Source organism: Pseudoxanthomonas sp. 22568 (genome assembly GCF_052044485.1).
Lineage (GTDB): Bacteria > Pseudomonadota > Gammaproteobacteria > Xanthomonadales > Xanthomonadaceae > Pseudoxanthomonas_A > Pseudoxanthomonas_A beigongshangi.
The window spans coordinates 112,174-227,516 of record NZ_JBQENC010000004.1; the positions used below are offsets into that span (position 1 = coordinate 112,174).

Consider the following 115,343-nt stretch of genomic DNA (forward strand, 5'->3'; position numbering starts at 1 on the left):
ATGAAGCGGGTGGTGGAACCCGGCAGTTTCACCGTGTTCGCTGGTGGCAATTCGGTGGATACGCTGGAAGCGAAGTTCGAGGTGACCGCGAAGTGAGCTAAGGCTCGCCGCCATTTCCGCGTTACCAGAGACGCGCGCTGCCCATCGGCTGCGCGCGTTTTTTTATGGCAAGGATGGGCCTTGGCCCGCCCCGTCACGTCGCGCCGTGCCGCCTTTCGGGCAAGGCCTCGGGAGGTTTGCCGTTATTCCGGCGAACACTGGACTCCATCCGGTCCCTGGGGCAGGAAATGGCCGGCCAGCGCGAACAGCGGCAGGGACCACGGCGTTGCCGGGACGATGATGTGCAGGCTGGAAAAGGCATCCCGGCCAATCCAAGTCCCGATTTGTCCAGGCGCTGTCCCGGGATGGTCAGGAAAGCGTCACGTCAGCGCATTTCTATTGCGACGCAGCAAAAAAAGAATGGAAAGAAGCCGTTAAGTAGTTGAAATGACTGCGCTGTCATGAGTATCTAACCTGGGCTTTACATCTCGTTTTGAAAACGTTTACAGTCCACTTCAATTGCAGTCATGACCGCGGAGGGGCGGTGCAATGGCGCGAACGGCCGTCACCATCAAAGATGTGGCACGCGAGGCGAAGGTATCCGTCGCCACGGTGTCGCGCGCGCTGAACGGACACGACAACGTGGCCGAAACGGTGCGTCGCCACGTCGTGGAAACCGCCGACCGCCTGCGCTACCAGCCGCACGCCGCCGCCCGCAGCCTCAGCAGCCGCCGCACCCAGACCATCGGCGTGGTCCTGCCGGACCTGTACGGTGAATTCTTCTCCGAATTGATCCGCGGCATCGACCAGGTCGCCCGCGCACGCCGCCAGCATCTGCTGGTGTCCAGCTACCACGGCCATCCGGAAGAGCAGGGCGAGGCGCTGCGCGCGATGCGTGGCCGCGTCGACGGCCTGCTGGTGCTGTCGCCGTACGCGGATCGACCCGGCTTCCTCACCGACAACCTGCCTTCGGCGCTGCCGGTGGTGCTGATCAACACCCAGCTCGACGGCGCGCCGTATCCGGTGCTGAGTATCGACAACTACGGCGGCGCCCGCGCGATGACCGAGCATCTGTTGCAGGCCGGACATCGCCGCATCGCCTTCATCGGCGGGCCCGACGACAACTTCGACGCGCGCGAACGCCTGCGTGGCTATCGCGATGCGATCGCCGGCAAGGGCGAGGCGTGGGAACTGCCTGGCGACTTCAGCGAAGCGACCGGCTACGAAGCCGGCAAGCAGATCGTTTCTTCGAAACAGCGCCCGGATGCGGTGTTCGCCGCCAACGACATGATGGCGCTGGGATGCCTGTACGCATTGAACGAAGCGGGCGTGAACGTGCCCGATGAAATCGCATTGGCCGGCTTCGACGACATCCCGCTCGCGCGCTTCGTTCACCCGCCCTTGACGACGATGCGGGTCAGCATTGCCGAACTGGGCGGTCACGCGATGACCCGCCTGCTGGATGGCATCGATGCGGAGAACAGCATGTCGAATGAAGCGCAGACCCTGGTGCCGGACCTGATTGTCCGGGAATCGAGTGGAGGACGTACCCGAGACGGGAGGCCACAGGCGCAGCCATAACCCGGTTTTTTTTAAGCCGATTTTGTAATCGATTTCAGAAGCAATCGAGTCAACTGACTGCAAGTCCACTGCCTTGGGAGGGAGAGTCATGAGGCACCCGGAAACTCGCAACCGCCGTTTCGCCCGCAGGATCCTGTCCTGCGCGCTCGCCAGTGGCCTGGCGATGAGTGCGTCGGTGGTGTATGCGCAATCGACCAGCGCCACCTTGCGCGGGTCGGTCCAAGCCGAGTCCACGGTCACTGTGACCAACCTGGGCACCGGCCTTACCCGCTCGGTGAAGGCATCCAACGGCAACTACAACATTGCCGGCCTGCCGCCGGGCAGCTATCGCATCGACGTGGTTTCCGGCGGGCAGAGCACCAGCCGCAATCTGACTCTGGCGGTGGGCCAGACCGCTACCCTCAACCTCGCGACCGCCGCCGCGACCCCGCCGATTGCGGGCGAGGCGACGACGTTGGACACGGTGAGCGTGACCGCGCCGCCGGTGATCGTCGAAACCAAGACCTCGGAAATCGCGACCTACGTGAGCAGCAAGCAGATCGAGGCGCTGCCGCAGAATTCGCGCAACTTCCTCGCCTTCGCCGATACCGTTCCCGGCATGCAGTTCATCAGCAGCCCCAATGGTTCGGAAAGCCAATTGCGCAGTGGTGCGCAGGGCTCGAGCAACATCAACGTCTTCATCGATGGCGTCGGCCAGAAGAACTATGTCACCCCGGGCGGCATCACCAGCCAGGACGACAGCCGCGGCAATCCGTTTCCGCAGTCGGCGATTGGCGAGTACAAGGTCATCACATCCAACTACAAGGCCGAGTACGACCAGATCAGTAGCGCCGCGGTCACTGCAGTCACCAAGTCGGGTACCAACGAGTTCTCCGGGAGCTTCTTCTGGGACCGTACCTCGGACAGCTGGCGCAAGCCAAACGTGGTGGAAGAAAAGCGCGGCTACAAATCGCCGGAGGTCACCGAACAATACGGCGTGACCTTCGGTGGGCCGATCATCAAGGACATGCTGCACTTCTTCCTGTCCTACGAGGCCAAGGAGTTCATCGTCCCGCGCAACGTGACGCCGCCGGCCGTGTTCGATCCCAGCGTGCTGCCTCCGGAGCTTGCCTCGATATACGGCGGATACAGTGTTCCCTTTAACCAGGATCTGTACTTCGGCAAGCTGAGCTTCCAGCCCAGCGATGCGCATCTGTTCGAATTGACCCTGCGCTACCGCAAGGAAGATTCCATCAGCCCGGGCAGCGATATCAGCGCCCCCTCGTTCTCGACCAATTTCGTCAACGACGAGAAGCGTGGCGACCTGCGCTACCAGTTCAGCTCGACCAACTGGCTCAACGACGCCCATATCACCTTCGAGGAAGCCGCGTACAACCCCAGTCCGGTGACCGCCGGGCCGGGCTTCCGCTACACGATCGTGGATCCCAACAATCCGACCGGCAATCCGCGGCTGGGCGTACTCAACCTCGGAGGCGGAGCCACGTTCCAGGACAAGGGCCAGAAGGGCTTCGGATTCCAGGACGATCTGACCTATTTCGGCTTCGAAGGCCACACCCTGAAAATGGGCGTGAAGTACAAGGATGTGAAGCTCAACGCGTTCCAGCAGAACCCGCCCTATCCGCAATACTATTTCGACGTCAACGAAAGCCTGACCCAGCCCTATCGCGTCGAGTTCACCGCGCCGCTGGCCGGTCGCGCACCGTTCGTCGAGTCCAAGAACAAGCAATTTGGCATCTATATTCAGGACGATTGGGAGGTCAACGACAAGCTGACCCTCAACATCGGCCTGCGCTGGGACTACGAAAAAAATCCCAGCTATACCGACTATGCGATCTCCGACGATCTGATCGCAGCGCTGCAGAACTGGGCCAACATCCAGAATACGGATTTCAACGTCAGCGATTTCATTCCCAACGGGAAACGCAAGGATTTCAAGGACGCCTGGCAGCCACGGATCGGTTTTTCCTATGATCTCTTCGGCGATCAGCGGCACGTGATATTCGGTGGTGCCGGACGGGCCTACGATCGAAATCTGTTCGATTTGATGGCGCGTGAATATTACGCGGGCGCCTTCACGTCATACGAGGTCAACTTCCCGACGCCGCTGCACTCCTGCGATCCTTCGGCGACCTGCATTCCTTTCGATCCCGCAATGCTGACGCCAGCTGGAATCGCCGCCTACCTTGCCGCCAATCCGAGGCAGGGAGGAGAGGTCAACCTGCTGAACAATGATCTGAAGACGCCGTACTCGGATCAGTACAGCCTGGGCATGCGCAACCTGTTCCAGTTGTGGGGCCACGAGTGGAATTCCTCGGTGACCCTGTCGCATATCGTCAGCAAGGACGGCATCTATTTCCGGCTGGGCAACCGCTGGGAGGATGGTTCCTTCTTCCGCAATCCTGGCGCGACCTGGGGCGGGCAGCCATGGACGGTCGGAATACCGGGATACGGCTCGCTGATCCTGGGCGACAACGGTATCGAGTACAAACTGAACTCGCTGCTGATATCGCTCGACAAGCCCTATACCGCAGAGTCGGGGTGGGGTTTCAACCTGGCCTATACGTATAGCGACGCCAAGGAAAACCGCACCAATGCCTCGAACGGCGAGACCTTCTATGGTGACGGCCCGCGATTGACCAGCCGTTACTACATGTCCACGGGCGTGCCGAAGCATCGCCTGGTCCTGTCCGGCATCTACGATCTGGGTTGGAACACCATGCTCAGCGGCAAGCTGGTGCTGGCAACGCCGACGCCGCGCGACGCCACCAATTGCAATGACGCGCCTTCTGCCGACTTCTGTTTCTACGATCCGTTCGAGCCGGAAGGGACGATCGGCTACAAGCAGTTCGATATGGCGCTGGAGAAGCGCTGGGACACCGGGACGGATCTGCGCTTCAAGATTCGCGCGGACCTGCTGAATGTCTTCAACTGGCGTAACTGGAACCAGTTCGAAGGCTGGCGCGGTGGCCCGAACGAGGCACGCAACCCGAAGTTCGGAAAACGCAACGGCGACGAGATTCTGTGGCCGACGCGCACGTTCAAGCTTTCGTTCGGACTGGATTGGTAAGGCGAGACCCAGGTGCCGGCATCCAGGGGATGCCGGCGGCCGGCCGAAAAAAAAAATTTGCTCTGACATGTAAACGATTTCAAACGAGGCCCACCCACACGAATGCCCCGCAACCCCGAGATTTTCGAATGACAGCGCTGTCCGTCGCGCCGTGCGCACCACCGCATGGCGACGGAGGCGAACCGCGGTTCCGGCTTCGCGTCCGGGGCAGCGGTTGACGGCTAGACGAGTACGCATACGCAACACCTGACACTGTTCCAAAACAACACGCCGTGAAACACGACCACACATCTGGAAACATGACATGACACATCGCAATCGAAGCGCTTCCCGCCCCAACCGCACGCTGCTGGCGTGTGCGTTGGCGAGCTGCCTGGTGATGAGCACGCCCGTATTCGCCCAGTCGACCGGCGCCACGCTACGCGGCCAGGTGGCCGGTGCGGCGGCGAACACCGAAGTCGTCGCCACCAACGTTGCCACGGGCGCGGTTCGCCGTACCCAGACCACCGCAAGCGGCACCTATACCTTGGTCGGCCTGCCGCCAGGCACCTACACCGTGCAGGCCGGTGGCGCTTCCCAGACCGTGACCCTGGCGGTGGCCGCCAGCTCGACCCTGAACCTGGACTCCGGCGCGCCGGTGGCGGCGCCGTCCGGCGAAGCCACCAACCTGGACACGGTGACGGTGTCGGCACCGCTGCTGCGCGACGTGCGTACCTCTGAAGTCGGCAACACCATTTCCCAACGCCAGATCGAAACGCTGCCGCAGGCGACCCGCAACTTCCTGGAGTTCGCCGACACCATCCCGGGCATGCAGTTCAAGATCAACAATCAGGGTGTGGCCGAACTGCGGAGCGGCGTGACCAACACCAGCTCGACCAACCTGTACATCGACGGCGTCAGCCAGAAGAGCTATGTCGAACGTGGCGGCATCGCGGGTCAGCAGCAGAGCGCGGGCAACCCGTTCCCGCAGCTGGCGATCGGCGAATACAAGGTCATCACCTCCAACTACAAGGCCGAGTACGGCCAGATCAGCGGCGCGGCGATCACCGCGGCGACCCGTTCGGGTACCAACGAGTTCGAAGGCGAGTTGTTCTATCACTACACCGACGAAGGCATGCGCGAGAAGCTGCCCAACGAGTGGAACAAGAAGAAGGGCTCGTCGCAGATCAAGGAATGGGGCCTGGCGGTGGGCGGCCCGATCCTGAAGGACCGGATGCATTTCTTCTTTGCCTACGAGAACAAGGAGAACATCTACGCGCAGACGGTCCAGCCGTCGGCAGAGTCCGGCAATGTCGGCGATCTTCTGCCTGCGGACCTGCGATCCCAATTCGGTGCCGCCTATGTTCCGCTGGACGAGGATCTGTACTTCGCGAAGCTGAGCTGGGATCTCAACGAACGCGACCGCCTGGAACTGAGTGCCCAGTACCGCGACGAAACCCAGGCCGGCAATATCGGTGGCCAGGACACGCCGGAGCACGGCCAGCAACGCATCAACAAGGACGAGCGTTCCAACCTGCGCTGGCAGCACAGCGGTGATCGCTTCTTCAACGAGTTGATCGTCACCACCGAGCGGACCGAGAACAACCCGAATCCGTTCGGCTTCGGCAACGGCCGCAAGATCGCCTGGCTGCAGGATACCGGCCAACCGGAGCCGGCAGAGCGCGCGTTGATAAACCTGGGGCCCGCCGACGGCTTCAGCGTCAAGAGTGCCATCCAGAAGGGCTGGTCGATCCAGGACGACCTGACCTTCAACAGCTTCCAGTGGCATGGTGATCACACCATCAAGATGGGCGTCAGCTTCAAGTCCATCGACCTGACGTCAAGTGATGGCCAGCCGTACAACCCGCAGTTCACCTACGCCTTCGATCCCGTCACCGGCGTGGTGTCGGACATCCCGTACCGGGTGGAATTCCTGGCGCCGTTCGACGAGCCGGGACAGTCGGCGCTGATCAAGACCGATGCCAAGCAGTACGGCTTCTACATCCAGGACGACTGGCAGGTGAATGAGCACCTGATGCTGAACCTGGGTATCCGCTGGGATTACGAGGACGTGCCGGCCTATACCGACCACGTGACTTCGCCGACGTACCTGGCGGCGTTGTACGGCCCCGATCCGGACAACCCTGGGGAGCCGTGGATCAATCGCTGGCTGAAGGGTGGCAAGGACGCGTTGAATCCGGCCGACTACATCAGCAATGGCCACAACCGCAAGGGCTTCAAGGACGCCTGGGCGCCGCGCTTCGGCTTCTCCTATGACATCTTCGGTGACGAGCGCCACGTGATCCACGGCGGCGCGGGACGTTCCTACGACCGCAACCTGTTCAAGGATCTGGCGCTGGAGAAGACCAAGTCGGCGGTGTCGCTGGTGCGCTTCGAGTTCCAGGACCCGCTCACCGGCCAGTGCGTGCGCGAACCCGCCAGTACGGGACGCTGCCTGCCGTGGGATCCCGCTTATCTCGGCGGCATCGACGTGCTCGGCGAGGCCATCGCCGGCCGCGGCGGCGCGGAAGTCTTCATGCTCAACAACAAGCTGAAGACCCCGTACTCCGATCAGTTCAGCCTGGGCATCACCAACCAGATTGGCGAGTGGCTGTCGGACGTGACCATCCAGCGCATCATGTCGCGTGATGCGTTCGGATTCACCCTGGCCAACCGCCATCCGGACGGTTCGTTCTTCAGCAACGGTGGCGCGCCGTGGGGCGGCACCGTGCCGGGCTATGGCGGCACGATCGTCGGCGACAACGGCGTGGAGAGCAACAACACCCAGATCCTGCTGTCGCTGGAGAAGCCGTACACCAAGGCTTCGGGCTGGGGCGTGAACTTCGGCTACACCCATACGCAGGGGCGCCAGAACAGCACCAATGCGGAAGATCCGTTTGCCTATTTCGACAAGTCACGCCTGGGCTACGTGCCGTTCGTGAAGTCGGGCAACGCGCCCAAGCATCGCTTCACCGCGTCCGGTTCAATCGATGGTCCGTGGGGCATCACCTTCGGCGCCAAGATCGTGCTGGAGACGCCGACCCCGCGCAACACCATCGCCTGCTTCGGCTACACGGCATGGGACGGCTCGAATTGCCAACTGGTGGGCTTCACCCCGCCGGCCAACGGCAAGTTCCTGATCGGCGGCAAGATTTTCAGCTACCGCACGGTGGACTTCCAGGCGACCAAGGAGTTCGCGATGCCGGGAGACACCAAGCTGACCATCCGGGCGAATCTGTTGAATGCGTTCAACTTCAAGAACTACATGGATTACTCGTACAACAGCTTCGGCAGTGGCGGAAACTACGATCCTGATATCTCGATCAACACGCGCGGCAACATCTACTACTTCCCGCGTACGGTGAACGTCGAAATCGGATACAAGTTCTGACGGCCGCGCCGCGGCATCCTCTCTCCGGGTGTCGCGGCAACGCCTTGCAATGGTCTTCCCGCGTTGCGCCCGCCGCTCCCGGAAAACGGGAGCGGCGGGACACGCAGGCTCCTCCCGTTTCCACGAACCCGCAACATGAATCCACAGTCCCTGCGCAACATCGTGATTGTCGGCGGCGGTACCGCCGGCTGGATGGCCGCCGCCGCGTTCGGCCGCGTGCTGGGACCGGATTACGCCATCACCCTGGTGGAATCCGAACAGATCGGCATCGTCGGGGTGGGCGAGGCGACCGTCCCGCACATCAAGGCGTTCAACCAGTTGCTGCGTATCGATGAGGCCGACTTCGTCCGCAGTACCCAGGGAACGTTCAAGCTCGGCATCGAGTTCGTCGACTGGTACCGGAACGGCCACACCTATATCCATGGCTTCGGCCAGGAAATCGGCCATCCCTATGGTCTGCTGCCATTCCAGCAGTACTGGTTCAAGGCACACAAGGCCGGCATGGCCCAGTCGCTGGATGCCTATACGCTCAACAGCCTGGCCGCGCGACGTGGCCGGTTCATGACCGGCGCCAGCGACGTACCGGCGGATTCACCGCTGGCCAACATCGCGTACGCCTATCACTTCGACGCCGGTCTCTACGCGAAATACCTGCGCGCATATTCCGAGCGCCTCGGCGTGAAGCGGGTCGAAGGCATTGTCGATCAGGTCATCCTGGATTCCGGGAACGGACACGTCCGTTCGCTGCGCCTGCGTTCGGGCGAGGAAGTGGCCGGCGATCTGTTCATCGACTGCTCCGGTTTCCGTGGCCTGCTGATCGAGGAAGCGCTGCATACCGGCTACATCGATTACACCCATTGGCTGCCCTGCGATCGCGCGCTCGCGGTGCCGTGCGAGAAGGTGGGACCACCGACGCCGTTCACCCGCTCGACCGCGCGCAGCGCCGGCTGGCAATGGCGCATTCCGCTGCAGCATCGCACCGGCAACGGTTACGTCTACTCCAGCGCGCACATCAGTGACGACGAGGCGGCGGCCACGCTGCTGGCCAACCTGGACGGGCGTGCGCTGGCGGACCCGCGCCCGCTGCGTTTCACCACCGGTCGCCGCAGGAAGTGCTGGAACCGCAACGTGGTCGCGCTTGGCCTGGCCAGCGGTTTCATGGAGCCGCTGGAATCCACCAGCATCCACCTGATCCAGTCCGGCATTTCCAAGCTGCTGGAGCTGTTCCCGCGCGAAGGTTTCAACGAGGTGCTGGCGCAACGCTACAACGACCAGCTGGCGTTCGAGTTCGAGCGCATCCGCGATTTCCTGGTGCTGCACTACAACGCCACCGAGCGCGACGATTCACCGTTCTGGCGGCAGTGCCGCGACATGTCGATACCGGACAGCCTGACCGCCAACCTGGATCTGTTCCGCGACAGCGGGCGGTTCTTCCGCAACGCCAGCGAGATGTTCGCCGAGATCAGCTGGGTGCAGGTGATGATCGGACAAGGCATCGAACCGCGCGGATGGCACCCCTTGGTCGACCGCGTCCCGGACGCGGATCTCAAGCGGCTGATGGAAAGCGTGGCCGGCACGATCAGCGCCTGCGTCGACGCCATGCCGGAACACCAGCGGTTCATCGACCGCCATTGCAAAGCCGAACCGGTGTCGTTCTGATGCGCCGGTTTTCCCATTCCCACGACTGAGCCGCGAATGCGGCATCCTGAAGGGCAAGCACCGATTCGAAATGAAAACGTTTACAGGCAAAATGGGCCACACCGGGGCCAGGGAAAACCGGAATGGGACATGGCTGGCGGGCCTGCTGGTGGTCCTGCTGGCGGCCTGCAACCGCGCACCCGCGCCGGCCGAAGCGCCCAAGGCGACGGCCGCGAAACCGGCGCCGGCGGCGGTGAAGAAACCGGAGAAACCGGAGCTGCCGCCGCTGTTCCGCGACATCGAGCGGCGCACGTTCCAGTTCTTCTGGGACACCACCAATGAACTCAACGGGCTGACGCCGGATCGTTTTCCGTCGCGCCCGTTCGCGAGCATCGCCTCGGTCGGCTTCGCCTTGACCGCGTATCCGATCGGCATCGAGAACGGCTGGGTCAGCCGCACCCAGGCGGTGGATCGCACCCTGACCACGCTGAAGTTCTTCCGCGAGCTGCCGCAGGGACCGCAGCCGGAAGGCAAGGGTGGCTACAAGGGCTTCTACTATCACTTCCTGGACATGCAGACCGGCCATCGCTACGCCAGTTGGGTGGAGCTGTCGAGCGTGGACACCACGCTGCTGATGATGGGCGTGCTGTTCGCGCAGTCGTACTACGACCGCGATGATCCGCGCGAGAAGGAAATCCGCGATTTGGCCGACGCGCTGTACAAGCGGGTGGACTGGACCTGGCTGCAGAAGAACAAGCCGCTGGTGTCGATGGGCTGGTTCCCCGAGAGCGGGACGATCCCGCACGACTGGAAGGGCTACAACGAGGCCATGATGCTGTACGTGCTGGCGCTGGGTTCGCCGACCCATCCGGTTGGTCCGGAAGCCTGGGAAGTGTGGACACGTACCTACGGCGAGTCGTGGGGCGTCTACCAGGGACAGGAATACCTGACCTTCGGTCCGCATTTCGGCCACCAATACAGCCACGTCTGGATCGATTTCCGCGGCATCCAGGACGCCTACATGCGCGAGCGCGGCATCGATTATTTCGAGAACAGCCGCCGCGCCACCTACGCCCAGCGCAGCTACGCCATGGAAAACCCGATGAAGTGGCGCGATTACGGCGAGAACGTGTGGGGCCTGACCGCCAGCGATGGTCCGCAGCAGACCCTGCAGGAGTACCGCGGCGAACAGCGACAGTTCCGCCACTACTCCGCGCGCGGCGTAGGCTTCCGCGAGAACTTCGACGACGGCACCATCGCGCCGACCGCGGCGATCGCCTCGCTGCCGTTCGCCCCCGAGATCGTGATCCCGGCGACCGAGCAGATGCACAAGCGCTACGGCGAGCATCTGTATTCCAGCTATGGCTTCCTGGATGCGTTCAATCCCAGCTTCGACTTCGACATCCCGCTGAAGGCCGGGCGCATCGTGCCGGGGCAGGGTTGGGTGGCCAGCGACTACATCGGCATCGACCAGGGACCGATCCTGACCATGATCGCCAACTACCGGAACGGTTTCGTCTGGGAAGTGATGAAGAAGAATCCGTACATCCGCAAGGGACTGGAGCGCGCCGGGTTCGAAGGGGGCTGGATGACGCCCGAGGGCGCGCCCATCCAGGTGCCGGCCAACGCCGACCCCGAGGCCGCCGCCGCGCGTGCCCTGGGTACGGCCGAATCACGCGCGGCGCAGGCCGCCGAGCAGCAATCCGAGGCGCCGGCACGCAACCAGACCCCGCAATAAGTAAGCTGTCCGCATGGCAAGGTTCTCTCCGGCACGCATCAGGCATCCCTCGGGTGGTGGGGGCTGCCTGGTGCGCTGCTGTCTTTTCCTGCTGGCGCTGGCGGGCGTCCTGCTGTCCGCTGGCTGCGCGCGCGAGGACGGCCGCGAGAAAGTGACCTTCTGGGCGATGGGCCGCGAGGCCGAAGTGGTCGCCGAACTGGTCACCGAGTTCGAACGCGAGAACCCCGGCATCGACGTGGAGGTGCAGAACATCCCGTGGACGGCCGCGCATGAAAAATTGCTGACCGCGTTCGCCGCCGACGGCCTGCCGGACCTGTGCCAGCTGGGCAACACCTGGCTGCCGGAATTCGCCGCGCTGGGCACGCTGGAGCCGCTGCAAGCCTACGTCGACGGCTCGAAGGTGGTGGAGCAGGCCGATTACTTTCCCGGCATCTGGGACACCGCCGTGGTGGACCGGCAATTGCTGGGCGTGCCGTGGTACGTGGACACCCGCTTGCTGTACTACCGCAAGGATCTGTTGCGCCAGGCCGGCTTCGACAAGCCGCCGGTCACCTGGGCCGAATGGGAACGGGCGATGGCGGCAATCAAGCGCAACGCCGGCCCGGATCGTTACGCCATCCTGATGCCAGTCAACGAATTCGAGCAGCAGGTTTCGCTGGCCTTGCAGATGCCGGACCCGTTGTTGCGCGATCACGACAACCGCGGCAATTTCCGCAGTCCCGGTTTCCGCCGTGCGCTGGGTTTCTACGCCAACATGTTCGAGCAGGGCTGGGCGCCGAAGATGTCCGAGACCCAGATTTCCAACGTCTGGGACGAATTCTTCAATGGCTTCTATGCCTTCTACCTGTCCGGTCCCTGGAACATCCGCGAATTCAGGAAGCGCCAGCCCGCCCATCTGCGCGATCAGTGGGGCACGATGCCGCTGCCCGGTCCGGACGGCCTTGGCGCGGGCATTGCCGGTGGCACCAGCCTGGTGATCTTCCGCAGTTCCGAGCGCAAGGCGGCGGCGTGGAAACTGATCGAATTCCTGTCGCGGCCGGAGATACAGCAGCGTTTCCACGCGCTGATCGGCGATCTGCCGCCGCGACGCAGCACCTGGGTGCATCCGGCGCTCGCCAATGACGAATACGCGCGCGCGTTCCGGGATCAACTGGAGCGGGTCGAACCCACGCCGAAGGTGCTGGAGTGGGAACGCATCGCCCAGGAAATGCGGGTGGTGACCGAACAGGTGGTGCGCGGCGGGCAGAGCCAGGAGCGGGCGGTGGAGGATCTGGACGCGCGCGTGGATGCCATCCTGGAGAAGCGCCGCTGGATGTACGAGCGCGACCATCCCGCCACGCAAGGGGCACAGCCATGATGCGGCGGACTTCGGTGGCCGGCTGGGTGTTCGCCGGGCCGGCGCTCATCGTGTTGGCGGTGTTCTTCGGCCTGCCGGTGTTCTCGGCGCTGCTGCTGAGCCTGACTGATTTCGATCTGTACGCGCTGGCCGATGCCGACAATCTGCGTTTCGTCGGCCTGGGCAACTACGGGGAACTGCTGCGCTCGCCGATGTTCTGGAAGTCGCTGTGGAACACGACGTACTTCGTGGTTGTCGGCGTGCCGTTGTCGATCGCGGTTTCGCTGGGCGCGGCGATGCTGCTCAACGTGCCGGTCGCGCGGTTCAAGGCGCTGTTCCGCACCGCGCTGTTCGCGCCGGTGGTGACCACGCTGGTGGCGGTCGCGGTGATCTGGCGTTACCTGTTCCACACGAGCTACGGGCTGGTGAACTGGGCGCTTGGCCACTTGGGCATCGCACCGATCGACTGGTTGGGCGATCCGCGCTGGGCGATGCCGACCATCATGCTGTTCGCGGTGTGGAAGAACTTCGGCTACAACATGGTCATCTTCCTGGCCGGCCTGCAGGCGATCCCGCAGGATCTCTACGAGGCCGCGCGCATCGACGGCGCCTCCAAGTGGCGACAGTTCCTGCACATCACCTTGCCGATGCTGGGACCGGTGTTGCTGGTGGTCGGCGTGATCACGGTGTCCGGCTACTTCCAACTGTTCGCCGAACCCTACGTGATGACCCGCGGCGATCCGCTGCAGAGCACGGTGAGCGTCCTGTACTTCATGTTCGAGGAAGGCTTCAAGTGGTGGCGGCTGGGCCGCGCCTCGGCGGTGGCCTTCCTGTTGTTCCTGATCATCCTGGCGGTGACCACCGTGATGCTGCGCCTGGGGCGCAGGAAGGATCTGGTATGAGTCGTCATGCCGTTGCGCGCGAGGTCGGCGCGTCCCGCTGGCAAGGCTGGTTGGTCAACGGCGCGCTGCTGGCGCTGGCGCTGATCAGCCTGGCGCCGCTGCTGTGGATGGTGTCGGTCTCGTTCATGCCGGCCGGCGAAGCCAGCCGGTTCCCGCCGCCGTTGCTGCCCTCGGGGGCGACCCTGGCGAACTACCACGAACTGTTCGCGCGTACCGGCATGGCGCACAACTTCGCCAACAGCCTGCTGGTGTCGGGCGCCATCACGGTGGGCTCGCTGCTGGTCAACACCATGGCCGGCTATGCGTTCGCCAAGCTGCGCTTCACCGGCCGTGACCGGATCTTCCAACTGCTGCTGGCCGCGCTGGTGATTCCGGCGCAGGTGGCGATGCTGCCGCTGTTCCTGCTGATGAAGCAGTTGGGGTTGGTCAACAGTTTCGGTGGCGTGATCGTGCCGGCGCTGGCGACGGTATTTGGCATCTTCCTGGTGCGCCAGTATGCGCGCAGCATCCCCGACGAACTGCTGGAAGCCGCGCGCATCGATGGCGCCAGCGAGTTGCGGATTTTCTTCCAGGTCGTGCTGCCGATGCTCAAGCCGGTGCTGGTGACACTGGCCATCTTCACCTTCATGGCGGCCTGGAACGACTTCATGTGGCCGCTGATCGTGCTGACCGACCAGGCGCATTACACCTTGCCGGTGGCGCTGGCCTCGCTCTCGCGCGAACACATCATGGACGTGGAAATGATGATGGCCGGCGCGGTCATCACCGTGCTGCCGGTGCTGCTGCTGTTCCTGCTGCTGCAGCGCTATTACATCCAGGGCCTGCTGCTGGGCAGCGTGAAGGGCTGACGGATTCATTGCCCGCAATCCGGTGTAGGAGCGACGTCAGTCGCGATTCGGGATGGCTGGCCTGCTGGTTGCGGGCAGGTCCTTAAGGAGGGCGGTCGCGACTGACGTCGCTCCTACAAGGGCAAGCGAGCGACCCTTTCGACTGTGGGAGCGACGTGAGTCGCGATTCGGGATGTCTGGCCTTCTTTCCGGCCTGTCCTTGAGCAAGGCGGTCGCGACTGACGTCGCTCCCAAAAGGCAAGTGGGCGATCGTTTCGACTGTGGGAGCGACGTGAGTCGCGATTCGGGATGTCTGGCCTTCTTTCCGGCCTGCCCTTGAACAAGGCGGTCGCGACTGACGTCGCTCCCACAAAGGCAAGTGAGCGATCGTTTCGACTGTGGGAGCGACGTAAGTCGCGATTCGGGATGTCTGGCCTGCTTCTTTCCGGCCTGAAGCAAGACGGTCGCGACTGACGTCGCTCCTACAAGGGGCCAGGCGGTAGAGTATCGGCATGTCGATGGGCGAACGCGGTTTCATCCCGATCTGGCCGCTGCCGCTGGCAGCGGCGCTGCTCTTGCTGGTGGCCACGCATCTGGCGTTGTGGCTGTCGATCCAGGCCGGACATGTGCCGGCCTGCGTGCCTTACTGGGAGGGATGCACGTCGATCAGCCGGGCGGCGCGGCACGGGCTGGGCAATCATCTGTTCCGGTTGCTGGTGATTCCGTGCGCGGTCCTGCATGGCGCGACCTGGTGGGTGGCCGGACGTTGGTTGCGGGATGATGGAGGCAAGGCAGCCAGGCGGTGGATGCTGGCGCTGGGACTGTTTTCCGCGTCCGCGCTGGCGATCTACGCGACCTTCCTCGGCACCGAAGGCGAGGTCTACGGATTCCTGCGGCGCTACGGCGTGACCGTGTATTTCGGTTTCGGGTTCCTGGCCCAATTGCTGCTGATGCGGCGGGCGAGGGTGCTGCGTCTAATGCCGCCAGCGACGCTGAAGGCGATGGCCGTGCTGTGCATGGCCATGCTCGGTCTGGGCGTGGGCAATGTCGTGGCCGGTGCGCTGGTCGCCGACGATGCATTGCGCGACCGCATCGAGAACGCGCTGGAGTGGCAATTGGGCCTGCTGCTGGTCGGCTGGCACCTGCTGCTCGCGCGCGGCTGGTGGCGCGCGCGATTCGGCCTTCGGCTGTATCGGGGAGAGGAGCCGTTGTAGGAGCGACGTCAGTCGCGACTGTAGACCTGGCGTACCGGGAACCTTACCGCGCCCCCGGGGATGACGGTCGCGACTGACGTCGCTCCTACAACAGCAACAGGGGAAGGGGTCGGGAATCAGCCGCGCACGCGGCGGACGATGGCGGCGGCCTTGGCCGAGCTTTCGCGGACCTTGTCCCATTCGCCGGCTTCCAGCCAGTTCTTGGGCACCATCCAGGAGCCGCCGATGCAGACCACGTTCGGTTGCGACAGGTAGTCGGCGGCGGTGTCCTCGCCGATGCCGCCGGTGGGGCACAGCTTCAGCTCCGACAGCGGGCCGGCCAGGCCCTTGAGCATCGCCAGTCCGCCGACGGCGGAGGCGGGGAACAGCTTGCATACCCGGAAGCCGCGCGCCATTAGCGACAGCAGTTCGGTCGGCGTGGCCGCGCCCGGTACCACCGGGACGTCCGCATCGGCCAGCGCGTCGGCCATCTCGGTCGTGGTGCCCGGCGTGACCAGGAAGTCCGCGCCCGCGTCGATGGAGCGCTGCATCTGTTCGACGGTCAGCACGGTGCCGGCGCCGATCACGATGTCCGGCAGTTCGCGCTTGAGCATCGCCAGCGCTTCCATCGCCACCGGCGTGCGCAGTGTCAGTTCGATGGCCGGCAGACCGCCGGCCAGCAGTGCCTCGGAAACCCGGCGTGCCTCGTCCAGTGTATGCACGGTGACGACCGGCAGGATGCCGGCGGCGCGGAGGAGTTGTTCGGCTTTCTGTTGGCGGGCTTCGATGGTCATGGCGTATTCGGGTGGAGGCGTTGTCGCGGGAGTGCGGAGTGACGCTCAGGCGTCCTTGGCTTCGTGCGGGGCTTGGGCGGCGTGATCGGCATCGCCGAGTTCGTATTCCGAATCGTATTCCCAGGTGCCGTTGTGGTACGGCGGCCCGCAGGAAATCGACAGCGCGCCCTGGTCGGCCGGCGTCACCACGTCGCGGCTGACCGCGAACAGGTTGCGGCCGATGTCCAGCGCGGCGGGCGAGGTGTTCGGCGCCAGTTCGCGCGCGTTCCATTCCTCCGCCGGCACCAGTGCTTCCAGCACGCCGGCTTCGGCGTCGAGGCGGACGAGATCGCCTTCGCGCAGCTTTGCCAACGGGCCGCCGCGGGCGGCTTCCGGGGTCAGGTGGATGGCGGCGGGAATCTTGCCAGAGGCGCCGGACAGGCGGCCGTCGGTGACCAGCGCCACGCGCCGGCCCTGGTTCTGCAGCAGGCCCAGCAGCGGCGCCAGCGAGTGCAGTTCCGGCATGCCGTTGGCGCGCGGTCCCTGGTAGCGCACCACCGCGACGAAGTCGTGCGGCAGCACGCCGGCGGCGTGCAGCTTGTTGAGCGCGCGCGGATCATCGACCACCACCGCCGGCGCTTCGATGAAGCGGTACTCGGGCTTGACCGCCGAGGTCTTGATCAGCGAGCGGCCGAGGTTGCCGCGCAGCAGGCGCAGGCCGCCCTGCGATTCGAAGGCGCTGGCGACCGGGCGCACCACTTCGGGGTCGGCGCTTTCGGCGATGCCGGGCGCGTAGGTGAGCCGGCCGTCCTGCAGGCGCGGTTCCTCGCAGAACGCGCGCATGCCGCCGGGAACGATGGTGGGCAGGTCGTGCATCATTCCGGCGTCGAGCAGTTCGCGGAACACGAACTGGGTGCCGCCGGCGGCGGCGAAGCGGTTCACGTCGGCCTCGCCGTTGGGATACACGCGGGCAAGCAACGGCACGGTGCGCGAGATCAGATCGATGTCATCCCAGGTGAGGACGATGCCGGCCGCGCGCGCCACCGCCACCCAGTGGATGGTGTGGTTGGTGGAGCCGCCGGTGGCCATCAGCGCGGCCATCGCGTTGACGATGGCGCGTTCGTCGATCAGGTGGCCGATGGGCCGATAGTCGTCGCCGAGCGCGGTGATGCGCAGGGCGTGTTCGGCGGCGGCGCGGGTCAGCACATCGCGCAGCGGCTGGTCCGGATTGACGAACGAGGTACCCGGCAGCTGCATGCCCATCGCTTCCAGCAATACCTGGTTGGAATTGGCGGTGCCGTAGAAAGTGCAGGTGCCCGGCGCGTGGTAGCTGGCCGACTCGGCTTCCAGCAGTTCCTCGCGGCTGGCCTCGCCGGCGGCGTAGCGTTCGCGTACCTCGGCTTTCTTCTTGTTGGGAATGCCCGGCGTCATCGGCCCGGCGGGCACGAACACCGCCGGCAGGTGGCCGAACGCGAGCGCGCCGATCAGCAGGCCTGGCACGATCTTGTCGCATACGCCCAGGTACAGCGCGGCGTCGAACATGTCGTGGCTCAGCGATATCGCGGTGGCCTGTGCGATCACGTCGCGCGAGAACAGCGACAGCTCCATGCCGGGACGACCCTGGGTGACGCCGTCGCACATCGCCGGCACGCCGCCGGCGACCTGCGCGGTGGCGCCGAGCGAACGCGCGACGTCGCGGATCAATTCCGGATAGGTCTCGAACGGCTGGTGCGCCGACAGCATGTCGTTGTAGGCGTTGACGATGCCCAGATTCGGGGTGGCGTCGGTGCGCAGGCGATCCTTGTCGGTCGGTCCGCAGGCGGCGAAGGCATGCGCCAGGTTGCCGCAGCTCAGGCGGCTGCGGTGCGGCCCGGCGGCGTTGGCCGCGTCGATGCCGGCCAGGTACGCGCGCCGCAAGGGCAGGCTGCGTTGGCGGATGCGTTCGGTGACTTCTTGGATGCGCGGATGCAGGCTCATTGGCGTCGGCTGGACTGCGAAAGGACGAGTGTGCGCCGCTGGCCGTGGGCAGGGCGTCGTCGGTGTCCACGCAGCGGCGCGTGCCGGACTGCGCCTTGCCGGGGCAGGGCAAGCATGTGTCCGGCCTGCACGCGGGTTCCAGGCCGACGTCGCCGCCGATGCGTGGCGGACAACGGAGAACCCCTCAACTTTCTACCTTTTGCGCCGGCAAAGAAAGTGACCAAAGCCAGACCAGCCCGCCATGCGGGCGGTCGGCGTTATCGGCGCGAGGCGCCGTAGGCTTCCACCGCGATCGCCGCCGCGCCGAGCAGGCCCGGACGCGGATGGACGATGGCCAGGGTCGGCACGCGCGCCATGTTGGCGGAGAAACGTCCCTTGTGCTCGAAGCGCTGGCGGAAACCGGAGTGCTGCAGCGAGGTCAGCAGTTTCGGCACCAGCCCGCCGGTCAGGAACACGCCGTCCCACGCGCCGAGGGTCAGCACCAGATCCCCGGCGACCGCGCCGAATACGGCGCAGAACACGTCGATGGTGTTGTTGCTGCGCGCGTCGCCGGTGGCCGCGCGCGCGGTCACGTCGGCCGGCTGCAGGTTGCCCGGATCCTCGCCTGCGATCTCGCTGAGCGCGCGATGCAGGTTGACCAGGCCGGGGCCGCAGATCAGGCGCTCGATCGAGACGCGGCCGAACTGCGCCGACAGGCGTTGCAGGACTTCGATTTCCTGCGGCGTGCCCGGCGCGAAGCTGACGTGGCCACCTTCGGTTTCGAGCGGGAAATTGCGGCCGTCGCGGATGATCAGGCCGCCCACGCCCAGTCCGGTACCGGGGCCGATCACCGCGTAGTTGCGGTTGACCGGCTGCGGATCCGGCGTCCAGTCGGGAATACCAATCGCGACCACGTCCTGGCTGCCCAGCAGCGGCAGCGCCATCGCCTGGGCGGCGAAATCGTTGACCAGGCGCAGGTCGTCGAAGCCCAGCGCGTCGCGGGTGCGCGACAGCGAAATGACCCACGGATGGTTGGTGATGCGCGCCTCGTCGCCGTCGACGCGGCCGGCCACGGCGAACACGCCGTTGCGGATTTCCAGACCGGACTGTTCGGCGCCGACCTCGTCCAGATAGTGCTGGGCGGCATCGGCCAGCGACGGGAAATCCGCCACCGCGAAGCCGCGCACGCTGTCTTCCAGCAGCGGCGCGGCGGCGCTGGCGTCGGCCAGCGCGAAGCGTGCATTGGTGCCGCCGATGTCGGCGAGCAGGACCCGGTTATCGGTGCTCATGCGGGGTGATTACTCTTGAAGGGGTCGTGGCCGCAAAAAGTAGTCCGCCGCATTCGCCTCAGTCGTCCTCGTTGGTCAGTGCGTCGCCATGGCTGGCCACGACCTTCGCATAATAGCGTGCACTGTCCTTCGGTGTACGGGTCTGGCTGTCGAAGTCCACGTGGATGATGCCGAAGCGCTTGGAGTAGCCCAGCGACCATTCCAGGTTGTCCAGCAGCGACCAGACGTAATAGCCGCCGATGTCGCAGCCGGCCTCGATGGCCGCGTGCACCGCGCGCAGGTGCTGGCGCAGGTAGCTCAGGCGCAGCGGATCGCGCACGCGGCCGCGCTCGGCCTTGGGCGGATCGAAGAAGGCGGCGCCGTTCTCGGTGATGAACACCTTGGGATTCCCGTAGCGGTCCTTGACCCAGGTGAGTGTATCGGTCAGGCCCTGCGGGAAGACCTCCCAGCCGGTCTCCGTATACGTATGCTGCGTCTGCCGGACCGGCGAGACCTTGAGCGGCCAGTTCGACTCGTCGTGGCGGGACACGTTGCGGGTGTAGTAGTTGACGCCGATGAAGTCCAGCGGCTGGCGGATCAGGTCCATGTCCGCCTGCGGCCATTTCGGCCAGGCCTCGCCGAAGATTTCGCGCAGTTCTTCCGGATAGGTGCCGAAGAACACCGGGTCCAGGTACTGGCGGTTCATGTACGCCTCGGCGCGGCGGGTCGCGGCCAGGTCCTCGGGGCTGTCGCTGGCCGGGTACTTGGGCTCGATGTTCACCACCAGGCCGATCTCGTGCTTGCCGATGGCGCGGTAGGCCTGTACCGACTTGCCGTGCGAGCGCAGCAGGTGGTGCGAGGCGATCGGCGCCTCGAAGCGGTTGCGGTGGCCGGGCGCCAGCGCGCCGTGCAGATAGCCGCCGTCGGTGACCACCCAGGGTTCGTTGAGCGTGGCCCAGCGCTTGATGCGGCCGTCCAGGCGCTTGAACATCACTTCGCTGTATTCGGCGAACCAGTCGGCGATATCCGGGTTCAGCCAGCCGCCGCGGTCGTCCAGCGCCGCCGGCAGATCCCAGTGGAACAGCGTCGCGGTGGGCTGGATGCCGTTCTCCAGGAGCGTGTCGACCAGCCGCTCGTAGAAGTCCAGGCCCTTCTGGTTGATGCGGCCGCGGCCCTCGGGCATCACCCGGCTCCAGGACACGCTGAAGCGGTAGGCCTGCATGCCCAGTTCCTTCATCAGGCCGATGTCCTCGCGCCAGCGGTTGTAGTGGTCGCAGGCCACGTCGCCGGTGTCGTTGTTGAGCATGCGGCCCGGGGTGTGGGCGAAGCGCTGCCAGATGCTGGGACCGGCGCCGTCGGCCAACGGGGAACCCTCGATCTGGTAGGCGGCGGTGGCGCTGCCCCAGATGAAGTTCTCGGGGAAACGATAAGACTTCGACATGGCCCCTCCGGCGGTGTCGGCAAATTTGAGAAAAGTGGGGGTGATTGCGTTGTGAAAACGATTACATGGCAGAATAACCCAACTTCCCGGGTTGGGAAATGGGAAGGTGGTCATTGAGTGACGGCGTGCATTCGTATGCAGGCCGCTGCACCGGGAGGGGCCCGGCGGCAGGTCCGACAACACGGTGGCGCAGGCCGCCCGGGAGAGCAGATGGCGAGTGTGCGGCTGGACAATGTCCGCAAGGTCTACGGCAACGGCCAGGTGGCCGTGCACGGGGCGAGTTTCGAGGTCGCCGACGGCGAACTGATGGTGTTGGTCGGCCCGTCCGGCTGCGGCAAGTCGACCCTGCTGCGGATGATCGCCGGGCTGGAGGAAATCTCCGGTGGCACGCTGTCGATCGGTGACCGGGTGGTCAACGAGGTCGCGCCCAAGGATCGCGACATCGCCATGGTGTTCCAGAACTACGCGTTGTATCCGCACATGACGGTGGCCGAGAACCTGGCCTTCGGATTGAAGCTGCGCGGGCATCCGCGCGCGGTGATCGAACAACGGGTCAATGCCGCCGCCGACACGCTGGGCCTGGGCCAGATGCTGGACAAGCTGCCGCGCGAGATGTCCGGCGGCCAGCGCCAGCGGGTCGCGCTGGGACGGGCACTGGTGCGCGAGCCGGCGGTGTTCCTGCTCGACGAACCGCTGTCGAACCTGGACGCCAAGCTGCGCCATTCGATGCGCACCGAAATCGCGCGGCTGCATCGCCAGTTGGGCGCGACCATGATCTACGTGACCCACGATCAGGTCGAGGCGATGACCCTCGGCCAGCGCATCGTGGTGCTCAAGGACGGCCAGATCCAGCAGATCGACACGCCGATGGCGCTGTATGAGCATCCGGCCAACCTGTTCGTCGCCGGCTTTCTCGGCAGCCCGGCGATGAACGTGCTGCACGGACGCCTGGAGCATGCGGGAGGGCTGCGGCTGGTGCTCGACGCGGGCCTGTCGATTCCGCTCGGCGACGCGCGGGTAGGCGAGGACTGGCTGGGCAGGACAGTGGCGATGGGCGTGCGGCCGGAACATCTGCAACCGGTGGCACCGGACGAGGCCGGTTTCGACTCGCTGGTGGAAGTGGTGGAGCCGGTCGGCAGCGAAGTATTCGTGAACATGACCCTCGGTCCCCATGCGCTGGTCTCGCGGTTGCCGCCGCGACAACTCCCGCGCGCGGGTGCCGGCCTGCGCCTGGCGGTGGATCCGGCGCACCTGCATTTCTTCGACCCGGAAAGCGGTCGCCGCCTGCGGTGAACCCGCGAGGCGGGCCCTGGCCCGGCTTCGCCGTCGCTTGCCTGTCCGCCGCAGGCAACAAAATCTAGCCTCAGAACGTAGCGGCAGCGGATTCCATCCGCCTCGTGCCCGTCCTAGCCTCGTGCGCAAGGTTTGCGAATATCCGTCACGGGAGAGGGGCCAGTGCGGAAGAGGGACAGGAGATGGGCGCGTGCGCGATTCCGCGCCGCGCTGCGCGTCGGCCTTGCGCTGCTGGCGTTGCTGGCCGGCGCCTGTGACGGACCGGGCGCGGGCCGCAGGATCGTGCTGATCGGCGGGGTCGGCAGCGAGGGCCCCGGGCGGCATGCCTATGCCGAGGGTGTGCGCCGGCTGGCGGCGATGCTGGGCGAATCGCCGCAGGGGCGTGGCGCCGAGATCGTCGTGTACGAACGGGGCTGGCCGGTGGATCCCGCCGCGTTGCGGGGCGCTTCGACCGTGGTGCTGTATTTCGATGGACTGGACCGGCACCCGCTGCGTGATGCCGCGCATCGCGAACAGTTGCGCGAATTGGTCCGGCAGGGCGTCGGGGTGGTCGCACTGCACCAGGCCTCCACCGTGCCGGCCGACGATGCGTCGCTGGATCTGCGCGCCTGGCTGGGCGCCGAACGCGTGGGCATGTTCGATCGCACCACCGAGACCGCGACGGTGTCGCCCGCCGATGCCGCGCACCCGATCCTCCGTGGGGTGGATGCGTTCACCTACCGCGACGAGTTCTATCCGACCCTGCGCTTTGCCGCGAGCGGCGTGCGGCCGGTGCTGCGCAGCACCCTGCACGCGCAGTACCGCGATGGCGCGGCCATGGTGGAGGACCGCGCCGAAACGGTCACCGTGGGCTGGGCCTACGAACGCCCGGACGGCGGCCGTTCGTTCGGTTACAGCGGCGCGCACTTCCTGGCCGCGCTGGAGCAGCCGATGTTGCGGCGGGTGTTGTTGAACGCGATCCTGTGGACCGCCGGCATCGAGGTTCCCGACGACGGCGCGCAGTCGCCGGCTCCCGCCACGCCGGCGCCGCCTGCGGCCACCGGCACTTCCCGCGCGGTCACCGCGTCGGTGCGTGACGTCACCACGTTCCATGCGGATCGTGGTCGCAGTGGCTGGCATCGCCATGGAACCGCGCCAACGCGGGCCCAACTGGAAGATCCCTCGTTCGGCCTGCTGTGGGAATCGCCGCCGCTGGACGCCTACGAAGGCCAGGCGCCACGCCTGTACGCCTCGCCGTTGTACCTGGAACAGGTCCGCATGAGCGAAGGCCAGCATCGCGGCCAGACCTTCAAGGTCGTGTTCGCCGCCAGCAATCATGGCTACGTGTATGCGATCAACGCCGGCAAGGCCGGCGACGTGGCGCCCGGGCGCATTCTCTGGCGCACGCGGCTGGCGCCACCCTGTCACCTGCAACCCGCGCCGCTGGATGCGGTGCCGACCGGCGTGTTGAGCACGCCGGTGATCGACACGGCACGGGGGCGGATCTATGTCACCAGTTGCGCTCCGAAGGAGCGCTGGCAGGCGTATGCGCTGGACATCGGCAGCGGCAAGGTCATCGAGGGTTGGCCGGTGCGACTGGACGAGGCGCGCTTCAACGCGGTCAACGCCAATGCCGGCCCGTCGCCGGTCCCGCCGAAACGGCGTTTCGATTTCCGCGTGCAGCGTGGCGCGCTCAACCTGAGCCCGGATGGTTCACGGTTGTACGTGACTTTCGGCGAGACCGAAACCGGCTGGCTGGTTGCGGTCGATACGCGGCGTCCACGGGTGGCCAGCGCGTTCGCCTCGGTGGCGATGCCGCATCGCGGCAGCGGCGGCATCTGGGGCGCGGGGGGACCGGCGATCGACGCGACGGGCGACGTGTTCGTGGTCACCGGCAGCGGTTTCGACGGCTATCGCGACCAGCCGCATGACTGGACCCAATCGGTCCTGAAACTGTCCGACTCCGCCGATGCCGGCCTGCGACTGCGGGGCACCTACACGCCGTTCAATCATTGCGGCAGCGCGAAGATGGATATCGATCTGGGATCCGGTGGCGCCAGCCTGCTGGCGGATCTGGAGCCCGCGCAGACCACGACGACGCGCCTGATGGTGGTCGGCGGCAAGCAGGGCAACGCGTACCTGCTGGACCGCGATCATCTGCCCGGAAAACTGGACCAACGCCCGGCCTGCGGCGGAAGCGCGGCCAGCGACGGTTCGTTGCTGCCGCCGCAGCGGCGACCGCAGTTCGCCGGGCGCGGACCGCTGAGCGTGTTTGGTCCGTACTCGGAGCAGGACGCGGCGATGGATCAGGCGCGCGGCCGTTCGGTGCCCGCGTATCACCGGGACGATAGCGGCGCGATCCATGTCTACATGACTGGCAACACCCGGCGTGCCGAAGGTTCGGCGGACGCGGTCCCGCCGTCGCTGGTCAAGCTGCGCGTGGTGACCGCGCCCGGACAGCCCGCGCACCTGGCGATCGCGCGCCGGCAGATGGAACTGGTCTTCATCAATCCCGGGTCGCCGGTGATCAGCAGCGACGGCGCGCGGGATCCGATCGTCTGGGTCCTCGACGAGAACGCCCGCCGCTCCGCGCCGCTGGCCGGCCCCGGCGCGCCCGCACCGGTCCTGTACGCGCTGGAAGGCCACACGCTGGATCTGTTGTGGAAGAGCGCGCCGGGCCAGTTGCACACCTCGGGCAAGTACAACGAACCGGTGTTCGCCCATGGCGCGGTGGTGGTGGGGACGGATCGGATCCAGGCATTCGGTCCCGGCGCGCCCGCACGCGTGCCGCCGAAGGTCGTCGCCGATGCCGCGGGTGTTTCGCAAGCCCCGGCGGCGGCCGACTCGGGACTGGATGGGGAGGCCCTGTTCAAGCAACGCTGCGCGACCTGCCACGATCATCCTCAGGGCAACATCCCCCCACGCACGCTGCTGGAAAGCCGCAGCCGCGCCTACATCGTCGACACACTGACCCACGGCGCGATGCGCGCGCAGGCGGCGGGACTCAGCGCGAACGATATCGATGCGATCGCGGGGTATCTGGGCAAGCGTTGAGGGCTCCGGACAAAGCAAAGGCAAATCCCCCTCGGTCCCCCTTTTGACCAGCCATTCGGCTGTTGGGAAGCGCTGCAAAGGGAGAGGAAAGGCGACGTCGCAGGCGGCGGGCCTCGGTGCGGATGATATGGATGCGCTGGGTGTGGCGGAGCGTGGGATGCCCCCTTTGCAAAGCTTCCCAACAGCCGAATGGCTGATCAAAGGGGGCGGGCACCCGCGTGAGCGGGTGGCGGGGGATTTGCTTTTCGCACGGAGCCCAAAAGAAAACCCCCGGCAATGCCGGGGGTTCCAGGCAGACCGCGGTGGAGCCGGGACTCAGCCGCGGCTCACCGCATAGACCGCTTCGGCCACCTTGTCGATGTTCTGGCTGTTGAGCGCGGCCACGCAGATGCGGCCGGTGCCGATGGCGTAGATCGCGTATTCCTCGCGCAGGCGATCGACCTGGGCCTTGCTCAGGCCGGAGTACGAGAACATGCCCGCCTGCTGCTGGATGAAGCCGAACTCCGGCGCGCCCAGCGCCGCCAGCTTGGACACCAGCCCGGCGCGCAGGGTGTGGATGCGCTCGCGCATGCCGCCCAGTTCCTTCTCCCAGCGCGCGCGCAGTTCGTCGCTGCCGAGCACGCCGGACACCAGCGCGCCGCCGTGTGTGGCCGGACTGGAGTAGTTGGAACGGATGGTGCGCTTGATGTGCGACTGCACGCGCTTGGCCTCGTCGCGGTCGGCCGAGACGATCGACAGCGCACCCACGCGCTCGCCGTACAGCGAAAACGATTTGGAATACGAACTGGCGACCACGAACGCCGGGATGCCGGAATCGGCGAACAGGCGGATCGCGGTGGCGTCGGCGTCGGTGCCCTGGTCGAACCCCTGGTAGGCGATGTCGATGAACGGCAGCAGGCCGCGTTCCTTCACCAGTTCCACCACCTGCGCCCACTGCGCGGCGGTCAGGTCGACGCCGGTCGGGTTGTGGCAGCAAGCGTGCAGCAGGACCACCGTGCCCGGTTCCAGCGCGCCGAGGTCGGCCAGCATGCCGGCGAAATCCAGGCCATGGGTGGCCGGGTCGTAGTAGCGGTAATCGCTGACCTCGAAACCGGCGGTGCCGAACACCACGCGATGGTTTTCCCAACTCGGGTTGCTGATGGCGATCTTCGCCTGCGGCAGCGCGCGCTTCAGGAAGTCGGCACCGATGCGCAGGGCGCCGCTGCCGCCGATGGTCTGCGCGGTAACCACGCGGCCGGCTTCCAGCGCGGTGGAACCGGCGCCGAACAGCAGTTTCTGGGTCGCCAGGTTGTAGCCCGGCAAGCCGTCGATGGGTAGGTAGCCGCGCGGTTTGGCGTCCGCGGCCAGGGTCTGTTCGATCTCGCGGACGGAATCGAGCAGGGGGATGCGGCCCTGTTCGTCGTAGTAGATGCCAACGCCCAGATTGACCTTGCCGGGGCGGGAATCGGCGTTGTAGGCCTCGGTCATGCCCAGGATCGGATCGCCCGGAACCAGTTCGACGGATGCAAAAAGAGACACGGCGGTGTGACCAGTTGATGAGGGAGAAAGGGTGTCGCGAACAAACTCCCCGATCCTAACAGGCCATCGGCGGACGTGCGCCCGCGTGGCGCTGGCGCGCCAGGCGGCGGGCAGGCTAAGGTGATTGTTCCGACCATCGGGCGGTCCTCCGGGCCCCATTCGTTCCGCTCCGACCGGCCAAGGGCCGTGCGGAGGCGGGCGCCTTCCAAGGAGCAGGTCATGCTGGGCTGGATCCGTCGTCGACTGCTTTGGGTCATCGTCCTGCCGTTGCTGGTGGTGGGGCTGTACGCGCTGGCGGGCTTCTGGTGGCTGCCGCGCTTCGCCCGCGCCGAGGCCACCGACTACGTCCGCGAGGAACTGGGCAAGTCGCTGAGCCTGGGCGAACTGCGATTCAACCCCTTCACCTTCCGCGCCGAGGCCACCGCGCTGGCGATACAAGAGCCTGTGGCGACGGCGGGGCAGAAGCCGCTGGTCGCGTTGCGCCGGGCGGTCATCGATTTCCAGGTCTCCTCCCTGTGGAAAGGGGCCTGGACCTTCCGCGAAGTGGCCCTGGACGGGCCCTACGCACAGGCGCTGGTGCGCGCCGATGGTTCGCTCAACCTGGCCGACCTGGTTCCTCCTTCGAAGGACGACGGTCCGCCGCCGGACGTGCTGATCGCGCATCTCGTGGTGGCCGACGGCGCGATCGATTTCGCCGATCACAGCCGGCGCCTGCAGCCCAGCAAGCGGCTGGCGCCGATCCGGTTCGAACTGCGCGATTTCCGCACCGCGCAGGGCAACGGCAAGGGCGGTGGATTCCATCTGGCCGCCACTGGCGATCAGGGCGAACGCTTCGACTGGCGCGGGCAACTCTCGTTGCGGCCGTTCGCCTCCGACGGCGAGCTGGGCGCGGCCAATCTCCAGGTCGACACCGCCTACGCCTTCCTCAGCGAGGCGCTGCCGTTCGAACTGCATGGCGGCCGCTTCGATGTAGCCGGCCGCTACCGCTTCGCCGCCGGCACCTCGGCGGGCACGTTGCTGGAAGCGACGCTGTCCCGCGCGCAGGCCAGCGGAGTGGGCGTGCGCGCGCGCGGCGAAACCGGGAACGCGGCCACCCTGGGCGAGATCGCGCTGGCCGGCGCCCGTTTCTCGCTCGGCAAACGCGAGGTCGCCGCCGATCGCCTGCGGGTGGGCGGCTTGCGGACCGCGCTGACCCGCGAGGCCAACGGCGCGATCAGCCTGATGCGCTTGTTCCCGTCGACGCCGGAAGCCGCTTCCGCGCCCGTCGCCACGACGCCGGGGCCGGCCTGGCGGTTCAGCCTGGGCGAAGTGGCGCTGGAGGACGCCGAGATCGACGTGCAGGACCGCGCCGTCCGGCCGGCCAGCCGCTTCCGCCTGCAGGCGCTGACCGCCAGCACCCGCGGGGTCAGCCTGGATCTGGACAAGCCATTGCCGATAGCGGCGTCGGCCACCATCAACGGCAAGACCCGGCTGGCCGTGCAGGGCGAAGTGGTGCCCGCCACCGTGGCCGGGCGCCTGCAACTGGATCTGACAGGCCTGCCGCTGCGCGACGTGCTGGCCTACCTGCCGGATTTCCCCGCCTTGGAATTGCGCTCGGGCACCCTCGGCGCGAACGGCGAACTGACCTTGCCGGGGGACGGAAAGCGCGGCGCGGCCCTGGCCTTCAATGGCGAAGGCCGCATCGACGGCTTCTCGTTGCTGGAGCGGACAAGCAAGCGGCAGGTGGTGGCCTGGGAGCGGATGGATATCGGCGGCCTGCGCTATGCGCAGGCACCGGATCGCCTGCAGATCGCCCGGGTCGTCATGCGCAAGCCGTTCGCCATCGTGGCGGTGGAGCCGGATCGCACTGTCAACCTCAGCCGGCTGTTCGCCAGCGCGGCGCCGGCCGCCACGTCGGCGCCGGCGTCATCGTCGGGACCGGCGATGACGGTCAAGCTGGACGATCTGCAATTGGAAAACGGCACCATGGCGTTCGCCGATGCCTCCATGGATCCCGGCTTCCGCGCCGACATCGCCGCCCTGCGCGGCCATATCCGCGGGCTGTCCACCGCGCCCTCGACGCAGGCCCGCGTGGATCTGCACGGGCAGGTGGTCAACCGCTACTCGCCGGTGGAGATCTCCGGCACGCTCAATCCGTTCGCCTACGACGAGCGCACCGATCTGAAGATGAGCTTCCGCAACATCGACCTGCCGATCTTCAATCCGTACTCCGGACGCTTCGCCGGCTACGCCATCGCCAAGGGCAAGCTCAGCACCGAACTGCATTACCAGATCGACCATCGCAAATTGCAGGCGGCCCACCATGTCGTGCTGGATCAGCTGGAGTGGGGCGAGGCGACCGACAGCCAGGAAAAGGTCTCGCTGCCCATCCGGTTGGCGACCTCGCTGCTGAAGAACCGCCAGGGCGTGATCGATCTGGATTTGCCGGTGAACGGCTCGCTGGACGATCCCAGTTTCCGGGTGTGGCCGATCGTCTGGCAGATCCTGAAGAACATCCTGGTCAAGGCGGTGACCGCCCCGTTCGATTTCATCGGCTCGCTGTTCAAGGGCGCGGAACAGGCGCGCTACGTCGATTTCGCCGCCGGCTCCAGCGAACTGGGCGAACCCGCGCGCACCAGCCTGGGCGCGTTGGCCAAGGCGCTGGTGGAACGCCCGGCGCTGCGGCTGGACATTCCGGCCGGCACCGCCCTGGAGGGCGAGGCCGAGGCGATTGCCGGGCAGCGGCTGGACGCGGCGATGCTGGGCGGGCGCAAGGGCGAGCCGGTCGCGGTCGCGACGCTGGAGGCTGGAGAGCAGCGGGATCTGCTGGAGGCGCTGTACCGGCAGCAACTGGGACACAAGCCGGACATCCCGGAGGCGGCTGCGGAGGCCGGGCGGGAGGCTGACCAGGAGGAACTGGATCGCAAGGCACGCAAGGCCGCGCGCCAGACGGCCGAGGTGGCCTGGCTGCGCCAGGCGCTGCTGCCCCGGTATCGGCCCGGCGACGACGAACTGGCCGCGCTGGGACGCGCCCGCGCCAACGCCGTCCAGGACGCGTTGCTGGCCGGCGGCGAGGTGGATCCCACCCGGGTGTTCATCGATGGCGCCAAGGGACCGGCGGCGCACGAGGGCGGCGCGCGGCTGGAGCTGGGCCTGGAGTAGCCGGGGGCGGGCGGTCCCGCGCCGGGCCGGCGCCCGTTATACTCATCGGTCAATGCCGTAAGAGCATTATTGGATTGCCATATAAATCAATTATTTGGCGATTCAACCTCATCCAGTCCAACAATTTGGCAGCGCACCGGCCGGCCGGTCGCGATGCCCGGAAAACCATCGCCGCATGCGCCTTTCGACCATCAAGCTGTCCGGTTTCAAGTCCTTCGTCGATCCGACCACGTTGCACCTGCCCACCAACATGACCGGCGTGGTCGGTCCCAACGGTTGCGGCAAATCCAACATCATCGATGCGGTCCGCTGGGTGATGGGCGAGAGTTCCGCCAGCCGCCTGCGCGGCGACTCGCTGACCGACGTGATCTTTTCCGGCAGCTCGGCGCGCAAGCCGGTGTCGCAGGCGACCGTCGAACTGATCTTCGACAACAGCGATCACACTATCGCCGGCGAGTTCGCCGCGTTCAACGAAATCTCGGTCAAGCGCCAGGTCAGCCGCGACGGCCAGAGCAACTACTACCTCAACGGCACCAAGTGCCGCCGCCGCGACATCACCGATCTGTTCCTCGGCACCGGCCTGGGACCGCGCAGCTACTCGATCATCGAGCAGGGCATGATCAGCCAGATCATCGAGGCCCGGCCCGAGGATCTGCGCGTCTACCTGGAGGAAGCCGCCGGCATCTCCAAGTACAAGGAACGCCGCAAGGAAACCGAGACCCGCATCCGCCATACCCGCGAAAACCTGGATCGCCTGAACGATCTGCGCGAGGAAATCGGCAAGCAGCTGGAACACCTCAAGCGCCAGGCCAAGCAGGCCGAGCAGTACCAGGCCCTGCAGGAAGAGCGCCGGGTGAAGGACGCCGAGTGGAAGGCGCTGGAGTTCCGCGGACTCGACGTGCAGTTGCAGGGCCTGCGAGAGAAGCTGTCGCAGGAAGAAACCCGCCTGCAGCAGTTGATCGCCGAGCAGCGCGAGGCCGAGCGCAACATCGAAACCGATCGCCTGCGCCGCGAGGAAGCCGCCGAGGGCCTCAACAAGGCCCAGGGCGAGGTCTACCAGGTCGGCAGCACGCTGGCCCGGCTGGAACAGCAGATGCAGCACCAGCGTGATCTGGCCGAACGCCTGAAGAAGGCGCGCGACGAAGCCCACAACGCGTTGCAGGAACTGGGCCAGCACATCAGCGGTGACGAGACCAAGCTCAACGTCCTGCGCGAGAGCGTGGACGAGGCCGAACCCCGGTTGGCGCAGTTGCAGGAAGAAGACCTGTTCAAGCAGGACGCCCTGCGCGACGCCGAAGCGCGCCTGTCGGACTGGCAGCAGCGCTGGGAAACCCATTCGCGCGAATCGGCCGAGGCCGCGCGCGCCGGCGAGGTCGAGCGCACCCGCGTCGACTATCTGGATCGCCAGGCGCTGGAAACCGAACGCCGCCGCGAGAACCTGGCCGCCGAGCGCGCTGGACTGGATCTGGACGCGCTGGCCGAAGCCTTCGAGCAATTGCAGATCCAGCACGACACCCAGAAGGAATCGCTGGAGTCGCTGAGCGAGCAGGTCGAGTCGCGCAAGCAGTCGGCGGCGGGCGTGCAGGAGCAGCAGCGTGCTTCGCAGACCGAACTGTCGGAAGTGCGCAAGCGCGCGCAGGAAGCCCGTGGCCGGCTGTCCTCGCTGGAGACATTGCAGCATGCCGCGCTGGGCCAGGAGCAGGGCGCGGCGATGAGCTGGCTCAAGGCGCGCGGGCTGGATTCGGCGGCGCGCGTGGGCGAGCGCCTGACCGTCGAGCCGGGCTGGGAAAACGCCGTCGAGGGCGCGCTCGGACAACTCATCGAAGGCGTGCTGGTGGATGCGCCGGAATCGCTGGTGGACGCCCTGGGCGAACTCGGCGAAGGCCGCATCGCGCTGGTGTCCGACGCACAGGCCGACTTCAACGTCGCGCCGACCTCGCTGGCGGCGCGGGTGCAGGGACCGGCGGCGGTGCGTCGTCTACTGGCGCGCCTGCATGTGGCCGAGGATCTGGCCGAAGCGCGCCGCCTGCAGTCGCAACTGGGCGACGGCGATTCGGTGATCACCCGCAGCGGCGAGCGCCTCGGCGCCGGCTGGGTGCGGGTGCTACGTTCCGGCGCGGCCAAGCAGGGTGCATTGCTGCGCGAGCGGGAAATCCAGGGTCTGCGCGCCGAGATCGAAACGCTGCAGACCCGCGAGGCCGAACTCGAAGAACGCCTGGCCAACCTGCGCGACCAGTTGCTGGCCGCCGAGCAGCAGCGCGAGGACGCGCAGCGCGCCCTGTACCTGGCGCATCGTGGCGTGTCCGAACTGGCCGGCCAGTTGCAGAGCCAGCAGGGACGGGTGGAATCCACCCGCCACCGCATCGACAAGATCGACCAGGAAATCGCCCAGTTGGTGGAAACCTTGGACGGCAGCCGCGAGCAGGCCCGCGAGGCGCGCCTGCGGCTGGAGGAAGCGGTCACCGCGATGGGCGATCTGGAATCGGCCCGGCAGGGCCTGGAATCCGAGCGCCGGCAACTGGTCGAAGCGCGCGATCTGGCCCGCGAGGCGGCGCGCGCGTCGCGCGACGCCACCCACGCGCTGGCGCTGACGCTGGAATCGCAGCGCACCCAGATCATCTCCCTGAGCCAGGCGCTGGATCGGATGGGCGGCCAGCGCGGCCAGCTCGATTCGCGGCTGGAGGAACTGACCCTGCAGCTGAGCGAGGGCGACTCGCCGGTGCAGGAACTGGACGCCCAACGCCAGGCGGCGCTGGAAGAACGCGTCAACGCCGATCGCCGGCTGGCCGAGGCGCGCTCGGTGCTGGAAGGCATCGACAACGAACTGCGTCAGTACGAGCAGACCCGCCACCAGCGCGACGAGGCGGCACTGGCCCAGCGCGAACGGATCTCCCAGCGCAAGCTGGACCAGCAGGCGCTGGCGCTGAAGTCCGAGCAGCTGTCGCAGGGGATTGTCAGTGCCGGCTTCGTGGTCGAGGACGTCATCAACACCTTGCCGGAAGTGGCCGACGCGCGCGAATGGGAGCAGGCCGTCACCCAGATCGACTCGCGCATGCGCCGGCTGGAACCGGTCAACCTGGCCGCCATCCACGAGTACGGCGAGGCCTCCCAGCGCGCCGAGTACCTGGAAGCGCAGCATGTCGACCTGACCACCGCGCTGGAAACGCTGGAGGACGCCATCCGCAAGATCGACCGCGAAACCCGCGGCCGCTTCAAGGACACCTTCGACCGGGTCAATGCCGGCGTGCAGGCGCTGTATCCGCGCCTGTTCGGCGGTGGTCACGCCTACCTTGAACTGACCGGCGAGGATCTGCTGGACACCGGCGTGGCGATCATGGCGCGGCCGCCCGGCAAGCGCGTGTCCAACATCTCGCTGCTGTCCGGTGGCGAGAAGGCGATGACCGCGGTGGCGCTGGTGTTCGCGATCTTCCAGCTCAATCCGGCGCCATTCTGCCTGCTGGACGAAGTGGACGCGCCGCTGGACGAGGCCAACGTCGGCCGCTTCACCAACATGGTGAAGGAGATGAGCGAGAAGGTGCAGTTCCTGTTCGTCAGCCACAACAAGGCGACCATGGAAGCCGCGCACCAGCTCAGTGGCGTTACCATGCGCGAGCCCGGTGTGAGCCGACTGGTGTCGGTGGACCTGGAAGAAGCCGCGCGCCTGGCCGGCGCGGCCTGAACCCCTGATCAAACCCTGGCGGAGAATCCGACGTGTCCGACATGGCAATGCTTCGAATCGGCATCCTGATCGCCGGCGCAATCCTGATTGCGGCGATCATCTTCTTCGGCCGCCCCAAGAAGCCCAGCCAGGGCCGGCGGCTGGAACCGACGGAACGCGACAACGCCCGCGTCGAGCCCAGCCTGGCCACCGACGACGCGGCCTACGAGACCGATCGCGATTACTCCGGCGACGAGGTCAGCCAGCCCGAACTCGGCCTGGCCGGCGGCACCCCGACCGCCGCCGACAGCCACCTGGGCAAACGCGCCAACCAGGACTTCGACAAGATCGTCTCGCTGTACGTGGCGGCCCGCGCCGGGCAGGTGCTGCGCGGCGAGGACATCGTGGTGGCGGCGGAAAAGACCGGCCTGATCTTCGGCCACATGAACGTGTTCCACCGCCTGATCGAAGGCCATCCCGAACGCGGTCCGATCTTCAGCATGGCCAACATCATGCAGCCGGGCAGTTTCGACATGGCCAACATCCGCGAGATGGAAACCCCGGCCATCGCCTTCTTCCTGACCCTGCCGGCGCCGGTGAGCGCGCTGGAAGCCTGGGAGAAGCTGCTGCCCAACGTCGAGCGCATGGCCGAACTGCTCAACGGCGTGGTCCTGGACGACAGCCGCAACACCCTGGGCCGCCAGCGCATCCAGCACATCCGCGAAGAGCTGCGCGCCTACGACCGCCAGCACGAAGCGCCGCCGCTGACCAAGCCGCCGCGCTGGTAAGCCGGGCCGCGCGGGACCTGTAACGGGGCCGCCCTGGCGGGGTCCTGCATCCGCCCGCCAGGCTGCTTCCGCCGCGCCGCCCCAACGCGGCGGTCATATCCCCCGAATCGCCCGGATCAGAGCACATCGGGTCAGAGCACGCCCGATAAGAACACGCCGGATAAGAACACGCCGGCTTTGCGGCCCTCCGTCTTAGAATCCCGCCATGACCGCACCCACACCCGCCGACCGTGCCATCGAGCTGCGTCGCCTGCTCGACGATGCCAACTACCGCTACCACGTCCTCGACGAACCCAATATCCCGGACGCCGAGTACGACCGGCTGCTGCGCGAACTGGACGAACTGGAAGCGGCGAACCCGGATCTGATTACCCCGGACTCGCCCACCCAGCGGGTCGGCAACGCGCCCTCGGCCCGGTTCGCCGAAGTCCGCCACGCGATTCCGATGCTGTCGCTGGGCAATGCCTTCAGCGACGAGGAAGTACAGGACTTCGTCCGCCGCATCGCCGAAAAGCTGAAGCGGCCGCACCTGTTGTTCTCGGTCGAGCCCAAGCTCGATGGCCTGGCGATCAGCCTGCGCTACGAGGACGGCGCGTTCGTGCAGGGCGCCACGCGTGGCGACGGCGCCACCGGCGAGGACGTCACCGCCAACCTGCGCACCATCAAGGCCATTCCGATGCGCCTGCGCGGCAAGGGCTGGCCGCGGGTGCTGGAAGTGCGTGGCGAGGTGTACATGCCGCTGGCCGCGTTCCGCGCCTACAACGAGCGCGCGCTGAAGGAGGGCGGCAAGGTGCTGGCCAATCCGCGCAACGGCGCGGCCGGCTCGCTGCGGCAGCTGGATCCGCGCATGACCGCGCAGCGTCCGCTGGCGTTCTACGCCTATGCGGTCGGGCTGGTTGAGGGCGGCGACTTGTCGACGAGCCATTCGCAGACCCTGGCGCGCCTGCGCGAATGGGGTTTCCCGGTCAGCGCGGAGAACCGCGTGGTCGACGGCGTGGATGGCCTGCTCGATTACTACCGGAGCGTCGGCGACAAGCGCGACGCGCTGCCGTTCGACATCGATGGCGTGGTCTACAAGCTCGACGACTACGAAGGCCAGCGCGAGATGGGTTTCGTCTCGCGCGCGCCGCGCTGGGCGATCGCGCACAAGTTCCCGGCGCAGGAACAGATGACCGTGCTGGAATCGATCGAGGTCAACGTCGGCCGCACCGGTGCTGTCACGCCGTGGGCGCTGATGCAGCCGGTGCAGGTCGGCGGCGTCACCGTCACCCGCGCCACCCTGCACAACGCCGATCAGATCGCCCGCCTGGACGTGCGCAACGGCGACACCGTGATCATCCGCCGCGCCGGCGACGTGATTCCGGAGGTGGTGAGGGTGGTGCTGGAGCGCCGCCCACCCGGTACCCAGCCATGGTCCATGCCCACGCGGTGCCCGGTATGCGGTTCGGAAGTGGTGCGCGAGGAAGGCGAGGCGGTCTGGCGCTGTTCCGGCGAACTGACCTGCGCCGCGCAGCGCAAGGAGGCCATCGGCCACTTTGCCTCGCGCCGCGCGATGGACATCGAGGGCCTGGGCGAACGTTACGTCGAGGTGTTGAGCGATCTGGGCTACGTCACCTCAGTGGCCGACCTGTACCGGCTGACGGTGGATGACCTGCTGGAGATGAAGCGCCGCGCCGACGAGCGCGACGGCACCACGCCGGAAACGGTGAAGGCGGGCAAGGTCGCCACCAAGTGGGCGGACAACCTGATCGAGGCGATTGACCACAGCCGCACGACCACGCTGGAGCGCTTCCTGTTCGCGCTGGGCATCCAGCATGTCGGCGAGAGCACCGCCAAGGCGCTGGCACTGTGGTTCGGCGATCTGGAACTGATCCGGCGCATGCCGTGGCCGCTGTTCAAGCGCGTGCCCGACATCGGCGGCGAAGTCGCGCGCTCGCTGGGTCATTTCTTCGATCAGCCCGGCAACCAGCAGGTCATCGACGATCTGCTGTCGCGCGGCGTCACCCTCACCGACGCGCACCCGCCGCACCCGAAACTGCGCGACGACCTCGGCTTGGCCGCGCTGCTGGTGGATCTGGAAATCCCCAAGGTCACCCGCGTGCGCGCCGAGCAACTGGCCGCCGCGTTCCCGCGCGTGGAGGCGCTGGTGGACGCGCCGGCGCACCAGTTCGTCAGCGCCGGCCTGCCGTCCGAATCGGCCAACGCGCTGGCGGCCTGGCTGGAAGCGCCCGAACACGCCAAGTTGCTGGCGCACGCGGGCCAGGTGGTGGAACACCTGCTGTCGATCACGCCCGAAGGCGACACCGGTCCGGCCGGTCCGCTGGAAGGCAAGACCGTCGTGCTGACCGGCGGACTGGCGGCGATGAGCCGCGACGAGGCCGGCGCGAAACTCGAGGCGCTGGGCGCGAAGGTCGCCGGCAGCGTGTCGAAGAAAACCAGCCTGGTGGTGGCCGGCGAGGCTGCCGGTTCCAAGCTGGCGAAAGCGCAGGAGCTGGGCATCGAAATCTGGGACGAGGCGCAACTGCTGGCTTTCCTGGCGAAGCACGCATGAGCTGGCAGCCCTCGGCGAGGTTCGAGACCATCCGCCTGCGCGCCCGCTTGAACGCCACCCTGCGCGCGTTCTTCGCCGCGCGCGACGTGATGGAAGTGGAGACGCCGGTGATGTCGCAGGCCGGCAACACCGATCCCAACATCGCTTCGTTCTCGCTGGAATTCGGCGGGCATGTCGATGCCGGCCCGCGCCGGCGCTGGCTGCGCACCTCGCCCGAATTTCCGCTCAAGCGACTGCTGGCGGCGGGGTTGGGCGATTGCTACGAACTGGGACGCGTGTTCCGCGACGGTGAAGCCGGCGGCCGCCACAACCCCGAGTTCACCATGCTGGAGTGGTACCGGGTCGGCTGGGATCACCAGCAACTGATCGACGAGTGCGCCGGATTGCTGCGTGAATGCCTGGCGCTCGTGGGCCGCGACCTGCGCCTGCGCCGGGTCGCCTACCGGGACCTCTATCGCGAGTCGCTCGGCATCGACCCGATGCTCGACGACATCGATGTCCTGCGCAATGCGCTGGCGGACGTGCGCATCGACCCCGAAGGGCTGGACCGCGACGACTGGCTGGATCTGCTGATGACCCATCGCCTGCAGCCGGCGTTTCCTACAGATCAACTGTTGGCGCTGTACGACTATCCGGCCTCGCAATGCGCGCTGGCGCGCGTGCGCGCTGACGAGGTGCCGGTGGCCGAGCGCTTCGAGATCTACCTCGGACCGCTGGAAGTGGCCAATGGCTATCACGAACTGGCCGACGGCACCGAACAATCAAGGCGCTTCCTTCGCGACGTCGCCGTGCGCCAAGCCCGTGGGCAGGATGCGCCGGCCATCGATGCGCGCCTGCTGGCGGCGCTTGATGCCGGCTTTCCGGACTGCGCGGGCGTGGCCCTGGGGGTGGACCGCCTGCTGATGGCGATGCTGGATACGCCGCGCATCGCCGACGTGCTCTGCTTCGATTTCGCGCGAGCCTGAGTGGCGGCCAAACGTCTTCGGGCAGCGTCAAAAACGGAAACGGTTTCTTGGGTTCACATTCATGATGGTCCGGTAGATTCTCCACCAACACCACCCACGGAAGATCGCGCCATGAAGCACGCCACGATCCGCGTCATGCATCGGATGTTGCCGCTGTTGTCCCTGCTGTCCCTGGGCTCCGTGGCCGCGACGGCGGCGGCCCAGGATCGCGGCTATGGCTACCCGGGGGATGGCTATGGGCAGGTCGTCCGCTGCGAGTCCCAGGACGCCAAGTACCGCCATTGCCAGGCCGATACCCGCGGCGGCGTCGAACTGATTCGCGGGCTGTCCAAGACCTACTGCACCGAGGGCCGCAACTGGGGCTGGGATCGCACCGGCATCTGGGTCACCGGCGGCTGCCGCGCCGAATTCCGCACGCGCGGTGGTGGCGGTTGGGGCGGTGGTGGCTGGAATGGCGGCGGCTGGAACGGAAACGGCGGCGACCAGATCGTCCGCTGCGATTCCAACGACGATCGCCACCGCACCTGCGCGATTCCGCGCGGCGGTTACGTGCGCCTGCATCGGCAGATCTCCAAGACCCGTTGCGTCGAGGGCTACAACTGGGGCCGTGAGCGCGATCAGATCTGGGTCTCGCGCGGCTGCCGCGCCGAGTTCGCGGTCGGCGGTCGCGGCGGCGGTGGCTGGAACGGCGGAAACGGTGGTAATTCGGGCGGCAACTGGGGCGGCAACAACCAGATCGTGCGCTGCGATTCCAACGACAACCGCACTCGCCATTGCGACGCCCATGTCCGGCGCGGCGCCCGGGTGGAGCGGCAAATCTCCAAATCCCCGTGCATCGAAGGACGCAGCTGGGGCTGGGATCGCGGCGGCATCTGGGTCAGCGGCGGCTGCCGCGCCGAGTTCCGGGTCTGGTGACGGTGGGCCTTCGCGGGAACATCTCCGCTGGAACATCCCCATGGAAAAGGCCCCGCCATGCGCGGGGCTTTTTTCTGGCCGCTACAATGGCGCGATGAACGACGCCTTCGACTACGCCCGCTACGACCGCATCCGTCCGATCCGCTGGACCGGCGACGCCCTGGAATTGCTGGACCAGCGCAAGCTGCCGTTCGTGGTCGAATACCTGACCTGCGCGACCAGCGACGAGGTCGCCGCGGCCATCCACGCGCTGGCCGTGCGCGGCGCGCCGGCGATCGGCATTTCCGCCGCCTGGGGCGTGGTGCTGGCCGCGCGCGCGGTCGAGGCCGCCGATGGCGCGCAGGCTGCCTCCATGCTGGAACCGGCGCTGCAACGCCTCAACGCGGCGCGCCCGACCGCGGTCAACCTGGCCTGGGCGCTGGCGCGCATGCGCGCGGCGCTGCATGGAACGGGCGCGGACTGGCGCGCGGTGCTGGAACGCGAAGCACAGGCCATCGCCGACGAGGATCTGGCCGCCAACCGCCACATGGGTGAACTCGGCGCGGCCCTGATTCCGGCGGGCAGCGGCGTGCTGACCCACTGCAATACCGGTTCGCTGGCCACCGCCGGGTACGGCACCGCGCTTGGCGTGATCCGCGCGGGCGTGGCACAGGGCCGGATTGGCCGCGTGTTCGCCGGCGAGACCCGGCCCTGGCAGCAGGGCGCCCGGCTGACCGCGTGGGAACTGCAGCAGGACGGCATTCCGGCCACCCTCATCGCCGACTCGGCCGCCTCGCACCTGCTGAAGACCGGCGCGGTGCATTGGGTCGTGGTGGGCGCGGATCGGATCTGCGCCAACGGCGACACCGCCAACAAGATCGGTACCTACCAGCTCGCCATCGCCGCCCGTCACCACGGCGCGCGCTTCATGGTGGTGGCGCCGTCGTCCACGGTCGACATGGCCACGCCGGACGGCGACGCCATCGAAATCGAGGAACGCGATCCCGGCGAATTGCTGGGCATTGGCGGCGTCCGCACGGTGGCCGAGGGCATCGCCGCCTGGAACCCGGTGTTCGACGTGACCCCCGCCAGCCTGATCGACGCCATCGTGACCGAGAAGGGCGTGGTGGAGCAGCCGACACTGGCGAAGATGCGGGCCGCTTTCGGCTGAACCGCCGGCCCGGCGGTATTTGCAGGCGTCCGGAGAGGGGGATCCCCGGGCATGGACTGGGGCGCTCTGGCGGCCTCGGGCGCGATGCCCTCCGCGAGCCATCGGATGACCGGCTAACTGCTTGTTTCGGGGCTGAAAAACGGGCGGAAAAGTCCCGCCTGTGATACACTCCGCAGGTTGTAAAAACCTGCCTGAAACCCCGCCCGCGCTAGCGTTGCCGGCTCCGTCCCGGCAGGCCGGTTTCGGCTCGAAAAACCTGAGACTACGGAACCCGAATGGCTGATCTCGCCAAGGAAATCATCCCCGTCAACCTCGAAGACGAGATGCGCAAGAGCTACCTCGATTACGCCATGAGCGTGATCGTGGGGCGCGCCCTCCCGGACGTCCGGGACGGCCTGAAGCCGGTGCATCGACGTGTGTTGTACGCGATGAACGAACTGGGCGCGCACAGCAACAAGCCGTACTACAAGTCGGCGCGTATCGTCGGTGACGTGATCGGTAAGTACCATCCGCACGGCGACCAGTCGGTCTACGACACGCTGGTGCGCATGGCCCAGCCGTTCTCGCTGCGTTACCTGCTGGTGGACGGGCAGGGCAACTTCGGCTCGGTCGACGGCGACAGCGCCGCGGCGATGCGTTACACCGAAGCGCGCATGTCGCGCCTGACCCACGAACTGATGGCGGACATCGACAAGGAAACCGTCGATTTTCAGCCCAACTACGACGAGAAGGAACTGGAGCCGACGGTCATGCCGACCCGGTTCCCGAACCTGCTGGTCAACGGCTCGGCCGGCATCGCGGTCGGCATGGCCACCAACATCCCGCCGCACAACCTGTCGGAAGTGATCGACGGCCTGATCGCGCTGATCAACGATCCCGAGATCGACGTCGACGGGCTGATGCAGTACATCCCCGGTCCGGATTTCCCGACCGCGGGCCTGATCAACGGCACCGCCGGCATCATCGCCGGCTACCGCACCGGCCGCGGCCGCGTGCGCATGCGCGCCAAGGCCGACATCGAGGTCGATGACCGCACCGGCCGCGAAGCCATCATCGTCACCGAGATTCCCTACCAGGTGAACAAGGCGCGGCTGATCGAGAAGATCGCCGAGCTGGTCAAGGAAAAGCGGCTGGAGGGCATCAGCGAGCTGCGCGACGAGTCCGACAAGGACGGCATGCGCATCTACATCGAGGTCAAGCGCGGCGAATCGGCCGAGGTCGTGCTGAACAACCTGTATTCGCAGACCCCGATGGAATCGGTGTTCGGCATCAACATGGTGGCGCTGGTGGACGGCCGTCCGCAGCTGCTCAACCTGAAGCAAATGCTGGAAGCGTTCGTGCGCCACCGCCGCGAGGTGGTCACCCGCCGGACCATCTTCGAACTGCGCAAGGCCCGTGCCCGCGCCCACATCCTGGAAGGCCTGACGGTCGCGCTCGCCAACATCGACGAGATGATCGAGCTGATCAAGACCTCGGCCAACCCGCAGGAAGCCAAGGAGCGGATGCTGGCCAAGACCTGGACGCCGGGCCTAGTCGGCGCGCTGCTGTCGGCGGCCGGCGCCGAATCCTCGCGCCCGGAAGATCTGCCCAGGGGCGTGGGCCTGGTCGATGGCGCCTACCAGCTCACCGACGTGCAGGCCACCCAGATCCTGGAGATGCGCCTGCATCGCCTGACCGGCCTGGAACAGGAAAAGCTGACCGAGGAATACAAGGAACTGCTGGAGGTCATCGCCGGCCTGATCCGCATCCTGGAAAACCCCGACGTGCTGCTGCAGGTCATCCGCGACGAGCTGCTGAACGTCAAGGCCGAGTTCGGCGACGCGCGCCGCAGTGAAATCCGCCACAGCGAAGAGGATCTGGACATCCTCGACCTGATCGCCCCGGAAGACGTGGTGGTCACCCTGTCGCATGCCGGCTACGCCAAGCGCCAACCGGTCAGCGCCTACCGCGCCCAGCGCCGCGGCGGCCGTGGCCGCAGCGCGGCGGCGACCAAGGAAGAGGATTTCATCGACCAGCTGTGGCTGGTCAACACCCATGACACGCTGCTGACCTTCACCAGCAGCGGCAAGGTGTTCTGGCTGCCGGTGCACCAGCTGCCGGAAGCCGGCTCCAATGCCCGCGGCCGCCCGATCATCAACTGGATTCCGCTGGAGGAAGGCGAGAAGGTCCAGGCGGTGTTGCCGGTGCGCGCCTACGAGGAAGGCCGTTACGTGTTCTTCGCCACCCGCAGCGGCACGGTCAAGAAGACCCCGCTGACCGAGTTCGCGTTCCGCCTGGCCCGCGGCAAGATCGCCATCAGCCTGGACGAGGGCGACGCGCTGATCGGCGTGGCGCTCACCGATGGCGGCAACGACGTGCTGCTGTTCGCCTCCAACGGCAAGACCGTCCGCTTCGCCGAGGACAAGGTGCGCTCGATGGGCCGCACCGCCGCCGGCGTGCGCGGCATCCGCCTGGCCGAGGGCGAGGAAGTGGTCAGCCTGATCGTCTCCGAGTCCGCCGGTGGCGTGGACGAGGGCGAGGAAGAGGGCGCCGAGGACGTGGTCGAAACCGGCGAGGAGGCGGTGCTGGAAACCGGCGCCGACGACGCCGACGTGGCCTACATCCTGACCGCGACCGAGAACGGCTATGGCAAGCGCACCCCGCTGGCCGAATACCCGCGCAAGGGCCGCGGCACCCAGGGCGTGATCGGCATCCAGACCAGCGAGCGCAATGGCAAGTTGATCGGCGCGGTGCTGCTGCGTGCCGGCGACGAGGTGCTGCTGATCTCCGATGGCGGCACCCTGGTGCGCACCCGCGCTTCGGAAATCTCCCGCGTCGGCCGCAACACCCAGGGCGTGACCCTGATGCGGCTGTCCGAGGGCGAGGTGCTGCAGGCGGTTGAGCGCCTGGACGCGTCGCTGGACGAGGACGAGGAAGGCGAAATCGATACCGCCGAAGCCGGCGATGTCGCCGCCGCGCCGCCGCAGGCCTGAGGCCCGTCGGCAACGCGATGAGAAACCCCGGCTTGCCGGGGTTTTTCTTTTCCGGTTCCTGGCTTCGCTGACCCCAAAGCATCGTGTTCCGCGTTCTATACTGCCGCCAAGACCGGATCAGGGACATGCACATGGAATCGTTGGCTCCTTCCTTCCGCAGCGCGCGTGCCTTCGGCCTGCGCGCACTCTTCGTCGGCCTGTTGGCGCTAGGCGCGCTGGCCGGATGCAAGCGCAATGACACCGGGCAACTGCCCGAGGCCAGCGGCGAGGCGGTGCAGGCGCAGCGGCAGGAGGTGGTCGGCTTCGGGCTGGCCAGCGCCTATCCGGATCAGCACGACGGCAGCCTGGCGATCGCGTTGGAGTTCAGCCGACCGCTGGTGAGCTCGCAGGACTTCGACCAGTTGCTGGCGGTGGCCGGCGCCAACGGCGAAACCGTCAAGGGCAGCTGGGTGCTGGACGACAAGGGCAGGATCCTGCGCTTCCCGTCGGTGGAGGCGGCCAAGGACTACGACGTGATCGTGCGCGCGGACCTGCTGGCCGCCGATGGCAGCCGCCTGGGCAAGGAACTCAAGCAGCGCGTGCACACCGGCGAACTGGATCCGGCGGTGGGCTTCGCCTCGCAGGGCAGCGTGCTGCCGGCGCGCGAGAGCCGTGGCCTGCCGGTGGTCTCGATCAACGTCAAGGAAGTCGATGTCGAGTTCCTGCGGGTCAACGAGAAATCGTTGCCGAAGTTCTTCTCCGAATACCAGCGCGGCGGCCGTCGCGGCAGCTGGGATCTGGACAGCGATTACGGCGACAGCACGCCGATCGCGCAGCTGGCCGAGCCGGTCTACGTCAATCGCTTCCTGCTCGGTGGCAAGCCGAACGAGCGCCTGCTGACCTACCTGCCGATCCAGGACATCAAGGAACTGCAGGAGCCGGGCCTGTATTTCGCGGTGATGAAGCGCACCGGCAAGTTCGCCGGCGATTTCGAGACCGCGTTCTTCACCGTCAGCGACCTGGGCCTGCATACGCGTGCCTACAAGGATAAATTGTTCGTCCACACCGCATCGCTGCGCGATGGCGCCGCCGTGGGCGGGGTCGAACTGCGGGTGCTGGACGCCAAGGGCGAGACCTTCCTGACCGGCAAGACCGACAGCAATGGCAATGCCCTGCTGAAGTACACGCTGGATGCGGGCCACGTGCTGATCGCCCGGCGCGGCCAGGACGTATCGATGCTGCCGTTCAACCAGCCGGCGCTGGACCTGTCCGAATTCGCGGTGGCCGGCCGGGAGCAGGCCTGGTTCGACGTGTTCGCCTGGTCCGGCCGCGACCTGTATCGTCCCGGCGAAACCGTGCGCCTTTCGGCCCTGTTGCGCGACTTCGACGGCCGTCCGGTCAAGGCCCAGCCAATCTTCCTGCGGCTGAAACAACCCGACGGCAAGACCTTCCGCGAGACCCGCCTGCAACCGGGCGAGCAAGGCTACTTCAACTTCGAGCAGGTCATCCCGCAGGAAGCGCCGACCGGTCGCTGGCAGGTGGAGTTCCGTACCGATCCGGCCAGCAAGGAAGCGGTGCAGGGCATGACCCTCCGCATCGAGGAATTCCTGCCCGAGCGGATGAAACTGGATCTGGACAGCACCGGGCAGGCCACGCTAAAGCCTGGACAACCACTGCAACTGCAGGCCACGGCGGCATACCTGTATGGCGCGCCGGCGGCGGGCAACCGCTTCACCGCGCGGCTGGCGGTGGCGGTGGAACAGCATCCGGTGGAAGCGCTGCCGGGCTACTTCTTCGGCGACCCCACCGTGGAGTTGCCGAAGGAAGCCAAGGACGTAGTCGATGCCAAGTTTGATGACAAGGGCGTCTATCGCGAGGCGATCGCGCTGCCGGCCGAGGTCAAGCCGGTGACGCCGGTCGCGGCGGTGGTTTCGGGCAGTGTCTACGAGACCGGTGGCCGCACGGTGACGCGCACCCTGAAGCGCATCATGTGGCCGGCCAACACGCTGGTCGGCGTGCGTCCGCTGTTCGACGACAAGGACGGCGCCGATGCCAACAGCAACGCCGGCTTCGAGATCATGCGGGTGGATGCCGCCGGCAAGCCGCAGCCCGGCAAGGGCCTGAAGGCGACGCTGGTGCGCGAGCACCGCGACTATCACTGGAACTACGACGAGGACGGCGGCTGGGACTACGATTTCACCCGCCGCTTCGAGAACCTGGAAACCAAGGTGATCGATGCCGGCGCCACCGCCGCGCGCATCGACTATCCGGTGGAGTGGGGCGAGTACCGGCTGGACGTGTTCGATCCGGCGTCCGGCCTGACCACCCGCTATCCGTTCCGCGCCGGCTGGAGCTGGGACGATCAGAACCGCGGGCTGGATGCGAGACCGGACAAGGTCAAGCTGGCGCTGGACAAGACCGGCTACAAGGCCGGTGACACCTTGCAGGTGACGCTGACGCCACCGCACCCCGGCAAGGGCCTGCTGATGGTCGAGGCCGATCGCATGCTGTACGTGCAGGAGATCGATGCCAAGCCCGGCAGCCGCTTCTCCATTCCGGTCACCCAGGACTGGGAGCGGCACGACGTCTACATCACCGCGCTGGTGTTCCGCGGCGGATCCGCACCGAGCAAGATCACCCCGGCGCGCGCGGTCGGCGTGGCCCACGTGCCGATGGATCGCAAGGCGCGCCGCGTCGCCGTCGGCCTGGCCGTGCCCAAGCAGATGCGCCCGGAGCAGGAGCTGCCAGTGACGGTCAGCGTGCCCGAACTGGCCGGCAAGGCCGCGCACGTCACCGTCTCGGCGGTGGACGTGGGCATCCTCAACATCACCCGCTTCCCGGTGCCGGACGCGAATGCGCAGTTCTTCGCCCAGCGCCGTCTCGGCGTGGACGCGTACGACATCTACGGGCGCGTGATCGAGAGTTTCGAAGGCGGCAGCGCCAAGATCCGCTTCGGCGGCGACATGGCGCTGACCGCGCTGCCGCAGGCCAAGCGGCCGACCTCGCGGGTGCAGACCGTGGACCTGTTCGCCGGTCCGGTGAAGCTGGACGCCAAGGGCAACGCGCGCATCCGCCTGAAGGTGCCCGACTTCAACGGTACCCTGCGGGTGTCGGCGCTGGTGTATTCGGACGAGCGCTACGGCAACCGCGATCGCGAGACGCTGGTGCGCGCGCCGATCGTGGCCGAAGCCAGCCTGCCGCGCGTGCTGGCGCCGGGCGATCGCAGCATGGTGACCCTGGACGTGCAGAACTTCACCGGCAAGCCGGGTGAATTCAGCGTGCGGGTGGACGGCGAGGGCCCGCTGTCGATCGGCGAATCCGCGCGCAGCGCGAAACTGGCGACCGACGCCAAGACCACCCTGAGCTTCCCGATCACCGCGGGCGAGGGCTACACCACCGCCAAGGTGCGCGTGCGGGTGGACGGCAACGGCTTCAAGGTCGATCGCCGCTACGACCTGCCGGTGCGCGCCGGCTGGCCGGCGGTGCTGCGCTCGCGCACGCTGGTGCTGGACAGCATGGCGCCGGTGGAAATGGGGGCCGGACTGGCCGACGGGTTGATGGCCGGCTCGGTCAATGCGCGGATGCTGGTCAGCGCGCTGCCGCCGATTCCCTTCGCCAGCGCCCTGCAGGGCGCGCTCGAGTATCCCTACGGCTGCGCCGAGCAGACCACCAGCAAGGGCTATGCGGCACTGGAGCTGGATGATGCCACCGCCAAGTCTCTGGGCGTCGGCGGGCTGGATGCGAAGAAGCGGCGCGAACGCATGGAAGGCGCGTTCGGCCGGCTGGCCTCGATGCAGGTCGCCAACGGCCATTTCTCGATGTGGGGCGACGACGGCTACGTCAATCCGGGCCTGACCCCGTACGTGGTCGAGTTCCTGCTGGATGCGCGCGAAGGCGGCTTCGCCGTGCCGGACAACGTCCTGCAGAAGGCGCTCAACCGCCTCAACGAGGATCTGCTGGCCGGCGGCGCGCAGTTCTACGGCTACTCGCAGCGCGATCACCTCAAGTTCGCCAACCAGGCCTATGCCGGCTACGCGCTGGCGCGGGTCAATCGCGCGCCGCTGGGCACGCTGCGCGCGCTGTACGACAATGAGCGCAACAAGAGCCTGACCGGCCTGCCGCTGGTGCACCTGGGCCTGGCGCTGTCGCTGCAGGGCGACAAGGCGCGTGGCGCGAAGGCGATTGCCGAGGGTTTCGCCAAGAACGGTGATCGCCCCGACTACCTGGGCGACTACGGCACCCGCCTGCGCGATGACGCGTTGATGATCGCGCTGGTCCACGAGCGCAAGCTGTCCAAGCCGGAGTACGACCGCCGCGCGGTGTCGCTGGGCCGCGAACTGGATGCCCGCCGCAACAGCGGCTGGCTGTGGCTGAGCACGCAGGAGCAGGTCGCGCTGGCGCGCCTGGGCAAGGCATTGATGGTGGATCAGAAGAAGCTGGTGTCCGGTACCTGGACCCTGGGTAGCGAAAGCGAAACCGTCGCGCCGGGCAAGGTGTTCGGCCGCAGCCTGGATCACGCGGCGCTGGCGCGCGGCGCGCGTTTCGTGCCGGAAGGCCAGCCGCCGCTGTACGCCAGCCTGGATGTCAGCGGCATCCCGCGCACGCCGCCGGCCGCCGACGAACGCCAGATCGGCATCGAACGGCGCTACTACACCACCGACGGCAAGGAGTGGAACGGCGGCACGCTGAAGGAGGGCGAGGCGCTGATCGTCCGGGTCAGCATCACCCCGCATGCGAGCATGCCGGATGCGCTGTTCACCGATCTGCTGCCCGCCGGCCTGGAGATTGAGAACTTCAACCTGGGTGACGCCAAGCAATGGGCCGACGTGGTGGTCGACGGCATCAGCGTCAGCGATCGCGGCAGCGCGGCGGACGTGAAGCACGAGGAGTTTCGCGATGATCGCTACGTGGCCGCGCTGAAGCTGGACAGCGGCGACACCGCCAAGGTGTTCTACCTGGTGCGCGCGGTCACGCCCGGTACCTACACCGTGCCTCCGCCGCTGGTCGAGGACATGTACCGGCCGGATATCCGTGGCGTGGGTCGCTCGAAGGTGGGAACAATCACCGTCGTGCAGCCGTAGGGCGGGAGTCGGGAATGGGGAGTCGGGACCGGGGCGTCGGAAATCGAGCGACGCCGGTTCCCTGCTTCCCGGGACGGGAGGGCCGAGACCGCGGATGCGGTGGCAGCCCGCCCATGTGCGGTGCGGATGTGGCCACTGACGTGATACGTGACTGATGGTTGGTTCGAGGATGTCCCGCTGGCAACGCGCATGGCGGCGCTTGCGCGCGCTGCGCTGGCCGGCCGTGCTGCGCTGGGGCGCGGTGGGCGTGCTGTCGTCATTGCTGTTGCTGGACCTGCTGTTTCCGCCGCCACTGCCGAAGGCGCGCGACACCAGCACCCTGGTGGTCGCGCGCGACGGCACGCCGCTGCGCGCGTTCGCCGATCGTGACGGTGTCTGGCGCTATCCGGCCACGCCGGATAGCGTGTCGCCGCTGTACCTGGACGCGCTGCTGAACTACGAGGACCGCTGGTTCTGGAAGCATCCCGGCGTCAATCCCTGGGCGATGCTGCGGGCGGGCGGGCAATGGTTGCGGCGTGGACGGATCGTGTCCGGCGGCTCGACCCTGACCATGCAGGTGGCGCGGATCCTGGATCCGCATTCGCGCACGCCCTGGGGCAAGCTCAAGCAGTTGCTGCGCGCGCTGCAACTGGAAGCGCACCTGTCCAAGCGCGAGATCCTGTCGCTGTACCTGGAGCGTGCGCCGTTCGGCGGCACCATCGAAGGCGTGGAGGCGGCCAGCTGGGCCTACCTCGGCAAGCCGGCCACCCGCCTGTCACAGGCCGAGGCCGCACTGCTGGCGGTGTTGCCGCAATCGCCCAGCCGCCTGCGTCCGGATCGCCACCCCGATGCCGCGCGCGCGGCGCGCGACAAGGTGCTCGCGCGGATGGTGGCGCTGGGCGTGTGGACACCGGCGCAGGTGGAGGAAGCGCGGATCGAACCGGTGGTGGCGCGTTCCCTGCAGCCACCGCTGTCGGCGGCGTTGCTCGCCGAGCGCCTGCGCCAGCGGCAACCGCGCGCGGCGCGCATCGAATCGACCGTGGACGCCGACCTGCAACGCACCCTGGAGGAGCGGGTGGCGGCCTACTTCTCGCAACTGCCGGCACGTACCTCGGCGGCGCTGCTGGTGATCGACAACGCCAGCATGGAAGCGCGCGCCTACGTCGGTTCGGTGACGTTCGGCGACAAGGAACGCCTGGGCCACGTCGACATGGTGCAGGCGTGGCGTTCGCCGGGATCGACCCTCAAGCCGTTCCTGTACGGACTGGCGCTGGATGACGGCCTGATCCATTCCGAAAGCCTGCTGGTCGATGCGCCGCAGTCGTTCGGCGGTTATCGGCCCGGCAATTTCGACGCCGCCTTCAACGGTCCGATCGGCGCGGCGGAAGCCCTGCGGCTGTCGCTCAACGTGCCGGCGGTGGATCTGCTGGACCGGGTCGGGCCGGCGCGGCTTTCCGCGCGCCTGGCCAATGCCGGCATCGCCTTGAAGTATCCGCGCGGCGCATCACCGAACCTCGCGCTGATTCTTGGCGGTACCGGTGCGCGCCTGGAAGATCTGGTCGGTGCGTTCGCGGCATTCAACCGCGGCGGCCTGGCGGGGCGGGTGCGCTACACGCCGCTGGATGTGCGCGAGGACCGCCGGCTGGCGTCGCCCGGCGCGGCATGGATCATCCGCGAGATCCTGGAATCGCACCCGCGGCCCGGCTACGGGCAGGGCGCGTTCGACACCGCGATGCGTCCGCGGGTGGCGTGGAAGACCGGCACCAGCTACGGCTTCCGCGATGCGTGGGCGCTGGGCAGCACGCGCCGCCATACCGTCGGCGTGTGGGTCGGCAGGCCGGACGGGACGCCGTTGCCGGGACAATACGGCGCGGTCACCGCGTTGCCGCTGATGTTCGAGATCATCGACAGCCTGCCGCGCGCGCGCGGTGACGCCGCCGCCTCGCCGCCACCGGCGAACGTCGCCGAAACCGAGATCTGCTGGCCGCTGGGCCTGCCGCCGGAAGCCGACGCGCCGGAATTGTGCCAGCGACGGATGAAGGCATGGACGCTCGATGGCGCGACGCCGCCCACCCTGGCCGAGCGCGACGCGCGCCGCTGGAGCGCGGGTACCGAAGTGTTCGAGGTGGACGCGACAACCGGCCTGCGCCTGTCCGCCGAATGCGCGCGCCCGCATGCATCGCAGACCCGACGCATCGCCCGCTGGCCGGCGCTGGCCTCGCCGTGGCTGGGCGCGCAGACCCGCGCGCAATCGCGCCTGCCGGCACTGTCGCCGGATTGCGTGGACGATGGCCGCGAAGCAGCGGAAGAACTGCGCATCGATGGCATCAACGACCGCGCCACCCTGGCGCGCGCGCCGGGCAGCGAACACGGCGTGCGCCTGCAGTTGCGCGCGCTCGGCACCGAAGCCCGCGTGCAATGGCTGCTGGACGGAAAGTGGATCGCCGAGACCCAGGGCGCACGCCCGTTCGTGCGCGACTTCGAGCAACCGGGCCAGCACACGCTGACGGCGCTGGCCGACAGCGGCGCATGGACGCGGGTGGATTTCAATATCTTGAACTAGCGTCGTCTGATACAACTTCACCTTTGCTTGATGGCGAATACTTCGCCCAGTGTCGTCGAACCGGGGGCGATGGCATGCAAGGCCACGCCCAAGACAAAGGAACACAACAACGCGGCCACAAAAGGCCAACCGGTGTGGCGCAGCGTCGTGTAAAGCCAATCTTCGGCCGGGGTTCGTCTCAGCTTGCGGTACAGCCCAGTGGAGAGAACCGCGTCGAGAGCAAGTTCCGACAGCAGCATGGGAGAGCTCCAGACCACCCAGACGAGCGCAATCAGCACCCCGGCCAGGATGCCGAGCAGGGGCAATATCCAGACATGTTCAACATCGAGGCTCGCATCGGGAATGGCCATGTCCACCGCCTCCGCGTCCATGCCGCCTGCGCCCGTCGTCGAGGGAGCCTCGAACCGTGCGCTGGCCCCGGCGCCACCGGAGCTGCCACCGGAACCGGACCAATCCGGAGCGCCATGGCTTTCCCCGTGGGATGAGCCGCTCGGACCCTCGATCCCCGGTACGTCTGCTTCACGCCATCGACGCCAGAGCCGGATTTGCGTCAGGAACACCAGATAGGCGATGCCGACGCAGACGGGATAGCGCAACCACATGGAATCCATGCCGGCTGCGGCAAGGAGCACCGAGGCCAGGAAGCCGGAGAGCGCGGTGATGGCGACCATGACCGCCATCTGCAGGCGTGGCGCGGAAACACGCGCCGCCAACCGCGCGTGCAGCGCCAGCTCCCGCGGACGCATGGAGCCGCTCAGCCGATGTTCGCCAGCACGTGTTCGGCCGAGGACACCTTGTATTCGCCGGGTGCCTCGATGAAGAGGTTGCGGACCACGCCGTCTTCCGCATACAGCGCGAAGCGGCGCGCGCGGATGCCCATGCCGTAGCTGCTGGCGTCCATCTGCAGGCCGAGCGCCTTGACCAGGTCGGCGTTGCCGTCGGCGAGCATCTGCAGGCCGTCGGGCACGTGCTGGGTCTTGCCCCATGCCTGCATGACGAACGGGTCGTTGACCGACACGCAGAACACTTCGATGCCGCGCTTGCGGAAATCCTCGAAGTGCTGGACGAAGCTGGGCAGGTGCTTTTCCGAACAGGTCGGGGTGAATGCGCCGGGCACCGCGAACAGCACGGCCTTGCGGCCCTCGAACAGCGCGCGGGTGTCGATGGTCTCGACGCCCTCGCGGATGCGCTTGAGGATGACTTCGGGAATTTGTTCGCCAATCTGGATGGTCATGGTCGGGTCCTGGTGAGGAAGGCTGAATGGAGTTTAGCCCGCCCGGTCGATGGGGACGTTACGTGCCTGAAAAGAGTGTGATGGCCCATGGCGGCCATAGGCAGGCATTCGTGTCCGGAGCCGAAGGCCGCCGGGCCCGGCAAGTGGCGCGCCAGCCGCTAGAATTGACGCGTGGCGCCCGCTTCGCGGGCCTCCGTGTCCAGCCGGTGGCCGGCCGGCGCGGTTTTCCAATGGAGACCTGATGCAATTCAAGGATTACTACGCGGTACTGGGCGTTGAACCGACCGCCGGCGACGCCGAGATCAAGACGGCGTACCGGCGGCTGGCGCGCAAGTACCATCCCGACGTCAGCAAGGAAGCCGGCGCGGAAGATCAGTTCAAGGCGGTCAACGAGGCCTACGAGGCGCTGCGGGATCCGCAGAAGCGCGCGGCCTATGACCAGTTGCGCGCGCGCGGCTACCGCCCGGGCGAAGAGTTCCGGCCGCCGCCGGATTTCGGCCAGGGCGGTTATGGCGGGCAGAATTTCGACTTCGACGAGGTTTTCGGCAGCACAGGCGGTGGCGGTGGCTTCAGCGACTTCTTCGAGGGCCTGTTCGGACGGCGTGGACGTGCTGACGGCCCGCAGGCACGGGGACCGCACGCGCCGCGCGACTCGCGCGCCAAGCTGGCGGTGCCGTTGCAGGCGGTCCACGACGGCGGCAGCGTGCGGGTGAACGTCAATGGCCGTCAGCTCGAGGTCAGGGTGCCCAAGGGCATCAAGCCGGGCCAGGCTATCCGGCTGGCCGGGCAGGGCGGCAGCGGCGGCAATCTGCTGCTGGAAATCGAGTACGCCGCGCACCCGCAATTCGAGGTCGATGGCCGCAACATCATCTATGTGCTGCCGGTGGCGCCCTGGCAGGCGGCGCTGGGCGCCTCGATGACCGTGCCGACCTTGGGCGGCGAGGTCGAGGTGAAGATTCCGCCGGACTCGGAAGCCGGGCGCAAGCTGCGCCTGCGCGGCCGTGGGCTGCCGGGCAATCCGGCGGGCGATCAGATCGTCGAACTGGAAATCACCGCGCCGCGCGCCACCAGCGAGGAGCAGCAGGAAGCCTATCGCGATCTGGCCCGGGCTTTCGGCGAGAAGCCGTAAGCAACCTCTTGTGGGAGCGACGTCAGTCGCGATTCGCGGNTTGCCAGTCGTTCGGGTATCGCGACTGACGTCGCTCCCACAGGGAGAGAGCGTGAGCGTCGCTCAAAAAGAAAAGCAGGCCATGGCCTGCTTTTCTTCATCACGTTTGAGCGCCGGGCGGATCAGGCCGCGGGCGGTTCCGGCAGTTCGCGCGCGTTGAACACGCGTTCGATGACCTCGGCCAGTTCGTCCTCGGAGAACGGCTTGGTCAGGTAGGCCTTGGCGCCCTGGCGCAGGCCCCACATGCGGTCGGTGTCCTGGTCCTTGGTGGTCACCAGGATCACCGGGATGTGCTTGGTGCTGGCCTCGCGGCTCAGCGTGCGGGTGGCCTGGAACCCGTTGAGGTTCGGCATCACCACGTCCATCAGCACCATGTCCGGCAGCTCGCGCTTGGCCACTTCCACGCCCGCGGCGCCGTCCTCGGCGGTGAGGGACTCGTGCCCCAGTTTTTCGACGATGCGCTGGATGCCCAGCAACTGAGAAGGTGAATCGTCGACGATCAGAATGCGTGCCATGGAGTTCCCCGAGTGTCCCCAAATTGTCCCCGCACCGATTGTAGGAGCGGGCCCGGGAGAAAGAAACGGGGGCGTTCCCGGACACGCCGTCGGGCTGCCCCCGACGACCTCAGAAAGTGACCAGGGTACGGCCGAACGAACCCCCGGAAAGCATGTTCCTGAATACATCCGGCAGCCCTTCCAGCGTGGTTTCGCGGGTGCAGATGGCCTCCAGGCGGGCCGGTTTCCAGTCGTCGGCCAAAAGCTGCCAGATGTCGTCCCGGATGGCGCGCGCGGTGCCGGCCGAAGCCACGCCGACGAGCGATACGCCCCGGATGATGAACGGCATGACCGTGATGTCCAGTTCGGCGGTCGCGGCCAGGCCCGCGCTGGCGACATTGCCGTAGGGCGCGGTCTGCGCCAGCAGGCTGGCCAGCATCGCTCCGCCCACGTTGTCCAGTCCTCCACCGAAACGCGCCGATTCCATCGGCCGCCGGGTGGCCAGCGCATCGCGTCCCAGCACTTCGGTGGCGCCGAGCGATTTCAGGAAGTCCGCGTGTTCTGGCTTGCCGCTGATGGCGTGCACCTCGTAGCCGGCGCGGCTGAAGATGTTCACCGCGAGCGTGCCCACGCCGCCGGTCGCGCCGGTGACTGCCAGCGGTCCCAGATCCGGCGTCTGCCGGTTGTCCCGCATCCGGTACAGGGCCAGCGCGGCGGTGAAGCCGGCGGTGCCCAGGATCATGCTTTCGCGCAGGCTCAACCCCTTGGGCAAGGGAATCACCCACTTTGCTTCCAGCCGGGCGTATTCACCGTAGCCACCGTCGCGGGTTTCGCTGAGGCCGCAGCCGGTCACAAGCACCTCGTCGCCCTCATGGAACGCCGGATCGGTGGAAGCCACCACGTGCCCGGCCACGTCGATGCCGCCGACCAGCGGGAACCGCCGCAGGATCTTGCCTTCGCCGGTGCCGGCCAGCGCATCCTTGAAGTTCACCGAGGAGTACGCGGTCTTGATCACCACCTCGCCGGGATTCAGATCGTCCAGCGAAATCGATTCGATGCCGCTGCGGTAGCCGCGATCGTCGTTGTGGATGCGGAAGGCGTTGAACGAGGTGGGCAGAGTCATGTGGGGACGCTCCGGTTCCGGAAATTTGGACGGGGGATGGGAGGATGTCCGGATACAAATCCCGCCACCCGGCGTTGGCATCCTCGACGAACTGGATCTTCCAGATCCGCTTCCAGGCCTTCAATGCCTTCTCGCGCAGGATGGCAGATTCCATCGTGCCGTGGACTTCGCACCAGACCAAAGTATGGACCCGGTAGCGGCGGGTGAAGCCGTCAACCTGAGCGTGTTTGTGCTGCCAGATGCGTCCGGGCAGGTGGGATGTCACGCCGATGTGGAGCGTTCCACGCGGCCCGCTGGCCAGGAGGTAGACGCAGGGAATCCGTTCCCGGGGGGCGCCTCAGCGCAGCGACTTGCGCCGCTTCTCGTCCATCCATTTCGACGCCTGGGCCGGCTGGTAGGCCTTCATCCAGTCGAACATCGCGCCGAGGTCCTCGCCGTGCCACAGGTCCTCGCGCTGATCCGGGTGCAGGAAGCGCTCTTCGACCATGCGGTCGATCATGCCCATCAGCGGCGCATAGAAGCCATCGACGTCCAGGAAGGCGCAGGGCTTGTCGCCGATGCCGAGCTGGCGCCAGGTCAGCATTTCGAACATCTCGTCCAAGGTGCCGAAGCCGCCGGGCAGGGCGACGAAGGCGTCGGACAGGTCGAACATGCGCTTCTTGCGCTCGTGCATGTTGGCGACCACTTCCAGCCGGGTCACGCCCTTGTGCGCGACTTCCCAGTTGACCAGTTGCTCCGGAATCACGCCAACCACTTCGCCACCACCTGCCAGCACCGCGTCGGCGACGATGCCCATCAGGCCGACGTTGCCGCCGCCATAGACCAGTTGCAATCCCTCGCGGGCGATGCGATCACCCAGCGCGACCGCGCGTTCGGCGTAGAGGGGCTTGCTGCCGGCGTTGGAGCCGCAATAGACACAGATACTTTTCATGGACGGGAATGGGGAATCGGGAATGGAGAATCGTGGAAAGCCGAAACGCACGACGCCGGGCTTGCCCGGCGTCGTATGAAACGGGGAGCGGGGATGGAAAGGAGCATCCTTCGATTCTCCATTCCCGATTCCCCATTCCCGGCTGTCAATTGGCCTTGTGGATCGAGCGCTTGTCCACCGCCATGGCGGCGTCGTGGATGGCCTCGGACAGGGTCGGATGGGCGTGGCAGATGCGGGCCAGGTCGTCGGCCGAGCCGTTGAACTCCATGGTCAGCACGCCTTCGTGCACCAGTTCCGACACGCCGACGCCGACCAGGTGCAGGCCCAGCACGCGATCGGTTTCCGCGTGGGCGATGACCTTGACGAAGCCGGCTGGCTCGCCCATCGCGACGGCACGGGCAATCGCGGCGAACGGGAAGCTGCCGGTCTTGTACGGAGTGCCTTCAGCCTTGAGCTGCTGCTCGGTCTTGCCGACCCAGGCGATTTCCGGTTCGGTATAGATGACCCACGGCACGGTGTCGAAGTTGACGTGGCCGGGCAGGCCGGCGATCAGTTCGGCCACCGCGATGCCTTCCTCGAAGCCCTTGTGCGCCAGCATCGGGCCGCGCACGCAGTCGCCTACCGCCCAGACGCCGTCGACGCCGGTGTGGCAATGCTCGTCGACCTCGATCTGGCCGCGCTCGTTGAGCTTCACGCCGGTACCGTCGGCCAGCACGCCCTTGGTGGCGGCGCGGCGGCCCACGGCCACCAGCAGCTTGTCCACGGTCAGGGTCTTCTCGCCTTCGGCATCGGTGTAGGTGACCACGACTTCCTTGGTCTTGCCCTTGCCGGTGATTTCGGTCTTGCTGACCTTGGCGCCGAGGCGGATATCCAGGCCCTGCTTCTTGAATTCGCGCGCCGCGGTCTTGGCTACTTCGGCATCGGCGACGGCGAGGAAATCGGGGAGGGCTTCCAGGATGGTGACTTCGGCGCCGAGGCGCTTCCACACGCTGCCCAGTTCCAGGCCGATCACGCCGGCGCCGATCACGGCCAGGCGCTTGGGCACGGCGGTGAAGTCGAGCGCGCCGACGTTGTCGACGATGTATTCGTTGTCGAACTTGGCGAACGGCAGTTCGATGGAATCCGAACCGGCCGCCAGGATCACGTTGGTGCCCTTGAGCTCGACTTCGCTGCCGTCATGCTGCTTGACCTTGACCACGTTGCCTGGCTGCAGCTGGCCGAAGCCGTAGAACGGGGTGATCTTGTTGGCCTTGAACAGCATCGCGATGCCGCCGGTGAACTGCTTAACGATCTTGTCCTTGCGGCCCACCATCGTGGCGACGTCGATCTTGGCGTCCTTGGTGCTGATGCCGTGCTCGCCGAACAGGTGCTGCAGGTTGTAGAACTGGCGCGAGCTGTCCAGCAGCGCTTTGGAGGGCACGCAGCCCACGCGCAGGCATGTGCCGCCCAGGGCCGGCTTGCCGTCCTTGCCCAGCGCGGCATCGATGCAGGCGACCTTCATGCCCAGCTGCGCGGCGCGGATGGCGGCGTGATAGCCGGCGGGACCGGCACCGATGACGACGACGTCGAATTGTTGTTGTTCGCTCATGCTTCGCTCACACGGGAATGGTGAATTGGGAATGGGGAATCGCAAAAGCGGGATGGAGCGGGCTTTGACGATTCCCGATTCTCCATTCCCGATTCCCGGCGCTTACATGCCAAGCAGCATGCGGTGCGGATTTTCCAGCTGGTTCTTGATGTCGACCAGGAACAGCACCGCGTCCTTGCCGTCGATGATGCGGTGATCGTAGGACAGCGCGATGTACATCATCGGCGCGGCCACGACCTGGCCGTTCTCGACGATGGCGCGTTCCTTGATCGCGTGCATGCCGAGGATGGCGCTCTGCGGCGGGTTGACGATCGGGGTGGACATCAGCGAACCGAAGGTGCCGCCGTTGGTGATGGTGAAGGTGCCGCCCTGCAGATCCTCCAGGCCCAGCTTGCCGTCACGCGCCTTCTTGGCGTAGTCGGCGATGCCCTTTTCGATGTCGGCGAAGCTCTGGCGCTCGACGTTGCGCAGCACCGGCGTGACCAGGCCCTTGTCGGTGGACACGGCGATCGAGATGTCGGCGTAGCCGTGGTAGATGATGTCGTTGCCGTCGACCGAGGCGTTGACCACCGGATGGCGCTGCAGCGCGTTGGCGGCGGCCTTGGCGAAGAAGCTCATGAAGCCCAGCTTGATGCCGTTGGCCTTCTCGAACGATTCGCCCAGTTCCTTGCGCATCGCCATGACCTTGCCCAGGTTGACCTCGTTGAACGAGGTCAGCATGGCGATGGAGTTCTTGGACTGCATCAGGCGCTCGGCGATGCGGGCGCGGATGCGGGTCATCGGCACGCGCTCTTCCGGACGTGCGCCGCCGGACACGCCGGCGGTCTTGCCGCTGGCGTAGTTGACCAGGTCTTCCTTGGTCACCGCGCCGCGGCGGCCGGTGCCTTCCACCTGCGCCGGATCGATGCCCTGGGTGACGGCGGTGAAGCGGGCGCCGGGCGGCAGGCTTTCGACGCCGGCGGCGGCCGGGGCCGGAGTGGACTTGGCGGCCGGCGCCGGTGCGGCAGTGGCGGCGGGAGCCTCGGCCTTCGGTGCTTCAGCCTTGGGGGCCTCGGCGGCCGGAGCCGGCGCGGCGGCGACCGCGCCTTCCTCGATGATCGCCAGCAACTGCTGGCTGGTCACGGTGTCGCCTTCCTTGAACTTGATTTCCTTGATCACGCCGTCGACCGGGGACGGCACTTCCAGCACGACCTTGTCGGTTTCCAGATCCAGGAGGTTCTCATCGCGCTTGACCGCGTCACCAACCTTCTTGTGCCAGGTGGCGATGGTGGCGTCGGAGACGGATTCGGGGAGAACCGGAACTTTGACTTCAGTGGCCATGGATGGAGGCGTCCTGTTTTTTTTGGTGGCGTGCTTTGAAGGATGGAATGCGGGCGCCGCTTACTCGGCGACCACGTCGTTTTCGAACTTGTTGACCAGCGCGTCGGCGACCAGCTTCAGCTGTTCCTCGACGTGCTCGGCGAAATGACCGGCGGCGGGCGAGGGCGAGCGCGGGCGGCCGGCGTAGTGCAGGCTCTGCTTCTCGCCCAGGCAGGCGTTGAGATGGTGGCGGATCTGGTACCACGCGCCCTGGTTCTGCGGCTCTTCCTGGCACCAGACCACGTCGGTGGCCTTGCCGAAGCGCTTGAGCTCGGCGGCCAGCTGCGGACGCGGGAACGGATACAGCTGTTCGATGCGGACCAGCGCGACGTCGTCCTGGCCACGCTTCTGCTGGTCTTCCAGCAGGTCGTAGTAGACCTTGCCCGAGCACAGCACGACGCGCTTGACCTTCTTCGGGTCGGCGGCCTTGTCCGGGATCAGGTGCTGGAACTCGCCGTTGGCCAGCTCGTCCAGGGTGGACACGGCAAGCTTGTGGCGCAGCAGCGACTTGGGCGTCATCACCACCAGCGGCTTGCGGGTGGTCATGCGCATCTGCCGGCGCAGCATGTGGTAGGCCTGTGCGGGCGTGGTCGGCACGCAGACCAGCATGTTCTCCAGCGCGCACAACTGCAGGAAGCGCTCCAGGCGAGCCGAGCTGTGCTCGGGACCCTGGCCTTCGTAGCCGTGCGGAAGCAGCAGGGTCAGACCGCTGACGCGTCCCCACTTGGCCTCGCCGGCGGCGATGAACTGGTCGATCACCACCTGCGCGCCGTTGGCGAAGTCGCCGAACTGCGCTTCCCAGATGCACAGGGTGTTGGGATCGGTGGTGGAGAAGCCGTATTCGAACGCCATCACCGCTTCTTCGCTGAGCAGCGAATCGATGATCGTGGCCTGCTCCGGCGATTCCACCAGCTGCCGCAGCGGCAGGAAATAGCTGTCGGTCTTCTGGTCGTGCAGGATCGCGTGGCGATGGAAGAAGGTGCCGCGGCCCGCATCCTGGCCGACCAGGCGCAGGCCGTTGCCTTCCGCCAGCAGGGTGGCGTACGCCAGGTTTTCGGCGAAGCCCCAGTCGCCCGGCAGATCGCCGGCGGCCATCTTGGCGCGGTCTTCATAGATCTTGGCCACGCGCGGGTGCAGCGACACGCCCGAGGGAATGGTGTTGATGATCTTGGCCAGCGAATCCAGCGCCTTGCGCTTGACCTTGGTGTCGACCGGATCGCTGAGCTTGCCGGACACGTACTTCGACCAGTCGATCGCCAGTTCGTCGCCCTTCTGCTTGGCCAGCTCGGTGGTGTATTCGCCCGAATCCAGCTTGTTGCGATACTGATCGACCAGCACCTTGCCGCCTTCGGCGGGGAGCACGCCGGCGCCTTCCAGCTTGGCCGCGTACAGCTCGCGGGTGGTCGGGTGCTTGCGGATGGTCTGGTACATCAGCGGCTGGGTGGCCGCCGGCTCGTCGGCCTCGTTGTGGCCATGGCGGCGATAGCAGACCAGGTCGATGACCACGTCCTTCTTGAACTGCTGGCGGAACTCGTAGGCCAGGTTGGCGCAGAACACCACCGCTTCCGGGTCGTCGCCGTTCACGTGCAGCACCGGTGCGCCGATCATCTTGGCCACGTCGGTGCAGTACAGGGTGGAGCGGGCGTCGTCGCGGGCGCTGGTGGTGAAGCCGATCTGGTTGTTGATCACGACATGCAGGGTGCCGCCGACCGCGAAACCGCGCGCCTGCGACATCTGGAACAGTTCCATCACCACGCCCTGGCCGGCGAACGCCGCGTCGCCGTGCATGATGATCGGCAGCACCGCCTGGCGGGAGGTGTCGTTGCGGCGCTCCTGGCGCGAACGCACGCTGCCGGCCACGACCGGATCGACGATTTCCAGGTGCGAGGGGTTGAAGGCCAGCGCCAGGTGGACCGGACCGCCCGGGGTGGCGATGTCGGCCGAGAAGCCCATGTGGTACTTCACGTCGCCGGCATGGGCCAGGCTGTTGTCGTGCTCGAACTTGCCCTCGAACTCGTCGAACAGCTTGCGCGGGCTCTTGCCCAGGGTGTTGACCAGCACGTTGAGGCGGCCGCGGTGGGCCATGCCGACCACGATGTCCTTGACCGCGCCGGCACCGGCGCGGTGGATGAGCGTATCCAGCAGCGGGATCAGCGAATCGCCGCCTTCCAGCGAGAAGCGCTTCTGGCCGACGTACTTGGTGTGCAGGTAGCGCTCCAGACCCTCGGCGGCGGTCAGCCGCTCCAGGGTGCGCTGCTTGGCCGCCGCATCCAGGCCATAGTTGCCGGCGGCCGCTTCCAGCCGCTGGTACAGCCACTGGCGCTGCTCGACCTCGGAGATATGCATGAATTCGGCGCCGATCGAGCCGGTGTAGGCGGCCTTCAGGCGGGTCAGCAGGTCGCGCAGTTTCATGCGCGGCTGGCCGGCCACGTTGCCGGTGCTGAATTCGCTGTCCAAATCCTTGTCGGACAGGTCATGGAAGGCCAGGCCGAGATCCGGCGGATTCATCGGCGGGCTCAGGCCCAGCGGATCCAGGTTGGCGCCCAGGTGGCCGCGCGAACGGTAGGCGGTGATCAGGCGGCCGACATTGCGCTCGCGCTCGTCGCCGCCGGCCGGGGCCGCCACATGGCCATTGTTCGCCGCCTGGCGCGAGGCCGCGGCAATCTGCTCGATGACCACCGAGTGGGGCACGTCACCGGCCTCGCGGCCCTTGAAACCGTCGAAGTAGGCCTTCCATTTGGGACCCACACTGTCCGGGTCAACCAGGTATTGCTCGTACAGGTCTTCGACGTAGGAGGCATTGCCTCCGTTGAGTTGCGAGGATTGCGCAAACTGCTTCAGGAGATTGTCCACGATGGCGATGAGGTGCTTGCTGTCGGAATGGTCTTGGAGGGACGGGGTCGGCGGATTCGATGTGGGCCCGCGCGGGCGGAAGACAACCCCAAAATTATACCCGCAAGGCGGGAACGGGGCATAAAGGTATTGGACTAAAGGCGCAGTCTGGGCCACGCGGATGACAAACCGGACACAATCGACGCGATTCCCGCGGATTTCCGCAACCTCGCGAGGAGAAGGCTACAGTCCCAGCGCGCGATACTCGGTGCAGGGGCGTGAGCGTTCCCACACGTGGGCGAATTCCTCGCGCAGCTGGCGCGCGCGGCCGGCCGCGTCCGGGTCCGCTTCGCCGTCGAAACGGTGCCCCAGCGGGCGGAAGTAGTAGCCATCGGCGTCGCTGACGACATAGGCCGAGGGATAGTTGCGGTCCACCGGATCGTGCACTTCGCGGAACAGGAACACGCTGGGCAGGCGCTGGGCCAGAGGCAGCAGCGGTGCCTGCCGGCGCTGGGGAGTGCCGGCGTCCTGCAGCAGGATCTGGACTTCCACCGCGCCGGGGCGGGTGGCCAGCCGGCGCAGGGCGTCCAGCACCTCCGGGGCGTCGAACAGGCCCGGCTCCAGGTCCCGGCTGTAGATCCGCAGCTGGCGACGGCTGCCGCTGGACAGGGCCAGCAGGGTGGCCCTGGCCCCGGCCAGATCCTCGATGGCGGTGGCGCCGTCCAGGCGCCGGCGCATGGCCTGGTGCTCGATTCCGGCCTCGTGGAACCGTGGACCGTAGGGTACGAAGCCGTGCCGGGCATAGAAGGCTTCGGCACTGACCTGGGCGTTGAGGGTCAGCTCCGGCAGGCGGCGCTTGCGGGCCTCGGCCAGCAGTGCGGCTAGCAGGGCGTCGCCGACGCCGCGCCCGCGCCATTCCCGCAGGACCGCCATCCGGCCGATCCGGTGTTCCGGGGTCAGCCGCCCGGTGCCGATGGGCCGGCCGGCGTCATCGCGCGCCAGTACGTGCCGGCAGAGCGGATCCATGGCGTCGCGTTCCTCTTCCAGCGGCACCCGTTGTTCCTGTACGAACACGATCTCGCGCACCCGCAGCAGGTCGTCCCGCTGCAGGGCGTACTCGACCGGCTCGACCCGGAAGCCGGCGGTGTTCAATCCTCTTCCCCTGCCAGCACCAGCTGGTAGTGACCCTGGGCGAGCAGCGCCATCACCGCGTCGCGACCGGTGGCCGACAGGCCGGCGTAGCCGTGGCCGTCAAGCGTCTCCGCCGCGGCCAGGGTGCGCGCGTCCGCCACCGGCATCGGGTAGTCGTGGCCCGAACAGAACAGGGTCGCGCCCTTGCGCGCGCGCCGCCAGGCCAGCCGCGAGAACGGATGGCGGTACAGCCGTGCGCCGTGTTCGAGATCCCATTCGATTTCGATCCGCGAGCGCTGTTCCGGCGCGGGCGCGACATCGCCGGCGGCACGGTAGGTGGTGATGAAACGGCCGAACCAGTCGCCCAGGCGATCCGGATCGTTCATCCGCAGCGCGTTCAGCGCTTCGACCACGCGGGCCATCGCCGCGGCGTCGATTTCGTTGGGATCGCGCGGCGGCGCCAGATCCTCATCGTGGTAGCGCATGCGGTCGTCGGCATCGGCGACCAGGGTGTCGAGGTAGTCGCTGATCAGTTCGGCCGAGGAGGGCGCGCGCATGCCCACGGAGATGGTCAGGCACGGATTCACCGCCACGCCGTGGTGGGGCACGGCCGGCGGCAGGTAGAGCATGTCGCCCGGATCCAGCACCCAGTCGTGGGTGGGCGTGAACTCGCGCAGCAGCTTGAGCTCGACGTCGTCGCGGAAGCCGAGCGGCGGATTCTCGCCGGCGTCGATCTGCCAGCGGCGCTGGCCCTGCGCCTGCAGCAGGAACACGTCGTACTGATCCACGTGCGCGCCGACCGAGCCGCCGGTGGCGGCGAAGCTGATCATGATGTCGTCCAGCCGCCAACGCGGCAGGAAATCGAAATGCGCCAGCAACGCGCGCACGTCCGGATCCCACTTGTCCACGTCCTGCACCAGCAGGGTCCAGTCGTGGTGCGGCATGCCGGGGAATTCCTCTTCCTGGAACGGGCCGGTGCGCAGGGTCCAGGCGTCGCGTTCGCGATCGTGCATGACGATGCGCGAGAGCGCGCCTTCCTCGCAGGCCAGTCCGGCCAGGTCGTCCGGCTGGATGGGCGACTGGAAATGCGGGAACGCGTTACGGATCAGCAGCGGCTTCTTCTGCCAGTACTCGCTGAGGAAACGCGCGGCGGGCATGCCGAGGAAATGCTTGGCGGTGGCGTGGACTTCGATCATGGGCGTGGGGAGTTTGCGGGAGCGGGGGCGGCTTCTTCGGCCAGGCGCTTGTCCAGGCGTTCGCGCGCGGACTGCGCGTAGGCGCGGCAGGCGTTGGTGTTCGCGAGCGGTTCGTTGGCGCCGGGGCCGACGCGGGACCACAGACGGCTGGCGGACGGATGCGGCGTCACCAGGATGTCGCAATCCAGCGCGGCGACCCGATCCAGGGCCTGCCGGAAGGCGGCGACGTAACCGGGATGGGCTTGCTCGTCGCCGAAGCGGTACTGATCGCTGGAGAACGCGGAGAGACTGTCGGCATAGACGAACTGGCGGCATTCGCTGCCGTCGCAGGAGCGCCAGGTCCAGGACGCCGCACCCGGGGTATGGCCCGGCGTGGGAATGGATTTCAGCGACAGCGGGCCGACGGTGACGGTTTCCCCGTCGCCGATGGTGCGTACGTCGGCGACGGGAGTGAAGGATTCGAGTTGCCCGAACTGGGGATCGCTGCGGTCATTGGCGCCGCGTCGCAGCGTGGCGGCGGCCGGTTCGCGCGCCAGTACCGGCGCGCCGGTGGCGCGCTGCAGATCGGCCAGGCCGCCGACATGATCGAAATGCTCGTGCGAGATCACGATGGCGCGCACGTCTTCCGGGCGGAATCCGAGCGTGCGGATGTTGGCCAGCACCTGGCGCCCGCCCGCGGCGGTGCCACTGTCGATGAGGACATGCCCCTGCGGCGAGGTGATCAGCAACGCGCTGATGCCGCAGGTGCCCACGAACCAGGTATTGCCATGCAGGCGCAGCGGCTTGGCCGGGTCGTCCCAGCGCGGCTCGGCCGGGCAGGCGGGGGCATCGTCCGCCCAGGCCCGGCCGGCGGGCAGGGCGGCCAGCACCAGGAACGCGGCGGCCGGGATGGACATCCTCGGCGGAAATGGCTTCATGTGGCGATCTCGTCGTAACCGCGGCCAACGAACTGCAACAGGCACCAGCCGTGGCCGAACGGATCGGCCAGGCGCACGATGCGGCCCCAGCGGGCTTCGCGGATGGAGGTTTCGGGTTGGAGGCCGGCCTGGACGGCGGTGGCCAGCGCGGTATCCAGATCCTCGACCACCACGTCCAGGTGCACCGGCGTCCAATGGCGGCCGTAGTGGCGGCGCGAGCCGGGAGCACCCTCGGTATCGGCGGCGGCGCGGATCAGGTAGATGGGCGCCTGCGCGCCTAAAAGTTCCACCACGTCGTCGCCGAAGCGGCGTCCGGTGGTCAGGCCGAACGCACGCCGGTATAGCGCTTCGGCGGCTTCCAGATCCGGCACGTCGAGATTGATCAGCAGTTGCATGGGAGCGGTCCTGCGGAGTCGGCGTGCGGGATCCGGGCGGCCTCAGATCTTCCGGGCCAGCGTTTCGGCCAGTCCGGTGTAGCTGCCCGGCGTCATCTCGCGCAGGCGCTGCTTGGCGTCGGCGGGCAGTTCCAGCGATTCGATGAAGGCGCGCATCGAGTCGGCGGTGATGCCCTGGCCGCGGGTCAGCGCCTTGAGCTGTTCGTACGGATTGGGCAGGCCGTGGCGGCGCATCACCGTCTGCACGGCTTCGGCCAGCACTTCCCAGGCCGCGTCGAGGTCGGCGTCCAAGCGCTGCGGGTTCACTTCCAGCTTGCCCAGGCCCTTGGCCAGCGAGTCCAGCGCCACCTGGCTGTGGCCGAAGGCGGTGCCGAGCGCGCGCAGCACGGTCGAATCGGTGAGGTCGCGCTGCCAGCGGCTGATCGGCAGCTTGGCGCTGAAATGCTCGAACAGCGCGTTGGCCAGCCCGAAGTTGCCTTCGGCATTTTCGAAGTCGATTGGATTGACCTTGTGCGGCATGGTCGAGGAGCCGACTTCGCCTTCCTTGAGCTTCTGCTTGAAGTAGCCCAGCGAAATGTAGCCCCAGATGTCGCGGGCCAGGTCGATCAGGATGATGTTGGCGCGGCGCGCGGCGTCGCCGATTTCGGCCACGTTGTCGTGCGGCTCGATCTGGGTGGTGTAGGGATTGAAGACCAGGCCCAGGCTCTCGACGAAACGCTGCGCGAACGCCGGCCAGTCCACGTCCGGATAGCTGGCGACGTGGGCGTTGTAGTTGCCGACCGCGCCGTTGATCTTGCCGGTCAGTTCGACCGCCGCGATCTGCCGGCGCTGGCGTTCCAGGCGTGCGACCACGTTGGCGATTTCCTTGCCCAGGGTGGTCGGCGAGGCGGTCTGGCCGTGGGTGCGCGAGAGCATCGGCTGGCCGGCCTGGGCGTGGGCCAGCGCGCGCAGCGAGGCGGCGACGGCGTCCAGCGACGGCAGCAGCACCTCGCGGCGGGCCTGTTCCAGCATCAGGCCGTAGCTGAGGTTGTTGATGTCCTCGCTGGTGCAGGCGAAATGGACGAACTCCAGCGCCGGGGCGAGTTCGGCGTCGTCCTTCAGGCGCTCCTTGATGAAGTACTCCACCGCCTTGACGTCATGGTTGGTGGTGCGCTCGATCTCCTTGACCCGGGCGGCGTCGGCGACCGAGAAACCGTCGGCCAGTGCGCGCAGGCGGGTGGCCGCCGCGTCGGAGAAGGCCGGCAGTTCGACGATGCCGGGCTCGGCGGCCAGCGCCAGCAGCCATTCGACCTCCACCTTGATTCGCGCCCGGATCAGCCCGTACTCGGAAAAGATGGGACGCAGGGCGTCGACCTTGCCGGCGTAGCGGCCATCGAGCGGGGACAGGGCGAGCAGGGCGGATTCCGACATGGGGGGCGTGGGGCTGAAAAGGAGCGTTCTAGTTTACCGCGAGACGGCCTCCGGCCGGCCTGGCGTATGCTGGCGGCCCTCGCAAGCAGCCGGTTCCACCACCCGGCGCCAGCCGTAGACCATCCCCACAGGAGGCGCTGATGAGCAGGAAAACCAAGGCGGGTGCGGCCCGCGACGAACGGAACCGGGTGGAACGGGACAGCATGGGCGAGCTGCGGGTGCCCGCCGACGCCCTCTGGGGCGCGCAGACCCAGCGCGCGGTGCAGAACTTCCCGATTTCAGGCCGGCCGATGCCGCGCGGCTTCATCCGCGCGCTGGGGCTGATCAAGGCCGCCGCCGCCGAGGTCAACGCCGGCCTGGACCTGTTGCCGCAGGTCACCGCGCGGGCCATCCGTGCCGCCGCGCTGGAAGTGGCCGCCGGCGAACACGACGCGCACTTCCCGATCGACATCTACCAGACCGGTTCGGGCACCTCGTCGAACATGAATGCCAACGAGGTCATTGCCGCGCTCGCCAACCGTTCCGGCAAGGCCGGGCGCAAGGGTGTACATCCGAATGATCACGTCAACCTGGGCCAGAGTTCCAACGACGTCATTCCCACCGCCATCCGCGTCTCCGCGCAGCTGGCCGTGCTGGAAGACCTGCTGCCGGCGGTGAAACACCTGTGCCGGACCATCGATCGACGTGGCAAGGCGCTCGGCAGGATCGTCAAGACCGGCCGAACCCATCTGATGGACGCGATGCCGCTGACCTTCGCCCAGGAGTTCTCGGCTTGGTCGGCGCAATTGGCCTCGGCCGAGGAGCGCATCGCCGACAGCCTCAAGCGGCTGCGCCGGTTGCCGCTGGGCGGCACCGCGATCGGCACCGGCATCAACGCCGATCCGCGTTTCGGCGCGCGGGTCGCGAAGGCGCTGTCGAAGCAGACCGGCGCGCGGTTCGAGAGCGCCGGCAACAAGTTCGAAGGGCTGGCGGCGCAGGACGACGCGGTCGAACTGTCCGGCCAACTCAGCGCACTGGCCGTGGCGCTGACCAAGATCGCCAACGATCTGCGCTGGATGAACGCCGGGCCGCTGGCCGGCCTGGGCGAGATCGAACTGCCGGCCCTGCAGCCGGGCAGCTCGATCATGCCGGGCAAGGTCAATCCGGTGATTCCGGAAGCGACCGTGATGGTGTGCGCGCAGGTGATGGGCCACCACACCGCGATCACGGTGGCCGGGCAGACCGGCAACTTCCAGCTCAACGTGACCCTGCCATTGATCGCGGCCAATCTGCTGGATTCGATCCAACTGCTGGCGAATGTGTCGCGCCTGCTCGCCGACACCGCCATCGACGGACTCAAGGTGCGTGAGGACAACATCAGGCGAGCACTGGATCGCAATCCGATCCTGGTGACCGCGCTGAACCCGGTGATCGGCTACGAGAAGGGCGCGGCCATCGCCAAGCAGGCCTACAAGGAGAATCGCGCGGTGCTCGACGTGGCGCGCGAGGTCACCGGCCTGCCGGAGAAAGTGCTGAAGCCGTTGCTGGATCCGGCCGTGCTCGCCAAGGGCGGCATCCACGGCAAGCCGGGCGGCGGNCCTCCACCGCGGTGGCGTCATATGGCCGGATCTTCAGACCGGATCATTCCGCCGCGGGAATGAACTCGGCGGCCTTCATCGCGGTGATGGCCGCCCAGTCGTGTGGCTTGCCGTCCAGGCGCGCGGCGACCAGGCGGTAACCCACCGAGTAGCCCGCCCACATCGGGATACCGGCCTGCGGATTGCCGAACATCGAGCCCATCAATACCTGTGGAGAGGTCTCGCCCAGGTTGGGACGGAACGCGGCCAGGGTCGCGGTGTACTGGGCGTCGTCCAGGGCGTGGATCCACGGGGCCGGGTGCGCGCCGAACACCTGGTTGGCGTAGTAATCGGCGCGGCCTTCGAACACCAGATAGTCGGCGAGGGTGAACGCGGCATCCGGATGGAACTGCTCCTGCGCCAGTAGCTGTGATGGAGCTCGTGCGCAAGCACGTACGGCAGCAGCTTCGCCCAGTCAGCCTGTGGATGCAGCTTGACGACGACTTTGCCGCTGCCGGCGGTCAGCGCGATCACGCCCTGCATGCGATCACGCGTGAACGCGTCGTCCGGAGTGGTGAAATCCACGCACAGCGTCAGCCGGCCCTGCGGCAGATCGGCGACCACGCGGTCATAGGTGGATTGGGCGATTTTTTCGAAATGGGCCCGATCGAAGCCGTTCTCGGCCGATTCGCGCTGTTCGCGGGTCAGGCGCGGATCCGGCGCGTAGCCGCGCGCCAGGTCCGCGAACTGGCCGCCTGACGCGCAGCGGGCGAACCAGGCGTCGCCGACGGCCTTGGCATCGGTGGCCGCCAGCACCTGCGGGTTGGTGTAGTGGAAATCGATGGGCTCGCCGGCGATCGCCAAACCGGGCACGAGCAGGAACAGCAGCAGCGGAAGTCGGCGTTTCATGGGAAGTCCTGGAAGAGCGGCGCGGGATGCGTCCGGAGATCAGGACGCGCGGGGCTCGCGGGTGTGACCCGGCGTGGGCGAATGGTCATCGGGAGGCAACCTTGGCGGGCAGCGGCCAACCGGTGCAGGGGGGATGCGGTTGCGCATTGGCATCCGGCGCGCGCAATTCAGGATGGTCGTAGGGCAGGTAGCTTTGCCAGTACCAGGGAAAGCAGACCGGTCCCAGCTTGTACTCGATGAGATAGGGGAAAATGCTGTCGGCATTGGAGCTGTTGCTCATCAGCAGCAGGCAGTCACGCCCGTCGCGCACGCACACCGCGATGTTGCGGGTGCCGTCGTCGTGCCCGCCCTTGAAGAACGCCCGGCCTTCCTGTGTCCGGTACACACTCCAGCCGAGCCCGTAGGCCAGTTCGATCGCCGCGTTGTCGGTGGTGGTCTCGGTGGACAGGGTGGGGAACTGCTGGACCGAATCGATGCGCACCTGCGTGCCGAACAATTCGTCGCGTGTCCCGGCGTCCAGCCCCTCGTTGCGCGACAGGCCGGCCAGGAACGCCGCGAAATCGCGCAGGGTGGTATCCATCGAACCGGCGGCCCGCACCGCGCCGCGCTGCTTGTGGCCGAGGGATTCCCCGTCCTCGTCGTAGCCCTGCGCCAGGTTGGCGGCGAACGCGTCGCGCCAGGTCATGCCGCTTCCGCGCATGCCGAAGCGATCGAACACCCGTTCCTGCATCAGCGTGCCGACATCGACGCCCAGGCCATGCTCGATCACGAACTGCAGCAGGTTGATGCCCTCGCCGGAGTAGGCGAAACGGCCGCCGGGGTCGAACGCGAAGGCCAGCTTCGCGTGTTCGTCGTAGCCTTGCGGAGTGAAGAACCGGAAATTCGGGAAGCCGGCGGTATGCGCCAGCAGCATGCGCGGGGTCAGTCGCCGCCAGCGTTCGTCGCCGGCCAGATCGGCGTACTTCTCGTACTCCGGCAGCGGGCGGGGCAGGTAGTCGGCGATGGAGCGATCCAGATCCAGCCGCCCGTCCCGCACCAGCCCCATCACCGCGTACGCGAAGGCGCCCTTGGTGAGCGAAGCGGCGTACATCGTGGTATCGGGCGTCAGCGGCAGGTTCCGTTCGACGTCGCGCAGGCCGTAGGTCTTCAACTCGGCCACCTTGCCGTCATGAATGACGGCCAGTGCGAGGCCAGTCACGCGGGCCTCCCGCATCAGCGTTTCGACCGGGTCGGGGACGCTTTCCGCGGCCATGCCCGCAACGGGGACGGCGACGGTGCACAGGCACAACAACAGCGACCACATCCCTTTCATGGTTCGGCCTCGCGTCTTGTCGTGGAACCGCCGCGGCAAACCCCTTGCCGCGGCGGGAAAATGACCGGTCCTGCGGAAGGATCAGTCCTTGCCGCAGTCGTCGATGTCTTGCTGATCCAGGTTGGCGTAGGGACGGAATGCCGGCACCTGCGCCGCCAGCGCGTCCTGGGCGGTGCGCAGTCCGGTCAGGCGGGTGCAGATCTTGTTCGCCTCGGCCTCGATCTTCTTGGCCTCGGCGTCCATCCGCGCGTCGATGTCGTCGGTGTTGCCGCTGATCACGCCGCTGATCGCCGCCCCGACCGCCTTGCCGGCCATCTTGGCGCCCTGCTTGCCGACCGCGATGCCGGCCTGGGTGATGCCTTCCAGTTCGCCGTAGTAGGCCGAGACCAGCTTGCGCTGATCCGGCGTCAGCGCCACCGCCTTGCCGTCGATGACCAGGTCGCCGTTGGCGCCGATTTTGGCCTTGGGATAACCATCGGCGTTGATGGTGAGTTCGCCGTCGCCGAAGCGGGCGATCTTGCCGTTGCCATTGTCGATGCTGGCCTGCGGCTTGCAGGCGGCCAGCGAGAGGGCCAGGACCAGGCCGACGCCCAGGCTGGCGGAAAGGGACGGAGTGCGCATGGCGGAATTCCTCAATGGCGACGGGGAAGGGAAACGGTGCCGGCGACACCGGAATGATCGATCGAGCCGCTGCCGACGGAACGCACGCTCAGGCCGCCGCGGACTTCGCGCGCGCCGACATTGCCGGAACCGACGCTACCGATGACAACGTCGCCGCCGATGCGGGACAGCTCGGCATCGCCGGAGCCGATGGATTCGATCTCGACCCGGCCCTGACCATCCTCGAGGTCGAAATCGCCCGAACCGATGGTGCCGATGCTGACCGGCCCGCGGACGTGGCGCGCCTGCGCGTCGCCGGAGCCGATGCTGATGCCTTTCAGCGAGCCGGCGCCATCGACTTCGACATCGCCGGACCCGACATCGAAGGCGACCAGCCCGCGGGTTTCGCGGATCACCGCGTCGCCGGAGCCGACGTCGGCGCTGACGATGGCGGCACCGCGTACCTCCGCGTCCCCCGACCCGACCTTGAGCTGGACCGGCATGTTATCGGGCACGCTGCCGTCGAGTTCCAGGTAGGCGTAGTTCTTGCTGAAGAAGATGCTCTGGCTCCGGCCTTCGCGTCGCAGGAGCACCACCAGCTTGTCGCCCTCGCGGCGCTGGGTGACGGACAACTGCGGCAGCAGCTTGGCGTCGGAGGCGCAGGCCCGGCCCCGCAGCCCGTGGTGGTTGCCGGAGCGGGCCACCAGTTTCAGGTCATGCGAGGCCACGTCGAACACCACGGCCTTGGCATCGCCGATGTCCAGGTCCAGTTGGCGGGGCTCGGTGTGCTTGCAATTGTCTTCGGCGGCGATTGCCGGGGCCGCGATGGCGATGGCAAGGGCCAGGACGGGCAGCGACAGGAAAACACGGTGCATGGGAATCCTCCGTACGGAACGCGGGTGGTTGACCGGGGGGGCGGCGGNCCCGGGCCGGATCACTCGCTGTCGCGCCAGCGGCGCAGGTAGATGGCGGCGGCGATCAGGCCGGCGCCGATGACCGCGCCGATCCACAGGTCGGCAGTGCCGAAGACCTGCCAGTTGTTGCCCAGGTTCATCATCCGCACCAGGTCGTCGGGGGTGTTGACGTTCTGGCCGGCCAGCTGGTCGTTGCTCAGGTTCAGCGGTGACCAGGTTCCTGGCACCACACTCAGCAGGCCGCGATAGACCACGGTGTACCAGAGCGGGCCATACGGGATGTCGATGCCCAGGATGCCCAGCATGCTGATGATCACGCAGGCCAGCACCGGAATCAGCACCGCCCACAGGAACGGCTTGCTGCGCGCCCAGGCCGAGCAGAACATCAGCCAGCCCACCGCGGGCAGCGCCCAGAACAGGTAGATCGGCAGGGTCGACAGCACGTTGGCGATGATGCTCAGCGGATGCGAATGGGTGAACATCGCCCAGCCACCCGGTACGCCCATGATGCCCATCGCGCTGGCGGCGATGATCCACAGCGCCACGCCGACCAGTACGCCGATGCCGATGGCCAGCAGCGGTCCCAGGAACAGGGCCCAGGTCGCCTTCGACAGCACCATCTGGGTATCGGTGACGGGCAGCGACTTCCAGAACAGGATGCTGCGATCACGGCGATCGTCGTGCAGGGTGCCCAGGGCGTAGAAGAACACCACGAACGCCAGCACGATCTGGGTCAGGCCCATGCCGCCCATCAGGATGCCGTCGCCGACCTGGCCGATCTGGCGGACGTGATCCAGCATGTCACCGTCCACGTTCATGTTGAAGTCCATGTCGTTCTTCACCTGGAAGAACTTGATGACCCCGATCATGGCGGCGATGAAGGACAGCACGGTGATGATGGCGCCGGTGATCACCGGCGCCCACAGGAAGCCGCCGCGGTTTTCCCAGAACTCCCGTTTCAACAGCCACTTGAAGGCGGAGCCCTTGGTGGCATGCACAGTGGTGGCGGTGTTCATGCGTAGGTTCCTTTCATGATGGCGACGAACAGATCGGCCAGGCCGGGATTGCGCGTCTCGCCCAGTTCGGCGAGCCGGCCGCGGTCGATGCCGTCATACAGGAAAACGCTCTTGCCGAATGGCAGGCCGCGTTCGTCGATGGGGTTCAGGGCGCGCGCCTGTTCGACCTTGTCGGAAGAGACCAGCAACTCCGTGTAGCGCTCGGCCACCTCGTCCATCTGCGCGGTCAGCACGATCCGGCCGTCGCGGATGAACATCACGTCGGTGAGGATGTGTTCGATCTCCTCGACCTGGTGGGTGGTGACGATGATGGTCTTCTGCTCGTCGAAGTAGTCCTCCAGCAGGCGCTGGTAGAACTGCTTGCGATAGAGGATGTCCAGGCCGAGGGTCGGCTCGTCCAGCACCAGCAGGCGGGCGTCGATCGCCATCACCAGGGCCAGGTGCAACTGCACGATCATGCCCTTGGACATCTCGCGGACCCGCAGGTCCGGGCGCAACTGGGTGTTGGCCAGGAAACGCTCGCATTTTGCGCGGTCGAAGCGGGGATGCACGCCGGCCACGAAATCGATGGCCTCGCGAACCCGCATCCAGCGCGGCAGCACCGCCACGTCGGCGATGAAGCACACGTCGTTCATCAACTGGCCACGCTGCTTGCGCGGATCCAGGCCCAGCACCTTCAGGTCGCCCTCGAACGGGGTCAGGCCGAGGATGGCCTTCAGCGCGGTGGTCTTGCCGGCGCCGTTGGGGCCAATCAGGCCGATGATCTTGCCGGCCTCGATCTGGAAGCTGGTGTTGTCCAGCGCCAGCTTGCTCCGGTAGGCCTTGCGCAGGCCCTGGGCGGTCACCACGGGATTGGAAATCACGGCGCTCATCACTTGTTCCCCTTGACTTGCAGCAGTTCCTCGATCGACAGCCCCAGGCGTTCGATGCGCTGGGCCACGGCCGGCCATTCATCGTGCAGGAAGCGCTCGCGTTCGCTCTTGAGCAACTTCTTGGAAGCCTCGTCGGTGACGAACATGCCCAGCCCGCGGCGCTTCTCCACCAGCGCCTCGTCGGCCAGTTCCTGGTAGGCGCGCGAGACGGTGATCGGATTGAGCTGGTACTCGGCCGCCACCTGGCGGACGGAGGGGAGGGCGTCGCCCGGTTTCAGAACTCCGTCTAGCATCATGGCGATCACCCGATCCTTCAGTTGGCGGTAGATGGGAGCACCGTCGCTCCACTGGATGTTGACCATGGCTCAACCCCGTGGGCGCAGCGACTGCGCGAATGAGAAATAGGGCATCGACAGCGTGGCGCGGGCGCGGCGGCGCGGGTGGACCTGCGCATCCTCGGCGGCGGCCGCGGCTTCGATGGTGGAATCGACGCCGGCCAAAGGACTGCCTTCCATGGCATTCCGCTGGCGGGTCCCGGTGGTGCCCATCAGCAGACCCAGGGTCAGGAGGGCGCCACTGGCCGCCAGGCCGGACAGCGTATTGAGCAGTTTCGGTTTCATTGCGTCTCCCCCTTCATTGGGTGAGTGGTGTTGTATGTAACTATAACACCAGAACACAGGCCGTCAACTACCCGGGCGCCGTTTCGTAACCCAACTGAAGGCATACTTGTCGCCCCCGACCGGCAGGAACTCCAGATGAAGCGCAAGTGGCTGAAAAACATGACTTTAATCGTCGCTTTGGTGGCGGCGGGAAGCGTCTGGGCCGCCGGGCTGCTGGACGTCAGCTATCGGCCGCTGGCCGGCAAGACCACGGTCCGGCTGAACGAGAAGTACGCCGGGCAGGTCCTGCTGATCGTCAACACCGCCAGCAAATGCGGCTTCACGCCGCAGTACGAGGGCCTGGAAGCGCTGCACCGGAAGTACGCCGGGCGCGGATTCGCGGTGCTTGGCTTTCCGTCCAATGATTTCAAGGGCCAGGAACCCGGCAACGAGCAGCAGATCCAGGAGTTCTGCACGCTGACCTACGGGGTCAAGTTCCCGATGTTCGAGAAGGTGCATGTGATCGGCCCGGAAACCACGCCGTTGTATCGCTCGCTCAGCCAGGCCACCGGTGTCGCGCCAGGCTGGAATTTCCACAAGTACCTGGTCGCGCGCGATGGCCGGGTGGTGGCGAATTTCCCCAGCAAGATCAAGCCAGATGACCCCGCGCTGGTGGCCGCCATCGAGCGCGAACTGAAGGCGGCGCGGCGTTGAACCCTGCACGCGGCCGTAGCTTGCGTGCGACAATACGGGATTGGTGCCGCCATCGCGGCAAGTTGCGAGGAGTCGAGGGATGAAGCGGTCGGTGCGCGGTTTCGCCGCGGTTGTGGCAATCACTTTTTCGATGCTGGGAGGCAGCGTGTCTGCACAGGAAAAAACCGCGCTGACGAATGAGCGCGAAAAGGTCAGCTACTCGGTCGGCCTGGATCTGGGCCAATCGTTCGAACCGATTGCGAAGTTCATTGACCTGGCCGCGTTCGAGCGCGCCATGAAGAACGCGATGGACGGTGGCAAGCCGCTGATCAGCCAGGAAGAGGCGCAGGCCACCGACCAGGCGCTGCGCATCAACCTGGCCGCCAGCCAGGGCCAGCAGATCCCGGGCATGCCGCCGGGCAGCCCGCCGCCGGCCGTGGCCAAGGACAAGGTCGGCCTGATGCTGGGCAGCTACATGGTGGGACCGTCGCTGGCCCCGCTGAAGCAGGATCTGGACATGGCGGTGGTGATGCAGGGCATGCGCACCGCGCTGGACAAGAGCGCCAAGCCGCTGCTGACCGCCGAAGACGCGAAGGCGACGATGGAAGCCTTCATGATCCGCCGGCAGAGCGAGAGCGCGCAGCGCAACCGCAACGAAGGCAGCAAGTTCCTGGCCGAGAACAAGGCCAAGAAGGGCGTGATCACCACGCCGTCGGGCCTGCAGTACATGGTGCTGCGCGAAGGCAACGGCGCGCGTCCGACCCCGAGCAGCCGAGTGCGCGTGAACTATGTCGGCGCGTTGCTGGACGGCACCGTATTCGACAGTTCCTACGATCGTGGCCAGCCGGCTGAGTTTGGCCTGAACCAGGTGATCCCCGGCTGGACCGAGGGCGTTTCGCTAATGCCCGTCGGCGCCAAGTACCGTTTCTGGATTCCCGGCGACCTCGCCTACGGCAAGGAAGGCGCGCCCGGCGGCAAGATCGGGCCGGACGCCACGCTTACTTTTGACGTTGAGTTGATGGGCATCCTGCAATAAAGCCCGTTCCCCCCAATAACGGAATTCCAGCATGCGAGTAGCGATCTTCGGCACCGGTTATGTCGGCCTGGTGACGGGTACCTGTCTGGCCGAGGTCGGCCACGACATCATCTGCGTCGATATCGATGCCGCCAAGGTCGAAGGCCTGAACAACGGTGTCATCCCGATCTACGAGCCCGGGCTGGAACCGATGGTCAAGGCCAACCATGCCGCCGGCCGCCTGCGTTTCACCACCGACGCGGCAGAAGCGATCGCGCACGGCGAGGTGATCTTCATCGCCGTGGGCACGCCGCCGGACGAGGATGGCAGCGCGGATCTGCAATACGTGCTGGCGGTGGCCCGCACCATCGGCCAGCACATCCAGCGGCCGACCGTGGTGGTCGACAAGTCGACGGTGCCGGTCGGCACCGCCGATCGCGTGGGTGACGCGATCCAGGCGGAGCTGCAAAAGCGCGGCATTGAAGTCCCGTTCGATGTGGTCTCCAACCCGGAATTCCTGAAGGAAGGCGACGCGGTCAAGGACTGCATGCGCCCGGACCGCATCGTCATCGGCGCCAACAATCCGGCCGCGGTCGAGAAGCTCAAGCGCCTGTACGCGCCATTCAACCGCAACCACGAGCGCATCGTGGTGATGGACGTGCGTTCGGCGGAACTGACCAAGTACGCGGCCAACGCGATGCTGGCGACCAAGATCAGTTTCATGAACGAGATCGCCAACATCGCCGAGCGTGTCGGCGCCGACGTCGAGCATGTCCGCCAGGGCATCGGCTCGGATCCGCGCATCGGCTGGTATTTCATCTATCCGGGCGCCGGTTATGGCGGTTCCTGCTTCCCCAAGGACGTGCAGGCGCTGGCCCGCACCGCCCAGCAGCATGGCTACACGCCGCGCCTGCTCGATGCCGTGGAAGAGGTCAACGACGCCCAGAAGGGACACCTGTACGAACTGATCCAGCGCCACTACGACCGTGGCGAGGACGAGGGCGTGCGCGGTCGCACCTTCGCGGTGTGGGGACTGGCATTCAAGCCCAACACCGACGACATGCGCGAAGCTTCCAGCCGTCGCCTGCTGGCGCAGTTGTGGGAGGGCGGCGCCAAGGTCCGCGCCTACGATCCGGAAGCCAGCCATGAAGCGCGCCGCATCTTCGGCGAGCGCGATGATCTGGTGCTGTGCGACTCCGCCGCGTCCGCGCTGGACGGTGCCGATGCGCTGGTGGTGGTGACCGAATGGAAGCAGTTCCGCAGCCCGGATTTCTCCCGGCTCAAGAGCCTGCTCAAGGACGCGGTCATTTTCGACGGCCGCAATCTCTACGAGCCGGCCGAAGTCGAACAGGCCGGCCTCGCGTACTACGGCATCGGCCGCGGACGTTCCATCCATGCCGAGTGACCTGTTCGCGCAGGACCGGCTGGAACAGCGCCTGGTCGAACTGGAGACACGCCTGACCTTCCAGGAGCAGGCCATGGCCGAGCTGAGCGAGGCCCTGGCCGACGCCCGCGCCGAGAGCGGGCGCAATACCGAGCTGCTGATGAACCTGTTGTCGGACCTGCGCAAGCTGCGGGGCGAGCTGTACGCCGATCCCGCCGACGAGCCGCCGCCGCCGCATTATTGATACGCTTGGCACCGCGCCCGCCACGGGCGCGCTGTGTTCACCGCCGAATTACCCGCAATGAGCGATTCCCTCCGCGATCAACTCCTCGGCCTGGGCTTCAAGCCCGCACCGAAACCCGAGCGCAAGCCGCAGGCCGACCAGCATCCCAACAAGCCCCAGGGCAGGCATCCCGGCAAGCCGGGACAGGCCAACAAGGGGAAGCCGGGCGGCAGGCGCGGCAAGCCGCATCCGCCGGCAGGCCAGGGCAAGGGCGGCAAGCGCGAGGGCGACATCGATCTCGCCAAGGCCTACGCGATCCGCGCGCAGAAGGAAAAGGACGAGCGTATCGAGACCGAACGCCAGAAGCAGGAAGAGGCGCGCCTGCGCCGCGAGGCCAAGGCGCGACTGGAAACCCTGCTGAAGGATCAGGCGCTGAATGATCCCGCGGCGGAAATCGCGCGGCATTTTCCGTATGGCGGCAAGATCAAGCGCATCTATGTCAACGAAGCCCAGCTCAAGGCGCTCAATGCGGGCGAACTGGGCGTGGTCCAGTTGAATGGCCGCTACCTGCTGGTGAGCGCGGATGTGCTGGCGCAGGCCGAGGCCACGTTCGCGCCTGCGGTCGCGTTGAAGGTCGATCCCGATGCACCGGCCGAAGCCGATCCCTACGCGGATCCCAAATTCCAGGTACCCGACGATCTGGTCTGGTAAGCCGTCCGGTGAACACGCGGGCGCCGACGCTGTGCCTGCTGCCCGGCCTGGATGGCACCGGGCGCCTTTACCGGAATCTGGCCCGACGCCTGGACGCGGATTTCGAGGTCCGCACGCTGGCCTATGACAGCCGCCGGTTCGACGGCTATTCGCCGTTGGCCGACGCGCTCGCACCGCAGTTGCCCCGGGACCGCGACTTCGTCCTGATCGCCGAATCCTTCGCGGGACCGCTGGCGGCCGAGCTCGCGGGCCGATTCCCGCAGGGACTGCGCGCGCTGGTGCTGGCCGCGAGCTTCGTGTCCTCGCCGTTGCCGGCCAGTCGCCTGTTGGCTGGTGTGCTGGAACATCTGCCGGCGACGCTGCCGCCCGGCCTGTTGCTGGAACGGATGCTTGCCGGTCGCGGCGCGGGTGGCGAACTGAGGGCGGAATTGCAGGCGGTACTGCGGACCATCCCGACGGAAGTGCTGCGCCGCCGCGCGCTGGCGGCACTGCGCAGCGACGCGGGGAAGGCGCTGGCGAGCCTGCAAGTGCCGGTGCTGTATCTGCAAGGGACGCGGGATCGCCTCATCGGCCGGTGGGCCGGGAACCAGGTGCTTCAACTGGCGCGGGATGCCGAGTTGCGCCGGATCGACGCGCCGCATTTCCTGTTCCAGGTCGCCACCGACGCCGCCGTCGCGGCGATTACCGGATTCCTCGAACGGCGAGGGCTTGCCTAGCCCACCGCAGGATGGGCGGTGGGGCGTGGGGACACCAGCCAGCGCCAGGCGATGAGCGCGGCGAGCAGGGCGAAGCCACCCGCGGCCGCGAACGCCACGGAGCCGCTGAAGCGCCACAACTGACCGGCGATCAGGGCGCCGGCCACGCCGCCAATGCCGGAGGAGAGGCCATAGAACACGCCCTGGCCATGGCCATTGAGCCGACCGGGGAAGAACCGGGCGAGCAGTTGCATCGCGGCGGCGAAGAACCCGCCGAAGTTGAGCGCATGGGTGATTTGCGCCAGTCCCAGCAGCCAGGCGTTGTCCGGCCAGAGCGCGGTCGCCCACCAGCGCAGAGCGGCGCTGAGCATCGCCACCGCCATCACCTTGCCCGCGTCCCAACGCCGGAAAATCCGCGCCGACAGGAAGAACACCCCGATCTCGGCGAGTACGCCGACCGTCCAGAACAGGCCCAGGCGGGAGGCGGAGTAGCCGTGCTCGCTCAAATAGATGGCGAAGAAGGTGTAGTAGGGGCCGAACGAGATCTGGATGAGGAAGGCGGCGACGAAGAACGCGCGCACCGCAGGTTGCTTCAGGCGTGCCCGGAAACCGGCCTGGTCCGGGGAATCCGCTTCCCGCGGCGGATGCTCGTAATGGTTGGCGTAGGCCGAGGCCAGCAGCGCGGCCAGCAGCGGCAGCATCAGCCAGGGCAGGCTGCCGGCACCGAAACGGTCGAGCAGTGGCCCGTACGAGGACACCACCATGATGAAGCCGATCGAACCCCAGACCCGCACCTGGCCGTAGCGATGCGGCTGCGCGGCGAGATGGCCCAGGGTGATCGATTCGAATTGCGGCATCACCGCGTTGTAGGCGAAGCAGAACGCGCACATCACCACGAACAGGCCGGTGAATCCCAGCGGCAGCAGGAAGAGCGCGAACGCCAGCAGGGTCAGCCAGCATCCCAGGTGCAGCCAGCGGATGGGGCGCGGCGAACGTGCCGCCAGCGTGGTCCAGGTGCTGGGCGCGAGTATGCGGGTGGCATACCACAGGCTCATCAGTACGCTGATTGCGCCGACCTGCATGCCACGCGATTGCAGGAACAGGCTCCAGTAGGGCGAGAACGCACCCAGTGCGGCGTAGTACGCGAGATAGAAGCTGGACAGCCGCGCCATCGGAACGGCGGCGGACGGTGTCACAGCAGATCCTGCACGGGGGCAGCCAGCAGTTCGCGGGTGCCGTGCGCCAGCCGGCGCAGGCGCGAGATGCCCAGATCCCGGATCAGCGAATGGCTCTGGTGCGGCAGCGGCGAATCGTAGAGGTCGTGCGGGGCCACGTTCTTGCCCGGCACGCCGGGAACGAATTCCAGTCCGGCGGCGGCATAGCAGTGCTGGACCAGCGCCGAACAGTACAGCGCGCCTTCCTTGGCCAGCAGATTGTCGCGTTGGCGCAGGCGCGTACTGTGCAGGGCGAACAGCGTGCCGACCAGTTCGCCCAGCGAATAGCTGGACAAGCCGGCCAGCAGTTCCAGCCCGGCGACCTGCACCTGCCGGATCTGGGTCTCGTCCAGTCCGAAGTCCAGCACGGCGAGGTTGGGGAACGTCTCCTCGTCGAAATAGCGGGCCAGCCGGTTTTCCTGCACGCCGAGGCGAATCTGGCGGTAGCGCAGATCCAGATCCGACTCCAGCACCCACCAGTGCCCGTCCACGCGCTGTTCCATGAAGATGAATGCGTGCGACCACAAGCTGCGATGGCCATCGCCCGTCAACGGCCCCTGCGCCTTGCGGATCAGCTTGTTGATCCAGTCACGCCCGCCGGAGAGGCCGATGCGCCCGGGCGCGGCATGCTTGAGCAGGAAGGCGGCGTTGGTGCTCTGGGCAGCGTCCATGCGGAGGCGATGCGGTAGGGAACGCGGATCCTAAACGATGCGCGCTGGACGAGCTTGCCGCGGCATGATGCGGCGTGCTTTCCAACCCTGTTGTTCCACAAGGCGCAGGTAGCCCCCTTGACCAGCCATTCGGCTGTTGAAAGCGAAAAAGGGGGCGGGCACCTGCGGAGCAGGTGACGAGGGATTGGCTCTTTGCGCGAAAAGCAAATCCCCCTCAATCCCCCTTTTGCAAAGGGGGAGGCAAAAGCCGAGCCTTTCCCGATTCCCGATTCCCGATTCCCGATTCCCGATTCCCGATTCCCGATTCCCGATTCCCGATTCCCGATTCCCGATTCCCGATTCCCGAATCCCGGCTTTCAACGGCCGCATGGCCGGTCATCCCGAATCCCGGCCCTATTCCGGGTCGTAATCCAGATTCGATGCCAACCAGCGCTCGGCCTGGACCAGGTCCACGCCCTTGCGGCGCGCATAGTCGGCAACCTGCTCCTTGGACAGCCGGCCGACCACGAAGTACTGGCTCTGCGGATGGCTGAAGTAGTACCCCGATACCGCCGCGGTCGGCAGCATGGCGAAGCTTTCGGTCAGGGTCATGCCGGCATTCGAACCGGCATCGAGCAGCCGGAACAGCGTGGCCTTCTCGCTGTGCTCCGGGCAGGCCGGATACCCGGGCGCGGGACGGATGCCGCGGTAGCCCTCGGCGATCAGCGCGTCGTTGTCCAGTGATTCGTCGGCGGCAAAGCCCCAGAACTCGGTGCGCACGCGCTGGTGCAGGCGCTCGGCGAAGGCTTCGGCCAGGCGGTCGGCCAGCGCCTTGAGCAGGATCGCGTTGTAGTCGTCGTGATCGGCCTCGAAGCGCGCCACGTGCTCGTCGATGCCGATACCGGCGGTGACCGCGAACATGCCGATCCAGTCGGCCTTGCCCGATGCCTGCGGCGCGATGAAATCGGCCAGGCAGAAGTCAGGGCGTTCGACCGGCTTGTCGACCTGCTGGCGCAGGAAATGCAGGGTCTGCGGACCCCCTTCGGTCTGGATGACGACGTCGTCGCCGGTCGACTGCGCCGGCCACAGGCCGAACACGCCGCGCGCGGTCAGCCAGCGCTCGCGGATGATCCGGTCCAGCATCGCGCGCGCATCGCGGTACAACTCGCTGGCCTGCGGGCCAACGACCTCGTCGGTCAGGATGGCCGGATACTTGCCGGCCAGTTCCCACGCCTGGAAGAACGGCGTCCAGTCGATGTATTCGACCAGTTCGGCCAGCGGATAGTCGTCCAGCGCGGTGATGCCGGGCTGGCGTGGCGCGGGCGGGTCGTAAGTGTCCCAGCCGCCGTCGAACTTCTGCCCGCGCGCCTTCTCCAGCGAAACCAGCCGCTTGGCGTCGCCACGGTTGCGGTGGCGCTGCCGGATCTCGGCATAGTCGGCGTCGTTGGCGGCGACGAAGGCCGCGCGCATGTCGCGCGAAATCAGCGATTGCGCCACGCCGACCGCGCGCGAGGCGTCCTTCACCCAGACGGTCGGTGCGTCGTAGTGCGGATCGATCTTCAGCGCGGTATGCGCGCGCGACGTGGTCGCGCCGCCGATCAGCAGCGGCATGGAAAAACCCTGGCGCTGCATCTCGCGGGCGACATGGGTCATTTCCTCCAGCGAAGGCGTGATCAGGCCGGACAGGCCGATGATGTCGGCGTTCTCGGCACGGGCGGTGTCGAGGATCTTCTGCGCCGGCACCATCACGCCCAGGTCGACCACCTCGAAGTTGTTGCAGGCCAGGACCACACCGACGATGTTCTTGCCGATGTCGTGGACGTCGCCCTTGACCGTGGCCATCACGATCTTGCCGTTGGACTTGCCGGCGTCGCCGGTCTTCAGTTTTTCCGCCTCGATGAACGGCAGCAGGTAGGCCACGGCCTTCTTCATGACCCGCGCCGACTTCACCACCTGCGGCAGGAACATCTTGCCGGCGCCGAACAGATCGCCGACCACGTTCATGCCGTCCATCAGCGGACCTTCGATCACGTCCAGCGGCCGTGTCGCCTGCTGCCGCGCTTCCTCGGTGTCTTCCTCGACGAACGCATCGATGCCGTGCACCAGCGCGTGCGCCAGGCGCTCGCGCACCGGCTTGCCGCGCCAGGCCAGATCCTCGGTCTTGCTTTCGCCCTTCTTGCCCTTGTAGCGGTCGGCGATTTCCAGCAACCGCTCGGTCGCGTCGCTGCGGCGGTTGAGGATGACGTCTTCCACCCGCTCGCGCAGTTCCGGGTCCAGGTCGTCATAGATCGGCATCGCGCCGGCGTTGACGATGCCCATGTCCATGCCCGCCTGGATGGCGTGGTACAGGAACACCGAGTGGATGGCCTGGCGCACGGTCTCGTTGCCGCGGAAGGAGAACGAGACGTTGGAGACGCCGCCGGACACATGGCAGTGCGGCAGCGTGCGCTTGATGATGCGGGTGGCCTCGATGAAGTCCACCGCGTAGTTGTCGTGTTCCTCGATGCCGGTCGCGACCGCGAAGATGTTGGGATCGAAGATGATGTCTTCCGGCGGGAAGCCGACCTGCTCGGTCAGGATCCGGTAGGCGCGCGTGCAGATCTCCACCTTGCGCTCGCAGGTATCGGCCTGGCCGGTTTCGTCGAACGCCATGACCACGGCGGCCGCGCCATAGCGCAGTACCTTGCGGGCGTGCTCGATGAAGGCTTCCTCGCCTTCCTTCAGCGAGATGGAGTTGACCACGCCCTTGCCCTGCAGGCATTTCAGGCCGGCCTCGATGACGGTCCACTTGGAGGAGTCGACCATCACCGGGATGCGGGCGATGTCCGGCTCGGAGGCGATCAGGTTGAGGAAGCGGCTCATCGCCTTCTCGGAATCGATCAGGCCCTCGTCCATGTTGACGTCGAGGATCTGCGCGCCGCTGGCGACCTGCTGGCGTGCGACCTCGACCGCCTCCTCGTAGCGCTCTTCCTTGACCAGCTTGCGGAACTGCGCGCTGCCGGTGACGTTGGTGCGTTCGCCGACGTTGACGAACAGCAGGTCCGGGGTGATGACCAGCGGTTCGAGCCCGGAGAGGCGGGTATAGCGGGGCGGGGATGTGTTGTTGTCCATTACCAGACCTTGTAGACCTGTCCTGTCTGCACGCCTTCGATGCTGCGCTGGAAGGCCAGCGCGGCGCGGGCGGCGGAAACCGGCTCGAAGCCGGGGAAGAAATCGGCGTAGGCGTCCCAGGCTTCGCTGAGCACAGTGGGGCTGACGGCGTTGATGCGCAGTCCGCGCGGCAGTTCGCAGGCGGCGGCGCGGACGAAGCCCTCGACCGCGGCATTGACCGCGGTGGCGTTGGCGCCCTGGCGGATCGGCTGCTCGGCGAGGATGCCGGTGGTCAGCGTGATCGAGCCGCCATCCCGCAGATGATGCTGGCCGATGAGCGCCAGCCGCACCTGGCCGAGCAGCTTGTCCTGCAGGCCGGTGTCGAACTGGGCGGCGGTCATCCCGTCCAGCGGACCGAAATGCACGCTGCCGGCGGCGCTGACGATGGCGTCGAGCTGTCCGGTCGCGGCGAACAGGGCGCCCACGCTGGCGTCATCGCGCAGATCGACGCGATGCTCGCCGCTGTTGCGGCCCGCGGTGATCACCTGGTGACGCTCGCCCAGATGCCGAGCCACCGCGCGTCCCAGGGCGCCGCTGGCCCCCACCACGAGAATCTTCATGCGCGCGCTCAGGCCGCCCGGGCCAGCGGCTGCCTCAGGCGCCGCGGTGGAATTCCCGCCACCGCCTGGGCGATGGCCTGGATGTGCGCGGGCGAGGTGCCGCAGCAGCCGCCCACCAGGTTCAGCAGGCCGGACTGGGCGAATTCCTTCAACGTGGCCGCCATTTCCTCCGGCGTCTCGTCGTATTCGCCGAAGGCGTTGGGCAGGCCGGCGTTGGGGTGGGCACTGACGTAGCCGTCGGCCACGTTGGCCAGGGTTTCCACGTGCTCGCGCAGATCGCGCGCGCCCAACGCGCAGTTCAGGCCGATGGACAGCGGGCGGCTGTGTGCCATGGAGGTGTAGAACGCTTCCGCGGTCTGCCCGGACAGAGTGCGTCCGGACGCGTCTGTGATGGTGCCGGAGATCATGATCGGCAGGCGCGCGCCACGGGCGTCGAAGGCTTCCTCGATGGCGAACAGCGCGGCCTTGGCGTTGAGGGTGTCGAAGATGGTTTCCACCATCAGGCAATCCGCGCCACCGTCGATCAGGCCGTCGATGGCCTCGCGGTAGGTGGCGCGCAGTTCGTCGAAGCTGGTGTTGCGGAAACCCGGATCATTGACGTCGGGGCTGATCGAGGCGGTGCGGCTGGTCGGGCCGAGCACGCCGATGACGAAACGCGGCTTGTCCGGCGTCTTCGCTTCGACCTCATCGCAACACGCGCGCGCGACCTGTGCGCCGGCCTTGTTCAATTCGTAGACCAGGTGTTCCAGGTGGTAGTCGGCCTGGCTGACCGCGGTCGCGTTGAAGGTATTGGTCTCGACCAGATCCGCGCCGGCTTCAAGGTACGCGGTATGCACACCGGCGATGACCTCGGGTTTGGTCAGCAGCAGCAGGTCGTTGTTGCCCTTCAGATCATGGCCGCAACCGGGGCCGTGTCCATTTTCCGGCTGCCGGCTGTCGAAGCCGTCCACGAACCGCTCGCCGCGATAATCGGCTTCCTGCAGGCCGTGGCGCTGGATCATGGTGCCCATCGCGCCGTCGATGATCAGGATGCGTTGCTCGAGGGCGTCGAGCAGCAACCGCACGCGCTGCGGGTGCAGCCAGGGAAGGGTGTTCATGGTTTGACTCCCAGCAGGGAAATGACTTCGAAATGCGGCGGACGGCGTTCGCGGGTGACGGTCTCGGCGCTCACGATCTGCAGCCCGGCCTTTTCGGCGAACTTGCGCAGTTCCTTCTCGGTGAAGCCGAGATTGACGTGGCCGTAGGATTCGACCACGGCGCGATGCTCGTGCTTGCCCAGGCTGCTCAACAGCAGGCGCCCGCCCTTGCGCAGCACGCGCGCGGCTTCGGCGACCGCCTGGGCCGGCTTGCTGGCATAGGTCAGTGCATGCATCAGCACCACCAGATCGAAACTGCCGTCCTTGAAGGGCAGGGCGTGCATGTCGCCCTCGCGGACTTCCACATTGGGAAAGCGGCGCAACCGCTCGCCGGCGGCGGCGACCACGCGGGCGCTGGTATCGATGCAGACATAGCGGTGCGAATGCGGCGACAGCAGTTCCGCCAGCACGCCATCGCCGGAGGCGATGTCGAGCACGTCGCCGGTTTCCAGCAGGGGCAGGGCGGTTCGCGCCAGTGCCTCCCAGGTGCGGCCGGGGGAATAATGGCGTTCCATGTCGCCGGCCACCGAGTCGGCCCAGTTCTGGTCGGCGGCGCGGCTGGCCAGCACCGCCGGCAGGCGCTCGGCGTCCTGGCGCAGCAGGGGATCGTCGCTGCCTTCTTTCAGGGCCCGCCACAAGTCCCGCTGGGCCGGGTCCAGTTTGTCCTCGTCGAAGCGATAATAGGCGGACACGCCGGCGCGCCGGTCGCGCACCAGGCCGGCTTCCTTGAGTTTGGCCAGGTGGGTGGACACGCGGGGCTGGGCGAGCTGGGTGATGGCGGAGAGCTCGGCCACGGTCAGTTCCTCGCCGGCCAGCAGGGCCAGCAGGCGCACGCGGGTCGCATCGGCGAAGACCTTGAGTCGGCTCGACCAGGCTTCCAGATCCATAAATATCTTCCTATCGCGATATAGAGATATTTTCCGCCTGACGCCGGGTCCGGTCAAGCGGCACATACGCCAGCGCATGGTGTGGGGTCGCCGGGTTACAATTGGTATTCAAAATATTTTGGAGTGAGGGGTTTTAGCCGTGGATTTCGCATTCACCGAAGAGCAGTTGATGATCCAGGACGTGGCGCGCCGGATTGCCCAGGAAAAGATCGCCCCCAGTGCGGAGCACCACGACAAGACCGGCGAATTCCCGCTGGAGAACATCCGCCTGCTCGGTGAGAACGGCCTGATGGGCATCGAAGTGCCGACCGAGTACGGCGGCGCCGGCATGGACCCGATTGCCTACGTGCTGGCGATGGTCGAGATCGCCGCCGGTGACGCGGCCCACTCGACCATCATGTCGGTGAACAACTCGCTGTTCTGCAACGGCATCCTCAAGTTCGGCACCGAAGCGCAGAAGCAGAAGTACGTGCGCGCGATTGCCGAAGGCAAGGAAATCGGCGCCTTCGCGCTGACCGAGCCGCAGTCCGGTTCCGACGCCACCGCCATGCGCTGCCGCGCGGTCAAGCAGGCCGACGGCAGCTACGTGATCAACGGCAAGAAAAGCTGGATCACCTCCGGGCCGGTCGCCAAGTACATCGTGCTGTTCGCGATGAGCGAGCCGGACAAGGGCGCGCGCGGCATCACCGCGTTCCTGATCGATACCGACAAGGCGGGCTTCCATCGCGGCAAGACCGAACCCAAGCTGGGCATCCGTGCCTCGGCCACCTGTGAAATCGAGTTCACCGACTACGTGGCGCCCGCCGAGGATGTATTGGGTGCCGAGGGCGAGGGCTTCAAGATCGCGATGGGCGTGCTGGATGCCGGTCGCATCGGCATCGCTTCACAGGCCATTGGCGTGGCCCGTGCCGCCTATGAGGCGACGATCGCCTATGTGAAGGAGCGCAAGGCCTTCGGTGCGCCGATTGGCACCTTCCAGATGACCCAGGCCAAGATCGCCGACATGAAGTGCAAGCTGGACGCGGCGCTGCTGTTGACCCTGCGCGCGGCCTGGGTGAAGGGCCAGGACCAGCGTTTCAGCAACGAGGCGGCGATTGCCAAGCTGACCGCCTCCGAGGCGGCGATGTGGATCACCCACCAGGCCGTGCAGATCCACGGCGGCATGGGCTACTCCAAGGAAATGCCGCTGGAGCGCTATTTCCGCGACGCCAAGATCACCGAGATCTACGAAGGCACCAGCGAAATCCAGCGCCTGGTCATCGCCCGCAACGAGACCGGCCTGCGCTGAGCCGGCCGCGCCTTTCCGCTCCCAAGGGACGGAAGGACCCGGATGAGAAACCCCGGTTTGCCGGGGTTTTTTCATGGCCCGGTGCTGCCGAACCGCGCCGGCAAACCGTCCGGTCGGTGCCGGAAAGCCGGAATCAATCGGAATCGACAACGAACCGGAATGGATCGGGCGGATCGACGAAGCGAACTGTGCGGAGGCGTCCGGTCTCCACGAAGCGTTCCCCGTCGATGCGATGGTCGATCAGGCGGGCGCCGATAGGCTGCCCGTTTTCATCGCGGACACGGTGGACGGCGGGGAACGAGAGTTGTCCATCCGGTGTGGCGGTCACGGCCGCGCAGGAGGTAAACAGCCCAGGCAGGCGATACAGTCGGGCCCCCGCAGACAATGGGTCGACGAGCAGGAAGAGCGGAATCTCGGAGACACCGGCATCCTCGTCGCCGGGATGGCTTTCGATGCAGAACAGGGCCGGGCGATCACCGTGGCGCGATGCCACGTGCAGGTCGACGTACATCGGGTGATGCGTTGCGGACGTCTCTTCGCCGAATGTCCGCGCGTCGTCGAAACGAAAGCTGCGTTCACCCACCGTGACGCCATCGTACGCAAGCCACACGTCGACGTCCTGGCCATCGATGTACGGCTGGAAGCGCGCACGCGGATCCTCGATTTTCTCCCGGCCGTACACTTCCCTGCTGACGTAGATATTGCGGACCGAATGCCCCCGTTCCGAGTACGCCGGCGCGGTGAACACGCGGCCGGGCTGCCCGGCGAACAACTCCGCGTAGCCATGGCCGGTGGCGCTTCCGTAAATCGTCCGCGCAATTGCCGTTCCGGGGATGAGCACCGGCAGCATCATGGCCAGCAGCAGAAGCACCTGGCCGGAGACCGACCGGCGGCGCCGGGATTCGTGGGACATGGTGTCGCGTGGAAGCAGGGAAAGGAGATACCAGCCTGTGCCGGTGCGCCGGCCGACACCATCGGAGGATTCCCAAACCGCCTCGCGACCCAGCGGGAACACAAATGAAAAAGCCCCGGCATGGCCGGGGCTTTTCCTTGCAATCACGACGGATTCGTCGTCTTTCAGTGCCCGGGCGCGGGTTCGCTGGGCAGGGCCGGCGGAGCGGTCTCTCCCGCATGCGCGCGTTCACGGGAATGATCGCGGGCCAGGTACAGGTAGAACGCCGGCAGCACGAACAGGGTGAACATGGTGCCGATGGTCATGCCCGAGGCGATCACCACGCCCATCGAGAACCGCGACGCGGCGCCCGGGCCGGTGGCGATCAGCAACGGGATCATCGCGAACACCAGCGCGGCGGTGGTCATCAGCACCGGGCGCAGGCGGATGGCGGCCGCTTCCTCGATGGCTTCGCGCTTGGACAGACCACGTTCGAGTTGCAGCTTGTTGGCGAACTCCACGATCAGGATGCCGTGCTTGGAGATCACGCCCACCAGCGTCACCAGGCCCACCTGGGTGTAGATGTTGATGCTCATCCCGGGGAAGGCTTCGATACCCATCATCTGCAGGATCTGCGCGGCCAGCGCCAGCACGTTGAGGGTCAGCAATGCGCCGCAGATCGCCATCGGCACGGTCAGCAGCATGATCAATGCGTCGCGGAAGCTCTCGAACTGCGCCGACAGCACCAGGAAGATCACGATCAGGGCCAGCACCAGGGTCATCAGCATCGCCGAACCCTCCTGCTTGAACTGACGCGATTCGCCGGCGTAGTCGACCGAGTAGCCCTGCGGCAGCACTTCCTTGGCGGCCTGGTCCAGGATGGCCAGGGCTTCGCCCTTGCTGACGCCGGGACGCGGCGCGAACGTGATCGACACCGCATTGAGCTGCTGGAAGCGCTTGAGCGACTGCGGCTGCGCGCTTTCCTTCAGGGTCACGATGGTCGACAGCGGTACCAGTTCGCCGTCGCGGGTACGGGTGTAGTAGTTCTCGAGATCGCTGGCGTTGAGGCGGTCATTGCGCTGCACCTGCGGAATCACCAGGTACGAGCGGTTCTGCATGGCGAAGCGGTTGGTATAGCCGCCCGACAGCATGGCCGACATGTCGGCTGCCAGCGTCCGCATGTCGATGCCCAGGCTGGCCGCCTTGTCGCGGTTGATCTCCACCTCGATGCGCGGCTTGTCGATCTTCAGGTCCTTGTCCAGGAAGATGAAGCGCTTGCTGGCCATGGCCTTCTGCAGGATGGTGTCGGCCAGCTCGTTGAGCTGGCTCAGCTCGCCCACGCCGCCGATGATGAACTCGCCACCGCCGTCGCCGCCCGCGCTGGGCAGGGACGGGGGCACCAGCGCGAACACGTTCAGGCCGCTGACGCCGCTCATCTTCGGCTGCAGTTCCTGCTCCAGCACCGCCTTGGTCGAACGCTCGCGCTGGCTCCAGGGCTTGAGCACGAAGCCGGCCATGGCGCTGGGACTGGCGCCGCCACCGCTGCCGCCGAAACCGCCGTTGAACAGGAAGTAGTCCTGGATCTCGGGCACGCCCTTGGCAATCGTGGTGACTTCCTCGGTATAGCGCTCCACGTAGTCCAGCGTGGAGTAGGGATCGGCGCTGGCGATGGAGAAGATGAAGCCTTCGTCTTCCAGCGGCGCCGGTTCCTGCGGCGCGGAGGTGTACAGGAAGGCGCACGAGGCGAGCACCAGCAGGCCGAAGATGCCGATCACCGCCTTGGTTTCCAGGGTGCCGTGCAGGCGACGCTGGTAGCTGCGGTGCAGGGTCTCGAAGCGGGCGTCCAGCCACTTCTCCAGCTTGCCCTTGCCGCCGGCGCTGTGCGGCTTGAGGATCTTGGCGCACATCATCGGGCTGAGGGTCAGGGCGATCACGCCCGACAGCAGCACCGATCCGGCCAGGGTGAAGGCGAACTCGGTGAACAGCACGCCGGTCAGGCCGCCCTGGAAACCGATCGGCAGGTAGACCGCGACCAGGGTGGTGGTCATCGCCACCACCGGCCAGGCCAGTTCGCGCGCGCCCTTGATCGAGGCGTCGTAGGGCGACATGCCTTCCTCGATGTGGCGATGGATGTTCTCCAGCACGATGATAGCGTCGTCCACCACGATGCCGATCGCCAGCACCATCGCCAGCAGGGTCAGCAGGTTGATGGTGAAGCCCATCAGCAGCATCAGGAACAGCGCGCCGACCAGCGACAGCGGCACGGTCACCGCCGGAATCAGCACGCTGCGCAGCGAGCCCAGGAACAGGAAGATCACCACGATCACGATGATCACCGCTTCGACGATCGTGCTGACCACCTCGTCGATGGCATCCTGGATGGACTCGGTGCTGTCGTAGGGGATCGTCGCCTTGATGCCTTCCGGCAGCTGCGGCACGATTTCACCGTCCCACAGCTTGCGCACTTCCTTGATCACGTCCAGCGAGTTGGCGTCCGGGGCGACGAAGATGCCCATGAAGGTGGCCGCTTCGCCGTTGATGCGCACCGAGGTGCCGTAATTCTCCGAGCCCAGGACCACGTCCGCGACGTCGCCCAGGCGGACGATCGCGCCGTTCTCCTCGCGCACGATCAGGCGGCGGAACTCGTCCGCGTTGCGCAGATCGGTGCGTGCGGTCATGTCGATCGCGACCATCTCGCCCTTGGTCGAACCCACCGCCGACAGCACGTTGTTGTTCTGCAGGGCGCTGGCGACATCGCTGGCGGTGACCCGCAGCGCGGTCATCCGGTCGGGCTTCAGCCAGACGCGCATGGCGAAGGTGCCGGCGCCGAGGATGTCGGCACGCTGCACGCCGGACACGGTCACCAGCTTGGGCTGGACGACGCGGGTCAGGTAGTCGGTGATCTGGTTGTTGTCCAGGGTCTCGGAAGCGAACGACACGTACATCGCCGCGATCTGCTGGCCCTGCTGCAAGTCGATCACCGGGTCCTCGGACTCCGGCGGCAGCTGGCCACGCATCTTGTTGACCTTGGCGGCGATCTGGGTCAGCGCTTCGTTCGGATCCTGATCCAGGCGGATGTAAGCCTGGATCAGGCTGACGCCGGCCGAACTGGTCGAGCTGAGGTACTCGATGCCCTCGGCGCTGGCGACCTCGCGTTCGAGCGGGGTGGTGATGAAGCCCTGGATCAGGTCGGCATCGGCACCGTAGTAGGTGGTGCTGATGTTGACCACCGCGTTGCGCAGTTCCGGATACTGGCGCACGTTCAACTCGGTGAACGAGCGCAGCCCGAACAGCAGGATGAACAGGCTGACGACGACCGCCAGCACCGGTTTGTTGATGAAGATGTCGGTGAATTTCATCGCCGGGTCTCCGTCAACGGTTTTCCGGAACCGGCGCGGCGTTGGCGCTCGGCTGGACCTTGTTGTTGACCACCACCTCGGCGTCGTTGCGCAGCTTCAGCAGGCCCGTGGTCGCGACCCGTTCGCCGGCCTTGAGGCCCTCGGTGATCGCGATCAGGTCACCACGGGTGGCGCCGGTCTTGACGAAGCGCTGCTTGACGATCAGCTTCTTGCCGGTCAACGGCTTGCCCTGCATGTCGGTCTCGCCCTTGGCGCGGGCGATTTCCTGGATCACGTAGACCGCGTTGCCGTAGGGATTGAAGCTGACCGCGGTCTGCGGCACCACCACCACGTCCTGCGCACTGCCGGTATCGAAGCCGACATGGGCGAAGGTGCCCGGACGCAATGCGCCGTCGGGATTGACCAGGGTCGCCTGGACCTTGAAGTTGCGGGTGGCCACATCGACCAGCGGTTCCACCGCGGTGACCTCGCCCTCGAACACCTGGCCGGGGAGCGCATCGACCGTGGCACGGATCCGGCTGCCGCGGGTCACCTGTCCGACGCGTTGCTCGGGCAGGGTGAAGTCGAGGTAGATCGGATCCAGCGTCTGCAGGGTGACGATCGCGTCGCCCGGACTCAGGTACTGGCCCAGGCTGACCTTGCGGATGCCGAGCACGCCGCTGAACGGCGCGGTGATGGTCTTCTGCGCGATCAGGGCGCGCTGCGCCTCGACCTGGGCCTGCGCGGTCGCGGCCTGGGTGCTGCGCTCCTCGGCGTCGGCCTGCGAGACCAGCTTGTCGCGGGCCAGCGCCTGCCAGCGATCGCGTTGGACGGCGGCCAGCTTGGCGGAAGCTTCCAGCGAACGCAGCACCGCCAGTTCATTGGCCGTATTCAACCGCGCCAGCACCGCGCCCGCCTTGACCGGCTGGCCGACGTTGATCGAAAGCTCGCGCACCACGCCACCGGCCTCGGTGGTCACGTCGGTGCCCTGGATGGCGACGAACGTGCCTACCGCCTGCTGGGCATCGACCCAGCGTTCCCGCTTGGCGGTCCAGTCGGTCACGGTGGAGGCCGGCTGGGGCATGTTGTCGAAGAACTGGTTCATGCCCTGGTTCATGAACGCCTTGATGGCGAACACGCCACCGAAGATCAGGACCACGCCCAGCAGCATCAGGACCATGCGGCGGGTGGTGGAAGGAGGTTTCCGTGCAGTGGCGTTCCGTGTCATGGCGGGCATCGATGGTGGGGGATTCAGGAAGACGACGAACGGGCGGGGCCCGGATCGACATCTTGGATCGCGCGATTATCACGGGATGAGACGGGACGCCGGAAGGGAAGGAAGTCACCTCCCGCGCGTTAAATAATGGCCATTACAAAAATGGCGACTGCACCGCGCATGCCTTGAATCGCATCCGCCAGAAACGGAAAACCCCGGCCAGGCCGGGGTTTCCGTGTGCGTTGGCACGCCTTGGCGGCGTCAGCGCGAGGTGGGCACGTCGTGCGCCTCCAGGTACTCGCGGGACGGCTCGTCCATCTTGTCGCCGAGCACGCGCCGCACCGCGACGAAGAACACCGGGATCAGCAGCAGGCCCAGGAACGTCGCCGCCAGCATGCCGCCGATCACGCCGGTACCGATGGCGTGGCGGGCATTGGCGCCGGCGCCGGACGAGATCGCCATCGGCAGCACGCCCATGATGAACGCGAACGAGGTCATCAGGATCGGGCGGAAACGCAGGTGGGCGGCGGTGATCACCGCATCCCGCAGGGTCTTGCCCATCTTGCGCTCCATGACCGCGAACTCGACGATCAGGATGGCGTTCTTGGCGGCCAGGCCGATGATGGTGATCAGGCCGATCTTGAAGAAGATGTCGTTCGACAGGCCGCGCATCATGGTGAAGGCCAGCGCGCCCAGGGCGCCCAGCGGCACCACCAGCAGCACCGCCACCGGAATCGACCAGCTCTCGTACAGGGCGGCCAGGCACAGGAACACCACCACGATCGACAGCACCATCAGCAGCGTGGCGCTGTTGCCGGCCAGGATTTCCTGGTACGACATGCCGCTCCAGTCATAGCCGAAGCCCTGCGGCAGATCGTTGGTCACGATGTTCTCCATCGTGGTCATCGCCTGGCCGGAGGAACTGCCCGGAGCGGCCGCGCCGTTGATGTTGACGGCGGCATAGCCGTTGTAGCGCGACAGCGACGGCGGCACCGAACCCATCTCCGAATGGACCACGGTGGACAGCGGGATCATCGCGCGTCCGCCGCTGGCGTCGGTCTGCAGGCTGCTGGGCGTGTAGATGCGGCCCAGTGACTCGGCGCCCGTGCGGTATGGAGCATCGGCGCGCATGTTCACGCGCTTGATACGGCCCTGGTAGAAGAAGTCGTTGACGTACACCGGGGCCAGCATCAGCTGGATCGAGGTGTAGATGTCGCCGACCGACAGTCCCATCGCCTGGGCCTGCACGCGGTCCACGCTGAGCTGCAGCTGCGGAGCGTTTTCCAGGGTGTTCGGGCGCACGCCGACCAGGGTCTTGTCCTGTGCCGCCTTGCCGAGCAGGGTGTTGCGGGCGGCCAGCAGTGCGGCCTCGCCGGCGCCGCTGCGATCCTGCAGCCACATGTCGAAGCCGCCGAACTGGCCCAGGCCCTGCACGGTGGGCAGGTTGACCACGAAGATCTGCGCGCCCTTGATGCCATACAGCGCGCCATTGGCCTGCTGGATGAAGTCGGTGACCACGACCTCGCGCTCGTCCCACGGCTTGAGCTTGATGAACGCCATGCCGACGTTCTCGCCCTGGCCCAGGAAGCTGAAGCCGGACACCTGCATCATCCCCTCGAAGCCCTCCATCTGGCTGAGGGTGCCGCGGATCTGGGTGAACACCTCGTTGGTCTTGCTCATTGTGTTGCCCGGCGGCAACTGCACGATCGCCAGCGCGTAGCCCTGGTCTTCCTCGGGCAGGAAGCTGCTCGGGATGCGGGTGAACAGGAAGCCGCACAGCACGGTCAGCAGCGCGAACACCACCATCCAGCGCGGGGTATGCCGGATTGCCGCGCCGATGTGTCCGACGTAGGTCTTCTCGACCTTGGCGTAGTACTTCTCGAACAGGCGGAAGACGATGTTCTTCTTCTCGTGGCTGTCATGCTCGTGCTGCTTGAGGAAGCTGGCGCACAGCGCCGGAGTGAAGCCCAGCGCGAGGAACGCCGAGAACGCCATCGAGATGGCGATGGTCAGCGCGAACTGCTTGTAGATCTCGCCCGAGGCGCCGCCCTGCAGCGCGGACGGGATGAATACCGCCGCCAGCACCACGGTGATCGCGATGACCGCGCCGGTGATCTGGTCCATCGCCTTGATGGTGGCCTCGCGCGGCGGCAGCTTCTCTTCCGCCATGATGCGCTCGACGTTCTCGATCACCACGATCGCATCGTCCACCACGATGCCGATCGCCAGCACCAGCGCGAACATGGTCAGCTGGTTGATGGTGAAGCCGATGACGCTCAGGCCCCAGAACGTGCCCAGCAGGGCGACCGGGATGACCAGGGTGGGGATGATGGTGGCGCGGAAGTTCTGCAGGAAGATCAGCATCACCAGGAACACCAGCAGGATCGCCTCGAACAGGGTCTTGACGACTTCCTCGATCGAGATGGTCACGAAGGTGGTGGTGTCATACGGCGAGAACCAGGACACGCCCTGCGGGAAGCTGGGCTGCAGCTCGTCCATCTTGGTGCGCACGGCCTCGGCCACGTTCAGCGCGTTGGCGCCCGGCAGCAGCTGGATGGCGAAGGCGCCGACCGGCTTGCCGTTGTACTGGGTGTCGAAGCCGTAGTTCTGGGCGCCGAACTCGACCCGCGCCACGTCCTTCAGGCGCACGGTGGAACCGTCGCTGTTGGCGCGCAGGATGATGTTCTCGAACTGCTCGGGCGAGGTGAACCGGCCCTCGGCCGACACGGTCGCGGTGAACGCCTGGCCCTCCGGCGCCGGATCGGAACCGACCGAACCGGCGGCGAACTGCACGTTCTGGCCCTTGACCGCCGCCAGCACTTCGCTGGAGGACAGGTTGTAGCCCTGCAGCTTGCCCGGATCCAGCCAAAGGTTCATGGCGTACTCGGAACCGAAGTGCTGGGTGCTGCCGACGCCGGGGATGCGCGAGACCTGGTCAAGCACGCGCGAGGCCAGGATGTCGTTGAGGTGGTTGCGATCCACCGCCGGATTGTCCGACTGAAGGCCCACCACCATCAGGAAGCCGGCGTTGGCCTTGGCCACCACCACGCCCTGCGCGGTCACCTCGGACGGCAGGCGCGGGGTCGCCAGCGCGACCTTGTTCTGCACCTGGACCTGGGCGATGTCGGCGTCGGTGCCGGTCTGGAAGGTCAGGGTGACCGTGGCGCGACCGGAAGAGCTCGACGTGGAACTGAAATACAGCAGGTTGTCGATACCGGTGAGCTGTTGCTCGATGACCTGGGTCACCGAGCGCTCGGTGGTCTCGGCGCTGGCGCCGGGATAGCTCGCGCTGACCGTCACCTGCGGCGGGGCGATGGAGGGATAGGACTCCACGCCCAGGTTGAGGATCGAGATCACGCCCGCGAGCGAGATCAGGATCGACACGACCCAGGCGAAGACCGGATGGTTGATGAAAAACTTGGGCATGGGGGCGGATCCTTATTCGGCCTTGCCTTCCGGCTTCGCGCCTTCGGCGGCCGCGGGCTTCTGGCCCGCCGCGGCCCCCGGCTGGGCCGGCTTGGCGCCGGCGGTCACGGGCTTGGCGGGAGCGCCTTCGCGAACCTTCTGCAGTCCGTCCACGACGACCTGGTCACCGGCGGCCAGGCCGCTGGTGATCAGCCAGTTGGCGCCGACGGCCTGCTTGGCATCCACCGGCTTGCGCACGACCTTGCCGTCCTGGCCGACGACCATCGCATAGGCGCCCTGGGTGTCGCGCTGGATCGCGCCCTGCGGGATCAGGAAGGCATTGTTCTGCTGGCCCAGGGTGGCGCGCAGGGTGACGAACGCGCCGGGCAGCAGCTTGCGATCCGGGTTGGGCAGGGTAGCGCGCAGCGAGACGCTGCCGGTGGCGGGATCCACCACCACGCCGGAGAAATCCAGGGTGCCCGGCTGGTCGTAGATCGTACCGTCGGCGAGCTTGACCTGGACCTGGGCGGTGCCGGTGTCGGACAACTGCACGTTGCCTCCGCTCTGGGCACTGCGCAGCGCCTCCAGTTCGGCCGCGCTGATCGAGAAGTTGACGTACAGCGGATCGAGCTGATCGACGGTGGTCAGCAGGGTGGCTTCACCCTGGCCGACCAGCGCGCCCTCGGTCACCTGCTGCTTGCCCGCACGGCCGGAAATCGGCGCGGTGACGCTGGCGTAGCCCAGGTTGATGCGTGCGGTCTCGACGTTGGCGCGGGCCTGCTGGACCGCGGCGGCGGCACTGCGTTCGGCGGCCTCGGCGTTGTCCAGGTCGGACTTGGACACGAACTTCTGCGGCGCCAGCTGGCGGGCGCGATCGGCGGAGACCTTGGCGTTGGCGTAGGTCGCCTGCGCCGAGGCCAGGTTGGCCTGCGCCGCGCTAAGCGAAGCGCGCAGCGGCGCCGGATCGATCTGGAACAGCACCTGGCCTTCCTTCACGTCGGTGCCTTCCTGGTACACGCGCTTGACCAGCACGCCGGAGACGCGGGCGCGCACGTCGGAACTGCGGACCGGGGACAACCGGCCGACCAGATCACGCTCCAGCGGCACGGTCTGCGGATTGGCCTTGACCACACCGACTTCGGGTGGCGGCATCTGCGGCTGTTCCTGGTTCTTGCTGCAGGCAGCCAGTGCCAGTGCGAGGGCACAGCAAAGGGCGACGGAACGGACGGGGGCGGTCATCGGTGGAGCTCCGTGTCAGATTTGGAATTCTTGGGGGGGTATAGAGGGGGCGTCCGCCGCCGCCGCCCTGCCGATGGCGGGCGGGAAGGCGCGGAGGAACCCGTCGACGGCGAACTCGGCCCAGCGGCGGCGGGCCGCGAGGCTGCGTCGATGCGGTACGGCGAAGCGCTGCCGTTCGAAATCAAGGCCGGTAATCATGCTCAACAGCAACTCGGCCGCCAGGTGCGGATCGTCCTGCTTCAGCAGGCCGCGTTCCATGGCCGAGGCGAGCCAGCGGGCAAGCCGTTCCGTCAGCCGCTCGCAACCGTCCCGGTACAGCGCTTTCGCCTCTTCGGGAAACTGGTGGGCCTCCGCGGTGAGCAACTGGCTGGTTGCGACCACCGAAGGATCGCACAGGTGGGCCAGATGCTCCATCGCGAAGGCGAGCAGGGTCCCGCGGACATCGTTGCCGGTACCGGGACCGTCCTCCAGGCGAACGGTGGTCAGGTCCAGGTGCTCGTCGATCATGCTGCGCAGGAGCGCCTGCTTGCTGCCGAACTGGGCATACAGGGTCTGCTTGGAGCAGCCGGCCCGGGCGGCCACCGCGTCCATGCTGATCCGGAATCCCTGTTCGGCCAGCAACTCGCGGACGGCCGCGTGCACGCGTTGCCGTCGCTGGATCGCGGCGAAGGAGGGGAGGACGGACGACATAAGGCGTTGGACTATACCGTCCAGTTTAGAATTTGAACAGGCTTGAAAGGCGGCTTGGCGTGTGTGCAAAGGGCGCCATTCATGCTGGAGGCGCCAGAGGTTCCCCGATGGGGATTCCATCGGCATGCGCATGGCTCCGTCATCGCACCGGGAATCACCGATGAGGCAAATCGCCTAGTCCTTCGTCTAGTGCTTTGCAACCCCTTCTTATGACGCCGCGCAACAAGTTTTGTCATGGCGACGGGGGATACAATGACCATTCGACTACCAATCGTAGAGTCTCCATCTGCATGAACGCTGTGCGCAGCTCCAAGAAAGCCCCGAAGAAACAGAAGCCCAAACCGGCCGCGGCCAAGTCCGCCAAGGCGGTGACGCCGAAGAAGACCCCGACCAAGAAGGTGGCTGCCCGACCGGAGACCGGCGCGGCCAAGGCCGCGGGGGCAGCGGGCAAGGCCGCGGCCAGCAAGACCAGCAAGGCGGTCAAGACCATCCCGGCGGGCAGCGCGGGCAAGGGGCCGGCGGTGTTCTCGCTGGAGCCGATTTACGCGGCCATCCGCAAGCGCGTGCCGGCGGCGCGCCAGGCCGAGGCGCTGGCCTTCACCGAAGCGTTCTACAAGCGGATGGCGGATGACGAGTATCCGCACCACGCACCGGAAATCTGGGCGGCCATCGCCGCCGACATGCTTGAATTCGCGCGGGCGCGCAAGCCCGGCACCGCCAACGTGCGCGTGTTCAACGCCACGGCCCAGGCCAATGGCTGGGAAGCGCCGCACACCGTGCTGCAGATCATCAACGACGACATGCCGTTCCTGGTCGACTCGGTCAGCATGGCGCTGGCGGAGATGGGCGTGGGCGTGCACGTACTGGGCCACCCGCTGGTGCGTTTCACCCGCGACAAGGCCGGCAAGGCGACCGCGGTGGGCGAGGGCAAGCCGGAATCGCTGATGGTGCTGGAGATCGATCGCCAGCAGGCCGGCGACATGCCGCGCATCGAACAGCGCATCCGCCAGGTGCTGGGAGAAGTGCGCGCGATCGTCCGCGACTGGAGCGTGATGCGCGAGAAGATGCTCACGCTGGCCGACGACCTGGCCACCCGCCGCCTGCCGATCAGCGACGCCGGCCGCCATGAGGCGCAGGAATTCCTGCGCTGGGCCGCCAATGACCACTTCACCTTCTTCGGCTACCGCGAGTACCGCGTGGAGAAGGGCAATGGCGACGGCATCCTGCGTGCGGTGGAAGACAGTGGCCTGGGCCTGCTGCGGGGCGACGACGCCTCGACGCCGCGCAGCGTCAAGACCCTGGCCGCGCACTACATGCCGCAATCCGGTTCGGTCGATGCATTGATCCTGACCAAGACCAACCGCCGCTCGAACGTGCATCGCCCGGGCAACATGGACTACATCGGCGTGCTGGAATTCGACGCCAAGGGCACCCCGATCGCCGAGCAGCGCTTCATCGGCCTGTACACCTCCAGCGCCTACAACCGCCGCCCGTGGGAAATCCCGCTGGTGCGCGAGCGCCATGAATTCGTGATGCGCAATTCCGGCCTGTCGCCGAGCAGCCACAGCGGCAAGGCGTTGCGCCACATCCTGGAAACCCTGCCGCGCGAGGAACTGTTCCAGTCCAGCGAGGAAGAACTCAACCGCACCGCGATGGGCATCCTCGGCCTGCAGGAGCGGGTGCGCAGCAAGCTGTTCCTGCGCCGTGATCGCTATGGCCGCTTCTTCTCGGCACTGGTGTACATCCCGCGCGATCGCTTCAACACCGACGTGCGCCTGCGCATCGAGGCGCTGTTGAAGCAGGCCCTGCATGGCGAGTACGTCGATACCAACGTGCAACTGGGCGAGTCGCCGCTGGCGCAGCTGCACCTCACCATCCGCCCGAAGGCCGGCGAGCAGATCGACGTCGACACCGCCGCGCTGGAAGCCGACATCGCCCACCTGCTGCGCAACTGGCAGGACGATCTGCGCGAGACGCTGATCGCGCGCCACGGCGAAGGCGAGGGCCTGAAGCTGATGAGCCGTTTCGGCCGCGCGCTGCCGGCCGGCTACATCGAAACGGTGTCGCCGGAATTCGCCGCCAACGACGTGGAGAACCTGGCCGCGCTCGACGGTCCGGACGCGCTGCGCCTGAGCCTGCACCGCTCGCGCCGCGCGCGCGCCGGCGAGGGCCGGTTGCGGCTCAACCTGTATCGCCAGCAGGCCGATATTCCGCTGTCGGACGCGCTGCCGCTGATGGAGAACATGGGCCTGCGGGTCATCTCCGAACACCCGTTCCGGCTGGAGGCCGCCGAGCCGGTCTACATCCAGGAGTTCGAGGTGGAAGCGGTGGGCGGCGCGATCGATACCGATCGCCTGCACGCGCAGTTCGAGGAGGCCTTTGCCCGGATCTGGCACGGCGACGCCGAGAACGACGGCTTCAACCGGCTGGTGCTCGGCGCGAGCCTGGCCTGGCGCCAGATCGCGATGCTGCGTGGTTACTGCAAGTACCTGCTGCAGACCGGCGTGCCGTTCTCGCAGAGCTACGTCGAGGAGACGCTGAACCGTTATCCGCTGCTCGCTCGCCTGCTGGTCGAACTGTTCGAGGCGCGTTTCGATCCGGCGGTCGGCCATGAGAGCAAGGCCGAAATCAAGGCCGGCCAGGAGCGTTTCGCCGCCCAGTTGCGCGCGTTGGCGCAGGGCGACGAAGCCACGCTGACGGCGTTGCAACCGGTGCTGGACGCCCGTGGCGGCAAGCGCGAGGAACAGGTCGAGGCGACCCACAAGGCGCTGCTCAAGCTGATGGATCGCGTGTCCAGCCTGGATGAGGACCGCATCCTGCGCGGTTTCATCGGCGCCATCGAGGCGACCCTGCGCACCAGCTACTACCAGATTGGCGTGGATGGCCAGCCGGCCCACACGATCGCTTTCAAGTTCGATTCGGCCAAGGTGCCGGATCTGCCCAAGCCGCGCCCGTACCGCGAGATCTTCGTGTACGGCCCGCGCGTGGAAGGCGTGCACCTGCGGTTCGGCCCGGTCGCCCGCGGCGGCCTGCGCTGGTCGGATCGCCGCGAGGATTTCCGCACCGAGGTGCTGGGCCTGGTCAAGGCGCAGATGGTGAAGAACACCGTGATCGTGCCGGTCGGCGCGAAGGGCGGTTTCTTCGTCAAGCGTCCGCCGGTGGGGGGAGATCGCGACGCGGTGCTGGCCGAGGGCATCGCCTGCTACAAGATGTTCATCCAGGGCCTGCTGGACATCACCGACAACATCGTCGGCGGCAAGATCGTTCCGCCGCTGAACGTGGTCCGCCACGATCAGGACGACCCGTACCTGGTGGTCGCCGCCGACAAGGGCACGGCGACGTTCTCCGACATCGCCAATGGCCTGGCCATCGCCCACAACTTCTGGCTGGGTGATGCGTTCGCCTCCGGCGGTTCGGTCGGCTATGACCACAAGGGCATGGGCATCACCGCGCGCGGTGCCTGGGAATCGGTCAAGCGCCATTTCCGCGCGTTGGGCCGCGATTCGCAGACCCAGGACTTCACCTGCGTGGGCATCGGCGACATGTCCGGCGACGTGTTCGGCAACGGCATGCTGCTGTCGCCGCATATCCGCCTGGTGGCCGCGTTCGATCATCGCCACATCTTCCTGGACCCGTCGCCGGAAGCGGCGCGCAGCTTCCAGGAGCGCCAGCGCCTGTTCAAGCTGCCGCGTTCCAGCTGGGCCGATTACGACACCAAGCTGATCTCCAAGGGCGGCGGCATCCATCCGCGTACCGCCAAGTCGATCGAGATCACTCCGCAGGTGCGCGAGGTGCTGGGCCTGGCCGACGGCGTGAAGTCGCTGTCGCCCAACGAGCTGATGAGCGCGATCCTGAAGTCGCCAGTCGACCTGCTGTGGAATGGCGGCATCGGTACCTACGTCAAGGCCAGCAGCGAGACCAACGCCGATGTCGGCGACCGCGCCAACAATGGCCTGCGCGTGGACGGGCGCGACCTGCGCTGCAAGGTGGTCGGCGAGGGCGGCAACCTGGGCCTGACCCAGTTGGGCCGCATCGAGGCCGCCCAGCATGGCGTGCTGCTCAACACCGACTTCATCGACAACTCCGCCGGCGTGGACACCTCGGATCACGAGGTGAACATCAAGATCCTGCTCAACGGCGTGGTGCAGGAGAAGAAGCTGCGCATGGATGCCCGCAACAAGCTGCTGGCGGACATGACCGACGAGGTCGCCCAGTTGGTGCTGTGGGACAACTACCGCCAGAACCAGGCGCTCAGCCTGATGGAGCGGATGAGCGCGGCGCGCCTGGGTTCCAAGCAGCACTTCATCCAGACCCTGGAATCCCAGGGCCTGCTGGATCGCCAGATCGAGTACCTGCCCTCGGATGCGGAATTGGCCGAGCGCAAGGCGCGCGGGCAGGGCATGACCCGGCCGGAACTGGCGGTGCTGCTGTCGTACTCCAAGCTGGTGGCGTTCCAGCAATTGCTGGATTCGGACATCCCGGAAGATCCGTACCTGTCCAAGGAACTGCAGCGCTACTTCCCCAAGCCGCTGCAGAAGAAGTACGCCGCGGACATGGAGAAGCACCGCCTGAAGCGCGAAATCATCGCCACCGCGGTGACCAACACCACCATCAACCGGATGGGCGCGACTTTCCTGCTGCGCATGCAGGAGGACACCGGCCGCAGCCCGGCGGAGGTCGCCAAGGCCTTCACCATCACCCGCGAGACGCTGGACGCGCGTGAGCTGTGGGTGCAGATCGACGCTCTCGACGGCAAGGTGCCGGAGTCGGTGCAGATCGACGCGTTGCAGGTGATCTGGTCGGTGCAGCGTACCTTCACCCGCTGGTTGCTGACCCGCCAGGGTCCAATCCCGGCGATCGCCACCGCGGTGGAGCGCTACTACGACGGCTTCAACGAAATCCGGGCCGCCGACGGCGTGCTGCCGGACTCGCTGCGTCCGGCGTACAACGCCAGCCTGCAGACCTGGAAGGACAAGGGCCTGCCGGCCGGCCTCGCGGGCCAGTTGGCGGCGCTGCCGTACCTGGAGCCATCCTGCGACATCATCGAACTGGCGCGTGCCCGCAAGCTCAAGCCGGTCGAGGTGTCGAAGGTCCACTACCGCCTGGGCGAAGCCCTGCACCTGCCGTGGCTGGTGGATCAGGTCGACGCGCTGAAGGTCGACGGGCGCTGGCATGCGGTGGCCCGTGGCGTGCTGCGCGACGAGCTGACCAACCACCAGCGCACGCTGACCTCGCAGGTGCTGTCGATGCCCGGCAACACCGCCGACGCCAAGGTCCAGGCCTGGCTGCAGCGCGGTGACGCCGGCCTGCGCTTCACCCTGGCCATGCTCAACGAGCTGGCCGCGCAGAAGACGCTGGACTATCCGACCGCTTCGGTGGCGGTGCAGCGGCTGGGCCAGTTGGCCGCGCAGGGCTGATCGCGGCGCTCGTGATGGCGAAAACAGGCCGGGGCAACCCGGCCTGTTTTTTTGCGCGGCCCGGAACGGATGGCATCGCGGTCATCCAATCCCGGGCTTCTGCCGTTATCCTCTCCGGCAAGCCACCAGGAACCCGGGATGAGCCAGACGCCCCGCATCGCCTTTCTCGCCAGTCCGGCCGCCGAAGCGCAGCACGCGCTGGCCGAACTGACCGCCCTGCACGGCAGCCAGGATCCGCAGGAAGCCGACGTGCTGTGCGCGCTCGGCGGCGACGGTTTCATGCTGCAGACCCTGCATCGGCACGGCAGCCTGGGCAAACCGGTGTTCGGCATGAAGCTGGGAACGGTCGGGTTCCTGATGAACCAGTACCGCAGCGAGGATCTGCTGGACCGGATCGCCCAGGCCGAGCCGGCCAAGCTGCGGCCGCTGGAGATGCTGGCGCTGACCGAATCCGGCGCCAGTACCGGCTCGCTGGCCTACAACGAGGTCTCGCTGCTGCGCCAGACCCGCCAGGCCGCGCACATCCGCATCGATCTGAACGGACAGACCCGGCTGGACGAACTGATCTGCGACGGCGTGCTGACCGCCACGCCGGCCGGCAGCACCGCCTACAACTTCTCCGCGCATGGGCCGATCCTGCCGCTGGGTTCAAGCACGATCGCGCTGACCCCGATCGCGCCTTTCCGCCCGCGCCGCTGGCGCGGCGCGATCCTGCGCGCGAACACCGAGGTGCGGTTCCGGGTGCTGGACCCGTACAAGCGGCCGGTCAGCGCCACCGCCGACTCGCACGAAGTCCGCGACGTGGTGGAGGTGACGATCCGCGAATCGCAGGACCGAACCGTGACCCTGTTGTTTGACCCGGAGCACAATCTGGAGGAACGTATCCTCAGCGAACAGTTCGTGGTGTAACGGGCGGTGCGGGGAAGCGGCGTGGGGACGCCGCCATGCAGCAAGCAACGTCAGGGCCGTCCGGCACCGGGAGGAGTGCGGACGGGGTAGTCCGATGCCGAACAGGAGTCAGGGGATGAAACACTGGTGGTTGTGGGGGCTTTGCGCGCTGTTGCCCGCGCAGGGCGTGCAGGCGTGCGGACTGAACACGCACATGGCGCCTTTCGAACTGCAGGCCGGGGCCACGCCCACGGACGCGCCGGAAGACACGCTGCGCGCGCCTGAACTGAAGGTCACCGAGATTACCCGCGGGCTGGGCGGCATGGCCGGCACCTGCGACGGTTCGGGTCTGCTCGGGGTGCGCCTGGACTGGCCGCGCGGCGATTACGGACTGGAAGACATCGGTTTCGAGTTCCGGGTGGTTTCGGCGGACACCAGCTATGCGGTGTTTCCGGCCGAACCGGTACGGGTGATCAGCAACAGCCGCCGCGCCGAACTGCTGTTCCTGTGGCCGGATGACGCGCCCGCGCAGCAGAAGCCGCTGCGCATGGAGGTCGAGGTGCGCGCGGTGACCCGCGATTACCGGCGTGGTCCGCCGGCGCGCTTCATGGTGGATTCGACCGAGGATTGAGCGGCGGCGGGCGGGGCCGGCTCGCGGGGAAGCCCCGCGATGGCGGATACTGTGCGCATGGCCGACAACACCCCCCGCCTGTTGACCGTCGCGGTGACATCGCGCGCCCTGTTCGATCTGGAGGACAGCCACGCGCTGTTCGAACGCCAGGGCGTGGATGCCTACAGCGACCACCAGCGCAAGCACGAGGACGACGTGCTCGCGCCGGGCGTCGCGTTCCCGGTGGTGCGCAAGCTGCTGGCGCTGAATGCCGGCGCGCCCGACGACACGCCGCGGGTGGAGGTCATCCTGCTGTCGCGCAATTCCGCCGACACCGGCCTGCGCATCTTCAATTCCATCCAGCACCACGGCCTGGGCATCGTGCGCGCGGTGTTCACCTCCGGCGAGCCGACCTGGCCTTACATCCGGCCGTTCGGGGCGGACCTGTTCCTGTCCGCCAACCCGGATTCGGTGCGGCGTTCGCTGGAGCATGGCATCGCCGCGGCCACCATCCTGCCGGCGCAGGCGCACCGGCAGCGCCACGAGGACCAGTTGCGGATCGCCTTCGATGGCGACGCGGTGATCTTCGGCGACGAGAGCGAGCGGATTTCGCGCGAGCAGGGCGTGGAAGCGTTCGGCCGGCACGAACGCGAGAATGCGCGCGCGCCGCTGTCGGGCGGACCGTTCAAGGGCTTCCTGTCGGCACTGCACCAGTTGCAGGAAATGTTCCCGGCCGGCGAACACTCGCCGATTCGCACCGCGCTGGTTACCGCCCGTTCGGCGCCGGCGCACGAACGGGTCATCCGCACGCTGCGCGAATGGGGCGTGCGCCTGGACGAAGCGCTGTTCCTGGGCGGACGTCACAAGGGGCCATTCCTGGACGCCTTCGGCGCCGACATCTTCTTCGACGATTCCCAGCACAACATCGACAGCGCACGCCCGCACGTGGCCGCCGGCCACGTCCCGCACGGCGTGGCCAACGATCCGGCGCCGTGAACGAAGGCGCCCCCCGGGTCCATCGCGGCTGGTGGTACACCACGCTGCAATTCAATCGCGACGTGACCCAGAGCCGCATGCTGACCTGGTGGCCTGACGTGCTCCAGGTCGGCTACACCCGCACCATGCTGGCCGCGCTGCTGCTGCGCCCGCGGCCGCCACGGATCGGAATCATCGGACTGGGCGGCGGATCCCAGGCCAAGTTCTGCCATCGGCACCTGCCGGAGGCTTCCATCGAGGCGTTCGAAAGCGATGTCCGCGTGCTGGCGTTGCGCGATGCCTTCCGCGTTCCCGCCAACAGCGGGCGCTTCCAGGCCCGGCTGGGAGACGGCGCGGCGATGCTGCGCCAGCGTCGTGGCGCCTATGATCTGCTGCTGGTGGATGCCTACGAGGCGGAAGGCATCTCGCCCTCGGTCTCGACCCAGGCGTTCTACGACGACTGCCGGGATGCGCTGGCCGAAGGCGGGGCGATGGCGGTCAATCTCTACGCCACCGACGCGCGCCGGCATCTGGTGCGGATGCGGCGCAGCTTTGGCGGACGCGTGCTGGCGCTGGAGGAACCCCGCATGAGCAACCGGATCGCGTTCGCCTGGCAGCCGGGCGGTGTCGTTGCCGATCCCCGCGAGGAGCTGGCGCGCCTGCCGCGCGCGGCGCGTTGGCAACTGGCCGCACGGTTCCTGCGCCTGGCGCGCGCACGCCGGGATTGGCAGCCGCGCGATCGCTGACCCTTGGAGCCGGGCTTGCTTGGCTGGTGGGGCGTTCGGGCACGTTGGACATACGAGGAAGCGGAGCAAGCTCCGCTCTACGCCGGTGTGTAGAGCCGAGCTTGCTCGGCTGGGGATGTCTGGGCGTTCGGATATATTGGGCGGCCAGGAAAGCGGAGCAAGCTCCGCTCTACGCCGGGTTGTAGAGCCGAGCTTGCTCGGCTGGGGATGCCTGGGCGTTCGGATGTGCTGGACAGCCGGGAAAGCGGAGCAAGCTCCGCTCTACGCCGGGTTGTGGAGCCGAGCTTGCTCGGCTGGGGGGCCTGGCGTTCGGACGTGTTGGACGGCCGGGAAAGCGGAGCAAGCTCCGCTCTATGGGCCGTCCAGGGGCAGGCGGATGTCGGTGAGCCGCCAGCGCAGGCCCTGGCGGGTGAACACGCAGACGACCGGGCGGCCGTCCTCGTCGTGGATGGTCGCGGTGAAGCGCGAGAGGGATTCGAAGCGGTGCTTGGCGTCCTTCAACGGATCCGCGGGTACCGGGGGCGCATGGGTATCGCCGCCGACGGTGTCGCCGACCGCCTTCTTCCACATCGAACGGCCCTGCAGGATGGCGCCGATGCCCAGCGGCGTGACCATCGTGTCGACGCCGCTGCCGATGACGTTGTTCGCCACCGACAGCGCGAACGCGCCGAGCAGGCTGGACTGGAACCCGGGGCCGGCGCGGCGGGCCAGTTGGTCTTCCACCTGCGCGCGCAGGTTGACCCGCAGGGCGGGGAAGTCCACGTGGCGTTCCAGCTTGGCGGTGTCCTGTTCGGCCAGCGCCTGGCGGATGCCGTGGATCGCGAGGTAGGGGCCCGCGGCGAGGTAGCCGAGCAAACCGGCGATCAGCAGGACGGCCAGGGCGATCCACTTCTTCATGGCTAGAACTCCAGGTCCAGGGCCGCGCACAGGTAGTCGACGAACGGCGCCAGCGCGGCCAGGTCGGCGCCCAGCACCTGGCGCAGTTTCGGTCCGGTCATCACGCTGTCGTCCAGCGAACGCCAGAACACGAAGTTCTTGTGCTTGAGATCGTCGATGAATTCGAACTCGGCCGGAAACCCGCGCGGCGGCCGGGTCAACATCTCGCTTTCCTCGAAGTCGAAGCGCCGGCGGAACTTCGGCGCGTGCGCGGCGGCTTTCCAACTGCCGGGATTGTCGAAGATGAACTGGCGCACTCGGCGCTGGGTATCCGGTTCCGGATGCCACAACCCGGCGCCGACGAAGCATTCGCCCGGCTGCAGGTGGATGTAGAACGACGGCGCCGGCACCTGCTTGCGGCGTTCGTGGTACAGGCGTGCGCCCTGCCAGGGTTTGTAGGGCGACTTGTCGGTGGAGAAGCGGGCGTCGCGGTAGATCCGGAACAGCGAGCCGCCGACCGTCTTCGGATCGGAACGGAAATGTTCGCTGACCTGCGCCAGATCCGGTTGCAGGTCGGTCAGCAGGCGCAGGAACGGTTCCTTGACGTGCTCCTCGTACTGCGTCTTGTGCGCGGCGAACCAGGTCTTGTCGTTGTGCCGCGCCAGGCCGCGCAGGAACTTGAAACTGGCGTCGGAAAAATAACTGCTCACAGGCTCTGCTCCAGATCCTGGCCCCAGGCCTGCAACTGGTCGAGCAGGGCCTGCTTCGGGCCGTCGGTGGTGGGGGCCGCGCGCAGCGCGGCGATTTCAGCGTGGAAACTTTCGAAACCGTATTCGGAAAGCCCACTGTCGCCGATCAGGCGCCGGCGACGGTAATCGTCCCAGCGCAGGCGTTCGTCGGCGGTCAAGGTACCCGGCCAGTTGCGCGCACGGTAGCGGAACAGCAGTTCCGGCAGGCGCGGGTCGCGGAAACCGAAGTCGCGCTGGCCCAGCAGTTCCGGCGGGGTGGCGCGCAGATCGGGAAACCGGCGGCGGTCGGCGTCGCCAAGGAAACCGCCATACAGCGAGGCATCGACATCGGGCACGGCGAACTCGCGTTCGCCGGCGAACACGCGGCGCACCTTCTCGGCCAGCGCCGGTCCGGCCGCGCGCAGGCGGATGGCATTGGCCTCGGTGATCAGCAGGTCGATGCGCAGGCGTTCGAAGTCGGCGTCGCGCAGGTGTGCCAGGGCGACCAGCACCGGTGCCTTGTTCAGGTGGATTTCCTTCAGCGGAATGCGCGATTCACCCGGCGGCAGATCCGCCGCGGGCGTGTACAGGCGATCGGCGATGGCTTCCGGTGCCAGGTGCAGCAGCGGATCCGGGTCGGCATCCAGGTCGTACACGATGATGCGGTTGTCGTATTGCGGATGGCGCGCCAGCGGCAGCACCAGCGCCGCGCACATGCGGCTGGCCGGATAGCGCTGGGAGATATGCAGGACCGGGGTCATCGCCACCGTGTCCAGCAGGCTGGCGGCGAAGCGCTTGTCGCGCAGTTTCAGCGCGTATTCCCACAGGCGGGGTTGCGCCTGGCGCATCCGCCGGGCCATGCCGATGGTCGCGCGCACGTCGGACAGCGCCTCGTGCGCATCGCCCTGGCGGACATCGTTGGCCAGCGCGAGGTGTTCCAGCCGGAACGAGGTGACGCCATCCTCGCGCTGCGGCCAGACGATGCCGTCCGGGCGCAGTGCGTGGGTCAGCCGCATCACGTCCAGCAGATCCCAGCGCGAATTGCCGCCGCGCCATTCGCGCTCGTAGGGGTCGAAGAAGTTGCGGAACAGGCCGTGGCGGACGAACTCGTCATCGAAGCGCAGCGAGTTGTAGCCCAGCGTGCAGGTATCCGGCCGCGACATCTCGTCGGCGATGCGGGCGAACGCCGACGCCTCCTTGACGCCCTGGCGCGCGGCCTGCTGCGGGGTGATGCCGGTGATCAGGGTGGCGGTGGGCGAGGGCAGCAGATCGTCGGCGGGCTGGACGAAGAAATCGATCGGATCCTCGATCGGATTCAGCTCCGCATCGGTGCGCTGGGCGGCGAACTGGGCGATGCGGGTACGGCGCGGATCCGCGCCGAACGTCTCCAGATCGTAGAACAGGAAGCTGGCGCTCACCGCGCTTCCGCCTCCAGCGGTTGCAGGCGACGGATCACTTCGGCGTCCACCCGCGCCCAGTCCACCTGATCCAGACGTTCCAGTCCCTGAGTGGCGGCGACCAGTAGATCGCGCTGGACGATGCTGCGCTCCAGCGCGACCCGATAGGGAATGCGCAGGAAGGTGACCATGGTGTAGTGCGGTACAAAGCGGCCCGGATGGCGCTCCTGCAGGGTCCGTTCCAGCTCGCGCTGGAGCAGGAACGCCGCGTCGTCCACCTTGTCGCGCATTTCCACGTAGTTCTCCAGCGCCATTTCCTGGATAGCGCGCGCATTGGGCTGGCGCTCGCGCTGGAACGCGTCGAACGCCTCGGCGCGTTCCCCGTGGCGCTCCAGTTGCTCGGCCAGCGCCACGCAGTCCTCGAAGGCGCAGTTCATGCCCTGGCCGTGGAACGGCACCATCGCATGGGCGGCGTCACCGAGCAGAACCGCGCGGTCGTCGATGTACCAGCGGTCCAGGTACAGGGTGGCCAGCAGGCCGACCGGGTTGCGGTGCCAGTCCTCTTCCAGGTGCGGGATCAGCGGCACCGCATCGGGGAAGTCGCGTTCGAACAGCGCGCGCGCCTGCGCCGGCGTGTGCACGGTGTCGAAACCGGGGTCGCCGTGGTTGGGCAGGAACAGGGTGACGGTGAAGGTCTTTTCGTCGTTGGGCAGGGCGATGCACATGTAGTGGCCGCGCGGCCAGATGTGCAGGGCGTTGGGTTCGATCTGGAAGCCGCCGTCGGCCGCCGGCGGGATTTCCAGTTCCTTGTAGGAGTGGTCGAGGAAATCGGTGCGCTCGCCGAGATCGGTGCGCAGCCGCATCGCCGCGCGCAGCGACGAACCGGCGCCGTCGGCGCCGACCAGCGAACGGAAGTCGATGGGATGGCGGCTGCCGTCGCGATCGTCGATGAAGGTGGCCACCCGGTCCTGGAAATCCACCGTGTCCAGCTGGCGGTGGAAATGCAGCGAAGCACCGGCTTGTTCGGCCAGGTCGAGCAGAGTGATGTTGAGATCGCCGCGATGCACCGACCAGATCACTTCCGAATCGTCGCGACCGTAGCGCTGCAGCTGCGGCTGGCCGTCGCGCGGGTGGACCATGCGCCCGCGCATCATCACCGCCTGCTTCATCACCGCCTCGTCGGCGTCGGCCTGGCGCAGCGCGTGGCGGCCGCGCTCGGCCAGGGCCAGGTTGATCGATCGGCCGCCGCCATAGCCTTTGACGCGCGGGTCGCCGCGTTTTTCGTACACGTCCACCCGCCAGCCCTTGCGGGCCAGCAGGGTCGCCAGCAGCGCGCCGGCCAGGCCGGCGCCGATGATGGTGAGGGAACGGTCGTTGGATGCGTTCAAGGGGTTGCTCCGGTCAGACGCCGCGCCAGGTCTCCACTTCCTCGACGAAGCGGTAGACGTCCATGAAACGGTTGTACAGCGGGGTCGGCGAGATCCGGATCACGTCCGGTTCGCGCCAGTCGCCAATCGTGCCGACCGACGCCAGGTATTCGAACAGGTCGCGCCCGCGCTCGCGGCCGCCCACCACCCGCAGCGACAACTGCGCGCCGCGCTGGGCCGGATCGGCAGGCGTGACGATCTGCAGCGCGTCGCCGACGCGGGCGCGGATGAGCGCCTCCAGGAAGCCGGTCAGTTTTTCCGACTTGGCGCGCAGCGCGGACATGCCGCCGGCCTGCGCGATCAGTTCCAGCGAGGCGCGCAACGGGGCCAGGCCCAGGATCGGCGGATTGCTGAGCTGCCAGCCGTCGGCGCCGGGCGTGGGCACGAACTCGGGTGCCATCCTGAACCGGCTTTCCTTCTGGTGGCCCCACCAGCCGGCGAAGCGAGGGCGGTCCGTGTGTGCGTGCCGCTCATGCACGAAACAGCCGGCGACCGCGCCCGGCCCGGCGTTCATGTACTTGTAGTGGCACCACACCGCGAAGTCGGCGCCACTGGCGTGCAGCTGCACCGGCAGGTTGCCGGCCGCGTGGGCCAGGTCGAACCCGACCAACGCGCCCTGCGCGTGGCCGAGGCGGGTGATTTCCGCTAGGTCGAACGCCTGTCCGGTTCGATACTGGATGCCCGGCCACAGCACCAGGGCCAGGCGATGGCCATGCTCGCCGATGGCGCGCTCGATGGCCTGCATCGACAGCGTGCCGTCGGGTTGATCCGGTTCCAGCTCGATCAGATCGCGCGCCGGGTCGAAGCCATGGAAACGCACCTGCGATTCCAGCGCGTGGCGGTCGGACGGGAACGCGCCGGCTTCCATCAGGATGGCCGGACGCTCGGCGGTGGGCCGGTAGAAGCTGACCATCATCAGGTGCAGATTGGCGGTCAGCGAGTTCATCGCCACGACCTCGGTCGGCTGCGCGCCGACCACTTTCGCCAGCCCGTCGCGGACCAGCTCGTGGTAGGTCATCCACTGCGCCGGCTCGGTGAAGTGACCCTCCACCGCCTGCTCGGCCCACTTGTCCAGCACCTCCTGCACGTACTTGCGCGCGCCGCGCGGTTGCAGGCCCAGCGAGTTGCCGCAGAAATAGAGCTGCTCGTTGTGCTTGTGCTTCGGAATCAGGAACTCGTTGCGCAGGGCGCGCAGCGGGTCGGCGGCATCGAGGGCGATGGCATGGGTACGGGACAGCGCGTCGGTCATGAAGAGGCCGGTGAAGAGATGGGAGGAACGGTGGTCTTGCGGTAGCTGGCCGGAAGTTCGCCGACTTCCGCGCAGATCTGCAGGGCGTGCGGCCCCGCCGGAAGGTGCGTGCGCAGCGCGTGCAGCAGCGCCTCGGACAACTGCACGCGCACGGCCTCGTCACGGCCGGGAAGGATGCGCAGGCGTGCATGGACGAACGCGCGCGCGGCATGGGCGTCGGTGCCGACCAGAAAGTCGGACAGCGCGACGGCGCGGCTCTTGATCGCTTCCTCGTTGAAATGCCCGCTGTCGAGCAGGACCTGGTTGAGCCGCGACAACAGCGCGCGCGCGTCCAGGACGAGGTTGTCGGTGTATTGCAGGGTCAGGTGCGGCATGGGTCAGTCGAACCGTTGCCGGGACAGGCCCAGCCATTCCAGCGCGGTGCCGTGGTAGAGGCGGGCCTGTTCGGCTTCGCCCAGGGCCAGCGCGGCGATGCCGGCGCCGGGCTCCTGCTCGCCCAGCGGAAATGGATAGTCGGTGCCCAGCATCACCCGGTCGATGCCGACGGTGTCCAGCAGGTAGCGCAGCGCGCGCGGATCGGCCACCCATGAATCGAAGTAGACCCGATCCAGGTACTCGCGCGGGTTGCGGTGGTTGTCGGTGGCGACCAGGTCCGGACGCATGTTGAAGCCGTGTTCGATGCGGCCGATGGTGTAGGGGAAGCTGCCGCCGCCGTGGGCGAAGCAGACCTTGAGGCCGGGCAGGCGTTCCAGCACGCCGCCGAAGATCAGGCAGCAGGCCGCGCGCGACTGCTCGGCCGGCATGCCGACCAGCCAGGGCAGCCAGTACTTGGGCATGGAGGCCGCGCCCATCATGTCCCAGGGATGCACCAGGATGGCCGCGCCCAGTTCGCTGGCGGCCTGGAAGAACTCGAACAGTTCCGGCGCGTCGAGGTTCCAGTCGTTGACGTGGCTGCCGATCTGCACGCCCTGCAGGCCGAGCTGATCCATGCAGCGTTCCAGTTCCTGCACCGCCAGCCGTGGTGACTGCAGCGGCACGGTGCCGATACCGGCGTAGTGGCGCGGGTAGTCGCGGCAGGCCGCGGCGGTGTGATCATTGAGCGCCTGGTGCAATTCCAGCGCCTGGTGCGGCTTGGCCCAGTAGCTGAACATCACCGGCACCGTGCTGATCACCTGCACCTGCACGCCGAACTTGGCGTAGTCGGCGATGCGCTCCACCGGATCCCAGGTCTTGGGCCAGATCTCGCGGAAAAAACGCCCGTCCTTGTAGATGCGATGGCGGCCGTCGTCGCCGTGGTGAATGACCGGGAAGCGGTTGTCGCCGTACTTGCCGGCCAGATCGGGCCAGTCGCGCGGCAGGAAGTGGGCGTGGGTGTCGATCTTCAGCATGGAGCGCTCAGGTATCCGCCATCACGTACTTGCCGGGTGCCGGGTTCAGGTGCCCGCACTGCGTGCAGGTCCGGTGCGCTTGCGAGGAATAGAAGCGGTCGAACACCGGTGGGAAATCCGTCTCGATGTTCTTCAGGATGAAGTACTCCTCGTACAGCTTGTGATTGCAGCGCTCGCAGTACCACAGCAGCCCATCTTGTTCGTGCGGCAGCCGCCGGCGTTCGATCACCAGGCCGACCGAGTCGGGCATCCGCTGCGGGGAATGCGGCACGCGCGGCGGCAGCAGGAAGATCTCGCCGGCGCGGATCGGGATATCGCGCACTGCGCCGTCTTCCTGGATCTTCAGCACCATCTCGCCTTCGAGCTGGTAGAACCATTCCGGTCCTTCGTCGTAGTGGAAGTCGGTACGCTGGTTGGGGCCGCCGACCACCATGACGATGAAATCGCCCGCGTAGATCACCTTGTTGCCGACCGGCGGCTTGAGCAGGTGGCGGTGTTCCTCGATCCAGGCCAGCAGGTTGATCGGTCCGGGCAGCATGTCAGCGTTCCTCGGGCAAGGCGGCGACGCACTTGAGTTCGATGGCGATGGGCGTGGGCAGGGCGGTGATGCCCAGGGTGGTGCGGCAGGGCGCACGCGCCGCGTCCGGGAAATAGTCGGCCCAGACCTGGTTGTAGGCCTTGAAGTCGCGGGCCATGTCGGTGAGGTAGACGGTCACGTCGACCAGATCCTCCCAGCGCGCGCCGCTGGCTTCCAGCACCGCGCGCACGTTGGCGAACACCGCGCGCGCCTGCGCCTGGATGTCGTAGCTGCGCACGCGGCCGTCGGTGAAGTAATCGTTGCCGGGAATCGTGTCGGTGGCCGGATCGCGCGGGCCGATGCCGGACAGGAACAGCAACGGGCCGACCCGGCGCGCGTGCGGATACGCGCCGACCGGCACCGGTGCCGTCGTGGTCCGGATGCCTTCACCCATCGCGACGGTCCCCG

The 115,343-nt window shown here is 67.0% G+C and carries 85 protein-coding genes and 1 pseudogene (2 of these 86 only partly in view); 37 read left to right on the top strand and 49 right to left on the bottom strand.

Annotated elements, in window-relative coordinates; genetic code table 11:
• The 10 genes from ACTJI2_RS06465 to ACTJI2_RS06510 form a co-directional block, all read left to right on the top strand.
• Positions 1-96, top strand: partial view of a glycoside hydrolase family 3 N-terminal domain-containing protein gene (locus ACTJI2_RS06465; RefSeq protein ID WP_318288923.1) — the end only. 2,190 nt of this gene lie to the left of the window's left edge; only the last 96 of its 2,286 coding nucleotides appear in the window; the start codon falls outside the window, past its left edge; its stop codon occupies positions 94-96.
• A 492-nt stretch (positions 97-588) separates the two neighbouring features.
• A complete protein-coding gene (locus tag ACTJI2_RS06470; RefSeq protein WP_318288924.1) occupies positions 589-1,620 on the top strand; it encodes a LacI family DNA-binding transcriptional regulator in 1,032 nt (343 codons plus the stop codon).
• An 88-nt stretch (positions 1,621-1,708) separates the two neighbouring features.
• Positions 1,709-4,687 (top strand): TonB-dependent receptor, encoded by a 2,979-nt coding sequence (locus ACTJI2_RS06475; RefSeq protein ID WP_318288925.1) that lies wholly within the window; start codon positions 1,709-1,711, stop codon positions 4,685-4,687.
• 304 nt (positions 4,688-4,991) lie between these two features.
• The gene (locus tag ACTJI2_RS06480; protein ID WP_203321817.1) at positions 4,992-8,057 is read left to right on the top strand and encodes a TonB-dependent receptor domain-containing protein; all 3,066 of its coding nucleotides are present in this window, start codon (positions 4,992-4,994) and stop codon (positions 8,055-8,057) included.
• A gap of 135 nt (positions 8,058-8,192) precedes the next feature.
• Positions 8,193-9,716 (top strand): tryptophan halogenase family protein, encoded by a 1,524-nt coding sequence (locus ACTJI2_RS06485; RefSeq protein ID WP_318288926.1) that lies wholly within the window; start codon positions 8,193-8,195, stop codon positions 9,714-9,716.
• A gap of 91 nt (positions 9,717-9,807) precedes the next feature.
• Positions 9,808-11,433 carry a glucoamylase family protein gene (locus ACTJI2_RS06490; RefSeq protein WP_318288927.1) on the top strand — a complete coding sequence of 542 codons (1,626 nt, stop codon included), beginning with the start codon at positions 9,808-9,810 and terminating at the stop codon, positions 11,431-11,433.
• Positions 11,434-11,446: 13 nt separating this feature from the next.
• Positions 11,447-12,790: a sugar ABC transporter substrate-binding protein gene (locus tag ACTJI2_RS06495; RefSeq protein WP_440841491.1), complete on the top strand. Its 1,344-nt coding sequence runs from the start codon at positions 11,447-11,449 to the stop codon at positions 12,788-12,790.
• Entirely contained in the window at positions 12,787-13,671 is an 885-nt protein-coding gene (locus ACTJI2_RS06500) for a carbohydrate ABC transporter permease (protein ID WP_318288929.1), read from the top strand. Before ACTJI2_RS06495 ends, ACTJI2_RS06500 begins: the two co-directional genes overlap by 4 nt.
• Positions 13,668-14,519, top strand: coding sequence for a carbohydrate ABC transporter permease (locus tag ACTJI2_RS06505; protein WP_183641890.1), 852 nt, complete (start codon positions 13,668-13,670; stop codon positions 14,517-14,519). The genes ACTJI2_RS06500 and ACTJI2_RS06505 overlap by 4 nt, the downstream gene beginning before the upstream one ends.
• Positions 14,520-15,010: 491 nt before the next feature.
• Positions 15,011-15,712 (top strand): hypothetical protein, encoded by a 702-nt coding sequence (locus ACTJI2_RS06510; protein ID WP_440841493.1) that lies wholly within the window; start codon positions 15,011-15,013, stop codon positions 15,710-15,712.
• Between the two features lie 116 nt (positions 15,713-15,828).
• On the opposite strand, the gene ACTJI2_RS06515 is transcribed toward ACTJI2_RS06510, so the two are convergent.
• The 4 genes from ACTJI2_RS06515 to ACTJI2_RS06530 all read right to left on the bottom strand — a co-directional run bounded on the left by ACTJI2_RS06515 (position 15,829) and on the right by ACTJI2_RS06530 (position 21,129).
• Positions 15,829-16,485, bottom strand: coding sequence for a bifunctional 4-hydroxy-2-oxoglutarate aldolase/2-dehydro-3-deoxy-phosphogluconate aldolase (locus ACTJI2_RS06515; RefSeq protein ID WP_192197705.1), 657 nt, complete (start codon positions 16,483-16,485; stop codon positions 15,829-15,831).
• Between the two features lie 45 nt (positions 16,486-16,530).
• Positions 16,531-18,441 (bottom strand): phosphogluconate dehydratase, encoded by a 1,911-nt coding sequence (gene edd, locus ACTJI2_RS06520; protein WP_318288931.1) that lies wholly within the window; start codon positions 18,439-18,441, stop codon positions 16,531-16,533.
• 257 nt (positions 18,442-18,698) lie between these two features.
• Positions 18,699-19,709, bottom strand: a complete 1,011-nt coding sequence (gene glk / locus ACTJI2_RS06525; RefSeq protein WP_183641878.1) for a glucokinase — start codon at positions 19,707-19,709, stop codon at positions 18,699-18,701.
• Between the two features lie 58 nt (positions 19,710-19,767).
• The gene (locus ACTJI2_RS06530) at positions 19,768-21,129 is read right to left on the bottom strand and encodes a GH1 family beta-glucosidase (protein WP_318288932.1); all 1,362 of its coding nucleotides are present in this window, start codon (positions 21,127-21,129) and stop codon (positions 19,768-19,770) included.
• A gap of 210 nt (positions 21,130-21,339) precedes the next feature.
• Between ACTJI2_RS06530 and ACTJI2_RS06535 the strand changes: the two genes are divergently transcribed.
• Both ACTJI2_RS06535 and ACTJI2_RS06540 read left to right on the top strand, forming a co-directional pair.
• Entirely contained in the window at positions 21,340-22,422 is a 1,083-nt protein-coding gene (locus ACTJI2_RS06535) for an ABC transporter ATP-binding protein (RefSeq protein ID WP_318288933.1), read from the top strand.
• Positions 22,423-22,584: 162 nt separating this feature from the next.
• Positions 22,585-25,455 carry a ThuA domain-containing protein gene (locus ACTJI2_RS06540; RefSeq protein WP_440841495.1) on the top strand — a complete coding sequence of 957 codons (2,871 nt, stop codon included), beginning with the start codon at positions 22,585-22,587 and terminating at the stop codon, positions 25,453-25,455.
• Positions 25,456-25,770: 315 nt separating this feature from the next.
• Here ACTJI2_RS06540 and ACTJI2_RS06545 read toward each other — a convergent pair whose 3' ends face one another.
• A complete protein-coding gene (locus ACTJI2_RS06545; RefSeq protein WP_440841496.1) occupies positions 25,771-26,973 on the bottom strand; it encodes an amino acid aminotransferase in 1,203 nt (400 codons plus the stop codon).
• A 219-nt stretch (positions 26,974-27,192) separates the two neighbouring features.
• Here ACTJI2_RS06545 and ACTJI2_RS06550 point away from each other — a divergent pair, with 219 nt between their 5' ends.
• From ACTJI2_RS06550 to pbpC, 10 genes are all read left to right on the top strand, one after another.
• Positions 27,193-30,114, top strand: a complete 2,922-nt coding sequence (locus tag ACTJI2_RS06550) for a DUF748 domain-containing protein (protein ID WP_440841498.1) — start codon at positions 27,193-27,195, stop codon at positions 30,112-30,114.
• A gap of 175 nt (positions 30,115-30,289) precedes the next feature.
• Positions 30,290-33,793, top strand: a complete 3,504-nt coding sequence (smc, locus tag ACTJI2_RS06555; RefSeq protein WP_440841499.1) for a chromosome segregation protein SMC — start codon at positions 30,290-30,292, stop codon at positions 33,791-33,793.
• 32 nt (positions 33,794-33,825) lie between these two features.
• Positions 33,826-34,560, top strand: a complete 735-nt coding sequence (gene zipA / locus ACTJI2_RS06560; RefSeq protein ID WP_440841500.1) for a cell division protein ZipA — start codon at positions 33,826-33,828, stop codon at positions 34,558-34,560.
• Between the two features lie 205 nt (positions 34,561-34,765).
• Positions 34,766-37,111 carry an NAD-dependent DNA ligase LigA gene (ligA, locus tag ACTJI2_RS06565; protein WP_440841501.1) on the top strand — a complete coding sequence of 782 codons (2,346 nt, stop codon included), beginning with the start codon at positions 34,766-34,768 and terminating at the stop codon, positions 37,109-37,111.
• Entirely contained in the window at positions 37,108-38,076 is a 969-nt protein-coding gene (gene epmA / locus ACTJI2_RS06570; RefSeq protein WP_440841502.1) for an EF-P lysine aminoacylase EpmA, read from the top strand. The genes ligA and epmA overlap by 4 nt, the downstream gene beginning before the upstream one ends.
• A gap of 111 nt (positions 38,077-38,187) precedes the next feature.
• Positions 38,188-38,991 (top strand): DUF3011 domain-containing protein, encoded by an 804-nt coding sequence (locus ACTJI2_RS06575; RefSeq protein WP_440841503.1) that lies wholly within the window; start codon positions 38,188-38,190, stop codon positions 38,989-38,991.
• A gap of 94 nt (positions 38,992-39,085) precedes the next feature.
• Complete coding sequence (gene mtnA, locus ACTJI2_RS06580; protein ID WP_440841504.1) at positions 39,086-40,141, top strand: S-methyl-5-thioribose-1-phosphate isomerase; 1,056 nt, start codon at positions 39,086-39,088, stop codon at positions 40,139-40,141.
• Between the two features lie 275 nt (positions 40,142-40,416).
• On the top strand, positions 40,417-43,113 hold the full coding sequence (gene gyrA, locus ACTJI2_RS06585) for a DNA gyrase subunit A (protein ID WP_440841505.1): 2,697 nt from the start codon (positions 40,417-40,419) through the stop codon (positions 43,111-43,113).
• 125 nt (positions 43,114-43,238) lie between these two features.
• Positions 43,239-48,173, top strand: a complete 4,935-nt coding sequence (locus tag ACTJI2_RS06590; RefSeq protein ID WP_440841507.1) for an alpha-2-macroglobulin family protein — start codon at positions 43,239-43,241, stop codon at positions 48,171-48,173.
• A 169-nt stretch (positions 48,174-48,342) separates the two neighbouring features.
• A complete protein-coding gene (pbpC, locus tag ACTJI2_RS06595) occupies positions 48,343-50,715 on the top strand; it encodes a penicillin-binding protein 1C (protein WP_440841509.1) in 2,373 nt (790 codons plus the stop codon).
• Between the two features lie 17 nt (positions 50,716-50,732).
• Here pbpC and ACTJI2_RS06600 read toward each other — a convergent pair whose 3' ends face one another.
• The gene (locus ACTJI2_RS06600) at positions 50,733-51,461 is read right to left on the bottom strand and encodes a hypothetical protein (protein ID WP_440841511.1); all 729 of its coding nucleotides are present in this window, start codon (positions 51,459-51,461) and stop codon (positions 50,733-50,735) included.
• An 8-nt stretch (positions 51,462-51,469) separates the two neighbouring features.
• Positions 51,470-51,949, bottom strand: a complete 480-nt coding sequence (locus ACTJI2_RS06605) for a peroxiredoxin (RefSeq protein ID WP_440841512.1) — start codon at positions 51,947-51,949, stop codon at positions 51,470-51,472.
• Positions 51,950-52,190: 241 nt separating this feature from the next.
• On the opposite strand from ACTJI2_RS06605, the gene ACTJI2_RS06610 reads away from it, so the two are divergent.
• A complete protein-coding gene (locus ACTJI2_RS06610) occupies positions 52,191-53,078 on the top strand; it encodes a DnaJ C-terminal domain-containing protein (RefSeq protein ID WP_440841513.1) in 888 nt (295 codons plus the stop codon).
• A gap of 161 nt (positions 53,079-53,239) precedes the next feature.
• Here ACTJI2_RS06610 and pilH read toward each other — a convergent pair whose 3' ends face one another.
• The 12 genes and pseudogenes from pilH to purB form a co-directional block, all read right to left on the bottom strand.
• Positions 53,240-53,632 (bottom strand): twitching motility response regulator PilH, encoded by a 393-nt coding sequence (pilH, locus tag ACTJI2_RS06615; protein WP_141453090.1) that lies wholly within the window; start codon positions 53,630-53,632, stop codon positions 53,240-53,242.
• 109 nt (positions 53,633-53,741) lie between these two features.
• A complete protein-coding gene (locus ACTJI2_RS06620; protein ID WP_440841514.1) occupies positions 53,742-54,734 on the bottom strand; it encodes a YhdH/YhfP family quinone oxidoreductase in 993 nt (330 codons plus the stop codon).
• Positions 54,735-54,843: 109 nt separating this feature from the next.
• A pseudogene (locus tag ACTJI2_RS06625) lies at positions 54,844-55,053 on the bottom strand (GIY-YIG nuclease family protein); the annotation flags it as partial.
• Positions 55,054-55,071: 18 nt separating this feature from the next.
• On the bottom strand, positions 55,072-55,665 hold the full coding sequence (locus ACTJI2_RS06630; RefSeq protein ID WP_440841515.1) for a TIGR00730 family Rossman fold protein: 594 nt from the start codon (positions 55,663-55,665) through the stop codon (positions 55,072-55,074).
• A gap of 145 nt (positions 55,666-55,810) precedes the next feature.
• Positions 55,811-57,253: a dihydrolipoyl dehydrogenase gene (gene lpdA / locus ACTJI2_RS06635; protein ID WP_440841516.1), complete on the bottom strand. Its 1,443-nt coding sequence runs from the start codon at positions 57,251-57,253 to the stop codon at positions 55,811-55,813.
• 102 nt (positions 57,254-57,355) lie between these two features.
• Positions 57,356-58,573 (bottom strand): dihydrolipoyllysine-residue succinyltransferase, encoded by a 1,218-nt coding sequence (sucB, locus tag ACTJI2_RS06640; protein ID WP_440841517.1) that lies wholly within the window; start codon positions 58,571-58,573, stop codon positions 57,356-57,358.
• 60 nt (positions 58,574-58,633) lie between these two features.
• Positions 58,634-61,465, bottom strand: coding sequence for a 2-oxoglutarate dehydrogenase E1 component (locus ACTJI2_RS06645; RefSeq protein ID WP_440841518.1), 2,832 nt, complete (start codon positions 61,463-61,465; stop codon positions 58,634-58,636).
• A 222-nt stretch (positions 61,466-61,687) separates the two neighbouring features.
• Positions 61,688-62,596 (bottom strand): GNAT family N-acetyltransferase, encoded by a 909-nt coding sequence (locus ACTJI2_RS06650; protein WP_440841519.1) that lies wholly within the window; start codon positions 62,594-62,596, stop codon positions 61,688-61,690.
• The gene (locus ACTJI2_RS06655; RefSeq protein WP_440841521.1) at positions 62,593-63,771 is read right to left on the bottom strand and encodes a ribosomal protein uL16 3-hydroxylase; all 1,179 of its coding nucleotides are present in this window, start codon (positions 63,769-63,771) and stop codon (positions 62,593-62,595) included. Before ACTJI2_RS06655 ends, ACTJI2_RS06650 begins: the two co-directional genes overlap by 4 nt.
• Positions 63,768-64,688, bottom strand: coding sequence for a subclass B3 metallo-beta-lactamase (bla, locus tag ACTJI2_RS06660; protein WP_440841522.1), 921 nt, complete (start codon positions 64,686-64,688; stop codon positions 63,768-63,770). Before bla ends, ACTJI2_RS06655 begins: the two co-directional genes overlap by 4 nt.
• The gene (locus ACTJI2_RS06665; protein WP_440841523.1) at positions 64,685-65,083 is read right to left on the bottom strand and encodes a VOC family protein; all 399 of its coding nucleotides are present in this window, start codon (positions 65,081-65,083) and stop codon (positions 64,685-64,687) included. The genes bla and ACTJI2_RS06665 overlap by 4 nt, the downstream gene beginning before the upstream one ends.
• Positions 65,084-65,125: 42 nt before the next feature.
• The gene (gene purB / locus ACTJI2_RS06670; protein ID WP_318288948.1) at positions 65,126-66,493 is read right to left on the bottom strand and encodes an adenylosuccinate lyase; all 1,368 of its coding nucleotides are present in this window, start codon (positions 66,491-66,493) and stop codon (positions 65,126-65,128) included.
• Positions 66,494-66,633: 140 nt separating this feature from the next.
• Here purB and ACTJI2_RS06675 point away from each other — a divergent pair, with 140 nt between their 5' ends.
• Positions 66,634-68,133, top strand: a complete 1,500-nt coding sequence (locus ACTJI2_RS06675; RefSeq protein WP_440841524.1) for a class II fumarate hydratase — start codon at positions 66,634-66,636, stop codon at positions 68,131-68,133.
• Here the strand turns inward: ACTJI2_RS06675 and ACTJI2_RS06680 are convergent.
• The gene (locus ACTJI2_RS06680) at positions 68,114-68,419 is read right to left on the bottom strand and encodes a DUF2268 domain-containing putative Zn-dependent protease (RefSeq protein ID WP_440841525.1); all 306 of its coding nucleotides are present in this window, start codon (positions 68,417-68,419) and stop codon (positions 68,114-68,116) included. The genes ACTJI2_RS06675 and ACTJI2_RS06680 overlap by 20 nt on opposite strands.
• 62 nt (positions 68,420-68,481) lie before the next feature.
• Here ACTJI2_RS06680 and ACTJI2_RS06685 point away from each other — a divergent pair, with 62 nt between their 5' ends.
• Positions 68,482-68,808 (top strand): hypothetical protein, encoded by a 327-nt coding sequence (locus tag ACTJI2_RS06685; RefSeq protein ID WP_440841527.1) that lies wholly within the window; start codon positions 68,482-68,484, stop codon positions 68,806-68,808.
• 235 nt (positions 68,809-69,043) lie between these two features.
• On the opposite strand, the gene ACTJI2_RS06690 is transcribed toward ACTJI2_RS06685, so the two are convergent.
• From ACTJI2_RS06690 to ACTJI2_RS06720, 7 genes are all read right to left on the bottom strand, one after another.
• A complete protein-coding gene (locus ACTJI2_RS06690; protein ID WP_440841528.1) occupies positions 69,044-70,270 on the bottom strand; it encodes a serine hydrolase domain-containing protein in 1,227 nt (408 codons plus the stop codon).
• A gap of 81 nt (positions 70,271-70,351) precedes the next feature.
• A complete protein-coding gene (locus ACTJI2_RS06695) occupies positions 70,352-70,891 on the bottom strand; it encodes a DUF2884 family protein (protein WP_192197726.1) in 540 nt (179 codons plus the stop codon).
• 11 nt (positions 70,892-70,902) lie between these two features.
• Positions 70,903-71,745, bottom strand: a complete 843-nt coding sequence (locus ACTJI2_RS06700; RefSeq protein WP_440841529.1) for a hypothetical protein — start codon at positions 71,743-71,745, stop codon at positions 70,903-70,905.
• Positions 71,746-71,804: 59 nt separating this feature from the next.
• A complete protein-coding gene (locus ACTJI2_RS06705; protein WP_440841530.1) occupies positions 71,805-72,800 on the bottom strand; it encodes an ABC transporter permease in 996 nt (331 codons plus the stop codon).
• Positions 72,797-73,672 carry an ABC transporter ATP-binding protein gene (locus ACTJI2_RS06710; protein WP_183641784.1) on the bottom strand — a complete coding sequence of 292 codons (876 nt, stop codon included), beginning with the start codon at positions 73,670-73,672 and terminating at the stop codon, positions 72,797-72,799. The genes ACTJI2_RS06705 and ACTJI2_RS06710 overlap by 4 nt, the downstream gene beginning before the upstream one ends.
• A complete protein-coding gene (locus ACTJI2_RS06715) occupies positions 73,672-74,034 on the bottom strand; it encodes a GntR family transcriptional regulator (RefSeq protein WP_183641782.1) in 363 nt (120 codons plus the stop codon). Before ACTJI2_RS06715 ends, ACTJI2_RS06710 begins: the two co-directional genes overlap by 1 nt.
• A 3-nt stretch (positions 74,035-74,037) precedes the next feature.
• Positions 74,038-74,292: a hypothetical protein gene (locus ACTJI2_RS06720; RefSeq protein WP_192197729.1), complete on the bottom strand. Its 255-nt coding sequence runs from the start codon at positions 74,290-74,292 to the stop codon at positions 74,038-74,040.
• A gap of 159 nt (positions 74,293-74,451) precedes the next feature.
• Here ACTJI2_RS06720 and ACTJI2_RS06725 point away from each other — a divergent pair, with 159 nt between their 5' ends.
• The 6 genes from ACTJI2_RS06725 (at position 74,452) to ACTJI2_RS06750 (ending at position 79,013) form a co-directional block, all read left to right on the top strand.
• Entirely contained in the window at positions 74,452-74,985 is a 534-nt protein-coding gene (locus ACTJI2_RS06725; RefSeq protein ID WP_440841610.1) for a glutathione peroxidase, read from the top strand.
• 79 nt (positions 74,986-75,064) lie between these two features.
• Positions 75,065-76,000: an FKBP-type peptidyl-prolyl cis-trans isomerase gene (locus ACTJI2_RS06730; protein ID WP_183641776.1), complete on the top strand. Its 936-nt coding sequence runs from the start codon at positions 75,065-75,067 to the stop codon at positions 75,998-76,000.
• A 31-nt stretch (positions 76,001-76,031) separates the two neighbouring features.
• Positions 76,032-77,384 (top strand): UDP-glucose dehydrogenase family protein, encoded by a 1,353-nt coding sequence (locus tag ACTJI2_RS06735; protein WP_318288952.1) that lies wholly within the window; start codon positions 76,032-76,034, stop codon positions 77,382-77,384.
• Entirely contained in the window at positions 77,374-77,607 is a 234-nt protein-coding gene (locus ACTJI2_RS06740; RefSeq protein ID WP_141453069.1) for a SlyX family protein, read from the top strand. The genes ACTJI2_RS06735 and ACTJI2_RS06740 overlap by 11 nt, the downstream gene beginning before the upstream one ends.
• Positions 77,608-77,664: 57 nt before the next feature.
• A complete protein-coding gene (locus ACTJI2_RS06745) occupies positions 77,665-78,297 on the top strand; it encodes a DUF2058 domain-containing protein (protein ID WP_440841531.1) in 633 nt (210 codons plus the stop codon).
• An 8-nt stretch (positions 78,298-78,305) separates the two neighbouring features.
• On the top strand, positions 78,306-79,013 hold the full coding sequence (locus tag ACTJI2_RS06750; protein ID WP_183641767.1) for an alpha/beta fold hydrolase: 708 nt from the start codon (positions 78,306-78,308) through the stop codon (positions 79,011-79,013).
• On the opposite strand, the gene ACTJI2_RS06755 is transcribed toward ACTJI2_RS06750, so the two are convergent.
• The 6 genes from ACTJI2_RS06755 to ACTJI2_RS06780 all read right to left on the bottom strand — a co-directional run bounded on the left by ACTJI2_RS06755 (position 79,010) and on the right by ACTJI2_RS06780 (position 86,589).
• Positions 79,010-80,164, bottom strand: a complete 1,155-nt coding sequence (locus tag ACTJI2_RS06755; protein ID WP_440841611.1) for an MFS transporter — start codon at positions 80,162-80,164, stop codon at positions 79,010-79,012. The two genes, ACTJI2_RS06750 and ACTJI2_RS06755, sit on opposite strands and share 4 nt — an antisense overlap.
• Positions 80,165-80,184: 20 nt before the next feature.
• Complete coding sequence (locus ACTJI2_RS06760; protein ID WP_183641764.1) at positions 80,185-80,877, bottom strand: hypothetical protein; 693 nt, start codon at positions 80,875-80,877, stop codon at positions 80,185-80,187.
• A gap of 393 nt (positions 80,878-81,270) precedes the next feature.
• The gene (gene metH, locus ACTJI2_RS06765; protein ID WP_183641761.1) at positions 81,271-83,967 is read right to left on the bottom strand and encodes a methionine synthase; all 2,697 of its coding nucleotides are present in this window, start codon (positions 83,965-83,967) and stop codon (positions 81,271-81,273) included.
• Positions 83,967-84,566 (bottom strand): short chain dehydrogenase, encoded by a 600-nt coding sequence (locus ACTJI2_RS06770; protein ID WP_183641758.1) that lies wholly within the window; start codon positions 84,564-84,566, stop codon positions 83,967-83,969. Before ACTJI2_RS06770 ends, metH begins: the two co-directional genes overlap by 1 nt.
• Before the next feature lie 8 nt (positions 84,567-84,574).
• On the bottom strand, positions 84,575-85,663 hold the full coding sequence (locus ACTJI2_RS06775; RefSeq protein ID WP_183641755.1) for a homocysteine S-methyltransferase family protein: 1,089 nt from the start codon (positions 85,661-85,663) through the stop codon (positions 84,575-84,577).
• Positions 85,660-86,589, bottom strand: a complete 930-nt coding sequence (locus ACTJI2_RS06780) for an ArsR/SmtB family transcription factor (protein ID WP_183641752.1) — start codon at positions 86,587-86,589, stop codon at positions 85,660-85,662. Before ACTJI2_RS06780 ends, ACTJI2_RS06775 begins: the two co-directional genes overlap by 4 nt.
• Positions 86,590-86,728: 139 nt before the next feature.
• On the opposite strand from ACTJI2_RS06780, the gene ACTJI2_RS06785 reads away from it, so the two are divergent.
• On the top strand, positions 86,729-87,877 hold the full coding sequence (locus ACTJI2_RS06785; RefSeq protein ID WP_249887679.1) for an acyl-CoA dehydrogenase family protein: 1,149 nt from the start codon (positions 86,729-86,731) through the stop codon (positions 87,875-87,877).
• Between the two features lie 133 nt (positions 87,878-88,010).
• On the opposite strand, the gene ACTJI2_RS06790 is transcribed toward ACTJI2_RS06785, so the two are convergent.
• The 6 genes from ACTJI2_RS06790 to ACTJI2_RS06815 form a co-directional block, all read right to left on the bottom strand.
• Positions 88,011-88,937 carry a hypothetical protein gene (locus ACTJI2_RS06790; RefSeq protein ID WP_440841532.1) on the bottom strand — a complete coding sequence of 309 codons (927 nt, stop codon included), beginning with the start codon at positions 88,935-88,937 and terminating at the stop codon, positions 88,011-88,013.
• Between the two features lie 17 nt (positions 88,938-88,954).
• Positions 88,955-92,128 carry an efflux RND transporter permease subunit gene (locus ACTJI2_RS06795; protein WP_440841533.1) on the bottom strand — a complete coding sequence of 1,058 codons (3,174 nt, stop codon included), beginning with the start codon at positions 92,126-92,128 and terminating at the stop codon, positions 88,955-88,957.
• A gap of 13 nt (positions 92,129-92,141) precedes the next feature.
• Entirely contained in the window at positions 92,142-93,335 is a 1,194-nt protein-coding gene (locus tag ACTJI2_RS06800) for an efflux RND transporter periplasmic adaptor subunit (RefSeq protein WP_440841534.1), read from the bottom strand.
• Positions 93,336-93,584: 249 nt separating this feature from the next.
• Positions 93,585-96,749, bottom strand: coding sequence for a multidrug efflux RND transporter permease subunit (locus ACTJI2_RS06805; protein ID WP_192197739.1), 3,165 nt, complete (start codon positions 96,747-96,749; stop codon positions 93,585-93,587).
• Positions 96,750-96,761: 12 nt separating this feature from the next.
• Positions 96,762-97,967: an efflux RND transporter periplasmic adaptor subunit gene (locus ACTJI2_RS06810; RefSeq protein WP_183641734.1), complete on the bottom strand. Its 1,206-nt coding sequence runs from the start codon at positions 97,965-97,967 to the stop codon at positions 96,762-96,764.
• A gap of 15 nt (positions 97,968-97,982) precedes the next feature.
• Positions 97,983-98,657 carry a TetR/AcrR family transcriptional regulator gene (locus ACTJI2_RS06815; RefSeq protein ID WP_183641732.1) on the bottom strand — a complete coding sequence of 225 codons (675 nt, stop codon included), beginning with the start codon at positions 98,655-98,657 and terminating at the stop codon, positions 97,983-97,985.
• Between the two features lie 290 nt (positions 98,658-98,947).
• On the opposite strand from ACTJI2_RS06815, the gene ACTJI2_RS06820 reads away from it, so the two are divergent.
• From ACTJI2_RS06820 to ACTJI2_RS06840, 5 genes are all read left to right on the top strand, one after another.
• Positions 98,948-104,074 (top strand): NAD-glutamate dehydrogenase, encoded by a 5,127-nt coding sequence (locus ACTJI2_RS06820; RefSeq protein ID WP_183641730.1) that lies wholly within the window; start codon positions 98,948-98,950, stop codon positions 104,072-104,074.
• Between the two features lie 138 nt (positions 104,075-104,212).
• A complete protein-coding gene (locus ACTJI2_RS06825) occupies positions 104,213-104,983 on the top strand; it encodes an NAD kinase (RefSeq protein WP_203321774.1) in 771 nt (256 codons plus the stop codon).
• Positions 104,984-105,098: 115 nt separating this feature from the next.
• Complete coding sequence (locus ACTJI2_RS06830; protein ID WP_183641726.1) at positions 105,099-105,593, top strand: hypothetical protein; 495 nt, start codon at positions 105,099-105,101, stop codon at positions 105,591-105,593.
• A 57-nt stretch (positions 105,594-105,650) separates the two neighbouring features.
• On the top strand, positions 105,651-106,568 hold the full coding sequence (locus tag ACTJI2_RS06835) for a 5'-nucleotidase (RefSeq protein ID WP_183641724.1): 918 nt from the start codon (positions 105,651-105,653) through the stop codon (positions 106,566-106,568).
• The gene (locus ACTJI2_RS06840; RefSeq protein WP_318288962.1) at positions 106,565-107,293 is read left to right on the top strand and encodes a transferase; all 729 of its coding nucleotides are present in this window, start codon (positions 106,565-106,567) and stop codon (positions 107,291-107,293) included. The genes ACTJI2_RS06835 and ACTJI2_RS06840 overlap by 4 nt, the downstream gene beginning before the upstream one ends.
• Before the next feature lie 351 nt (positions 107,294-107,644).
• Here ACTJI2_RS06840 and ACTJI2_RS06845 read toward each other — a convergent pair whose 3' ends face one another.
• The 10 genes in view from ACTJI2_RS06845 to can are tightly spaced (at most 13 nt apart) and all read right to left on the bottom strand, a layout consistent with a single transcriptional unit that may run on beyond the window.
• The gene (locus ACTJI2_RS06845; RefSeq protein WP_183641721.1) at positions 107,645-108,190 is read right to left on the bottom strand and encodes a DUF2939 domain-containing protein; all 546 of its coding nucleotides are present in this window, start codon (positions 108,188-108,190) and stop codon (positions 107,645-107,647) included.
• A 2-nt stretch (positions 108,191-108,192) separates the two neighbouring features.
• Complete coding sequence (locus tag ACTJI2_RS06850) at positions 108,193-108,879, bottom strand: DUF2461 domain-containing protein (RefSeq protein ID WP_440841535.1); 687 nt, start codon at positions 108,877-108,879, stop codon at positions 108,193-108,195.
• The gene (sbcB, locus tag ACTJI2_RS06855) at positions 108,876-110,315 is read right to left on the bottom strand and encodes an exodeoxyribonuclease I (RefSeq protein WP_440841536.1); all 1,440 of its coding nucleotides are present in this window, start codon (positions 110,313-110,315) and stop codon (positions 108,876-108,878) included. The genes ACTJI2_RS06850 and sbcB overlap by 4 nt, the downstream gene beginning before the upstream one ends.
• Complete coding sequence (locus tag ACTJI2_RS06860) at positions 110,312-111,682, bottom strand: FAD-dependent oxidoreductase (protein ID WP_440841537.1); 1,371 nt, start codon at positions 111,680-111,682, stop codon at positions 110,312-110,314. Before ACTJI2_RS06860 ends, sbcB begins: the two co-directional genes overlap by 4 nt.
• A gap of 13 nt (positions 111,683-111,695) precedes the next feature.
• Complete coding sequence (gene kynU / locus ACTJI2_RS06865) at positions 111,696-112,970, bottom strand: kynureninase (RefSeq protein ID WP_440841538.1); 1,275 nt, start codon at positions 112,968-112,970, stop codon at positions 111,696-111,698.
• Entirely contained in the window at positions 112,967-113,344 is a 378-nt protein-coding gene (locus ACTJI2_RS06870) for a 5-carboxymethyl-2-hydroxymuconate Delta-isomerase (RefSeq protein WP_440841539.1), read from the bottom strand. The genes kynU and ACTJI2_RS06870 overlap by 4 nt, the downstream gene beginning before the upstream one ends.
• 3 nt (positions 113,345-113,347) lie before the next feature.
• Positions 113,348-114,358, bottom strand: a complete 1,011-nt coding sequence (locus tag ACTJI2_RS06875; RefSeq protein ID WP_183641703.1) for an amidohydrolase family protein — start codon at positions 114,356-114,358, stop codon at positions 113,348-113,350.
• 7 nt (positions 114,359-114,365) lie between these two features.
• Complete coding sequence (locus ACTJI2_RS06880; RefSeq protein ID WP_183641700.1) at positions 114,366-114,896, bottom strand: 3-hydroxyanthranilate 3,4-dioxygenase; 531 nt, start codon at positions 114,894-114,896, stop codon at positions 114,366-114,368.
• Between the two features lies 1 nt (position 114,897).
• Positions 114,898-115,329, bottom strand: coding sequence for a RidA family protein (locus ACTJI2_RS06885; protein WP_440841540.1), 432 nt, complete (start codon positions 115,327-115,329; stop codon positions 114,898-114,900).
• Positions 115,322-115,343, bottom strand: the final stretch of a protein-coding gene (can, locus tag ACTJI2_RS06890) for a carbonate dehydratase (protein ID WP_192197748.1). 653 nt of this gene lie beyond the right edge of the window; only the last 22 of its 675 coding nucleotides appear in the window; its start codon lies off the right edge, out of view — the gene reads right to left on this strand; it ends in the stop codon at positions 115,322-115,324. Before can ends, ACTJI2_RS06885 begins: the two co-directional genes overlap by 8 nt.

Excerpts from the sequence above, each read along its gene's own strand:
- ACTJI2_RS06470 (WP_318288924.1), top strand. The coding sequence starts at position 589 with ATGGCGCGAACGGCCGTCACCATCAAAGATGTGGCACGCGAGGCGAAG.
- ACTJI2_RS06475 (WP_318288925.1), top strand. The coding sequence starts at position 1,709 with ATGAGGCACCCGGAAACTCGCAACCGCCGTTTCGCCCGCAGGATCCTG.
- ACTJI2_RS06480 (WP_203321817.1), top strand. The coding sequence starts at position 4,992 with ATGACACATCGCAATCGAAGCGCTTCCCGCCCCAACCGCACGCTGCTG.
- ACTJI2_RS06485 (WP_318288926.1), top strand. The coding sequence starts at position 8,193 with ATGAATCCACAGTCCCTGCGCAACATCGTGATTGTCGGCGGCGGTACC.
- ACTJI2_RS06490 (WP_318288927.1), top strand. The coding sequence starts at position 9,808 with ATGGGCCACACCGGGGCCAGGGAAAACCGGAATGGGACATGGCTGGCG.
- ACTJI2_RS06495 (WP_440841491.1), top strand. The coding sequence starts at position 11,447 with ATGGCAAGGTTCTCTCCGGCACGCATCAGGCATCCCTCGGGTGGTGGG.
- ACTJI2_RS06500 (WP_318288929.1), top strand. The coding sequence starts at position 12,787 with ATGATGCGGCGGACTTCGGTGGCCGGCTGGGTGTTCGCCGGGCCGGCG.
- ACTJI2_RS06505 (WP_183641890.1), top strand. The coding sequence starts at position 13,668 with ATGAGTCGTCATGCCGTTGCGCGCGAGGTCGGCGCGTCCCGCTGGCAA.
- ACTJI2_RS06510 (WP_440841493.1), top strand. The coding sequence starts at position 15,011 with ATGTCGATGGGCGAACGCGGTTTCATCCCGATCTGGCCGCTGCCGCTG.
- ACTJI2_RS06515 (WP_192197705.1), bottom strand. The coding sequence starts at position 16,485 with ATGACCATCGAAGCCCGCCAACAGAAAGCCGAACAACTCCTCCGCGCC.
- edd (WP_318288931.1), bottom strand. The coding sequence starts at position 18,441 with ATGAGCCTGCATCCGCGCATCCAAGAAGTCACCGAACGCATCCGCCAA.
- glk (WP_183641878.1), bottom strand. The coding sequence starts at position 19,709 with ATGAGCACCGATAACCGGGTCCTGCTCGCCGACATCGGCGGCACCAAT.
- ACTJI2_RS06530 (WP_318288932.1), bottom strand. The coding sequence starts at position 21,129 with ATGTCGAAGTCTTATCGTTTCCCCGAGAACTTCATCTGGGGCAGCGCC.
- ACTJI2_RS06535 (WP_318288933.1), top strand. The coding sequence starts at position 21,340 with ATGGCGAGTGTGCGGCTGGACAATGTCCGCAAGGTCTACGGCAACGGC.
- ACTJI2_RS06550 (WP_440841498.1), top strand. The coding sequence starts at position 27,193 with ATGCTGGGCTGGATCCGTCGTCGACTGCTTTGGGTCATCGTCCTGCCG.
- smc (WP_440841499.1), top strand. The coding sequence starts at position 30,290 with ATGCGCCTTTCGACCATCAAGCTGTCCGGTTTCAAGTCCTTCGTCGAT.
- ligA (WP_440841501.1), top strand. The coding sequence starts at position 34,766 with ATGACCGCACCCACACCCGCCGACCGTGCCATCGAGCTGCGTCGCCTG.
- epmA (WP_440841502.1), top strand. The coding sequence starts at position 37,108 with ATGAGCTGGCAGCCCTCGGCGAGGTTCGAGACCATCCGCCTGCGCGCC.
- ACTJI2_RS06575 (WP_440841503.1), top strand. The coding sequence starts at position 38,188 with ATGAAGCACGCCACGATCCGCGTCATGCATCGGATGTTGCCGCTGTTG.
- mtnA (WP_440841504.1), top strand. The coding sequence starts at position 39,086 with ATGAACGACGCCTTCGACTACGCCCGCTACGACCGCATCCGTCCGATC.
- gyrA (WP_440841505.1), top strand. The coding sequence starts at position 40,417 with ATGGCTGATCTCGCCAAGGAAATCATCCCCGTCAACCTCGAAGACGAG.
- ACTJI2_RS06590 (WP_440841507.1), top strand. The coding sequence starts at position 43,239 with ATGCACATGGAATCGTTGGCTCCTTCCTTCCGCAGCGCGCGTGCCTTC.
- pbpC (WP_440841509.1), top strand. The coding sequence starts at position 48,343 with ATGTCCCGCTGGCAACGCGCATGGCGGCGCTTGCGCGCGCTGCGCTGG.
- ACTJI2_RS06600 (WP_440841511.1), bottom strand. The coding sequence starts at position 51,461 with ATGCGTCCGCGGGAGCTGGCGCTGCACGCGCGGTTGGCGGCGCGTGTT.
- ACTJI2_RS06605 (WP_440841512.1), bottom strand. The coding sequence starts at position 51,949 with ATGACCATCCAGATTGGCGAACAAATTCCCGAAGTCATCCTCAAGCGC.
- ACTJI2_RS06610 (WP_440841513.1), top strand. The coding sequence starts at position 52,191 with ATGCAATTCAAGGATTACTACGCGGTACTGGGCGTTGAACCGACCGCC.
- pilH (WP_141453090.1), bottom strand. The coding sequence starts at position 53,632 with ATGGCACGCATTCTGATCGTCGACGATTCACCTTCTCAGTTGCTGGGC.
- ACTJI2_RS06620 (WP_440841514.1), bottom strand. The coding sequence starts at position 54,734 with ATGACTCTGCCCACCTCGTTCAACGCCTTCCGCATCCACAACGACGAT.
- ACTJI2_RS06630 (WP_440841515.1), bottom strand. The coding sequence starts at position 55,665 with ATGAAAAGTATCTGTGTCTATTGCGGCTCCAACGCCGGCAGCAAGCCC.
- lpdA (WP_440841516.1), bottom strand. The coding sequence starts at position 57,253 with ATGAGCGAACAACAACAATTCGACGTCGTCGTCATCGGTGCCGGTCCC.
- sucB (WP_440841517.1), bottom strand. The coding sequence starts at position 58,573 with ATGGCCACTGAAGTCAAAGTTCCGGTTCTCCCCGAATCCGTCTCCGAC.
- ACTJI2_RS06655 (WP_440841521.1), bottom strand. The coding sequence starts at position 63,771 with ATGATCGAAGTCCACGCCACCGCCAAGCATTTCCTCGGCATGCCCGCC.
- bla (WP_440841522.1), bottom strand. The coding sequence starts at position 64,688 with ATGAAGCCATTTCCGCCGAGGATGTCCATCCCGGCCGCCGCGTTCCTG.
- ACTJI2_RS06665 (WP_440841523.1), bottom strand. The coding sequence starts at position 65,083 with ATGCAACTGCTGATCAATCTCGACGTGCCGGATCTGGAAGCCGCCGAA.
- purB (WP_318288948.1), bottom strand. The coding sequence starts at position 66,493 with ATGTCGGAATCCGCCCTGCTCGCCCTGTCCCCGCTCGATGGCCGCTAC.
- ACTJI2_RS06685 (WP_440841527.1), top strand. The coding sequence starts at position 68,482 with ATGGAGCTCGTGCGCAAGCACGTACGGCAGCAGCTTCGCCCAGTCAGC.
- ACTJI2_RS06690 (WP_440841528.1), bottom strand. The coding sequence starts at position 70,270 with ATGAAAGGGATGTGGTCGCTGTTGTTGTGCCTGTGCACCGTCGCCGTC.
- ACTJI2_RS06695 (WP_192197726.1), bottom strand. The coding sequence starts at position 70,891 with ATGCGCACTCCGTCCCTTTCCGCCAGCCTGGGCGTCGGCCTGGTCCTG.
- ACTJI2_RS06700 (WP_440841529.1), bottom strand. The coding sequence starts at position 71,745 with ATGCACCGTGTTTTCCTGTCGCTGCCCGTCCTGGCCCTTGCCATCGCC.
- ACTJI2_RS06705 (WP_440841530.1), bottom strand. The coding sequence starts at position 72,800 with ATGAACACCGCCACCACTGTGCATGCCACCAAGGGCTCCGCCTTCAAG.
- ACTJI2_RS06710 (WP_183641784.1), bottom strand. The coding sequence starts at position 73,672 with ATGAGCGCCGTGATTTCCAATCCCGTGGTGACCGCCCAGGGCCTGCGC.
- ACTJI2_RS06715 (WP_183641782.1), bottom strand. The coding sequence starts at position 74,034 with ATGGTCAACATCCAGTGGAGCGACGGTGCTCCCATCTACCGCCAACTG.
- ACTJI2_RS06720 (WP_192197729.1), bottom strand. The coding sequence starts at position 74,292 with ATGAAACCGAAACTGCTCAATACGCTGTCCGGCCTGGCGGCCAGTGGC.
- ACTJI2_RS06725 (WP_440841610.1), top strand. The coding sequence starts at position 74,452 with ATGACTTTAATCGTCGCTTTGGTGGCGGCGGGAAGCGTCTGGGCCGCC.
- ACTJI2_RS06730 (WP_183641776.1), top strand. The coding sequence starts at position 75,065 with ATGAAGCGGTCGGTGCGCGGTTTCGCCGCGGTTGTGGCAATCACTTTT.
- ACTJI2_RS06735 (WP_318288952.1), top strand. The coding sequence starts at position 76,032 with ATGCGAGTAGCGATCTTCGGCACCGGTTATGTCGGCCTGGTGACGGGT.
- ACTJI2_RS06740 (WP_141453069.1), top strand. The coding sequence starts at position 77,374 with ATGCCGAGTGACCTGTTCGCGCAGGACCGGCTGGAACAGCGCCTGGTC.
- ACTJI2_RS06745 (WP_440841531.1), top strand. The coding sequence starts at position 77,665 with ATGAGCGATTCCCTCCGCGATCAACTCCTCGGCCTGGGCTTCAAGCCC.
- ACTJI2_RS06755 (WP_440841611.1), bottom strand. The coding sequence starts at position 80,164 with ATGGCGCGGCTGTCCAGCTTCTATCTCGCGTACTACGCCGCACTGGGT.
- ACTJI2_RS06760 (WP_183641764.1), bottom strand. The coding sequence starts at position 80,877 with ATGGACGCTGCCCAGAGCACCAACGCCGCCTTCCTGCTCAAGCATGCC.
- metH (WP_183641761.1), bottom strand. The coding sequence starts at position 83,967 with ATGGACAACAACACATCCCCGCCCCGCTATACCCGCCTCTCCGGGCTC.
- ACTJI2_RS06770 (WP_183641758.1), bottom strand. The coding sequence starts at position 84,566 with ATGAAGATTCTCGTGGTGGGGGCCAGCGGCGCCCTGGGACGCGCGGTG.
- ACTJI2_RS06775 (WP_183641755.1), bottom strand. The coding sequence starts at position 85,663 with ATGAACACCCTTCCCTGGCTGCACCCGCAGCGCGTGCGGTTGCTGCTC.
- ACTJI2_RS06780 (WP_183641752.1), bottom strand. The coding sequence starts at position 86,589 with ATGGATCTGGAAGCCTGGTCGAGCCGACTCAAGGTCTTCGCCGATGCG.
- ACTJI2_RS06795 (WP_440841533.1), bottom strand. The coding sequence starts at position 92,128 with ATGAAATTCACCGACATCTTCATCAACAAACCGGTGCTGGCGGTCGTC.
- ACTJI2_RS06800 (WP_440841534.1), bottom strand. The coding sequence starts at position 93,335 with ATGACACGGAACGCCACTGCACGGAAACCTCCTTCCACCACCCGCCGC.
- ACTJI2_RS06805 (WP_192197739.1), bottom strand. The coding sequence starts at position 96,749 with ATGCCCAAGTTTTTCATCAACCATCCGGTCTTCGCCTGGGTCGTGTCG.
- ACTJI2_RS06810 (WP_183641734.1), bottom strand. The coding sequence starts at position 97,967 with ATGACCGCCCCCGTCCGTTCCGTCGCCCTTTGCTGTGCCCTCGCACTG.
- ACTJI2_RS06815 (WP_183641732.1), bottom strand. The coding sequence starts at position 98,657 with ATGTCGTCCGTCCTCCCCTCCTTCGCCGCGATCCAGCGACGGCAACGC.
- ACTJI2_RS06820 (WP_183641730.1), top strand. The coding sequence starts at position 98,948 with ATGAACGCTGTGCGCAGCTCCAAGAAAGCCCCGAAGAAACAGAAGCCC.
- ACTJI2_RS06825 (WP_203321774.1), top strand. The coding sequence starts at position 104,213 with ATGAGCCAGACGCCCCGCATCGCCTTTCTCGCCAGTCCGGCCGCCGAA.
- ACTJI2_RS06830 (WP_183641726.1), top strand. The coding sequence starts at position 105,099 with ATGAAACACTGGTGGTTGTGGGGGCTTTGCGCGCTGTTGCCCGCGCAG.
- ACTJI2_RS06835 (WP_183641724.1), top strand. The coding sequence starts at position 105,651 with ATGGCCGACAACACCCCCCGCCTGTTGACCGTCGCGGTGACATCGCGC.
- ACTJI2_RS06845 (WP_183641721.1), bottom strand. The coding sequence starts at position 108,190 with ATGAAGAAGTGGATCGCCCTGGCCGTCCTGCTGATCGCCGGTTTGCTC.
- kynU (WP_440841538.1), bottom strand. The coding sequence starts at position 112,970 with ATGACCGACGCGCTGTCCCGTACCCATGCCATCGCCCTCGATGCCGCC.
- ACTJI2_RS06870 (WP_440841539.1), bottom strand. The coding sequence starts at position 113,344 with ATGCCGCACCTGACCCTGCAATACACCGACAACCTCGTCCTGGACGCG.
- ACTJI2_RS06875 (WP_183641703.1), bottom strand. The coding sequence starts at position 114,358 with ATGCTGAAGATCGACACCCACGCCCACTTCCTGCCGCGCGACTGGCCC.
- ACTJI2_RS06880 (WP_183641700.1), bottom strand. The coding sequence starts at position 114,896 with ATGCTGCCCGGACCGATCAACCTGCTGGCCTGGATCGAGGAACACCGC.
- ACTJI2_RS06885 (WP_440841540.1), bottom strand. The coding sequence starts at position 115,329 with ATGGGTGAAGGCATCCGGACCACGACGGCACCGGTGCCGGTCGGCGCG.